The sequence below is a fragment of the Micromonospora citrea genome (genome assembly GCF_900090315.1).
Taxonomy (GTDB): Bacteria; Actinomycetota; Actinomycetes; order Mycobacteriales; family Micromonosporaceae; genus Micromonospora; species Micromonospora citrea.
Map to the genome: position 1 here is coordinate 5,973,464 of NZ_FMHZ01000002.1, position 114,564 is coordinate 6,088,027.

The following is a 114,564-nucleotide window of genomic DNA, read 5'->3' on the forward strand; positions in this document are numbered from 1 at the left end:
TCGACGGCCGGGTCGCGGGCACCTGGGCGGTCACCGCCGACGACGGCGCCGCGACGTTGCGGATCACGCCGCTGCGCGCGCTGACGACGGGCGAACGCGACGCCGTCGTCGCCGAGGGCGAGGACATGCTGGGCATGTTCCAGCCGGAGCCGCGCCGCGGCGACCGCGTCCTGATCGCCGACGCCTGACGCAGGTGGGCGCCGTGGCAGATCCGGAAATGGCGTTCTCCCGCCCGCGTGCCGAGCCATGGACTCCGCCGATGCCTGAGGTGTCGGGGGACTTCGAGATCCACATCACGGCTCACGCCGCACAGGCCGACAAGCTGTCGGCGTTCGCCGCCGATCGTGGGATGAAGTTCGTCCACATCGTGCTCGACCGCGGCGCGTACGTCTCGCAACCGATGCTCACCCCGACCGGGCGAGGCACCCTGACCGAGCAGCACGCCGCGGTGCGGCGCTGGCAGGGCGAACTGCGCGAGGCCGACATCCACCCGTGCCGCTCGAAGATCGAGGCCGCGCCGTGGTGCGCCGGCGTGCCGCAGTCGGACGAGCAGGCCGCCACCGAGCCGGGCGACCGGTACTTCGAGCATCACGTCAAACTGCTGCTGTTCCGCCCGGCGGTGGCGGATCTGCTGGCCTCACCGACCTGGTCGCGGCGCACGGCGCGCGGCTGTCCCGCAACGCCCGCCGGGAGCTGGCCGACGGCGCGCAGGAACGGTTCGTCAACCAACGCTGCCACGGCGTCGGCCTGGCCACGGCGAGGAAGCGGCTGGACGAGCTCGTCGACACCCTCCGCGCCGCGGGCCACGAGCCCACGGCGGTGGAGCAGGAGTACGTCGTGTTCGACAGCGACCGCCACCACGACCATGGCTGGCTCGACTCGCCCACGCCGACGGCGAGCGGTTGGGCCCGGGACCGCGAGACCCGGATGAGGTCCGCGCCGGCCGGCACCCCGCACTACCCGCCGACCTACCGGCCGCTGCCCGCCGGCCCGACGGTCCGCCAGCGGGCGGCCTTCGACCCGGCCCTCAAGCAGTACCCGAACGCCTACCGGGCCGGCGAGCCCGACTTCCTCGTGGCGGCCACCGGCCGCTCTGGACCGACGCCCGGCGCGCCGCCATGCGCCACGTCCTGACGGCCGTCGCCGCGAGCGACTGGGGTCGGCACCTGGTCCTGCGGGGCAGCGTCACGATGGCGGCCTGGGTCGGCGACGCCGCCCGCGAGCCGGGCGACCTCGACTTCGTCGTCACCCCGCACACCATCACCAGCGACAGCGCCGACGCCCGGGCGCTGCTCGACGAGATCAGGACCGCCGTCCGCGCCACGCCCGGCGCCGGCCTGCGACCAGACGCGATCACCGAGTCCGCCATCTGGACGTACGAACGAGCGGACGGACGCCGCCCCGTCATCCCGTTCAGCGCGCCGCAGGCGCCGGACGGCCACGTGCAGGTCGACATCACCGTCGACCAGGCCCTCGTCCGGCAGCTCATGAGGCCGGAACTCGGCGCCGAAGCCGACACGTTCACCGCCGAGACCGTGCTGTCCCGGCAGGTCGACTGGACCAACTGCACCGACGAGTATCCCGGCGTCACGGGCACCGCCGAGCAGTGGAGCAGGCGGCTGGCGCTCGCCCTCGACCGCGCCTGGGCCTGACCCTGCCGGGGCGGATCATTCGCAGCGGTCCTCGGCGCCCCGGCCGTACGGCTCGCAGCAGTCGGGGCGGTGGCGGTAGATTCGCAGGTCACGGCCGCGCCGGTGGCCGTACTCGGTGGTGATCTCGTACAGGCAGGTCTGCCAGACGACGGTCTCCCCGCCGCCGGGCACGACCTGGCCGTCGCCCGGCCCGCCGCGCAGCAGCACGTCCACGTTCCGACGGTACGCACACCACGGGCGGGCGGGGCCGGGTATCGGATTCTGCCGTTCGCGCGAGGCCGCGGCCGGCCCTGTCGACCGGAAGGCCGTGGCCGCGGACCGCCGTCGTCAGCCACGGCCGACGGCTCGTCACCGCCGCCCGCTCGTCGCGGGGTCCGTCGGCCGGGCCCGCCCGGGCGCGCTCACCTGGCGGCGGGGTGCAGGCCGCCGACGAACGCGGCGAACGTGGCCCGCTCCTCCTCGGTCATCGGCGCCTTCGGAATCATGATCGCCTGAAGCTTGCCGAACATGACGTACCAGACCTCGGACGTCTCGACGACGCGGCCGAGACCGCTCCACCGGAACCGCGACTCGGCAAGCGGGTAGGTCAGGGTGAGCCACTCGTCGTCCAACGTGATGTGCAGCCCGTCCCTGATGACGTCGGACTGCATACGCACCGACTGCGCCACCGTGATCGGCGGGATCGCCACCACGAACAGCAGCCCGAGGACCAGGACACCGTAGGCGAGCGGCGCCGACGGCTTCAGGGCCACCAGGGCGACGCCGAGGACGATCAGCACCCAGCCCATGACGCGGAGGGGTCTCAGCTGCGGCCGGAGGACGAAGTGGAGCGTCCGCCGCAGCTGTTTCTCGTCGTAGGGGACCAGCATGGAGATCCGCATCGCCGCATCCTTCCAGCCCTCGGCGGTCCCGCGCCGGCCGGCCGTCGAGCAGGGCCCTGCCGTCGCCGGTACCCGACACGCCGCGTCATCGGTGTCGCTTCCCGGCCGGATCCGGTGCCGGGTCCACCCGTTTGAGTTCGGTCCAGCCGCTCCAGCCCCGCGCCCGCAACAGCTCGATCAACCGACGGGCCGGCGGTACCGCCTCGAACGCCAGCCTGTCCATCAGCCCGGCCAGCGGCGGCTCGATGTCGGTGTCGTCGACGTAGTCCTCACCCCGCTCGTCGGCCATTCGCGTGACGTAGGCCGCCAGTCGGTCGGCGAGTTCCACCAGCCGGGGGTCGTCGTCGGTGCGGTCCAGCGCCTCGCTAAGAGTGTGGAAGAAGTCGATGAGCTGCGGGTCGGTGATCTGCTCGCGCTTGCGTTCCATCCACTCCGAAACCCGCTCGGGCGAGTGCGCGGCCAGCAGGATCCAGCCGTCGCGCTCGACGCGGACGATCCGCTCGTCGACGCCGAGCGCGCGCAGCCGGTCGAGATACCCGACCACCTCCGGGGGCAGCGCCAGGCTGTCCCCGGAGGCGAGCCGGGCGATCCGCTCCCGGTGCCGCTGCCGCTGCCGGATCTGCTCCCGCAGCCGCCTGTCGATGTCCGCGACCGCCGCCGCGAACTGCTCCTCGTCGGCCCGCAGCAGCTCCCCGACGCGGGCCAGCGGAACCCCGGCCTCGGCGAGGGTGCGGATCTTGATCAGCTGCACCACGGCTCCGGCGTCGTACCTGCGGTAGCCGGAGTGGTCCCGCTCCGGCTCCGGCAGCAGCCCCTTGGCGTGGTAGTGCCGCACCGCGCGCACCGTCACTCCGGCGTACGACGCCAGCTCACCGATGGTCAGCATCCTGCCGGTCTCCTCGTCGGGGTGGATTCGCGCAGGCCGCCTGCCCGGCTGCGCCCTGCGCCCCGCGGATGATCTGGGCGATCTCCGGGGCGTGGGTGAAGACCAGCCCGTGGTCGGCGGCGAGCCAGAACGTGGCGGTCTGCGGCCGCTCGCGGACCAGCCGTTCGACGCCGGCCCGCCAGTTCCGGTTGAGCCGCGGGGCGTGCTCGCCGCCGCTGTCGCCGGCCATCGACATCGACATGACCATGCTGACGGGCCCGACGACCTTGCGGTGCAGGTCGAGGATTCCGGACCGAACCGCGTCGATCTCGATGTTGAGGTCGAGGGTCTCCTGCGCGGTGAGCAGCACCTGGCGTTCCGTGCCTCGCAGGGTCTCGTGCTGTATCGCCAGGCCCTCCCACAGCGCGAGGAACTCCGCCCTGTCGGCGTCGGTGACGAACGGTTCGGGCACCGGGTTCGCGCCGTCGATGAGGACGAGCCCGGCGACGCTCCCAGGGTGCTCGCAGGCGTGGTGCAGGGCCAGGTCCGCACCCAGCGAGTAACCCACGAGCACCGGCGCCGAGGGCAGATCGAGGCGTTCCAGCTCCGCCATCACGGCGGCGAGGTCGCTGCGGAACGCCTCGAACGAGTACCGGTCGGCGGCCGAGGCGAAGCCGTGACCCCGCAGGTCGAAGGTGATGACGTCGTGGTCGCTCCGCAGCAGCCCGATCAGCTCGTGCAGGTCCGCCTGTGTCGAGTTCAGCCCGGGGCACAGGACCAGCGGTCGTCCCCGGCCACCGCGGGACACCGGGATCGTGACGCCGTCGTGGTGGATCGTGAAGTGCCGCACGGCCGTCTCGCTCCTCTCGGGCTGCCTCCCGCCGTCGCCTTGGTTCGCGTACGCCTCGGGCACTCCGGCGACCTCGGTCGCACCGGTCTTCGTGGTCATGTCACCATGCTCGCCGGTTGACCCTGCGTCAGGGTCAACCGCCGGGCGTCCCCGCCCCGGTGCGCAGCGCGGTCGTCACCGGGCACGAGGCCGTCCCGGAATTGCCGGAACGACGACCGGCCGGGCCGCTCGACGAGATTCTTCCCCGGGAAGGTCGCGCCCGCGTGGGCGTGCCGACCTGGGCCGCTCACCGCATTGAGGGTCTCGCCGCCGCGCTCCGGCGAAATCGCGGAAAAGTTTCAACCGGCCGTTCAGCGATACCGTTTCATGGCATGGTGGCTGACCAGAATTCCACGATCGAACTCGGCATGGCAGAGCTTCGCGCCGTCGCCGGATACGCGGCGCAGTGTGCGCGGCCCGCACTGGCGATCTTCGAACGCTCCCGTCCCGACGATGGGCGCCCGCGAGCGGCGATCGACGCCGCGCAGGCGTTCGCGGACGGAGCCAGACGGAGCAAGGCGATCCGTGACAGCGCGTGGGCGGCGAACCGGGCGTACCAGGAGACGCGCGACGCGGGCCAGACTGCGGCGAGCGACGCCGCCCGCGCGGCCGTCGCCGCCGCCAGCGCCGCATTCCTTCACCCGCTGGCGAAGGCCACCCAGGTCAAGCACATCCTCGGAGCGGCCGCTCACGCGGCCCGAGCCCTCGAACTCGACGCCGGCGACGACCCGGACGTCGGCATCGACCACATCGAGCGGGCCGCAGGGCTGGCCGCCCCCGTCGTGGTGAGCGTGCTGGCGCGTTACCCGAACGCCCCGGGCGGCGGCGGCCGTGCGGGAGAGTTGCTGCGGCGACTCGACGCGTCGCTGCGCCGACCGCCGACCGGCCGCTGACCGGGACGCCCCGCACCGCGCCCTGTGCCCCGGCACGTCCGAGACGCCCCGGGCGTACGCCGGTTCACGGCGCACGCCCGGGGCGGGAAGCAGGACGTACCGGAAGGCCCTGCCGGCCCTCGCGGTGGTCGTCGGTCAGCGCGACCTCTTCGTCGTCCGCTTGCGGGGTGGCGTCAACAGGTCGGCGATCGCGTTGATCGTCGACGGCACCAGGCGGTAGTAGGCCCAGACGCCGCGCTTCTCGCGTTCCAGCAGGCCGGCCTCGGTGAGGATCCGCAGGTGATGACTCACGGTCGGCTGGGACAGGCCCAGCGGCGCGGTGAGGTCACTGACGGACGCCTCGCCCTCCGGAGCGGACTGGATCAGGCTGAGCAACCGGAGTCGGGCCGGATCGGCGAACGCCTTCAGCACTCCCGCCAGTCGCTCGGCGTCGGCACGTTTGATCGGCTCGCCGGCAAGCGGCGAGACGGCAGGCATGGCAGTCCTCGCAGTTCCCACGCCCTGCATCGTTCCACCAATACCTGCGAAAGACTGGCAGATTCGCATCAGTACCCGATGGCGGTCGCCAGGACAGCGGGATCCGGGCGACGGCCGGCGGAGCAACCCGCTGATGTAACGCCCCGCGACCCGTGGGCGCATACCCAACCAGACGCCAGTCGATGGCGTCGGGTGACAGGGACGGTGCACCCGACCATCCCCCGCCATCCGGAAGGGGCCCGTCCCTGTCACCCTGCGAGATCCTCGTCGCCGGCCCGCCGGCCACGGACAACCGCTCCCGGCCGCTGGTGGATCAGGCCAGGATCTCGACGTACCCGCCGGCGCCGTGCACGCGAATCCGCTGCCCGTCCCGGATCAGCCTGGTCGCGTGCTCCACGCCGACGAGGGCGGGCAGCCCGTACTCCCTGGCGATCACCGCCCCGTGGGTCATGAGGCCGCCGATCTCCGTCACCAACCCCGCGATCGCGACGAACAGGGGCGACCAGCTCGGGTCGGTGTAGGCGGTGACCAGGATGTCGCCCGGTTCGAGACTCGCCTCCGCCATGTCCAGGACGACCCGGGCCCGACCCTCGACGATCCCGCCGGAGACCGGGAGGCCGACCAGCGCGCCGGCCGGTACGTCGTCGCGCCGGTACGCCCCGGCGACGCCCTCACCGTCCGACGTGAGCACCCGGGGCGGCGTCAGCGACTGGTACGACCTGAACTCGTCCTTCCGCCGGCGGATGAGCCGGTCGTCCGCCCGGTTCGTGCGCGCGACGTCGTGGAATTCCTGGAACGTGAGATAGAAGACGTCCTCCCTCTCGCGGAGCACGTCGGCCCGAACGAGGCGCTCGGCCTCCGCCAGCAGGGCCTGCTTGTAGACGAAGTAGCGGCTGATGATGGCGTACTTCGGGTACTCCCGGTATCCGATGAAGGTTCGGACCCGGTCGATCATCCGCTTCGTCTCCTCCGCCTTCCGCTCCCCGTCGGGCAGGGCCCGCAAGCGCTCCAGCACCTCCCGTTCCTTCTGCTCCGCCTGCCGGCGCCCCTGCGCGAAGCGCCGCTCCCGAGCGCCCGGCTCGAGGTTCCGGACGTTGTCGAGGATGGCCGGCACGAGCGTGGTGGGGCGCTCGCTCCAGCGCGGCCTCGTGATGTCGATCTCGCCGACGCAGCGCATGCCGTACGCGTCGAGGTAGGCCGCGATGGCGTCGCGCGCCTCGGCCCCGCCCGGGAGCTTCGGCAGCTCGTCGAGGAAGCCCTCGTCGTCGACGCCCTGCAGGAACGCCACCACCTCCGGGTGCGGGCGGATCACGTCCGCGACGTCGAGCAGCGCCAGCCCCATCTCCGAGGTGACGTTGCCGGGGGCGGAGAGGGTGAGGGCGTCGGCCGCGTTCTCCTCACCCAGCCACTCCCGCAGCCGGTCGTTGAGCCACCAGGTGGCCTCCATCCCCGCCATGATCGCCTGCATGCTCAGCGGGTCGCCGAGCACCCGCTTGTGCTCCTGGAAGGCCTCCAGCAGGAAGTCGAACAGCGCCGGTCCGGTCTTCGTCCGGATGTCGCGGCGCAGGGCGGCGACGGAGGCCCGGCTGCGCTCGATCAGCTCGGTGACGATGGCCGGGTCGGTCTCGATCGGGGCGGGCGGGCCGCCGACCGGCGGGCCGCCGGGGCCAGCCTCCGAGGGCGTCAGCACGAAGTCGTCGCGGTCGAGGACGGTCTCCAGCGCGTCCCTGATCAGCGGGTCACCCTTTCCCATCACCTCGAGGAGGCCGGGGCGGCTCGCGGGTGAGGCCAGGCGCGCGGTGACGTCGACGAACAGCCGCCCGCCGGCCTCGTGCATCGGCGCCATGGCCGTCAGCTGCCACATGGACACGCCCAGCGGCCTCATGGCGTCGGTCATCATCTGCTGGTGACCGACGGAGAGGTAGACGCGGTTCTCCCGGTCGCGGGCCGCCGGGACGGGGAACAGCGTGGTGATCGGCCGGCTCTGCACCACCTGGAAGTCGTCGTCGACCAGGCACCATTCGATGTCCTGCGGGCGGCCGAAGTGCGCCTCGATCCGCCGCCCGAGCCGCGCGAGCCGTACGACCTGCTCGTCCGTCAGCGCCGGCTGCTCCCGCCGCCGCGGGTCGATCGCCATCTCCCGCGTCCCGCCGGCCGGCAGGGCGTGGACGGCACGCTCTTTGGCGGCGACCGCCCTGGCGACGATCTCGCCGTCGCGCACCCTGTGGACGTCCGGGTTGACCAGGCCGGAGACCAGGGCCTCACCGAGGCCGAAGCTGGCCTCGATGGTGACGACCTTCCGGTTGCCCGTGACGGGGTCGGCCGTGAACAGGATGCCGGCCGCGTCCGGGAGCACCATCTGCTGCACCACCACGGCCATGTGGGCCGCGCGGTGGTCGATGCCGTTGCGCTGGCGGTAGGTGACGGCCCGCTCGGTGAACAGCGACGCCCAGCACCGGCTGACGTGCCCCAGGATCGCCGCCGGCCCCACCACGTTCAGGTAGGTGTCCTGCTGGCCGGCGAACGAGGCCGTCGGCAGGTCCTCCGCCGTCGCGCTGGAGCGCACGGCGTAGGCGGCCTGCTCGCCGAGGCGGGCGAGCGCGCCGGTGATCGCCGCCGCCACGTCGTCCGGGACGGCGACACCTTCGATGGTCCGGCGGATCTCCGCGCTGAGCGTGCCGACCGCCTCCCGGTCGCCCGGGTCCAGGCGGGCCAGCCGGTCGAGCCGATCGTCGATCTGCGGCGCCTCGGCCATGATCCGCCGGAACGCGTCCGTCGTCACGCAGAAGCCGGCCGGCACCCGGACGCCGTCGATCCGCGACAACGCGCCCAGGTGCGCGCCCTTGCCGCCGACGGTCGCGACGTGCGTCTCGTCGACCTCCTGGAGGCCCGCCACGTACTGCCCGACCGTCGTGACACCCCCGGGGCCGCCGTCCTCCGCCGCGCCCCGCCGACCGCCCGGATGACAGGCGTTTTCAGCTTGGTCGAACCCTTCCGGCGTCCTCATTCTCCGCTCGCCGCCCCTCTGCCGTCGACCGGTCGCTCCACCCGGCCGGGCGATTTCGACCCGACCTGGCGGCCAGTTTCCTCGCCCCGTTTCCGGGTCCGGCCGACGATTCTGCGGCAGGGCCCGGGTCTTGTGGCAAGCCCCGGGGTGGGATATACGTTTAAGTGGGGCGAAAGCCCGTCGTCCACCACCGCGAAATCGAATTCAGATTCGCGATTATGACGCGGCTCGTATCGCGCCCCCGTCGTCAGTCAGCAGGGTGAGTGACGCGGCCGGCAGCGTCGGCCGTGTTCCCGGGCTGTGCGCTCCGCTGCTGACGGTGCTCGACGTGGCAGGGGCCGGGCGCAGGCCGAGGTCCCGATCGGCCTGCGCCCGGTTCGTGCTCCCGTTCCCGATGCCGAGACCTCGATCAGCTGGGCCGGGGCTCCCAGCGGAAGTACCGGCGTGCCACGAGAAGCGACACCGTCAGCCAGCCCAACAGCACGCCGAGGGAAGGCAGCACGGCGACGAAGGTCTCGGCGAGAGTCAACGCCTGGCCCTCGTCGGTGTCGGCGAGCCAGCCGACCCGCATCATCTCGGTGAACGGCCCGCTGGGCAGGAACCAGAGCACCCGCTCCAGCGACTCCGGCAGCGCGCCGAGGGGCAGCATCGCACCTGGCGTGGCCAGGAAGATCACCACGGTCGGCAGGGTGGTCAGCATGGCCGCTTCGGACGTGCGGGTGACCGCGGAGAGCGCGGCCGAGAACGCCGCCATGATCGCGGATCCCAGCAGCAGCGCCACCGCGATGACCAGCGGGTTCGCCGGCGGAGGCAGACCGAGCACCACTACGGCGTAGCAGGCCAGCACGACGAACTGGGCGAGGAAGATCAGGATGGTGCTGCTGGCCGTGCCGAACAGGATGACGCGGTCCGAGGCGAGCCCGGCACGCAGGCGCTTGAGCACCAGCTCCTGGCGGCGCGAGGCGTACACGGTCGTCAGGTGATGGTGCACCAGGAAGACCATGACCAGGGTGGTGACGCTGACGACCCTGCGGACGCCGGGCACTGTCTGACCCGCGTGGCCGCCGACGAGCAGGATGGCGATGACCAGGGGCGAACCCACGGACATGGCGGTGGCCGTCCAGTTGCGGCGCAGGGCCAACAGTTCCATCCTCAGCAGCGCGGTCGTCTGCCAGAACGGCCGGGTGGCCCGGTCGCCGGGTGCGGTGGCCGGGGTCCGCGTCGTCGTCGTCTCACTCATCGGGCGGTCTCCGGATCCGCGTACCGGTTGGTCGGGTCGTGGTCGGCGGCGATGTCCAGGAAGACATCCTCCAGGGTGGCCGGTCGCGCCGACAGCGCGGAGAGCTGGACGCCGCGCGTGTTGGCCCAGTCGAGCAGCCGGGTCAGGTCGGCCTGGAGCTGACGCGACTCGTACGTGACCCGGTCGCCCTCGACCGAGCGCGTGGCGTGCGGCAGGCGGGGGAGCGCGTCCGCCTCCGACAGCCGGAAGGTGATCCGGGCGGGCAGGGTGCGGACGACGTCGTGGGGGGTTCCCGTGGCCACGATGTGCCCACGGCGCATGATCGCCACCCGGTCGGCGAGCACCTCCGCCTCCTCCAGGTAGTGCGTGGTGAGCAGCACCGTCGTGCCGTCCCGCCGGAGTTCCCGCACGACGTCCCAGGTGCGCCGCCGGGAGGCCGGGTCCATGCCGGTGGTCGGCTCGTCGAGGAAGAGCACCTGCGGCCGGCCGAGTACGGCCAGGGCCAGCTCCAGCCGTCGCCCCTCGCCTCCGGAGAGCTGCTCGACCGCCACGTCCCTCCGATGGGTCAGCTCCACCAGTTCCAGCACCTGCTGCGAGGTGTGCGGCCGGACGGTGAGCGAGCGCCAGGTCTCCACCGTTTCCCGGACCGTCAGCGAGCCGGTGAATCCGCCGTGCTGGAGCATCACCCCCGTCTGTGGGCGCAGCGCGGCCCGGTCCCGCACCGGGTCCAGCCCGAGCACCCGGACCCGGCCGGAGGTGGCGGGCCGCAGCCCCTCCAACACCTCGACAGTGGTGGTCTTTCCCGCTCCGTTGGTGCCGAGCAGGGCGAACAGCTCACCACGGTGGACCTGCAGCGACACCCCCCGGACCGCCTCGAACCGCCCGTAGTGGCGGCGCAGGCCGTCCACTTCGATCACGATGTCATCCATGCCTCCGAGGCTGCCGGTGCCCGGCGACAGGGCCAACCCACGCCGCGTCATGTCCCGGGCGTGCGGTACGCACGCGTCGTCCGTGCGTTCCGCACGCCGAGCCCGCGATGTCGCCGCGGGTGGGCGAGAATGACGGGATGCCGAGCCGCCTTGCCGTCATCGCGATCGACGCCGTCCGACCACGACTGGTCGCCGACTTCTGGTGCGCGGTCCTCGGCTGGCGGGTCGTCGACGAGGATGGTGAGGTGATCACCATCGCGGCCTCCGACCGATCCTGGCCGATGATCGACGTGGCGGCCGTGCCCGAGGGCAAGACCGGCAAGAACCGGTTGCATTTCGACCTGCGCGCCGACGGCGTGTCCACCGCGGAGGAGCTTGACCGGTTGCTCGCCCTCGGTGCGCGACGCGTCGACGTGGGGCAGACCCCCGACGCGAGCTGGGTCGTGCTCGCCGACCCCGAAGGCAACGAGTTCTGTCTGCTGTCACGTCCTGTGCAGGAGCTCTAGGCGGCCCGACGCTGGACGCGCCACAGGCCGACCGCGGCGAGCAGCGCGCTGAGGCCGAGATAGATCGCCAGTTCGGTCCACTGGAACGGCCAGAACCGCTCGTCGGGCTGGTAGGCGATGTCGACGTGGAGACCCAGTTCGCCGAGGCAGACCGCGGTGTCACCGAACCTGCCGGTGGCGCCGGTCTTCGGTGCGTCGTCGAGGCACCGGTCGAAGGCGGCGTCGGAAAGCTGCCGGCCGTCGGACGTCAGGAGCCGGCTGGTGTCCGTGACCCAGGAGTCCGGTACCTCCATCCCGCCGACCACCGGTCCGCCGCTGATGCTGCCCAGCGAGCGGGCCTGGTTGACGGCGTCGGCGGTCATCGGCACGGTGATCCGCTCGGCGGGCAGGTAGTGCGGTCGCAGCAGGTTCGGTACGGCGAACTGCACCGCGATCACCGCCAGGAACACCAACGCCATCGCCGGCAGGGTGCGGCGTGCCAGCAGGCCGGTGACAGCGCCGAACACGAGACCGAAGACGGCACACCCGATGGGCGCGACACCTCGCGCGCCGAACAGGAGCCCGCTGAACCGGTCGCCGGTCGCCTGGTCGACCGGGCCCGCCGCCCAGGTCAGCAGCGCGCTGAGTGCACCCGCGACGGCCACGGCGGCAAGGCCGACGACCACCAGCTTGACCGCGAACCACCGGCGACGGGGCACGCTCTGGTTCCACACCAGTCGGTGGGTGCCGGACTCCAGCTCACGGGCGACGAGCGGCGCGCCCCAGAACGCGCCGACGAGCGCGGGCACCAGACCGAAGCCGGCGGCGAGGAACAGCATCGTCTGCCCGTAACGGTCCGGCAGTTGGGAGGCGTCGGCCACCGCCCGGACGTCCCAGCCCAGGCGCAGCAGACAGCCGGCGGCCAGCAGCACCAGGACCGCTCCGACGATCCCTTGGGCACGGAACTGCCGCAGGCTCATCCGGATCATCGCGCCACCGCCGCGTCCGCACCGGGCCGGGCACCGGTTCCCGCAGCCCGCGACATGTAGGCGAGGACCAGCTCCGCCAGCGTGACCGGCTCGACGTGCCCGGTCGTCGCGTCGCCACGAACCACGGCGCGGCCGTGCTCCGCCCAGATGACCTCGGCCCCGGCCGGCGCGACCGGATGGCCGGCGATCCGGTGATGCGCCGCGAGCAGATCGGGCACCGGACCGGCGACCTGGACGCGCGAGTCGCAGAGTACGACGAGGTAGTCACAGACCTGCTCGACGTCGTCCAGCAGGTGCGAGGAGAGCACGGCGCTGGCACCCAACTCACGGACGAACTCCACGAGGTTGCGCATGAAGCCCCGACGCGCGAGAGGATCCAGCGCGGCGGCGGGCTCGTCGAAGATGAGCAACTCCGGTCGCTTCGCCGCGGCGATGGTCATCGCGAGCTGCGCCCGCTGGCCGCCGGACAGCCGGCCCGCCTTCTGCGCCGGGTCGAGGCCGACCTCTCCGATCCGGCGCTCGGCCAGCGTCGGGTCCCAGGCCGGGTTCAGCCAGGAGCCCATCCTCAGGTGGTCGGCGACGCTGAACGAGGCGTACACGGGGGTGTCCTGGGCGACGAAGCCCACCCGGGCCAGGTGCGAGGCGTCGGCTGCCGGCGTCGCACCGAGGACCGACAGCGTCCCCGAGGTCGGTCGGACGAGGCCGCACGCCAGCTGGAGGAGCGTGGACTTGCCGGCGCCGTTCGGGCCGACCAGCCCGACGATGTGCCCTCGCGGGATCCTCAGGTCGCAGTCGGTCAGCGCGGCACGGCGGCCGTACCGTTTGGTCAGCCGCTCGGCGTGCAGGAGCAACGGTGTCTGCATGCGCTCATCGTGCGAGCGGCCGGCAGGGCCGGGCATCGGTCCAAGGCAGGGGCCGGCACGCCCACGACCCTACTTTCGGCCGGTTCGCGTCGGGCGGCGAGTTCCTAGCGTCCTCGGCATGGACACGACACACCGAATCGCGACGGACGCCGTGTTGGGCCTGGTCCTCCTCGTCGGGCTCGCTCTCACGGCGGGTCTGCTCGCGGTCAGTTGGGGCGGGCTCTACTGGGTGTTCGACTGCCTGGCCGGGGTGGCGGCCGCGTCGCTGGCACTGCTGCGCGGGCCGCGACGGGTCTGGCCGGTGGCCGGCGGCCTCGCGGTCGCGGCGGTGGCCGTCGTCGTGGCCCGGGTCGCCGACCTGCCGCAGGAGCCGGGACCGGTCACCGCGTTGGCGCTGGCCGTACTCGTGGGCTCGGGAATCCGGACGCTGCCGGGGACGACGGCAGTGGCGGTCGCGGCGGGTGGGCTCACCGTGGTGGGCGGCACCTGGCTGACCGCGCTGCCCGACGCGGCGGGCCTCACCGCGGTGACCGTCGTGAACGCGGTCACCTGGCTGGCCGCCGTGGCGGTCGGGATGGTGCTGCGTGCGGTCGACCGCGGGCACGTAACGTGATCCGGATGAGCGTCCGGGACCGGCTCGCGGAGGTCGCGGCCACGGCAGGACTCGCCGTGGCCTTCCTCGTCGCGATCGTCCTCCAGGCCGTGGCGATCGCCCAGACGTGGGGCGCCCGGTACTGGCTCGCGGGTGGGGCGGCCGCCGTCGCCGTGTGCGGGCTGGCGCTGCTCCGGCACCGCCAGCGTACGTGGACGGCGGTCGCCGGTTTCACGATCGCCGGACTGGCCGTCGTCGTGGCCCGGGTGTTCCACCTCCCGACCGAGCCGGGACCGGCCATGGCGCTGGCGCTCGCCGTCCTCGTCGGGTCGGCGGTGCGCGTGCTGCCTCCCGCTTCTGCTGTGGTGCTCGCCGCGGCCGGGCTCGCGGTGGTCGGCGCCGCCTGTCTCGCCGTCCGGGCGCAGCCCTCCGGCCCCTCGGCGGTCCTGGGAATGAACCTCATGGCCTGGCTCGGCGCGGTCACCGTCGGGCTCGCGTTGCGGTGGCAGGACGACCGGGCGGCCGCAGCGGCCGAGAAGGTCCGCCGTGACGAGCGGCTGGAACTGGCCCGTGAACTGCACGACGTCGTCGCCCACCACATCACCGGCATGCTCGTCCAGGCGCAGGCCGCCCGGCTTGTCGCCCGGAGGAACCCGGGACAGGCCGTCGAGTCCCTGGCCGGCATCGAGGCCGCCGGAACCGAGGCGCTGCGCGCGATGCGCCGCGTGGTCGGGCTGCTGCGCGACACCGAGGACGCGCCACCCGCCTCGGCCGGGCCGGAACAGCTCAGCGTCCTCGTCGAGCGCTTCAACCGGCAGGGCCCGTCGGTGCGCCTGCTGGCACCCGACGAGAGCGTGACATGGCCGCCGGAGGTGACCAGCACCGTGTACCGGATCGTCCGGGAGGCACTGACGAACGTGGCCCGCCACGCGCGGGACGCACACGGCGTCATCGTCTCCGTCGACCAGACACCCTCCGCCGTCACCGTCGAGGTGACCGACGACGCGCCCTCGGCGACCCCCCGCCCCGCGCACCGCGGCGGCTACGGTCTCGTCGGCATGCGCGAACGCGTCGAAACGCTCGGCGGCACGCTCCTCGCCGGTCCCCGCCCGGGTCGCGGCTGGTCGGTCCTGGCCACCCTGCCGATCCACGACGGACAGCCGCGATGACGATCCGCGTCCTGCTCGCCGACGACCAGGCGATGGTCCGCGGTGGCCTGAGGCTCATCCTCGAGGACCAGCCCGACATCCACGTCGTCGCCGAGGCGGCGGACGGTGTCGACGCGATCGCCAAGGCCCGTCAGCTGCGTCCCGACGTCTGCCTGGTGGACATCCGCATGCCCCGGCTCGACGGCATCGAGGTGACCCGGGCGCTGGCCGGGCCCGGCGTACCCCACCCGATGCGGGTCGTCGTGGTCACCACGTTCGACCTCGACGAGTACGTCTACGGCGCGCTGCGCGGCGGCGCGGCCGGCTTCATCCTCAAGGACGCCGGCCCGGCCCTGCTCGTCGAGGCGGTCCGCGCCGCCCACGACGGCGACGCGCTGGTGTCCCCGTCGATCACCGTGCGGTTGCTTCGTCACCTCACCGGCCCCGCGCGAGGCGCCGGCAGGCCCCTGCCGTCCCTGTCGGCTCGCGAGGTCGAGGTGGTCCGGGAGATCGCGCGCGGTCGTACCAACCTGGAGATCGGCGCCGAGCTGTTCATCTCCCTCAGCACGGTGAAGAGCCACGTGTCGACCATCCAGACGAAGCTCGGCCTGCGTAACCGCGTCGAGATCGCCGCCTGGGCCTGGGAGAACCGGATCGTCGACACCACCTGAACGGCCGCGTGCCGTTGCCGTTCAGCTCCGGTCGCGCAGCGGCGCCACCCGGTCGACCCGGTTCGTCCAGACCACCCCGGTGTACCCGGCCGGGAGCCGTTCCCAGTCCTCGGCGCTGTCGAACCCCCGGGAGAAACCGCCGTCACCGGCGACGATGACGACGCGGCTGTTGTGCTTGGCCATCCGGTCGACGAACTTGTCGGGCCAGCCCCACAGCCAGGGGGCGTACGTCTCGGGGATGTGCAGCTGTCGGTTCCGGCACGCCGCCGGCACATGTCCGGTCCAGCCGACCGCGAGGTACCGGTAGAGGCAGTCCTCCAGCATGGCCTTCGACAGCACCCGCACCCGCGGCAGCCGGCCCGCCAGCGCGGCGACGGGCTCGTCACCGCCGTAGACGGTGATCGTCCTGAGCCGCTCGGCGGGGAGGGCGGCCAGGTGGTCGGCGAGCCGCTCGCCCTCGACCGGGTCGCCGCTCTTGACGTCGATCAGCAGTTCCCGGTCGGGGAAGGCCTGGATGACCTCTTCGATGGTGGGCATCAGGTTGACGCCCTTGCCGCGGAACGGGAAGGTGGCGCCGCCGTCGTGGGTGTAGTTGTAGCCGATGTCCAGCCGGCGCAGTTCGGCGAGGGTGTGGTCGCGCACCTTGCCGGTGCCGTCGGTCCGGCACTCCAACCTGTGGTCGTGGAAGACCACCAGCCGATCGTCCCTGGTGAGTTGCACGTCGAACTCGACGATGTCGGCGCCCGCGTCGAACGCGGCCCGCATCGAGGCGATGGTGTTCTCCAGGTGCGGGTGCTCGGGCGGGTGGATGCGCTCCGCCGTGCACGTGTCGTTGGTCATCCCCTCGAACCCGAAGGTCTGGGCGAGCCCGCGGTGCGCCAGCAACGACGGCCGGGCGCCGGCGGCGTCGGAGAACACGGTGGTGTTGTTGACGTAGCAGTAGGCGGTCAACACCAGTACGCCGACGAGCAGGCCGCGCAGGACGCGCCGCCGCCGGGACACGGGGCGACGATGGGTCGGGTCGGACGGGGACACGGTTCTCCTCACGGCTCGGCGACGGGCCCGGTCAGCATTCCGTCCCCCGACGGTCCCCGGAACCGGCGAAGGTCGCAGTCGGTCTACGTCTTTCGGGCCGGAGCCCGCACGGACGGCAGGGGCCCGACGGCCCGGGCGGTCGGCCGGCGGGCGGTGCCCCCGGCCGGTGGCTCAGTCGGGCACGTCCCGGAGCAGCAGGGCGGCCTGGGTGCGGCTGCTCACTCCCAGCTTCGCCAGCACGCTGCTGACGTGCGTCTTGACCGTGCGCTCGGCCAGGTGCAGGGCGCGGGCGATCTCCTGGTTGGCCAGCCCCTGACCGAGCAGGTCGAGGATCTCGCGTTCCCGGGCGGTGAGCGTGGCGAGCCGGGCGGCGGGCGATTCGAGGCGGCGTCCCGCCGTACCGTCCGTGGCGGCCGCCGCGTCGGGGCGCCGCTGCGGCCAGAGCGCCTGGGTGACCGACGAACTGAGCGCGGTGACGCCCGCGTGCACGCCCCGGATGGCGGCGGCCAACTCCTCGCCGGTGGCGTCCTTCAGCACGAAGCCGTCCGCCCCGGCGGCCAGGGCGCGTTGGATGTCGGTGGCCCGGCCGATGGTGGTCAGCATCAGCACCCGCGCGGCCGGCGCGGCGGGGCGTGAGCGGAGCTGGCGCAACACCTGGACGCCGTCCAGGCCCGGCAGATAGAGATCCAGCAGGATCACGTCGGCGGGCTCGGCGGACGACCGCGTCAGGTCCAGCAGGGCCGGACCGTCCGGCAGCATGGCCACCACCTCGATGTCCGGCTGGGCGCCGAGGATCAGGGCCAGCCCTTCCCGCACCAGGGCCTGATCGTCGACGATGGCAAGCCGGATCACCGGCAGATGGTACCGATCGGGCGGAAGGAGACGTGATGCCGACAGGTGCGCGGATGGTCGACCGGCTCCGGGGCGGGGCGGCCCGGTGGGCGCGACGCCACTGGCAGCTTCTGGTGGACCTCGCGCTACCCGCGCTGACCGCCGGCCTGTTCCTGGCCAGCGGGGTGGTACCCGGTAAGCCGCTTCCGGTGGTGCTGGCGGCGGGGCAGATCCTTCCGCTGGTGGTGCGGCGGGCGGCCCCGGGGCCGGTGCTGGCCGTGGTGGGGGTGGCCACCTCGGCGCACATGCTGGTCGGAGTGCCCCGCACGATCGGCTACCTGCCCGCGATGCTGGCGCTCTACACGGCCGCGGCCAACGGCCGGTCGGCGGCGGTGCGGTGGGGCCTGTGCGGGGCGGTGACGGTGGGCGTGGCGGTCGCGAGCCTCCCGCACCGGGGCCCGGTCGAGGGCGCGCTGCTGGTGATCGTGGCCTTCACCGTCGCCTGGCTGGCCGGCGTCGAGCGGGGCAGGCAGCTGCGGCAGCGTACGGCGTTGGTGGCGGAGCAGACCCGGCTGCGGCTGGAGCGGCGGATCGCGACCGAGGAGCGCAGGGCGGCGCAGGAGCGGGAGCACCTGGCCCGCCGGCTGCACGACACGCTCGCCCACACCCTGACGGTGATGCTTGTGCAGTCCGAGGCGCTGCGGGTCGGCGGCGGACTGGCCGCGCCGCAGCGGGAACGGGTGGAGCGGGTGCTCGGCGCGGGGCGGGCGGCCCTTGGCGAGATCCGACAGACCGTCGCCGCCCTCGACCGTAGAGCCGCGGTGGCGACCAGCGACGACCTCGCCGAGCGGCTGGACCAGTTGCGTGCGGCCGGCCTGGACGTGCCCGACGGGCTGCCGCGGACGCTGGCAGCGCTTGCCGAACCGGTGCTGGTGGTGGCCCATCGGCTGATCGGCGAGGCGGCCACCAACGCGCTGCGCCACGCCGGCCCCGGCACCCGGCTGGAGATCCGCGTGGACCGGGACGCCGAACACATCCGTCTGTCCGTGTTGAGCGTCCGCCCTCCGGACGACGGCCCGACCCGCCCGGAGCCACCCGGCGGCACGCCGGGTTACGGGTTACGCAGCCTGGCGGCGGACGTCGAGGCGTACGGCGGCACACTCGGCTACGGCCCGGCGGGCGCCGGCCAGTGGCAGGTGACCGCCGCGTTTCCGCACGTCGCCGGCGTGGACCGGGCTGCCTGACCGACGACGTTCCGTACCACCTCGCTCGGACGCCGCCGCGGCCGCTCGCCGAGGCGGGTGGCTGCGGGAATCAGGACGGCCGCGGGCGGCATGGCGCAAGGACCAGCGGGTACGGACCGCCCATGACCCACCCGAACCGAACCAGCCGGCGGGCGTGACCGCCCGGGCGGGACGATGACCGACGAGGCACCCCGCGGGGAGGCCGCGCGCCCGGCGCCGCAGCGGAAGGACGACGCCCTGCTCGACGGCCTCGCCCGCCGGCTGGACAAGCCCATGGGCGTGCTCGGGCTCCTGTTCCTGCTGCTGGTGCTCGGCCAGGCCGTCACCGACGACCAGCCGCTCGCCACGGTGCTCACCGTCGCCAGTTGGGTGCTGTGGGCCGTCTTCGTCGCCGAGTTCGCGTTACGTGCCTGGCTGGCGCGCCACTGCGCCCGCGAGTTCTGGAGGCGCAACTGGTGGCAGGTGATCTTCCTCGCCGTACCCTTCCTGCGGTTCGCCCGCGCCGCCACCGCGCTGCGGGCCGCCCGCGGCACGGGCGTGGTCGCCGCCGCCGTCCGCGGCACCCGGTCGGCGGGCCGGCTGCTGACCGACCGGCTGGCCTGGCTCGCGGTGGTCACCGTGACGATCATCCTCGCCGCCGGGCAGCTCCTGGTCGTCACCGGCTCCTACCGGACGCACGGGCAGGCCCTGCACGACGTCGCGCTGACCACCATCACCGGCGAGCCGCTCGCCGCCAACGACACGTTCGCGCAGATCCTCGAACTGGCCCTCGCCGCGTACTCGGTGGTGGTCTTCGGCACCCTCGCCGGAGCGCTCGGCGCGTTCTTCCTCAGCCGCCAACGCGACGAGGAGCAGGGCCGTGCCACGGCCACCGAGGCGGAGCGGTGAGCCTCGCCGTCGGCGCGCGTGCGCGGAGGAACGCGTCGGGCGGGACGGGTGTCATCGGCGGACAGACGGGTAGCAGGCGAGGGTGACGCCGACCAGCAGGATCCTCCTCGTCGCCGGCCCGACCGGCTCCGCCTCGAAGGTCACCGATCCCCGCTCGTGGCCAGCGGCGGACCGGGTCGCCGGCTGCCCCTTCCCCCGTCCGGCGAGCGGAACGATGACCGCCCACACCCTGGCGGCGTGGTGGTGAGCGCCCTGGCGGGCGATGAGCCCGTCGGGAAGTTGGAGGTGGTGCACACCTTCACCGGGCCGATGCCGACGGGCGTGAGCGTCTCGCGGACCGGACGTGTCTTCGTCAACTTCCCGAAGTGGGGTGACGAGGTGACCGCCACCGTGGTCGAGCTGCGGGACGGCATCGAGGTGCCGTTTCCCGATCAGGAGTGGAACAACCCGTCGGCCGACGACGACGCCCGGGCGTTCGTGTCCGTGCAGAGCGTCGCCGACCCGGCCGACCGGCTGTGGGTGCTCGACACCGGCAGCCCCATGTTCCAGCCGACCAGGTCGCCCTCGGTGATGCCGAGCCGGGCCGCGTCGTCCGCGTTGAACTCCACCCACACGTCGGGCGCGGCGCGGTCGAGCTGCGGGCCCGGCCGGTCTTGGTGCGGGTGTGGAACTGGTAGACGGTGCGACCGGTGGTCAGCAGCATCGGGTGCTCGTCGTCAGGCACCTCGGGGGAGGGCTGGTAGTCGACGGCGTGCAGGAATGCCCGCCCGCCCGGCTCCTTGGCCCGGTATTCCGACTCGGTGAACTCCGCGCCGGTGGCGAGGTCGTGGCCGTACGTCTCGCAGAAGTCGGGGTCGGTGTTGAAGCGCCCGTCGGCGTAGAGGCGCTCGGTGCCCTCGGGGTGCTCCTCGGCGCAGGGCCACTGGACGCCGGAGCCGCCCCGCAGCCGGGCGTAGCTGATGCCGGTGTAGTCGCACGGCCGCCCCCGCGAGCACTCCTGCCACGCCTCGAACACCTCCTCCGGCCCGGTCCACCGGATCAGACGTCCGCCTCGGTCAGGTCGCCGTCGAGGAACCGGTCGACCCGCACCGGCCACTGCTGCCCCGGCCCGTACGGGGTCCGCTCACCCCACGGGTCGGCGATCCGGTCGACCACGACGCGCTCCCTCCGACGACACTCCGGGGGCGGCCCCTCGCGGCGTCCGCCCGCCCCTCCCAGCATGTGGCCGTACCCCGGATGAGCACGCCGAACCGGACGGACTGCACCGGTTCGGGTTCCTCGTCCGCCGGCCGCCGAAGTCGGTCCGCCCGCCGCCGAAGTCGGTCCGCCCGCCGCCGGGGTCGGTCCGTTGGCGTCCGCGGCTGTCGTCCCTCGTCACCGGAGGCGGAGGTTCCGTCGGGCGCCGCCCGGTGAAACAATCCACTAATGGAGATGTATAGATTATTTCGGCGTCCGGTCGCGCGCTTGGCGCTGGTCCTCGTGCTCGCCGCCGGCGTGCTCGGGGCGCCCGCGGCGAGCGCCGGGCCGGCCAGGGCCGCCGAGCCGGACCCGACGATGAACGACGCGGTCTTCAGCCGGCCGACCGGGACCGCCGCCCAGCAGAACGCGATCTTCATCCAGCTCGCCCGGATCATCGACCGCGTGCCGGCGGGCGGAGAGATCCAGATGTCCTGGTTCGGGTTCAGCGTCACCGACGTCACCGACTCGGAGACCACCCCGGACCTGCCCAAGCGGCTGCTCGACGCGCACCGGCGGGGGGTGCGCGTCAAGATCATCCTGGATCACGAGCAGGTCGGTCAGCGGCCGTACCAGCGGCTGCTGCCGGTGCTCGGCGGCAACGACACCGCCGGGTCGTACATCGTGCACTGCGCCGACAAGTTCCCCGCCGCCGACCGTGGCTGCATCGGCACCCGTCGGATCGACTACACCAACTCGTCGGTGACGGCCTACAACCACAACAAGTTCCTGATCGCGTCCAGCATCGTGCGCAACGACGGCTCGACCGTGCCCAACGTGGTCTTCCAGGGCTCCGCGAACCTGGGCTGGTGGGACGCGAACGAGGCGTACAACAACGCCCTGACGTTCAGCGACGCCACCACCTACCAGGCGTACCGGCAGTACTTCGGGGACCTGCGGTCGTACCGCTACAGCTCGACCGGGAACAACGACTACTACTGGGGCACCCCGACCGGCACGACGTACCGGGCGTACTTCTTCCCCCGGCGGGAGCGCTCCGGGCAGCCGGTCGGTGACCCGGCCACCGACACCATCGTCAGCGTGCTCAACTCCGTCGCCTCCTGCTCGTACGACGACAACGGCACCCGCCGGCAGACCGACGTCCGGGTCAACATGTTCTCGTTCAACCGACCCGAGGTGGCCAAGCGGCTCACCGCGCTGCGCAACGCCGGCTGCTGGGTCGACGTCGTCTACAGCGAGGCGAACGCGAACGTGCTGAGCGAGCTGGGCGGCAACATCCAGCTCACCAGGTGCGACTACAACGTCGGGCCCGGCCGGGACATCCGCACGCACAACAAGTACATGCTGATCGACGGCGCGTACGACGACGACATCGTGCCCCGGGTCTTCACCGGCAGCCACAACTACAACGTCTCCGCGCTGCGCCAGGCCGACGAGGCGATGCTGCGCGTCATGGGCCGGGGCGTCCACGACGACTACCTCGCCGACTTCTGGCACGTCCGGGACGCCTGCCGGGCCAACGGGGGTGCCGTCCGCTGAGCCGTGCGGGTGGCGGGTGGGCGGCGTCAGAGCCAACCGCGCTCGCGGGCCTGCCACCCCAGCTGCATCCGCGACCGCGAGTTGGTCAGCTCCATGAGGTGCTGCACCCGCCGGACCACCGTGCGGCGGCTCACCCCCAGCCGCGCGCCGACCGCCTCGTCGGTCAGGCCGGCGACCAGCAGGGACAGCAGGCGCCGGTCGGTGGCCGAGACCGCCGTGGCGGCGGCGAGGTCCGCGGAGTCCGCCACGGACAGGGGAGTGGCCTGGCTCCAGACGGTCTCGAAGAGCGCGATCAACGCGTCGAGCAGGCCGCACGGGTGCACCAGCAGCGCCGCGTCGTGTGCCGACTGCGTCCACGCCAGCGGCAGCAGGGCCAGCTCCCGATCGGCGACGGCGAGCTTGGTCGGCAGGCCGTGCGCCAGTCGCGCGTGCTCGCCCTCCTCGACATGGACGACGACGCTCGCCACGAAGCCGGGATCGGTCAGGGCGTCGACGTCGTACACCGCCCGGTAGACGATCCCGGCGGCCTGCCGTTCGAGCTGCTGGCGGTTGACGTCCTTCGGCACCGCGTACGGCGGCGCGACCAGCACCCGCATCTGGTGCCGGGCCGTACGCTGCAGCCGGTCGAAGGCCTGCGCCACCGCCGCCCGACCGGACACGATCTCGATGAGGTCCTCGGTGCGCCGGTTGCTGGCCCGGCTGCGCGCCTCGTGCGCGAGGCGGCGGGCGGCGGCCCGTACGCCCTCCAGCTCCTCCTGGCGGCGGCGGACCTGCTGTTCCACCGCCAGCTCGGGGGGAACCGGGACGACCCGCTCCTCGGGGGCCGGGGTGTGGTGCACGAAGCCCTTGCGCTGCAGGGAGAGCACCGCGCGACGCACCCGGGTCGGGGTGAGCCCGGTGCGGGCGGCGAGTTGCGTCAGCGTCGCACCGCCCTGGCGGACCAGCGCGAGGTAGACCGCCTCCTCCGCCGCGCTCAGCCCCGCCGGTCCAAGCATGATCGCCTCCTCCTGGCGCATCTGAGCCTTGTCGCAGCTGCGCTGACTCTAGATCCTTTACGGTGCTGGTGACGAGGTGTGACGCTGCCTGCTGAACGGCCGGCACGTCATAGGGGGTCTCGTGTTCAGCTCGTTACGCAGGGTGCTCGCCGCGGCGGTGGCGGTCGCCGCCGTCGTCGCGGTCGCGCCGCCGCCCGCGACCGCCTTCACCGCTGACGCAGTTGCGTCAACCGCGGCACCCGGGTCGCTGTACCGGATCACGCTGATCAACGGTGACGTCGTCCGGCTCACCCGCTTCGCCGACGGCCGGCAGGAGGCGACGATCGACGACCGGGGCAGACCCGACCGGCGCGGCTTCCAACTGTCCCACCGCGACGGCGACGTCTACGTGGTGCCGGACGAGGCGCTGCCGTACGTCTCCGCCGGCGTGCTGGACGAGGCGCTGTTCAACGTCACCGACCTGGTCGCCGACGGCTTCCACGACGCGGCCAGCCCGACCCTTCCGCTGCTCGTGGCCGGGGCGCCCGCCACCGCCGGCGCCCGTGCGGCGGTCCCGGACACGCCGCCGGGTGTGACCCGGACCCGGGTGCTGCCCAGCATCGGCGCGGTCGCGGTCACCGAACGCAAGTCCGAGCTGCGCGCGCTGTGGCAGGCGCTGACCTCGGGGCCCCGTACCCTCGCCGCCGGCGAACGCCGGGTCTGGCTGGACCGGCGGCTGCGCGCCGACCTGGTCGACAGCGTGCCCCGCATCGGCGCGCCGGCCGCGTGGAAGGCCGGATACGACGGGCGGGGCGTCACCGTGGCCGTGCTCGACAGCGGCTACGACCCGACCCACCCCGACCTCGCGGGCCGGGTGGCCGCCGCCGCCGACTTCACCGACACCGACGGTGCGGCGGTCGACCGGTTCGGGCACGGCACGCACGTCGCCGCCACCATCGCCGGCAGCGGCAAGGCCGGACGAGCCGGCGGCAGGGGCGTGGCCCCGGGCGCCCGGCTGCTCGTCGGCAAGGTCCTCGACGACACCGGCTACGGCGACGTCTCCGCGGTCATCGCCGGCATGGAGTGGGCGGTACGCCAGGGCGCACGGGTGGTCAACGTCAGCCTCGGCGGGCCGTCGTACGGGGGCACGGACCCGGTCAGCGAGGCGGTCGACGCGCTGAGCGCCAGCTCGGACGCGCTCTTCGTGGTGAGCGCCGGCAACTCCGGCCCGGGACCGCAGACCGTCGGCACGCCGGGCATCGCCACCGCGGCGCTGACCGTGGGCGCGGTGTCCGACCAGGGCGAGCTGGCGGACTTCTCCAGCCGCGGGCCGCGCCTCGACGACGGCGCCGTCAAGCCCGAGGTCACCGCACCGGGCGTCGAGATCGTGGCGGCCCGCGCGGCGGGCACCTCGCTCGGGCAGGTGGTCGACCGGTCCTACACCGCGATGTCCGGCACCTCCATGGCCGCGCCGCACGTCGCGGGCGCGGCGGCGCTGCTCGCCCAGGCCCGTCCCGACTGGCGGCCCGAACAGCTCAAGGCCGCGCTGGTCACGAGCGCGACCCCGACCGGCGGCGCGCCGGTCGCGCAGCAGGGCGCCGGGCGGGTGGACGTGCCGGCCGCGCTGGGGCAGACCGTCCACGCCGACACCGCCAGTGTCGTACTCGGGCGGGTGCCCGCCGGGTCCGGGCCGCGCACGGCGGACGTGGTGTACACCAACACCAGCCGTAAGCCGGTCACCCTGGACCTGACCGTGGCCGCCACCGACGCCGGCGCGACCGGCCGCGCCGCGGCGCTGAGCGTCACGCCGGCCCGGCTGACCATCGCCGCCGGCGGACGGGCGACCGCGACCGTACGGCTGGACACCGCGGCGACCCGGCCGAACCAGTACGCCGGGTTGCTCACGGCGGCCGGCGCCGGACTGCGACTGCGGACCCCCGTCGGCCTCAGCGTGACCCCGCCGGTGCACACCCTCACCATCGAGGCGACCGACCGCGACGGCCGGCCGGCGACCGGATTCGCCAACCGGGCCGAGCTGTGGAACCTCGACACGGGCGAGCAGCACTACGGGTTCTTCGCCGACGGCCGGGCGACGCTGGAACTGCCCGCCGGCCGGTACTCGCTGATGGCGCTCCTGCACAGCCTGGACGGCGCCGGCGTCGAGAAGGACCTCACCCTGGCGGGCGACCCGGAGCTGGTCGTCGACGCCGACCGCACCCTGCGGCTCGACGCCCGCGCCGGCAACGAGATCCGCGTCGACGTGGCGGACCCGACCGTGGTCGGCCGCAGCGCCGTGTCGTGGCAGCGCACCGCCGGCAGCCGGTCGAACCTGTCCGGCTGGGCCTTCAACCCGTCGCACGTCCGGCGGGTCTACGCGGTACCGACCCGGCCGGTCTCCACCGGGACGTTCCAGTTCTTCAGCCGGTGGGACCTCAGCGCCCCCGAGCTGACCGCCGAGGTGACCGGCGCCGGCGGCTTCCGCCTGGACCGTCCGCTGCCGGTGGACTTCGCGCCGCTGTTCGACGGGACCCGCACGCTGCCGCTGGTCGACGGCGGCGACGGCGCTCCGGCCGGGCTGGGCGGCGCCCGCGGCGCGGCGCTGCTGCTGCGGTACGCCGGTGAGGAGGCCGTCGCCGAGCAGTTGCGCGCCGCCGCCGAGGCCGGCGCCGTGGTGGTGCTCCTCGCCCCCGCCGAGCCCGGCAGGATCTACCCGAGCGGCTACGGCTCGTCGGTGCCGGCCTACCAGATCGAGTACGCCGACGGCCTGCGGCTGCGCGAGCGGTTGGCCGCCGGGACGGTGGACCTCGCCCTGACCGGCGTGGCCCGCAGCCCGTACCACTACGACCTGCTGCTGGCCGAGCCGGGCGGTATTCCGGCCGACCTGCACTACACGGCGGGGGAGTTGGCGCTGGCCACGGTGGAGAGCGAGTTCCACCAGCACGGGACGCAGATGCGGGCGCTGGACTCGCGGGCGGGCTACCCGGACGGGGTGAGCGTCGCGTTCGAGTTCAACCGGCCGGTGACCGCCGCGCAGCGGCGCACCGACCACGTCAACACCGGCGGTGTGCTCTGGCGCGCCCGGGCCACCGCCGAGGGCGAGAACCTGGGCAGGACCCAGGGCACCATGTACGGCCCCCTGCGGGCGTACCGGCCCGGCGAGCGGGCCCGCCAGGTGTGGTTCCCGGCCCTGACCCGGCCCGCCGTCCCGAGGGGCACGCCCAACTACGCGTACGGCACCCCCGTCAACCGGTGGCACGACAGCATCCGGGTGGCCGTGCCGCAGTACGCCGACGGCGACGCCGGGTCGTACGGCTGGATCGACGGCGGCTCCGACCGGGCGCGGTTGACGCTGCGCCGCGGCGGGCAGGTCGTGGGCACCACCACCGGATCGTCCCGGCAGTTCACGGTCGGCCCGGGCAACGGGACGTACCGCCTGACGCTGGACGTCGCCCGGGACACGTTCCGGGACCGGGTCTGGTGGACCACCTCGACCGCGACGTCGACGACCTGGACGTTCCGGTCGAGCCGGCCCAGGGGCGACGAGCCGCAGGTGCTGGCGCTGCCGCAGGTCCGGTACGACCTGCGGACGGACCTGTCCAACTCGGTCCGCGCCGATCGGCCGTACCCGCTGACGCTCAGCCCCGGCTACCAGCCGGGCGCGGCCGGGCCCGGCCGGTTCGAGACCACCGTGTGGGTGTCCTACGACGACGGCGCCCACTGGCGGAGGGTGCCGACCCGGGGCCTTGGGACGGTGACGGCGACGATGCCGGCGGCGCCGGCCGACGCGCGGTTCGCCACCGTCCGGGTCACCGCCACCGACCGCGCCGGCAACCGGATCGACCAGACCGTCACCCGCGCCTGGAAGGTGACGCCCTGACCTGACAGGTCGGACGGGCCGGAACGCGCCGCCGCGACGGCCCGACGACACCGTGGAGAGCGGTCCGCAAGTGGCTCTCCACGGCCGGCGGTGCCGGGCGACCCCACCCTCGTCGCCCGGCACCGCCCACGCGGGATCCTCCTCGACCCTGTTCGGCGAGGCGGACCGATGAGTCCGGCGTCGGCGGGCAGTCTTCGTTACGGCAGACGTCTGCGACTTCCCGCACAGGAGGATCCATGAGTACCACCGAGCGGCGCGGCCCGGTGAAGGCCGCCATCACCGTGTCACTGGACGGCTACGTCACCGGTCCCGACGATCGGGCGGGCCAGGGCCTCGGCGTCGGCGGCGAGCGGCTGCACCACTGGGTGATGGGCGGCCCGTGGACCTACGACACGGACCACGAACCCGGCGCCGGCATGACCGACCCGGACCGCGCCTACTACGACACGCTGCTCGAGGGGACGGGCGCCGCCCTCTGCGGCCGGGGCATGTACGACAGCGCCGGCGCCTGGGGCGGCCGGAACCCGTTCGAGGGCACCCTGGTCGTGCTCACCCACCGCACCGAGGACCAGCCCGACCCGAGCACCGGTTTCCTGATGGTCGACGGGTTCGACGAGGCGCTGGCGGCGGCACGACGGGCGGCCGGCGACGGCGGCGTCGCCATCGGCGGGGGTGCTGACGTCATCCGGCAGGCGCTCCGGGCGGGGGTGGTCGACGAACTCGGCATCTCCACCGCTCCGGTCGTGCTCGGCGGCGGGAAGCGGCTCTTCGAGGGCTTCGACCGGGACATCGACCTCAAGATCCTTGCGGTCCACCAGTCGCCGTACGCCGTCCACACCCGGTACGCCGTCGTGCGCTGAACGCCCCGGTCCGGCAGGACGGACCGACGTGCCGGGCCCGCCGGCGTTCGACGGCCGGGCCCGGCACCGGCTCCGCCACCGACGCCGACCGGGGGGCGCGGACGCGCCCTACGACGTCGTGGCGTCCGCGCGGTCACCGCAGTTCGGAGCGGGCGACACGGTAGTGCGACGGCGAGACGCCGTAGGCGCCGAGGAACGCCTGGCGCAGGGCCTCGACGGTGCCGAAGCCGCAGCGCCCCGCCACCGCCTCCACCGTCAGGTCGGTGCGGGTGAGCAGATGCGCGGCCGCCTCCACCCTGGCCCGCCGCACGAAGCTGCCCGGTGCCACCCCGGTCTCCCGGCGGAACAGCCGGGCGAGGTGCCGCTCGCTGACCCCGGCGAGCCGGGCCAGCGCCGCCACCGAGAGATCCGCGTCGAGGTGCGACGAGATGTGCGAGACGGTGTCGTGCACCAGCGAGTGCCCCGCCGCGGGCGGCGCCGTGAACATGCTCATCTGCGCCTGGTCGCCGGGCCGCTGGAGGTAGGTCACCAGGTGGCGCGACACGTCTCTGGCCAGCGCCGGCCCCTCGTCGGCCTCGATGAACGCCAACGTGAGGTCCAGCGCCGCCGTCACGCCGGCCGAGGTGCACACGTCGTCCTCGGCGATGAAGATCGGATCGCTGTCGAACACCACCCGCGGAAACCGCGCCTGAAGGTACGCCGCGTGATGCCAGTGCGTCGCGGCCCGCCGCCCGTCGAGCAGGCCCGCCGCGGCGAGCACGCCCGCGCCGGTGCACACGGACGCGACACGGCGCGCCTCCCGGCCGAGCCGACGGACGTGCGCGACGAGGCGCTCGTCCCGCATCGCGTCCACGTAGCCGATCCCACCGGAGACGACGAGCGTGTCCAACGGCCCGCGAGCCCGCTCCAGCGCCATCTCGGCGTGCACCACCAGCCCGGTCGCGGTGCGGATCGGGGCGCCGCCGGGCGAGGCCAGCCGGAGCCCGTAGATCGCGCGGCCCCGCAGGTGGTTGGCCATCTGCAGCGACGCCATGACGCAGGCGATGTCGAGCAGTTCGGCCGCGGGATAGCCGACGACCAGGACGCGACGTGTGGACCCCACGGTGCCCACGCTACGAGCCGCGCCGCCGGCTGACGACACGTCCGTAGGACAGCCGACCCAAGTTTCCGGACCGATGCCCGCCCGCGCGTCGCCGCGACGACGACCCGCCACGGATGGTGGGTCCATGGCAGCCACCGAACCCGTCCGGAGACGAATCGCACACATCGCCGTCATCACGGTGGCGGCGCTCGCCGTGCCCACCGCCGTCGGGACGCTGGGCGTCCGGCGAGCGGCCGAGGAGGTCTATCCCCAGCGCGTCTCGGACGTCGCCCCGCCCGAGCGCCCGGCGCCCGTCCTGGATCCGGGCCGGCCCACGGTGGCCGTCGTGCTCGGCGCGGCGGGCGCCAACGTCGCCGACGCGCTCGCGCCGTACGAGGTGTTCGCGGCGACGGGCCGGTTCAACGTCGTGACCGTGGCGCCGACGTCCGACCCGGTGACGTTGACGGGCGGCCTCGACCTCGTTCCCGACCTGAGCTTCGCGGAGCTGGCGGCCCGGGCGTCCGAGCCGCCCGATGTCGTCGTCGTGCCGCAGCTGCACGGTCCGACCTCGGACGTGGTCGACTGGCTGCGCGCGCAGCGGCGGCAGGGCGCACCGCTGTTGCTGAGCGTGTGCGTCGGCGCCGAGGTGCTCGCCGACGCCGGGCTCCTCGACGGCCGGCCGGCGACCTCGCACTGGCTCAAGCTGATCGGGCTGCGCCGCAGCGATCCGGACGTGAACTGGACCGAGGGCGTCCGGTTCGTCGACGACGGCGACATCGTCACCACCGCGGGCGTGCTGTCCGGCATCGACGGCGCGCTGCGGGTCGTGGAGCGCCTCGTCGGTCCCGCCGAGGCCGAGCGGGTGTCCCGCGAGCTGGGCTGGTCCGGCTACCGACCAGGCGGTCCGGTCGCCATCGCCGACGAGGACCCGCAGCCGCGCGACCTGGTCGCGCTGCTGAGCGCCGCGTACCGGTGGAACCGGCCGACGACCGGCGTGCTGCTGACCGACGGCGTGGGCGAGATCGAGCTGGCCGCCGCCTTCCGTCCCTACACCGAACTGTCCTATCTGGCCCGCCTCCGGGCGTTCAGTCTCGACGGCCGGGCCGTCCGGTCCCGGCACGGCCTGACGTTCCTGCCCCGCGCCGCCTGGCGCCCGGCGGACCCGGGATTCGACCGGGTGCTGGTGCCCCACGGTGCTCCTCCCGTCGCCCTCGGCGACACGTCGATCCCCGTCAGGGCGCTGCACGACGCGGGCGAGTTCCCGTTCGACGGGGCGCTGCGCGACATCGCCGACACCTACGACGTCGCCACCGCCCGCTGGGTCGCCAGGTCCCTGCAGTACCCGGTGCCCGACCGAGGGCTGCCCGGACCCCGTTGGCCGTGGCTGCTCACCGTGTCGCCGCTGCTGCTGGCCGGCGTCGGCGCGGGCACGGTGATCCTGGCCGGCCGCGTCCTGGCGCTGCGGCGGCGGGACCGGCCTGGCGGGGGAGCCACCGTGCCGGCCGGACCGACGCCGGACAGCTCCGCCCCGCCGGGCCGCGCGTCGCGGCGCCGCCTACGCGCGTAGCGTCACGCCCCGGTCGCGCAGGTCGTCGAGGGTACGGCGGTGTCCCTCCGGTGTGTTCGCGGCGATCGCCGGCAGGAGTACGGACACCTCGTAGCCCAGCCGTAGCGCGTCGACGGCGGTGCTGGCGATGCCGCCCTCGGTCACCAGCCCGGCCAGCACGACGTCGTCGACCGCGTGGGCGCGCAGCGTGTCGTGCAGCGCGGTGCCGGCGAAGGCGCTGCGGTCGTACTTGTCGACGACCGGCTCGCCGTCCTCGACGGTCACCTCGTCGACGAAGCGGGTCGTCGCCGAGCCCGGGCCGCCGTCCGAGCCGTCGAGGGCCAGGTGCCGCACGTGGACGACCAGGTCGCCGGACCTGCGGAACGACCGCCGTGCCCGCTCGGCGGCCCGAGCCGCCGCCGTGCCGCCGTCGGGTGCGTACCGCTCGACGACCCACTCCTGCAGGTCGATGAGGATCAGTGCCGTTGTCATCGTCGTCCCCTTTGGCAGTAGGCTGTCGGATGACAGAGTACTGCGACTGGGGGAGTGTGAGGACATGCGGACACGCGAGGTGGGCACCACCGGACGCCACGTCGGCGAGATCGGCCTGGGCTGCATGGGCATGAGCTGGGCGTACGCCGAAAGCACGCGCGACGACGCGGCATCGCGGGACGTGGTGCGCGCCGCCGTCGACGCCGGTGTCACCTTCATCGACACCGCCGACGTCTACGGCGACGGCCACAACGAGACACTGGTCGGTGCGGCGTTGTCCGGCCTGCGCGACACCGTGTTCCTGGCCACCAAGGCCGGGCTCGTGGTCGACGACATGCGGGCCAGGAGCCTCCGCCGCGACGGGTCGCCCGAGCACCTGCGCGCCGCCGTCGACGCGTCCCTGAAGCGCCTCGGCACCGACCACATCGACCTGTGGTATCTGCACCGCGTCGACGACACCGTGCCGTTGGTCGAGTCCTGGGCCGCCATGGCGGAGATGGTCCGCGCGGGCAAGGTCCGCCACCTCGGCCTGTCGGAGGTCACCGTCGAGCAGGCCGCCGCCGCGGCCGCGGTGCACCCGGTGACCGCCGTGCAGTCCGAGCTGTCGCTGTGGACCCGCGACGCGCTCGGGCAGCCCGCCCCGGGCGCACCCGTGGCCGCCGTCGCCGGCGGCGGGGCGTCCGACGCCGGCGACGTGGTCGGCTGGTGCGCCGCCAACGGCGCCGCGTTCGTGCCGTTCGCGCCCCTCGGCCGGGGCTTCCTGACCGGCGCGATCGACGCCACCACCCGCTTCGAGGAGAACGACCTGCGGGCCGGCAACCCGCGCTTCACCAGCGAGGCCCGCGCGTCCAACGCCCGCATCGTCGACACCGTGCGCGCCGTCGCCGACCGCCACGGCGCGACCCCCGCGCAGGTCGCGATCGCCTGGGTCCTCGCGCAGGGACCGCACGTCGTCCCCATCCCGGGCACCCGCCGGCTCGGGCACCTCGCGGACAACGTCGGCGCCGCCGACGTCACGCTCACCGCCGCCGACCTCGCCGCGCTCGACGCCGCCCCGACCGCCGTCGGCACCCGCTACTGACATGGAACGGCTCGGCCTCGTCATCAAACGCGCCGAACAGGCGCTGATCGCCGAGAAGACGCGCGTGCTGCAGGAGTTCCACCTGACCGTCCCGCAGTACGCGGTGCTGCTCGTCCTCCTGCGGGCCGCGGAGGCGTCCGCCGCGCAGCTCGCCCGCGCCTGCCTGGTGACCCCGCAGACCATGGCGACCGTGCTCGCCAACCTCGAGGAGAAGGGGCTTGTCGAACGGGCGGCGTCGCCGCTGCACCAGCGGGTCAGGATCGTCCGGCTGACGGCCGAGGGCGCCGACCTGGCGCGCCGGGCGGACCCGGCCGTCCTCGCCGTCGAGCAGCGGCTGGCCGACGCGTTCGGCGTCGACGAACGGCGGGTGTTCACCGAGCACCTGGAGCGGGCCATCGCCGCCCTCGCCCCCCGGGACGACACACCGACGCGACAGCCCGGCCGCGACCGGCCGTAGCGCCGCGCACGGCGAGACCCGGGGGCCCGGCCCCACCGGACACGTCCTACGTTCTGCTCTGCGGTTCGCTGTTCGTCATGGGCCTGGGCATGGGCGGCGGCGGTCCGGCGCCACGAGCCGCCCCGTGTCTCGCCGGCGCGTACGCCGCTCCCGCACTCGCCCGGCGGCCGAGGACGTGACGGCCGCCGCTCGCCCCTGACGAAACTGCTGTCCGCCCGTCACCCCAGCTCACCGAACCGGCGGGAAATTCGGGTGCGCAGGGCCGGCCGGGTGGTATGCGATCGGGGGATGACGATCACGATGGGCAGGCCGGGGGTCGACGGGCTCGGCGACGTGGTGCGGGTGCTGGGGGAGTGGCAGCACGACACCGGGCCCGTACAGCTGCATCCGGGCGACGTGGGATGGTTCTGGCGGTTCGGCGCCGAGCGGACGGCGCAGGCCACGCGGACGTGGAGCCGGGCCGGGGAGGTGCTGGCGATCGGGCTGCTGGACGGCGCGGACCTGCTGCGGGTGGCGTTCGCGCCGGAGGCGTTGCGGGACGAGGAGCTGGCGCGGCAGGTGGTCGAGGACGCGTCGGCGCCCGAGCGCGGGGTGCTGCCCGAGGGGCGGACGTACGTCGAAGCGCCGACGGGAGCCCTGGTCCGGGAGCTGTTGCCCGGCCACGGCTGGGCGGTCGGCGAGCCGTGGACGCCACTGCGGCGTGACCTCGGCGCGCCCGTGCCGGAAGCCGGCGTTCGCGTCGAGGCGATCGGGCCGGAACAGGCGCCCGAGTGGGCCGCGGTCATGCGGGCGTCGTTCGACGGGTCGACGTTCACCGAGGAGCGCTGGCAGGCCATGGCGGCGGGTACGCCGTATGCCGACGCCCGGTGCCTGCTCGCCCGCAACGAGCAGGGCGAGGCGGTGGCGGTCGTGACGGTGTGGTCGGCGGGCGAGGGAAGGCCGGGGCTGATCGAGCCGATGGGGGTGCACCGGGCCCACCGCGGTAACGGCTACGGCCGTGCGGTCACGGCCGCCGGGGCGCGCACCCTGCGGGACTCGGGTGCGTCCAGCGTGCTCGTGTGCTGCCAGAGCGCCAACGTCGGTGCCGTCGCCACCTACCGGTCGGCCGGCCTCGAGCGGTTGCCCGAGAGACGCGACCTGTACCGCGACGCCTCCTGAAGCGGACGCGCTCCGGTCGTACGCCGAGGCCGTCAGTGGGGATACGCGCGGGGGATGCGCGCGCCGACGAGTTCGTCGCGGAACGCCTGGATCCGCGTGATGACCTGGCGCCTGCCGATGGTGTTCTCGATGCGGTCGAGATACAGGCACCGGGCCGCGAGCTTGTCGAGGTCGACGGTGAAGTAGATCGCCATCAGCGGGTTGACGAACAGGTCGCCGCCGCCGGTGCGCCGGGTGAACCGGACGTCCCCGAACGCGCCGCCGGTGGCGGCGGCGATCTGTCCCTGGACGATGCTCGGCCGGTCCGGGGTGGCGGCCCGGGCGTCGGCGACGGCATCGCGGTACAGCGCGGCCTCCCGACTGGAACCGGGGATGGACAGGGCGCCGAGGTAGCCGCCGTCGCGCTCCAGCGCGGCGAGGTTCTCCAGCACCTGGACGTGGTTGACGCCGTCGTAGGCGTCGATGCCGAAGCCGAGACTGGTCACCAGTTTGACCGGCACGTCCAGCGCGGCCACGGCGGCCAGGCTGGTGATGTCCTCCACCGGCGTGCCGAGATCGCTCTCGTCGCCGCGCAGCAGGACGTCGGTGCCGCCGTCGACCAGCACCACCGCGTCGATGTCGAGCTGTTCGACCAGGTGCCGGTACGCCGCCCGCAACGGCTGGACCCCGAGCGGCGGGAAGGCGTACACGGTCGACGGCAGACCCTGCGCCGCCAGCCACCGGGCGAGCGTCCCCTCGGGGAAGTACCAGTCCGGGCTGGCGGTGTCCGGCCGCACCGCCGCGACGTGCTCCGCCACCCACGCGTCCCGGTCGATCAGCTCGAGCTCGGAGAAGGACAGGCTGGCCAGGTGCACCCGTGCGCCACCCTGCCAGAGGGCGAACGCCAGCGGCAGGCCGGCGTACACGTCGAAGCCGCCGCCCGCCCCGGCGACGAGGATGTTCCGCGCGGGAGCCAGCGCGGCGAACAGCGGCGGGACGGCCAACGAGAACGCACCGGGGGCGGCCGGCGGCGCAACAGGATCGATCACCGCTCAATGATCAGCCACGACGGTGCCCGCGGGCGACACCTCGTAGCGGGTGACGATCGCGGCGGCGCGGTCGCGCAGGGCGCCGCGCAGCCACTGCGGGGCCAGGGCCTCCGCGTTCGTGCCGAGCTGCCACAGCGCCCATTCGGCGTGCCTGCGATCCTGGAAGGTCACCTCCAGCCGCAGCCAGCCGTCCGCGTCGGCCTCCTCGGCGAGCACGGCCAGCGCGGTGCCCACCAGGTCCTCCCGCCGCCGCGGGTCGAGCCGCACCAGCACGAGCACCTGGTCGCCGCCGGTGCGGAACCGCGTGCTGCGGTCCTGCCAGGCCCGGTCCAGATCGACCCGGTCCGGCCGCTGCGCGGCTTCGGCGAGTTCCTCGGCGGCCAGGACCCGGGACAGCCGGTAGGTGCGGTCCGCGCCGGACCTCGTGGCCAGCAGGTAACCCTGCTCGCGTACGGTGACCAGGCCGATCGGGTCCACCGTGCGCCACTGCGGCGCCCGGCCCACCGCCGCGTAGCGGATGCGCAGCCGGTGCCCGGCCAGCACGGCGCGCCGGATCTCGGCCACGATGCGCTCGGGGACCTCGTCGGCGACCAGCCGGCGCGACAGCAGGTCGGTCTCCGGGTCGATGAGCAGTCGCTCGATCGCGCCCGCCGCGATGTCCCGACTGCTCTCGGGCAGCGCGTCGACCACCTTGAGCATGGCCGAGGCGAGCGCCGAGCCGAGGCCGAACGCCTGCGCGCCGCGCCGCGAGCCGGCGACCAGCAGGGCGAGCGCCTCGTCGTGGTTCAGCCCGGTGAGCTCGGTCTGGAAGCCGGGCAGCAGCGCGAAGCCACCGTGCCGCCCGCGTTCGGCGTAGACCGGGACACCGGCCGCCGACAGCGCCTCGATGTCGCGCAGCACGGTGCGGGTGGAGACCTCCAGCTCGCGGGCCAGCGTGGCCGCCGACAGCCGCCCGCGCTGGCGCAGCAGCAGCACCAGCGACACCAACCGGTCGGCGCGCACCCGGAAACTATGCCAGAAATACACGACACAGGATGTCGTGATTGCCCTGCGAAGCTCACTGACACGTGGGGCCGGAAACCGGCGGCACCCGCACTTTCGACAGATGGAGCAGCAATGGCAGTGGAGCGTACGGCGGTCAACCCGTGGACCTGGTCGACCGAGCTGGGATACCACCAGGGTGAGGTCGTCTCCGGGCACACCCGGACCCTGTACTGCGCCGGACAGACCGCGATGAGCGGCGACGGCAAGCCCCAGCACGACGGTGACATGGCGGCGCAGCTGGCACTGAGCCTCGACAACCTGGAGGCCGTCCTCGGCGAGGCCGGCATGTCCCTGGCGAACCTCGTCCGGCTCAACGTCTACACCACCGACGTCGACCGGCTCTTCGAGCACTACGGCGTGCTGGCGTCGAGGCTCGGTGCCGCCGGGGTGGCGCCGACCACCACGATGCTCGGGGTGACCCGGCTGGCGATTCCCACCCTGATGGTCGAGCTGGAGGGCACGGCCGTCGCGTGACGCGACCCCGCTAGGACCGCCGACCGACCGGCCCGGGTGGCCGGTCGGTCGGCCACCGGTGGTCACGGCTTCCGGGCCACCACCAGCGTGTCCCGCTCGCCGAGCGGGCGCACCGCCAGGAGCTCGAAGCCGGCCCCGCCGAGCAACTGGCGGCACTCCCGCTCGGTGTACTCCGAGCTGCCCTCCCCGAACAGCAGCATGTCCAGCGCCGCCACCGGGTCGCCGCTGACGTCCGGCTGCTCCTCGCGCGTGGCCGGGTGGCGGGGCAGGCGCTCCTCGCCCGCGTCCGCACCGAGCAGTCCCTCGTAGACCACCAGGAGCCCGCCGTCGGCGAGCGCGTCGTACGCGCGCCGGACGAGCACCGCACGCCGCCGCGGAGACCAGTCGTGCAGCACGTGACCGAAGATCAGGGCGTCGGCGGCGGGCAGCGGATCGGCGAAGAAGTCGCCGGGCTGGAACGTCATCCGGTCGCCGAGCCCGCGCGCGGCGACGTACTCGGCGAAGGGGCCGGCGTTGTGCGGCAGGTCGAAGACCACACCCGACAGGTGCGGATGGGCCGTCAGCACGTACGACAGCAGGTGACCGCGCCCGCCGCCGACGTCGGCGACCCGCCGCACGGCCGCCCAGTCGACGGCCTCGGCGAGCAGCGGACCGATCGCCGTGGTCAGGGCGTCCATCAGGTTGAGGAACCGGCGCAGCCGCTGCGGGTCACGCGGCATGACCGAGTAGTCCGCCTCGGGCCGCCGGCCGCCCGTCCGCAGCGCGTCGGCGAGCCCGCCCCAGGCGGCGTAGTGCATGCGGTTCGCACGGTCGAGCAGTTCCCGGACCGGCGACCCGTTGCCCCGCACGAGGTGCCGTGCCGCCCCGGGCCCGTTCGCGTACCGGCCCGCCGCCCGGGTCAGCAGCCCGAGCCGGACGAGCAGGTCCAGGAAGGTCCCCGCCGCCCGCGGATGCAGGCCGAGCCGGGCGACGAGCTCGTCCACGTCCGACGACCCGGTCTCGTGCAGCGCGTCGAACACGCCGAGTTCCACCGCGCTGAGCAGCGCCTTCGACTCGCAGAACGCCAGGCCGAGCCGGAGCAGACCCGCCGGGTCCGTCTCGTCGACGGCCGGGGCGGCCACCGTCTGTGCGGGCGGAGGGCCGGTCCGGGGGCCGGCGACAGCGTCACGGGTGGGTGCCATGGCAGGCAGCATCGGGCCGGGCCGAGCCCCTTAGCATCGGGAAGACCCCTATCCCTCGACCGGGCCACCGTCCGTGGCTCGGGCCGCCGCGGCGTGCGCCGCGCGTGCGTCCTGCTCGGTTGCGTCGTCCGGTGGACGGCCGAGCCAGGTGGCGGGGCCGCCGCCGGCGTGTCGGGTGCCCGACGTACGTCCTGGTCGGCGCGGGCCCTCCGGCGACGGCCGCGCCTCTTCGCCGGCAGGCCGCTGCCGCGTCCGGCGCCGCCGCTCCCGCACGAAGGCGGGATCCCGCCCGTGCCCGACGCGACGCGACCACTCGGCTTCGCGGTGTTTCCCCGATGCTAGGCGCGCCCGGCGACGGCACGCTTCCGGCATGCAGATCGATCAGGACGGACCGGCCGGCGGCGTCGACGTCGTGGTGTTCGGCCACGGGCCGGCCGTCGACCGGCTGGCGGAGGCGTGCCGGTCGACCGGCAGGCCGGTGCGGACCGTCACGCTCCCGGCGGAAGCGGTCGAACCGGTCGGCGGGATCGTCGACTTCCTGGCGCACCCGGACAGCCCGCACCGGGCGGTGCTCGTCGGCGCCGGCCCTCTCGGCGTCGCCGGCCTCACCGTCGCCGACCGGCATCCGGAACGGGTCGCCGCCGTCGTGGCGCTCGACCTGCCGGCCGCCCCGCCGGAGGCGGAGTGGGTGTCGTGCCCCACCCTCCTGCTCCCGCCGGCGCCGGCCGAGGTGGACCTGCCGGCCCTCGGGCCGTTCCTGGACCGGGTCGCCGCGGACCTCGACGACGCGTCGTCGTGCCAGGTCAGGCCGCCCGCGCTCACTCCCGCCCTGCTCAACGACCCGGAGACCCTGGGCCAGCTGCGCGCGGCGGGCCCGGTGCACCGCGTCTCGCTGGTCGCCACCACACCGACCTGGGTGCTCACCGGGCACGAGGTCACCACGACGACGCTGGCCGACCCGCGGCTGGCGGGTGAGCGGGAGATGACGGCCGGGTTCCGGTTGTCGCCGCCCGGCGAGAACACCGACCACCGGGGCGAACAGGATCTGGTGACCGTCGACGCCGAACTGCACGCCCGCCTGCGACGGCTGGTCGCCGCGCACCTCACACCGCGCCGGGTGGACGCGCTGCGGCCCCGGATCCAGCGCGAGACCGACCGGCTCCTGGACGCGATCGACCCCGGCTCGGTGACGAACCTGGTGGAGTCGTTCGCCCGCCCGCTGCCGATCGTCGTGCTCTGCGAACTGCTCGGCGTCCCCGAGGCGGACCGCGGGTACGTCGAGGACTGGCTGGTCCGCCGCATGCGGGAGTGGCCCCCCGACCCGCACGCCGACGTCGACGACTACCTCGTCGAGCTGATCGCCGCCCGCCGCGCCCGCCCCGGCGACGACCTGATCAGCGCGGTCGTACGGGCGGAGGGCGCGGCGCTGGACGAGGCGGACCTGGTCTCCGCCGCCCGGTGGCTCATGGTCGGCGGCCACCGCGCCCCGATGGCGCTGCTGGCCAACGGCGTGGCGGCGCTGCTGGGCGAGCCGACCCAGTGGCGCCGCCTGGTGGACGCCCCCGACCTGGTCGAGACCGCCGTCGAGGAGCTGATGCGGTACGTGACGCCGTTCCCGGTGGGACTGGCCCGGATCGCCTCGGCGCCGATCGACGTGGCCGGCCGGACTATCGCCGCCGACAGCCTGGTCGCGGCGTCGCTGATCGCCGCCAACCACGACCCGGCCCGGTTCACCGACCCGGACGCCCTCGACGTCGCCCGCAGCGCCAACCCGCACCTGTCCTTCGGGCACGGCCACCACTACTGCGTCGGGGCGGCGCTGGCCAGGGCCGAGGCGCAGATCGCCTTCGGCACGCTCGCCCGCCGCTTTCCCGGCATGCGGCTCGCGGTCGACACCCGCGAGCTGCACTACCGGCAGAACCGCATGCGTTACCTGCTCGAACTCCCGATCGTCCTCCGGCCGTCCGGGCCACCCGCGGCGACCGCCGCGTGACGCCCGGCCCGCCACCCCCTCTCCCGCAGGAGTCGCACCGATGGACGCCGCGTTTCCCCAACTGTTCGCCTACTGTCAGGCCGATCCGCTGTTCTTCGACTCGCCCCTGCGGATGGACGACCGGAGCAGCCGGTTCGCGGTGAGCCGCCGCCCGCTGCCCGACGGGTGGCGCGCCCGGGACAGCGACCTGTGGGTCGTGCTGGAGCCGCCGGGAACGCGCCTGCCGGAGCAGGGCTGGAAGATCCACGTCTCGTCGGCCCTGGACACCACGGAACAGGTCTGCGACCTGGTGGTGAGCTTCTGCCTGGACCGCGGCATCCCCCTGAAGTACCTGCGCAGCCGCGCCGCGTTCGAGCTGCTCAACAGCAAGTACGCCGACCGGGGCGGCAGCGGCAAGCTCATCACCGTGTACCCGCCGGACGAGGACCGGTTCGGCGAGGTGCTGCCGGAGCTGGCGGCGCTGCTGCGCGACTTCACCGGCCCGTACGTGCTCAGCGACCTGCGGTACGGGGACTCGCCGGTGTACGTCCGGTACGGCGCCTTCCGCCGGATGACGTACACCTCCCCGGACGGGGAACTCGTGCACGCCGTCCGCGCCCCCGACGGGCGCCTGGTGCCCGACGACCGCAGCCCGTTCTTCACCGTGCCGGAGTGGGTGACCGTGCCGGAGGTGCTGCACCCGTCGCTGGCGCGGATGGAGGCGGGCGGCGAGGGCGAGTTCCCCTTCGAGATCGAGCGGCCGTTGCACTTCTCCAACGGCGGCGGGGTGTACCTCGCCCGCACCCGCGACGGCGGCGGGTACGTCGTGCTGCGCGAGGCCCGCCCTCACGCCGGGCTCGACGGGACCGGCACGGACGCCGTCACCCGACTCGGCCGGGAACGCGAGATCCTGCGGCGCCTGCAGGGCCTCGACTGCGTCCCCCGGCTCCTCGACCACCTCGTGGTGTGGGAGCACCACTACCTGGTGCAGGAGTACATCGAGGGCAAGACCCTGATGGAGGAGGTCTTCGCACGGTATCCGCTCGTCGGCCCCGACCCGACCGCCGAGGCGCTCGCCGCGTACACCTCCTGGGCGACGGACGTCCTGGCCAGGGTCGACCACGCGCTGATGTCCGTGCACGCGCGCGGCGTACGCTTCGGCGACCTGCACCCGGGCAACGTCATCGTGCGCCCGGACGGCTCGGTCGTCCTCGTCGACTTCGAGATCGCGTCGGACCTGGCCCGCACGACACCCGTCGGCCTCGCCACCCCCGGCTTCACCGCGCCCCCGGGACTCTCCGGCCGGGAGGCCGACGACTACGTCCTGAACTGCCTACGGCAGTGGGTGTTCCTGCCGATCAGCCCGCTGACGGAGCGCTCCCCGGTCAAGCTCGCGACGCTGACCGAGGCCGTCGCCGCGCACTTCCCGGTCCCCGCCGGGTTCGCGCCGAGGATGCTGCGCCGGTTCACCGCCGGCCGCAGCCCGCTCGGCGAGGACGCCCCGGCCCGGATGTTCACCGCCGCGCGGCTCGACTGGCCGGCGATCCGCGACTCCATCGTGGCCGGTATCGCCGCCAGCGCGACACCCGACCGGCCGGACCGGCTCTTCCCCGGCGACCCGGAGCTGTTCGTCTCCGGCGGGTACACCGTCGGGCAGGGAGCGGCCGGTGTGCTGTGGGCGATGCGCCAGGCGGGGTGCGAGGTTCCGCCGGAGTACGTGGACTGGCTGACCGCCGCCGCGCGGCGCTGCGCCGACCCGCGCCCGGGGCTGTTGGACGGCCTGCACGGGGTGGCCGCGGTGCTGGAGTCGCTCGGCCGCCGCGACGAAGCCCTGGAACTGCTCGACCGCGCCCGCAAGCTGCACGGGGAGCTGGTCACCCCCGGCATCCAGGGCGGCCTCGCGGGAGCCGGCCTCAGCCTGCTGCACTTCGCCGGGATCACCGGCGACGAGGGCCTGCGGACGGAGGCGGTGGACCTCGGCCGGCGACTGGCGGAGCAACTCGACGCCGGCGACGCCGGGATGTTCCACCCCGACAGCCGCGTGGGCCTCCAGCACGGGCTCACCGGCGTCGCCCTGTACCTGCTGGAGCTGTACGAGGCGACGGGGGAGACCCGCCACCTCGACCTGGCCGGGCGGGCGCTGCGCCGCGAGGTCGACCGCGGCCACGTGCTGGCCGACGGCACGTTCCAGCTCCTGGAGGGCAACCGTTACCACGCGTATCTCAGCAGCGGCAGCATCGGGCTGGCGCTGGTTCTCGCCCGATATCTCGGGCGGCGGCCGGAACCCGGCTTCGACGACGTCGTCGACGGCGCCCGACGGGCCTGCCGGGCACCGTTCGTCCGCCATCCCTTCCTGTTCCTGGGCCGGGCGGGCACGATCGCGGCCCTGCGCCTGCTGGGCCGGCCCGAGGACCAGCCCGTCGTCGACGAGCACGTCCGCCGGCTCGGCTGGCACGCCCTGTCGTACCGGGGACACCTGGCCTTCCCCGGCAACCAGCTCCTACGGCTGTCCATGGACCTCACCACCGGCTCGGCGGGCATCCTCGCCGCCCTCGGGGTCGCCTTCGGCGACAGCACGTCGGTCGTCCCCCTGCTCGACCTGCGGGCACCCGCGCCCACACCGACAGGAGACGGCGGGGGCCAGGCGCACCGCCGCGCCCCGGCCGCGTCGCTCTCCTGAGCCCTGACCACCGGCGCGGACGGCCCGTCCCGCCGGGCGTCGCGTTCACCGGAACGCGTCGACCACCCCGCCCCGGCTTCCCGGGCGGCGAACCAGAAGGGAGGTGACCAGACATGGCCTACGTGCTCAAGCTCCAGGCGCTCAGCGCGCCGCAGGCGACCCGCCACCCGTGCTACAGCCACGTGACGTCGTACGCCGGCACGTGCGCCGCCGAGAACTGACACCTCGGCGCCTGACCCCGCCGCCACGTCGGGGCAGGGTGCGTGCGGTGTCGGGGGCCGGGCTCCGGTCTCCGACACCGCCGCACAGCAGTTCTTTCCCGTCCCCCACCCCGGTGAGGAATGCCGTGTCCACGTACCGAGCCCGACGCGACGAGGCGCCCGCCCGATCCGGCCCCGCCCCGGCAGCCGGCCCGAGCGGCGACGACGCGCCCCGCGCCGCCCCCGCCTGGCGGGTCATGCTGCGCTACCTGCGCCCGTCCTGGCGCTGGCTCCTGCTCGGCGGGGCGTTGAGCCTGGTCACCGGGGCGGTGGGGCTCGCCCTGCCGCTGGCCGTACGGCACCTCGTCGCCCGGCTCGCCGCCGGGGAGCCGACCACACCCGTCCTCCTCGTCATGGTCGCGCTCGTGCTGGTCACGCTGGTCAGCGGGCCCCTCGGCGTGTACGTGCTGCGCCGGACCGGCGAGTCGATCGTGCTCGCCGCCCGGCGGCGCCTGGTCTCGCACCTGCTGCGGCTGCGGATCTGCGCGGTGGACCACGCCGAGCCCGGCGACCTCATGTCGCGGGTCACCTCCGACACCACCCTGCTGCGCCAGGTCGCGACCGAGTCGTTGGTCGGGGCGGTCACCGGCGCCGTCATGGTGCTCGCCACGTGCACGGTGATGGGCCTGCTCGACCCGGTGCTGCTGGCGGTGACCCTCGCGGTGCTGGTCCTCGCCTTCGCCGTCGTCCGCCTCGCGATGCCCCGGGTCAACCGGGCCAGCCGGGAGGCCCAGAAGTCGGTGGGAGCCATGGGCGCCGCGCTGGAGCGGGCGCTCGGCGCCCTGCGTACCGTCAAGGCGTCCGGCGCCGAGCACCGCGAGGAGGTCCTCGTCCACCGCGCCGCCGGGGACGCCTGGCGGGCCAGCGTGCGCGCGGCCCGGTGGCTGGCGATCGGTGGTGGCGCCGCCGAGACGGCGATGCAGGTGGCCTTCTTCACCGTCCTCGCCGTCGGCGGGGCGCGGGTGGCCTCGGGGGCGATCGACGTCGCGACCCTGATCGCGTTCCTGATGTACGTCTACTACCTGGTCCTGCCCGTCCAGTCGCTCATCGGCGCGCTGAGCCAGTACCAGGTCGGCGCCGCCGCGGTCGCCCGCATCCAGGAGGCGGAACGGCTCCCCGCCGAGCCGCCCGTCGCGCCTCCCCCGCCGCGGGCCACGGTCGCGGCGCCGGCCGCCCTGGAGTTCCGCGACGTCCACTTCCGTTACGCGCCGCACCTGCCCGACGTGCACCGTGGGGTGACGTTCACCGTCCCGCCGCGCGGCATGACCGCCTTCGTCGGCCCGTCCGGGGCCGGCAAGACCACCCTCTTCTCGCTGATCGAGCGGTTCTACGAGCCGGCCGCCGGCAGCATCCTCCTCGACGGACGTGACGTGGCCGACTGGGGCCTGCCGGAGCTGCGGGCGGCGATCGGCTACGTCGAGCAGGACGCGCCGGTGCTCTCCGGATCCCTCCGCGACAACCTGCTCCTCGGCGCGCCCCACGCCGCCGAGGAGGACCTGCGGCGGGTGCTGGAGACCGCCCGCCTCGACGGGCTGGTGGCCCAGCTCCCCGACGGGCTGGACACGCTGGTCGGGCACCGCGGCACGAAGCTGTCCGGCGGCGAACGCCAGCGCGTGGCCATCGCCCGCGCGCTGCTGCGCCGCCCCCGGCTGCTGCTGCTCGACGAGGCCACCTCGCAACTCGACGCGGTCAACGAGGCGGCGCTGCGGGAGACGGTCGCGGAGGCGGCCCTCACCACCACCGTCCTGGTGGTCGCGCACCGGCTGTCCACGGTGACCCTCGCCGACCAGATCGTCGTCATCGACGCCGGAGTGGTGCAGGCCGTCGGCACCCACACCGAGCTGGTGGCGGCGGACCCCCTCTACGCGGAGCTGGCCGCCACCCAGTTCCTCGCCGCGACCGGCTGACGCCGGACTCCCCGTCCCCACCGCAGGAAGGCTTGTGTCGATGACCGCGATCGAAGCGAACCCGGTCGACGCCGGGGCCGGCAGTCCCGACCTGGCGGCGACCGTGGGCGCCGAACGGTGCCCGACGGGGCTGCCCGTCATCACCGCGCGGATGCTGGCCGCCGCCGACACGGTCCGTCGCATCCGCGAGGCCGGGCCGGTCCACCACGTCAACATGGGCGGCCGGGAGACCGGGCTGCTGCTCGCCGGGTACGACGCCGCGGCGAAGGCGCTGGCGGACCCGCGGCTGATGGGCGAGCCTCCGCAGGCGCTGGCGGCGCGCGCCGATCGGCGGACCGACGAGGACCTCCTCGACGAGGAGGACCTGTTCTTCCTCCCCGAGGAACAGCACCGAAGGCTGCGTCGGATGATCACCCGTCAGCTCACCCACCGACGGGTCACGGCGCTGGCCGCCCGGATCCAGGGCGAGATCGACGCGCTGCTGGACGCCGTGCCGACCGGTACGCCGGTCGACGCCATCGACGCCCTGGCCCGCCCGCTGCCGGTGGCCGTCCTATGCGAGCTGCTCGGCATCCCGTCCGACGGTCGCCGCTACATCCGCGACTACGTCTACGGGTGGATAGCCGAACTGGGCGCGGCGACGCCGGTCACCAGGAGCGCCGGGCTCGCGCTGGCCGACTACCTCAGGGCGCTGATCGTCGAGCGGCGCCGCGACCCCGGCGACGACCTCATCAGCGCGATGGCCCGGTCGGAGGGGCCGTCGACGTCGGAGGCGGACGTGCTCTCCGCCGTCCGCCTGCTGCTCGTGGCCGGAAACCGTCCCGTGACGACCCTGCTGGCCAGCGGCATCGCCACCCTGCTGCGACCGCGCGACCGGTGGCAGCGGCTGGTCGAGCAGCCGGACCAGCTGGACGCCACGGTCGAGGAGCTGCTGCGGTTCGTCACGCCGGCCGCCCTGTCGTCCCGGTACGCGAGGACGGACACCGAGGTCGCCGGCGTGCCGGTGGCCGCGGGGACCGGCGTGCACTGCGCGATGCGGGCGGTCAACCGCGACCCCGCCCGCTTCGCCGACCCGGACGTGTTCGACCCGCGAAGGCCGGACAACCCGCACCTCGCCTTCGGCCTCGGCCGCAAGCACTGTCTCGGAGCGGCCCTGGCCCGGGCCGAGGCCCGGCTGGCCGTCGGGACCCTCGTCCGACGGTTTCCCGACCTGACGCTCGTCGAGGACGTCCACCCCAGCGTGTCGCCGACGGGCCACCGGCAACTGCTGGTCCTGCTCGACCCGCGCTCCGCGCCCTGACCTCCCGCCGCCGCGCCCGGGCCGCCCGCCCCGGCCGCCCGCCCCCGTCCGGCCGCCCCGGAGGGCCGCGACACGCCCGCCCGATCCGCCCACCGCACGCCAGGAGCGCCGCATGGAGATACCCGACCGTCCTCTCGAAATCATCTGGGACATCACCTACGCGTGCCCGCTGCGGTGCTTCCACTGCTACTCCGAGTCGGGGCGACGGCCGAGCCGGCAGCTGAGCCGGCAGGACATGTTGCGCGTCGCGGAGCGCATCGTCGCGATGCGCCCGTACGGCATCTCCCTGGCCGGCGGGGAGCCGCTCCTGGCGGACGGGGTGTTCGAGGTCGCCGCTCGGATGGCCGACGCCGGCATCAAGGTCGCCCTCTTCACCGGCGGCTGGTCGGTACGCCCGGAGATGATCGACGACATCGTGCGCCACTTCTTCCGGGTGAGCGTCAGCCTCGACGGCGCGACGGCCGAGGTCCACGACCGGATCCGGGGCCGGCGGGGCTCGTTCGACCGGGCGATGGCCACCCTCCAGTTCCTCGACCAGAGAGTCGGCAGGCTCCGCCGCGACGGCGGGGACGCCCCGAGCTTCGGGATCGACTGCGTCCTGGTGCGCAGCAACTTCCACCAGGCGGAGGACTTCTGCACCCGGATCGCGCCACGCTTCCCCGCGCTGGGCTTCGTCTCCCTCGGCGCGGTGGTGCCCGAGGGGCTGGCCAGCCGGCCAGGGGTCGCCGAGCACGAACTGCTGACCGACGAGCAGGTCGGGCTGCTCGGCAGCGCCGCGTTCGCCGCGCGGCTGCGCTCCGTGGCGCCGCCGTCGGTCCAGGTGACCGCCACGGACAACCTGGCGTTGCAGATGCACCCGGACCGCATCCGCCGGGGTCAGTTCTTCCCGGCCCTGCAGGTCGAGCCCGACGGCGCGGCGCGCGCCATGCCGGCGTACGAGGGCACCGTCGGCAACCTGCTGACGGACCCGCCGGCGGAGCTGTGGCGGCGGGCGGTCGAGCGGTGGCACGACCCGTTCGTGGTGGAGACGCTGACGCCGGTGCGCACCATGCGCGAATGGGCCGACGCCACCCGGCGGATCGACCGTCACTTCGCCTCCCGGGCGGACCGGGCGCGCATCGAGCGCCGCCCCGACTTCCTGCCCGTCCGGCCCTGACCGGCCGACGGTGGACCGACCGAACCGGCCGCGGGAAGCTCGGGACGCGTTGATCTTGATCGACGGTTGTCGTCGGATAAACGTCGCTTTCCATGCCCCGCGCCGGCCTTAGCATTCCCGCATGGGCAACGGATCCCCTCGTTTCGGACCGGAACTGTCAGAGATACGGGAGCCAGCGAAGTCCGCCACGATGGACAGACTTGTCGGGCGATCGTCCGAAACGCGTCTCCTGCGGGAGGCGTGCAATCGGAACAACGTGCCCATGTGCGCCACATTCGTGCTGTACGGCGACCCCGGCATCGGTAAGACCGAATTGCTGAGGGAATTCGGCGAATTCGCGGCCGACGTGGGCATCCGCGTTTTCCGGGGGCGCGGCACCGGCGACGGCCGACCGTTCGGGACGGCACGCGACCTGGTCGAGGACTGCTTCCGTACCGTCGGCTCGGCGGCGTCCGCCGGCCTGCGGCCGGCGGACGTCCGGGTCCTGCGCCGACTGTCCCGAACAGCCGCCCTCCTGCTGCCCGGGCCGGATCCGACGGCCGAGGAGCCGGCCGTCGAGCCCCGGCGGGTGCACGAGGCGGTCTGTTCCCTGCTGGAGGCCGTCAGCGCCGAACCGGCGGCGGTGGTCCTCCTCGACGACCTGCACCGAGCCGACGAGAACTCCGTCGAACTGTTCGAACAACTGCTGCGCCGCCCGCGCAGGGGACGGCTCGTCGTCGGCGCGGCGGTGCGGCCCAGACAGGCGCCCGCGCGGCTGTTGCGCGCGGTCGCCGACGCCGAGCGGCGCGACGACGCCACGATCGTCGACCTGGCCCCGCTGCGTCCGGGCGACGCCGGGCAACTGGTGGACTCGTGGGGGGTGCCGCCGCGCTGCCGGGAGGCGGTGCTCGCCGCCGGCGACGGCAACCCGCTCTATCTCACCGCGCTGGCCCTGGCCCACCGCGACGCCTCGTCGTCCGCCCTTCCGCCACCGGTGCCGACCTGTCGTGACGCGCTGCTCCACCTGGAGTTGCCGCGCCCGGCGCACGCCGCGCTGTCGGCGGACTTCGACGGCCTGTCCGCGCGGCAGAGCATGGTGGCGTCCGCCGCGGCGCTGGCCGGGGAGAGCTTCGACCCGGGCCTGGTCGCCGCCGTCTGTCGGCTGACGCCCGGCGAGGTGTACGCCGTCCTCGACGCGCTGGTCGACCGCGATCTCATCCGACCGGTGCCGGGCGGCTTCCGGTACCGCCACCCACTCCTGCGGATCGTGGCGTACGGCGCGGCGAGCCCGGTCTGGCGGCTCGACGCGCACCGTGCGGTCGAGGCCGCGCTGCGCGACCGCGGCGCGGCACCCTCGGTACGGGCGGGCCACGTCGAGCGCTATGCCGTCGCGGGCGAGCGGGCGGCGGTCGACACCCTCGTCGCGGCGGCGGTCGCGGCCGCCGAGACCGCGCCGGCCACCAGCGCCCACTGGCTGACGGTGGCGCTGCGCCTGCTGCCCGGCGACGAGGACAGCTCCGCCATCGAACAGCGGCTGCGGATCCTGCGGGCCCGGTCCCTCGCGGTCGCCGGCCGGCTACAGCTCAGCCGCGAGCAGCTGCACGACGTGCGCCGGTGTCTGTCGGCCGGGAGCGTCGAGCAGCGGATCGAGGTCGCCGCGCTCTCCGCCCTGGTTGACCGGCTGCTCGGCCGGCACGTCGAGGCCCGGGCACGACTGCTGCGGGAGATCGAGGCCCTGCCCGACCGGCGTACCGGTCCCGCGGTGCGGCTCCGCCTGGAGCTCGCCGCGACCTGGCTCTGCGATCGGGTGCCGGCGGAGGCGCCGGCCTGGGCCGACGAGACCCGGGAACTCGCCGCCGCGTCGGGCGACCCCGCCCTGCTGGCGGCGGCACTGGCCGTCAACGTCGCCACCCGGGTGGCCGCCGGGACGTTCACCGACCAGACGTCCGCCCTCGCCGACGACGCCGCGGCGCACGTCGACGCGCTCCCCGACGGCGACCTGCGGTCGAATCTGGAGATCGTCTGGTTCATGAGCTGGGCGGAGATCGGCCTCGAACGGTTCGGGGCCGCCCAGCGGCACCTGGCCCGGGGCCTGCAACTGGCCCGGGTCGGCGGTCAGCACCACCTGACCACCCACCTGCTGCACGGGCAGGCCACGGTGCACGCGCTGCTGGGGCGCCTCGACGCGGCAGCCGCATGCGCGCGGGAGGCGTTGTCGGCGGCGGCGGGCACCGACAGCGAGGTCCTGCGGACGCTCGCCCTGACCCAGACCGCGTGGACCGCCATCTGGCAGGGGCGGCTGCCGGAGGCGGTCGCCGACGCCACGGAGGCCGTCCGGTGCGCCCGACCGGAGACGGGCTGGTACGGCAGGTCCGCGCAGGCCACCCTCGCCTGTGCCCGGCTGCACGCGGGCGAGCCGGCGGACTGTGCGGACCTGCTCGGGGCGGGGCCGGCCCACGACACGGGCGGGCTGGTCGTCGCCCGCAGCTTCTGGTACTACCTGCTGGCGGTCGCGAACGCCGAGCGCGGCGAGACCGCCACCGCCCGCGGCTGGGCGGAGCGCGCGGAGCACGCGGCACCGCCGTCGCTGGCGCTGCCGAGGGCGTTCGCCCACCTCGCCCACGCCAGCGCCCTCGCCGGGGACCCGGCCGCCGCGGCGGTCGCCGCGCAGCGGGCGGCGGCCCTCTTCGAGCCCGCGGGAACCAGGCTGTACGCCGGGCGGGCGCACCTGTCCGCCGCCGTCGCCTTCGGCTCGGCGGGCCGGCTCGGACCGGCCCGTGCGGCCTTCGCCAGGGCGCGGGCCCACTTCGAACAGTGCGGCGCCGAGCGGTACCTGGCCGAGGCCGTGCGCGAGGAGCGACGCATGAACTCGCGCCGCCCTCGGCAACGCGCCCGCGTCGCGGCCGAGGACGGCGTCGGGCGCCCGGAGCGGCCCGCGTTGACCGACCGCGAACTCGAGGTCGCGCGGATGGTGACCACCGGGCTGACCAACGACCAGATAGCCCGCCGCCTGTTCCTCAGCCCCCGGACCATCGAGGCGCACCTGCACCGCATCTTCGCCAAGCTGGGCGTCAACAGCCGTACGGCGGTGGCGGCGATCCTGGCCGCCGGAATTCCGCCCGCCCCGCTCCAGGGCATCGGCATCGGGCAGGGCAAGCGCAACGCCATGGGGCAACTGGCCTAGTCGGTCGTCATCCCGTGCGGCGTGATCCAGGACCGGCGGTCGTGCCGGGACGCCTTCACCGCACCCGCACGGGGCCGGAGCGCCGGACGGGTGGCCCGGGCTCGCCGGACGCGTCCGTTCGGACCGCAGGCTCCCAGCCGGGCGGTGAGCGCCACGCAGGGCATCAGCACCGCGCAACACCAGAAGGGCCGGGTGACGCCCTCCGCCAGCGCCGCCCTCACTCGCCGGTTCGGGGCGGAAACGTGGTGACGCCGCGACCGCGCACCTCCCAGGTGCCGCCGTCCACGCCGGCGCCGCGCAGACCGTCCAGCGCGCCGGGACCGGCGAGCGCCGGCAGGCGCGAGTCGCACAGGGATCCGAACGCGTACGTCCGGGCCGGCTCCCACGCGGTGCTCACCAGCATCCGTCGGGCGAGTTGAACGAAGCCGGTCATGGCCGCGGCGACGACCCAGGCGTCAGGGGTCTCCGCGGTCATCCGGTCGGCGGCCCGCAGCCACGAGGCCGCCGTCTCGGGCCAGTCGACGACCGCCAGGACGACGCCGCCGCGCGCCTCCCACAACGCGGTGAACGCCGCCACGGACGCTGTGGCGGCGGCGTCCCTGCTGTGACCGACCGTCACGGTCGTGACGCCGGCCCCGGGCGCCGTCAGCAGGCCGGTGAGTGCCGCCAGCTCGGCCGCCGTGTGCGGGGCGGGCCGCGGAAGCCGCTCGTACGCGGTCGCGGCGGCCGGGTCGAGCAGCGGAGACGGGCGTGCCCCGTCGCCGCCGGGGTTGCGGCGCCGGTCATCAGGGCCATCAGGCCCGCCCCTCGTGGCCCGCGCCGGTCTCCCGGGTCCCGCCGGAAACTCAACCCCATCGGCTACGTCCTCGGCGCCCGACAGCCGCCCGGATGGGCGTCGGGTGTCGCTACGCATCGTGGAAGACCAGGCCGAGGGCGTGGCGGCGGCCGGAGTGGACGACGCTGACCCCGTGCCGAACGGAGCCGGCGGACCAGCCGCGCCTGGTGCGGACGGGGCGGTCCCGGGTGGTGAAGACGAGGCCGTGTCCCCGGGGCAGGGCGACGGTCGTGCCGCGCGACTGGGCGCGGGGCCGCTGCTCGACGAGCAGGAACTCGCCCCCGGTGTAGTCGGCGCCGTACGCGTCGAGGCCGATCACCACCTGGAGTGGGAAGACGAGATCACCGAAGACGTCGCGGTGCAGGGCGTTCCAGTCGCCCTGCCCGTAACGCAGCAGGATCTGCGCGGAGCGGTCCTGCCCCGCCGCGTGACACGTCGCCAGCCACTCGTGCAGGTCGTCCGGCCAGGGTGCGGGCCGACCGAGCCGCTCGGCCCAGTCGCGGGCCACCGCCACCAGGCGCGGGTAGAGAGCCTCGCGCAGTTCGGCGACCACGGGGGGCAACTCGTGGGTGAAGTAGCGGTACGTTCCGGAGCCGAAGCGGTGCCGGGCCATGTCGACGGTGCTGCGGAACAGCTCAGCCCGCTCGAACAGCCCGGCGACGGCCTGACACTGCCCGGGGTCGAGCAGCTCGGAGGTCAGGGCGCAGCCGGTCGCGTCCAGCGCCTCGGCGAGCGCGACCCAGTCCGTCTCGTCGACGCGCCGGCGGGCGTCTCGACGGGTGCTGTCGGCGTACATGAATCTCCCGGGTGTCAGACGGTGGTATGGGACCTTCGAGCGCGAGCGGCGTCTGCTCGCGACGCACCGGTCCGCCCGGCGGTCACGCCGCAGGTGCGACCGGGTGGTGTCCGGGTCAGTTCAGGCCCGGCGGTGGCGGTAGGCGTGCGCGCCGGGCCTCCTCACGACGCCGCCGATGGCTCCTGGAACACCAGGGTGCGCCTTCGAGGTCGCGGGTTCCGGCGGTTATCGGACTTGGCACCCCGGGGAGGGCACGTCCGGAGCCTCGACCCGGCACGGCATGGCTGAGGTGCCACCGCCGAGGCCCGGGAACTCAGCCGCGACCGGTCGCTGACCTGCCGAAGTCGGTGCGCAGCCAGGTGGCGAGGTCGTCGGCGGGGGGATCGCGCCGCGCCGTCGGCCCGTCGGCGGTCACGTCGCTCATCCGGTCGAGACGGAAGACCCGCCAGTCGGCGCGGTCGTGGTCGTAGGCCAGCACGTTCCACCGGCCGCGTACGAACAGGCAGCGCACGGAGTCGACCCGCCGCCGGGAGGTGGTTCCGTGCCGGTCGGTGTAGGTGAAGCGGACCCCGAGGTCGGCGGCGGCCGCGGCCGTCAGCGGTCCGAGGAGGGCGTCCTCCGGCGGCGCCTCGTCGAGTACGACCGTCTCGCTGTGGGCGGCGACGTCGGTGGCGAGGGCCGCCAGCCGCCGGGGCAGGACCCGGCGCAACTTGACCAGGGCCCGCGCGGCGGCCTCGGCCGCCGGCCCCTGCTCGGCCATCCGGAGCCCGACGACCAGGGCGACCACCTCGTCGTCGTCGAACACCATCGGCGGCACCCGGGCGCCCACCGCGAGCCGGTAATGGCCCCCGGGCCCCGGCCTGCCCACCACCTCGTAACCGAGTTCGGCAAGTCGCCGCAGGTCGCGGCGCAGCGTGCGTGGGCTGACGCCGGTGCGCTCGGCGAGTTCGGCAGCCGACCAGGTGGACCGGGTCTGCAGCAGGGTCAGCAGGAGCAGGGCGCGGGCGGCGACGTCGTGATCCATGACAGCACCAAGGATGCCCGGAGATGTGGCCATCAGCTGACCACATCCGGCGTTAGCGTCGTCCGCATGACCATCGCCACCACCGCACCGTCCGGCAACGTCGGCCGCCACGTCGTGCGCGACCTCGTCCGCGCCGGCATCAGGCCCCGGGTGCTCGGACACCGCCCGGAGAGTCTCTCCCCGGCCCTGCGTGACCACGTCGACCTGCGGGTCGTCGACCTCGCCGACGAGGCCGCCGTCGAGGAGTCGATCCGGGGAGTCGAGGCGCTCTTCGTCACCGTCCCGGCGGTCATGTCCGAGGATCCCCTGGCCGACTACGCACGCTTCGGCGCGTCGATCGCTGCCGCCGTGACCCGCTCGGGTGTCGCCCGGGTCGTGCTGCAGAGCAGCGTGGGCGCGGAGCTGCGGCACGGCGCCGGCGAGATCGACGGCCTGGCCCGGGTCGAGGAGCTGCTCGACGGCACCGGCGCGGCGGTGCTGCACCTGCGCTGCGGGTTCTTCTTCTCCAACCTGCTGCCGCAGATCGACCAGCTGCGCGCCGGCGAGGTGCCGGTCGTGCTCCCCACCGACCAGCCGATGGCGTGGGTGGCCCCCACCGACATCGCCCGGGTCGCCACCTCGTGGCTGCTGCGCGCCGACTGGTCCGGCCGCCACGTCCAGGGCGTGCACGGCCCGGAGGACCTCAGCTGGGACGAGGCTCTCGCCGTCGTCGGCCGGGCGACCGGGCACTCCGTGCGAGCCCGGCGGGTGACCGACGAGGAGATGCGGGCGATGCTCGCCGGCGCCGGGATGAGCGCGAAACAGGTCGAGGCTGTGCTCGGGATGTCGACCGGGCTGCGCGACGGCTTCGTGCCCGAGCAGATCCGCGATGTCACCACCACCACGCCGACGACCCTGGCCGCCTGGTCGTACGCCGTCCTCCGCCCGCTCCTCACGCCTTCGGAGGGCTGACGCCGCCGAGGGAGATCCGCGGGCAGGCACGCGGCCAGGCCTGGGACCTTCGTGGACCGGTGGCGCCGCCGCGCTGGCACCGTCCCGCCGGGGGCCGATCCGAACGGCGCGCTCGGTGGCCCCGACCGGTGGACGCGCCAAGCGGGGCCGGCTCGACCGGCCGCTCCGGCGCACGGGCCGCCCTCGCCCGCCTACCCGTTCATCGTCTCCCGTCTACGATGAGCCTCGTCCAGGCGATCATGACGCAGAGCGTCGAACGGGGGAGGATCCGCATGCGACTGATGCGACGACTGGCAACCATCGCGGCCGTTACGGCCGCCGTCCTCTTTGCGGCCAGCACGCCGGCGAGCGCCGAGCCGCCGGCGAACGTCCACTGGCTCTACACGTCGACCGGTAGCGGCGCGGTGTTCTTCGACGCCGACCTGGAGGGCTACCCGTCCTACGAGAAGATCACCGTCTGCGACAACAGGACCGACGGCCGGGGGATCTACGCCTACGTCGAGGGCGTGCGGGTGAACCCGAGCAGCCCCACCGACCACGTCGGATTCGAGTTCAGGGACCCCTCCAACGACGGCCAGTGCCGTTCCTGGGCCACCAACTACTTCGCGGACGGGTACGGCGTCTACGTCCAGGTCTGTGAGTACTGGGGCGACAGGATCGAGCACTGCACGTACACCAACAGGGGTGTGGCGTAGCACGGCGTGCCGGCCGCCTCGCCGGGAACGGCGGGGCGGCCGCGAGCAGCGCCGGGACGGCGGTGGAGCGGGAACCTTCGTGGCGAGATCAGCGTAGATGTGTCCCGGGCGTGTGCCCGAAGGCCCGCCGGAAGACGTCGATGAAGGCGCTCGCGGACGCCCACCCGCAGCGCCGGGCCACGGCGGTGACCGGGACGTCGTCGGCGAGCAGCAGCAGCGCGTGGTGCAGTCGCAGCTGGGTGCGCCACTGCGGAAAGCTCATGCCGAGATCGGAGGCGAACAGCCGGGTCAGCGTGCGGTCGCTCGCGCCGACCTCCCGCCCCAGTGCGGCGAGCGTGCGCCCGTCCGCCGGGTCGGCGCGCAGGATCGCGCAGAGCGCGACGAGCCGGGCGTCGGTGGGGTGCGGCAGGTGGAAGGGTCGTCGGGGCGACACGCTGAGCTGATCGAGCAGGACCGCGCGTAGCCGTTCACGCTCCGGGCTGGCGTCCTGTGGATCGCGGGTGTAGGCCAGGATCAGCTCGCGCAGCAGCGGCCCCACACCGAGCACGGCGGGCCGGTCGAGCGCCAGCGGGTTGTCCCGCGCGGGCAGACCGACCAGGTGCAGCTCGGACCGGCCGTGGGCCCGATGGGCGTGGACGGTCCCGGCGGGGATCCAGATCGCCCGGTTCGTGGGTGCCACCCACGATCCCGCGTCCGTGTCGATCGTGAGCACGCCCCGGCCGGCGTAGACGATCTGGTGGTCGTCGTGCCGGTGAGGGGTGATGCGAGCCCCCGCGGGCAACGGCTGGGCCCGGGTCGGGGCGATCGCGACGTGGCGGGTCTCAGACATCAGATGGCACTTTATCGGAAGCGCGACAGCGCGACGGCCGGCGAGGATGGCCGCGTGCGAAGACGCGAATCGATCGTCCCGCTGTCGGCCGGGCATGCGTGTGTGGACTTCTACCAGGGAGCGGTGACGGCGCTGGTGCCGTTCTTCGTCGCCGAGCGGTCGTACACGTACGCCGCCGCCTCGGGCATCGTGCTGGCCGCCTCGTTGCTCTCCTCGCTCGCGCAGCCACTGTTCGGCGCGCTGACCGACCGGCGGGCGCTGCCCTGGCTGCTGCCGGTCAGCACGCTGCTGGCCGGGGCCGGCACCGCGTTCGCCGGCGTCATCGCCTCCTACGCGACGACGCTGACACTCGTCGCGATCGCCGGCATCGGCGTGGCCGCGTACCATCCCGAGTCCGCCCGCCTCGCCCGCCGGGCCAGTCGGGGCAGCCACACCGCGATGGGCTGGTTCTCCCTCGGCGGGAACCTCGGCTTCGCGTGCGCGCCCCTGCTGGTCGCCCTGGTGATGGCAGGGGGTGGCCTGGGGCTGACACCCGTGCTCATCGTTCCGGCCCTGGTCGGCGCCGCGCTGTGCGCGCCCGCGCTGCGTGGCGCGGACACCGGGTCGGCCGCCCGCACCGGAGCCCGGACCGGCGGAGCCGACCTCAGGTCGTTCGCCGTCCTGACGCTGACCCTGATCTGCCGGTCCGTCGTCTTCATCGGCCTCGGCACCTTCATCTCGCTCTACGCCCAGGAACGCACCGGCGGCGGCGCGTCCGCCGGCGCCATCGCGCTGTTCCTGCTCTACCTGGGCGGCGCGGCCGGTACCGTGGTCGGCGGCCGGCTGGCCGACCGGTGGGACCGGGTGACCGTGGTCCGGTGGTCCTGCCTCCTGACGCTGCCCGCCGTCGCCGGGGTGGTTCTCGTGCCGGGGCCGGCCCTCTACCTCTTCGTGCTGCTCACCTCCGCCGGCCTCTACATCCCGTTCTCGCTGCAGGTCACGCTCGGCCAGGACTACCTGCCCAACCACGTCGGCACCGCCAGCGGGATCACGCTGGGTCTCACGATCAGCGTCGGCGGCCTGGCCAGTCCGCTCATCGGCGCGCTCGCGGACGCCACGTCGCTGCGCACGGCACTCGCGCCGCTGATCGTCCTGCCGGCGCTGGCCTGGTTGCTCGTCCGGCTCCTCGCCGAGCCACCGGCGCCACCCCTCGCCGAGCCGGCGCCGCGGCCGCCGCTCTCCGGCGTCGGTTCCACCGGCGGGTGACCGGTCGAGGGTACGCGCCGGTCGGGTCGGCCCCCGTCCAGGAGACCCGGAAACATCTCGGCCGGCGATGTCGAGAACCGGGGATCGACTCCGTCCCCGCAGCGAACGCGGCCAGAATGGGTCGCGCCGGCACCGAGGAGAACACCATGGCCAAGTACCTGCTGCTCAAGCACTACCGCGGAGCCCCGGCTCCGGTCAACGACGTGCCCATGGACCAGTGGACGCCGGAGGAGATCTCCGCGCACATGCGCTACATGCACGACTTCGCGGCCCGGCTCGAGGGCACCGGCGAGTTCGTGGACGGTCAGGCGCTCGCCCCCGAGGGGACGTTCGTCCGCTACGACGGAGAGGGGCGCCCGCCGGTCACCGACGGCCCGTTCGCCGAGACCAAGGACCTCATCGCCGGCTGGATGGTGATCGACGTGGACAGCTACGAGCGCGCCGTCGAGCTGGCCGGCGAGCTGTCCGCGGCGCCGGGGGCGGGTGGAAAGCCGATCCACGAGTGGCTCGAGCTGCGCCCCTTCCTGACCGCGCCGCCCACCATCACGGAGTGACCTGATGGACGAGGCCCTGCTGCGGAGCCTCACCCCGGTCGTGCTCGGCATCCTCGTCCGTCGCGGAGCCACCTTCGCGGCGGCCGAGGACGCCGTGCAGGACGCGCTGGTCGAGGCCGTCCGCGTCTGGCCCGCCGACCCGCCACGCGATCCGAAGGGCTGGCTGGTCACCGTGGCCTGGCGCAGGTTCCTCGACGCGGCCCGCGCCGACGCCGCCCGACGCCGGCGCGAGGACCTCGTCGACGTCGAGCCCGCGCCCGGCCCCGTGCCCGCGTTCGACGACACGCTCCAGCTCTACTTCCTGTGCGCCCACCCGGCGCTGACGCCGTCGTCCGCGGTCGCGCTCACGCTGCGCGCCGTCGGCGGACTGACCACCCGCCAGATCGCCCAGGCGTACCTGGTCCCCGAGGCGACCATGGCGCAGCGCATCAGCCGCGCCAAGCGCACCGTCTCCGGCGTCCGGTTCGACCGGTCGGGCGACGTCGCCACCGTGCTGCGCGTGCTCTACCTCGTCTTCAACGAGGGCTACTCCGGCGACGTCGACCTGGCGGCCGAGGCCATCCGGCTCACCCGGCAGCTCGCGACCGCGATCGACCATCCCGAGGTGGCGGGGCTGCTCGCCCTCATGCTGCTGCACCACGCCCGGCGCGCCGCCCGGATCGCGCCTGACGGCAGCCTGGTGCCGCTGGCCGAGCAGGACCGCCGCCGGTGGGACACCAGGTCGATCGCCGAGGGCGTCGAGATCCTGCGGGCGGCCCTCGCCCGCGACCGGCTGGGCGAGTTCCAGGCCCAGGCCGCCATCGCCGCGCTGCACGCCGACGCGCCCACCGCCGGAGAGACCGACTGGGTGCAGATCGTCGAGTGGTACGACGAGCTCGCGCGGCTGACCGACAGCCCGGTCGTCCGGCTCAACCGCGCGGTGGCCGTCGGCGAGGCCGACGGCCCGCGCGCCGGCCTGGCGGCGCTCGCGGCCCTGGACGACTCGCTGCCCCGCCACGCCGCGGTGGCGGCGTACCTCCACGAGCGCGACGGCGACCTCGCGACGGCGGCGAGACTGTACGCCGACGCGGCCCACAAGGCCCCCAACCTCGCCGAACGCGACCACCTGACGCGGCAGGCCGCCCGCCTCAACGCCCGCCTGCGCCCCTGAGGGGCAGGATCGGGCGGCGGCACCGGCGCCGGTGGAACCGCCCGCCCACGACGAGACGCCACGGTGCCCGCGAGGGCGGGACGCCTTGCCGCCGGTCGGCACATAAACGATGATCACTGACAGCTGTGACGGTACGAGCGGACGAGCGGTGGGGGACGGTGGTGGTCGGCGAAGACTCTCCCCGCCGCGGCGCGGCAGAGCCGGTCGACGGGGTCGCGGCCCCGCTGCTGATCGGCCGCGAGGAGGAGCTGGCCCGGCTGGAGCGGGTCCTCACCAACCCCTCGGCGCTGGTGCTGATCGAGGGCGAGGCCGGCGTCGGCAAGAGCCGGCTCCTGGAGGAGTTCCTGGCTTCCCCCGCCGGTGGTGCCCATCGCGCGCTGACGGCCGTCTGTCCGCCCCTGCGCGAGCCGTACACGTTGGGACCGATCGTCGATGCCCTGCTGGCCACCGACGTCGACGCGGTGGCGAACCTGGGCCTCAGCGGCCTGGCCGGGGCCCTGCGACCGCTGTTCCCCGAGTGGGCCGAGCACCTGCCGCCGGCTCCCGAGCCGGCGGGGGACGCGAGCGCCGCACGCCACCGGGTGCTCCGGGCCCTCGCCGAACTGCTCGACCGGCTGGGTGTGGACCTGCTCGTCGTCGACGACGCACAGTGGTCCGACGACGCCACCCGGGAGTTCCTGCTCTTCCTGGCCGAACGGCACGGCAGGGGTCCCAGCCTGGTGGTGGCCTACCGCCCGGAGGACCTGGTCGGGGACCCCTGGTTGTTGCGCCTGTCGGGACGCCTCAGGCCACACCGCGCACGCCTGCGGGTCGTTCTCGACCCGCTCGACGAGGCCGAGACCGCGGCGCTCGCCTCGTCGATGCTGGCCAACCAGCGGGTCTCCGGCGAATTCGCCCAGCACCTGCACGCGCGCACCGAAGGGGTGCCGCTCGCCGTGGAGGAGTGCGTGCGGCTGATGGCCCGACGCGGCGACCTCGTGCGCCGCGACCAGGGCTGGAAGCGGCTGCCGCTGGACGAGATCGTGGTGCCCCCGACGGTGCGGGACACCGTGCTGGAGCACGCCGGCCGCCTCGACGGCTCCACCCGGGCGGTGCTGCGAGCCGCCGCGGTCGTCGCCGATCCCGTCGCCGAACACCTGCTGTGGCGGATCAGCGAACTGCCGCCGGACGAGTTCGCCGCCGGCCTGGCCGAAGCCGTCGCGCGCCGCCTGCTGCACCGACGGGGCCACCTCCGGGTGTCCTTCCGCCACGTGCTGGCCGGCCGGGCCATCTACGACGCCATCGACGAACGGGACCGCCGTTCGCTGCACGAGCGCGCCGGGCGGGTGCTCGAAACCGTGACCCCGCGACCGCTGGCGCAGCTCGCGCGGCACTTCCGGCAGGCCGGCGACGGCGAGAGGTGGGGCAGGTACGCGGAACTCTCCGCGGACGTGGCGCTGCAGACCGGCGACGAGACGACCGCGGGCGCGCTGCTGCACGACGTGCTGACCAACGGCGACGTGCCCGCCGAGCAGATGTGCGCGCTGGTGGAGAAGGTGCCGTTCGGTTCCTTCACCGGCCCGGGTCGTCTGCGGGACCTCGCCGCCGCCGTGCGCCGGGTGCTCGACCGAGGCGTCCCGGATCCGGCGGTGGAGGCCAGTCTCCGCTTCCAGCTCGCCCGGATCCTCAACGACATGGAGGAGTTCGACGAGGCGCACGCCGAGTTGGAACGGGCGCTACCGCACCTCGACCGTCGGCGTGCCGCACCCGCCGTCGCCATGATGCTGCTCGGCTGGCCGCGCGGCCGCTCGCCGGCGGCCCGGCACCTGACCTGGTTGGACCGGGCGGCCGAGTTCGCGCGGTCGCTGGAGCCGTCGGACCGGCTACGGGTCGCGGCCGGCCGGGCGCCCGCCCTGCTGCAACTCGGTGACGAGCGTGGCTGGGCGGAGGCGGCGCAGATTCCGCAGGCGGCCCGGACCGTCAGGGACCGCCGGATCATCACGGTCGGCTACCTCAACATCGGCGACGGGGCCATGCGGTGGGGGCGGTACGCGGAGGCCGGCGGTTGGCTCGCCACCGCGCGCCGGCTCGCGATCGAGTACGAGCAGGTCAGGATCAGGGATCTCGTCGACTCCACCCAGTTGCACCTCGACTGGTTCACGGGCGCCTGGGACGGCCTCGCGGCGCGCGCGGCCACGCTGGCGAACACCGACGATCTCCACCCGGTCAGCCGGGTCGAGCCGATCATGGTCAGTGGCCTGCTGCGCATGGCGGCCGGTGACCTCGTCCAGGCGGCCCGGGAGATCGAACGCGCGGTGGCCGGCGCCCGCGACGCCGGGGCCTGGGACACCGTCGCCGAGGCGGTGGCGACGTTGGTGCAGATCCGGCTGCGCGAGGGCCGGCCCGGCGAGGCGTTGACCATCTCCCGCGACCCGTGCGAGGTCGTCGCGGAGAAGGGGGTCTGGCTGTGGGGCACCGACGTGGTGCCCGCACGCGTACAGGCCCTGCTCGCCGTCGGAGCCGCGGCGCAGGCGCAGGACCTGGTCGACGCGTTCGCCCGAGGGCTGCGCGACGGGCGGTTGCCGGCACCGCGGGCCGCCGTGCTGGACTGCCGTGGCCTGCTCGCCGAGGCCGCCGGCGATTACACCTCGGCGGCGGGCCTGTTCGGGCGGGCCGCCGCGGCCTGGGCGGCGCTTCCCCGACCGTACGGCGCGGCGCTCTCCCGCGAGCGGCAGGCAGGGTGCCTGATCCGGGCCGGCGCCGTCCCGGAGGGGCTCGACCTGCTCACCGACGTCCTGGGTGGACTGTCGTCCCTGCCGGCGAGGCTCGACGTGGACCGCGTCGCCCGTACCCTCCGCGCGCACGGACGCCCGGTGCCGCGCGTGTGGCGCGGCGGCCGGAAGGGCTACGGGTCGGACCTGTCGCCCCGCGAGCGGGAGGTCGTCGTCCTCGCGGCCGAGGGGCGGACGAACCGGGAGATCGCCGACGCCCTGCACCGCTCGCACCACACCGTGGCCAGCCAGATGAAGTCGGCGATGCGCAAGCTCGGGGTCTCCTCGCGGGCGGCGCTCACCGCACGGGCGATCGGCACGGGACTGGTCTGCGAGCCAGGCGCGGACTCGGGGGACTGACGCCCCGCAAGCGCTTCCGGGTTGTTTCACTCACCTGAGGGATCGCAGCGCCGTCCCGCCGTTGACCACGATGCTGGCATGCCGCAGCGAGATGACCCGGACGAGGACGAGACGACGTCGCCGGAGACCGCCCGCCCCGCCGACGCACGCGTGGAGCCCCGTCCGGGGGCCGGACCGGGCGACGACACCGACGTCGAGGACGACGACCGGTACCTGCCGCTGTGACCGGTCGAGGCCGCAGCCCCCACACCCCCTTCCAGGGAGGATCCCTCATGCGCCCAGCCCATCCCTCGAGACGAAGAATCACGACCGTGGTGGTGGCCGCCGTGGCCACGGTGCTCGCCCTGAACGGCGCCGCCACCGCGCTGCCCTCGACCGCGCCGGAGCCGCCGACGGCAGCCGCGGCGAAGGCCAAGATCCGCCCACAGCTCCAGACCCAGCTCAGCGACCGGGAGTCCCCCGTGGACTTCTGGGTCTACTTCGACGCGAAGGCGGACCTGAGCGCGGCCCGGGCGATCAGGGACTGGAACGCGCGCGGCACGGCCGTGGCCAGGGCACTGAGGCAGGCCGCCGACGAGAGCCAGCGGGCGGTACGCGGTGAACTCACCGCCTCGGGCGTCGCGTACCAGAGCTTCTGGGCGACGAACGCGATAAAGGTGACCGGCGACCAGGCCCTCGCCGAGCGGCTGGCCGCGAAGCACGAGGTCAGCTCGCTGCTGCCGTCGTTCAAGGTCGACCCGCCCCCGGTGACCAGGGGCGTCGGCCGGCAGGCCGTCGACGCGGTCGAATGGGGAGTCGCCAACATCAACGCCGACGACGTGTGGGAGCAGTTCGGCGTACGCGGCGAGGACATCACGGTGGCCTCGATCGACACCGGGGCCCAGTTCGACCACCCCGCCCTGGTGCGGCAGTACCGCGGCAACAACGGCGACGGGGTGTTCGACCACAACTACAACTGGTTCGACGCGGCCGGCACCTGCGGGGGAGCGCCCTGCGACGGCGACGGGCACGGCACGCACACGATGGGCACCATGGTCGGCGACGACGGCGCAGAGAACCGGGTCGGGGTGGCGCCGAAGGCCCGCTGGATCGCGGCCAACGGCTGCTGCCCGAGCGACGCCGCGCTGATCAGTTCGGGCCAGTGGCTGCTGGAGCCGACGGACCTCAACGGCCAGAACCCGGACGCCAGCAAGCGGCCGCACGTCATCAACAACTCGTGGGGTACCACCGCCCCGTCGGACGCCCCGTTCCTGGAGGACATCAGCCTGGCGTGGACCGCGTCGGGCATCTTCGGCGTGTGGGCCAACGGCAACAACGGGCCGGGCTGCCGGACGAGCGGCGCCCCGGGCAGCCGGAAGATCAACTACTCGGTCGGCGCGTACGGCTCCGACCACACCATCGCGCCGTTCTCGTCGCGCGGAGCCGGCCAGGACGGCGAGATCAAGCCGAACGTCGCCGCGCCGGGCGTGAACGTCCGGTCGAGCATGCCGGGAGACTCGTACGCCAGCCTCAACGGCACCTCGATGGCGGCCCCGCACGTGGCGGGCGCCGTCGCCCTGGTCTGGTCGGCGGCGGCGTCGATGGTGGGCGACACCGAGGCCACCAGGTCCCTGCTGGACGGCACGGCCGTCGACAACCCGGACGGTCAGTGCGGCGGCACCGACGACGACAACAACGCCTTCGGCGAGGGGCGGCTGGACGCGCTCGCCCTGATGAAGCAGGCGCCGCGCGGGCCCACCGGCAGGATCGGCGGCACCGTCAGCGACGCCGGGAACTCGAAGCCGCTGCCCGGCGCCACCGTCACGATCACCGGCCCGGTCAGTCGTGAGGTGACCACCGACGCGGAGGGCGCCTACCAGTCGGGTGCCCTCCCGCTGGGCAGCTACACGATCGGTGTGCGCAAGTACGGCTACGCGGCCGGCACGGCGCAGGCACAGGTCCGCGAGGGCGAAGCCGCGACCGCCGACGTCAGGCTGGCCCCTCAGCCAATGAGCACGGTCAGCGGCACCGTCACCGACGGATCGGGGCACGGCTGGCCGCTGTACGCCAAGGTCGTCATCGACGGCTATCCACTCGGACCGGTCTTCACCGATCCGGTGACCGGCCGGTACAGCGTGCGGCTGCCCGGATCCGCGTCGTACACCATGCGGGTCACCGCCCAGTACCCCGGATATCAGGGCGCCCAGCGGACGTTCGAGCTGGGCGGGGCGGACCTGACCCAGGACGCGGCGCTGACCGTCGACGAGTCGACCTGCACCGCCCCCGGCTACCGCTTCAGCGGCGTCGGCGAGGACTTCGACGACTGGACCGACACCGGCGCGCGCGACGGCTGGCGGGTCTCCGGCAGGCCGGGCTGGCGGTTCGACAATCCCGGCCACCGGCCGGTGCCCGAGGGCGGTGACGGCAGATTCGCCGTCGCCGACTCGACGGTCGGCGCCGGGAAGCGGTTCGACACCACCCTGACCTCCCCGGCGATCGACCTCTCCGGTGACGCCTCCCCGAAGCTCACCTTCCGCACGTCCTACTACCCGGACGACGCCAGCCAGCGGGCCGACGTCGACGTGTCCACCGACGGCGGCCGGAGCTGGAAGACGGTGTGGCGGCAGACCACCAACCACGCGTTCGGCCAGGTCATGCTGCCGCTGCCGCAGGCGGCCAACCGTGCGGACGTCCGGATCCGGTTCCACTACCAGGGCCGCGACGCGTGGTGGTGGGCTGTCGACGACGTGTTCGTGGGCGCCCGCGCCTGCCGACCGGTCGAGGGCGGGCTGGTCGTGGGGTTCGTCACCGACCGCGACACCGGCGCGCCGGTCTTCGCGACCGTGTCCCGGACGGAACAGCCCCGGGAGGCCGGCACGGGCGTCACCACGCCGGCGGACCCGGCCCTCGGCGACGGCCTGTACTGGGTGTTCAGCTCCGCGACCGGCGACACCGAGTTCACCGCGCGCGCGTCCGGCCACCAGACCGGCGCCGCGACGATCCCGGTCCGCAGGGACGCTGTCGTGACCCGGGACTGGTCACTGGCCCGGGCGGGTGGTTGACATGCCGGACGACGCCGTGCAGCGCGATCCCACCAGCTCGCCCGACAAGGAGCCATTCGTGATCACGTCACGCAGCAACCCCCACTCCCGCAGACACCGTCGGCTACGCCTGGTCGCCGCCGCCACGACCCTGCTGACCGTGCTGGCCGCGCCCGTCGCCGCGGCCGCGCGGCCCGACGAGCCGGCCGGGCGGGTCCCGGCGCCGGCCGGCGCCGCCGCGGCCGAGGACGGCCTGCGGGCGGTCTCGCTACCCGGGCTGACCAAGCCGACCTACAAGGTCACCCTGATCACCGGCGACGAGGTCACGCTGGCCCGCACCGGCGGCCGTTACACCGTCACCGCCGTCCCGTCGGCGCGGGCCGACGGCACCCGCCCGACGATCGACGTCGCGGTCAGGACGGGACCGGGCGGAGCGGACACCAGCCTCCACGCGGTGCCGAGCGACGCCCAGGCGCTGGTGACCAGCGGCGTCGTCGACCGCAAGGTCTTCGACCTGGGATGGCTCGCCGGCCAGTCGGAGCGCGGTGGCGGCAGCCCGCTCGCCGTCACCGTCAAGTACGGCGACCGGCCGGACAAGGCGGCGCTGGACAAGCGGGTGTCGGGCCTGCCCGGTGCCGAGAGCGCCGCGACGCACCCGGAGGACGGCTCGGTCGACCTGCGCGTCGAACCGCGCCGGGCCGCCGCCTTCTGGGCCGCCGTCACCGGCGAGCGGCGGGGCGGACTGGCCAGCTACCTCTTCGACCGGGCCACTCCGAAGCTCGCCGGCGGCGCGGTGGCGATCTGGCCCACCGGGCTCCGCTCGGCGAAGGCCGGGCCGCAGACCGACACCGGGCAGCCGAAGTACCGGGTCACCCAGATCGTCAAGCGACAGAAGGGCGAGCGGTTCTACTGCGACAGCCGCCTCATGACCCTCTGCCCGACCGGCGGATTCCTGCTCGCCCAGGTCGCCGGGTCCGCGGTCGGGACCGGGTACGAGTCGGTCAGCGCGCGGTGCCTGGACCAGGATCCCTGCACCACGTTCGAGGTGACGTACGAGGTGCCGCCCGGCATCTACGAGTCCGGCGGCCACGCGACCTTCCGGATCGACGGCCGGGAGCAGCACCTCAACCTGGAACTGCCGGAGTTCGAGGTCGCCGGGGACACCACCATCACCCGCGACGGCGACGCGGCCCGACAGATGACGGTCGGCACCCCGCGACCGACCGAGACGTTCGTCGGCTCCCGGGTCACCTTCCGCACCTTCAGCAACGGCGCCGGCGGTGGCGTCCTCAGCTTCACCGGTTACAGCAACTCCAGGTTCTGGGCCATCCCCAGCGCCCCGGTGACGGCGGGCACCTTCCACCTCGGGGTCAACTGGGTGCTCGGCAAACCGATGGTGACCATGGCGGCCACCACGCCCGAGCGGCTGGCGCTGACGCCGACCCTGCCGATCGACTGGTACAAGCGCCCCGGCTTCGAGGTGGTGCGGTTCGACGGCCGGCAGACGGTACAACTGGTCGACGGCGGGCTGGGGCGGGACGCCGACCTCCGGCGGATCGACGCCCGGGGCAGGCTCGTCCTGCTGCGGATCGACGCCGACAAGCCCGCCGGCGGGCAGTGCCGCGTGGGGCCCGCGCAGTTGACGCGGGCGCGGGCGGCGGGCGCCGTCGGCGTGCTCGTCGACCCGACCTCGTCCGGCGGGCCGTGGCCCACCACGACCTGCCTCCTCCCGGTCGAGCCGGACTGGTGGTACCACGAATCGCAGGAGGTGGCCGACATCCCGTACGCCTCCATCCCGCTGGCGCAGGCCGAGCGGCTGCGCGGCCTGCTGCGCCGCGGCCCGGTGCGGATCGACGTGTCGGGCTACGACTCGGTCAGTCCGTACGTCTACGCCCTGCACGTCTACCAGGAGGGGCGGATTCCGACCTCGCTGCACACCAAACTCACCGACCGGCAGCTCGCCAAGGTCGACACCGCGCTCCACGGCACGCGGGCGGAGCCGACCAGCATGATCTACTCGGCCTTCCGGCCGAACGAGACCGCCGTCGCCGGAGTCTTCCACGGCTACGTCACCGACAGCGTCCGGTTCACCACCTACCGCGGGCCGGTCTCGCCCGACCTCGTGCGGAACCAGTTCTACGAGCCCTCGGGGTCCCAGCCCGCGGTTCGCACCATCGACGTCACGGACCGGGCGGGACCGGCCACGGCGCGGTGGGCCGCGCGGCCCCTCGTGCCCGGCGCGCCGGAACTGTCGCCCAAGGTCTTCCGCACCCAACCCGGCAAGTGGGAGGGCGACTGGTCCACCGAGATCTGCGCCTACTGCCGGCAGGGCGACACGTTCTACCCGATCACCTACCTGGTCTCCGGGGCGGAGCCGGGACATCTCGTCGGTTCGTACGTGTTCGAGCCGGCGAACGTGCGCATGTACGCCGACGACGGTCGGGAACTGCCCCAGGGCAGCTCCACCGTGTGGGGCCCCACCTACGAGCTTCCGGCCGAGCCGGGGCGCTACCGGCTGACGGCCCGGACCGCCGACGGCAGGACCACGACGGCATGGCAGTTCACGTCCGCCGCACCGAAGCGGGACGAGCCGCCGAAGGGGTTCAGGTGCGCCGAGGGGTCGGGCAGGCCGTGCCACGCCGACCCGCTGCTGTTCCTGCGGTACGACGCGGGGGCCGACCTCGGCGACGCGGTCACCGCGCCGGGCCGGCACCAGATCAGGGTCGCCGCGTACCACCAGGCGTCCGCCGCGCCGGCGGTGAAGAGCCTCACGCTGTCCGTCAGCACCGACGGCGGGGTCACCTGGCGGCAGCTCCGGACGACCGCCAGGGGCGGCGGAAACTACACCGCGAGCTACCAGGCCCCGCGCCTGGCGGCCACCACGGGCACGGTCAGCATCAGGGCCAGGGCGGAGGACGCCGGCGGCAACACCGTCGAGCAGACCGTCCTCGACGCCTTCCGCCTCACCGCTGCGCGCTGAGCCACCTCGGGGGTCCGCCGGGCACGTCAGGGACGTGCCCGGCGGACCGGCGTCCGAGCCCGCCGCACAGGTGTCGACGCTCCGACGGCGGCATGCCCGATGGCGCAGTTTGATCAAACGTCCCAGGGTGCCCGACCAGCAGCGCCCGCAGGTCGGACAGGCCGAGACCACGACGGACCCGAGCCGCCCGGGTATGCGGTGTCGGCTCGGTGCCGGCGGCCCGGTGACGGTCTGCCCGACTCATCGAGCGGCCACCCTCAGTGGAAGGACACGTCGTACAGCCGCGCCTTGTAGAACTCCGCCCCGTACGACAGCGAGCGGGTGAACGACCTGGCCCCCGTGGCGTCGAAGAACTGCACGGTCGGGCTGACCCAGTTCCGGGTGTCACCGTGATATGTCAACCCGGTGGCCTGAACCCAGAACCGCTCGCCCGAGCTGTGCTGCGAGTACGACTTGACCGAGTTGTCCGGATAAGCCTGAGTCACCGCGTACGTGGTCTTGTCGATGGTCATCACTTTGCTGCCGTCGGTGGCCAGCATGAGATTGCTGTCGGAGTAGCTGGCGTCCAGCCCGTGCCCCAGGTGCGCTCCGATCGAGATCGAACGGAACAGCGACAGACGCGTGCTGCGGTAGGTCCCGGACACGTTGTAGACGCGGGCGTAGTCCCGGCCGATCGCCCACAGCTTCCCGGAGACGTCGTCCCACCAGACACCGTGCGCGCCCGGGAAGGAGATCGTCTGCACCAGCGCCAACGTGCTCGGATCGCTGACCGCGGTCGGGCCGTAGAGGTGGAGGTATCCGCCTGAGGACGCCACCACGATCGCCCCGATGTTCGGGATGCGCTCGATCGCGTGCGGGTTGTTTCCCGGCGTCGCGGACCAGAGCACGTCGTTGAGCTCCTGCGCCGCCTCGGTGGTCTTGTTGACGATGCCGACCTTGCCGCCGGAGGCGGTGACCAGGGCGACCACGCCGAACGCCGCGGTGTCACGGAACTTGACGTCCGACAGGTTCGACCAGCCGTTCGCGGTGCCCGGGCTGAAGCTCCACTTCAGCGTCGCCGTGCTCCAGGCCGAGTTTGACGGGTAGATCTGGATCTGATTGCGGTACTGCTCGCAGACGGCCACGTCATAGGTCGCGTACGCCTGCACGGGCGTCTCGCCGAGCAGCGCGGCGGCCGGCGCGGCGGCCGCGACGGCGGCGGCCTTGAGGATCGCTCTCCTGCGCAAACCGGGACCCCCGTTTTCCACAGTGGATGGGATCGGGATGTTAACTCATTTCGATCAATCAAGGCCAGCGCCGGCGAGGCGGCGAAGCCGGAGCGGCGGGCCCGGATCGCACGCTGTACCGGCGCTGTAGCTGGTTCTGGAGGTGGCGTCCCTACCCTCGCGTCATGATCAGCATCGCCCGGACCGCCCGGGCCGTCGCGGTCGTCTGGCGGGGTGGGCGGACCAACCTGGCGGTGTACGTGCTGCTCGCGCCGATCGCGGGCGCGCTTCCGGTGCTGGCGGCCTGGCTCACCAAGCTCGTCCTCGACCGGGTCGCGGACCCCGCCGGCGGCGCGATCCTCCAGGTGGCGACCGCGCTGGCGATCGTCTCCGTCGGCCTCGCCCTCGTGCCGCACCTGACGAACTACCTGCGGGCGGACCTCGGCCGTTCGGCCGCCGTCGTCGCCCTCGACCGGCTGTACGCCGCGACCGACCGCCTCACCGGCCTGCGTCGCCTGGAGGAGCCCGCGTTCCAGAACACGCTTCGGCTCGCCGAGCAGGCCGGCCGGGACGGGCCCAGCCGCTGCGTCGACGGCCTGCTCGGCATGGTGCAGGCCACGGTGCTGCTGACCGGCTTCCTCGGCACCCTCGTGGTGGTCAGCCCGGTGATGGCCGCGCTGGTGGCGGCCGGCGGCGTACCGGCGCTGGTGGCCGAACTCCGGCTCAGCCGCCGCCGGGCGGACATGCTGTGGGAGATCGGGCCGGGCGAGCGGCGCGAGATGTTCTACGCCAGCCTGCTGACCAGCCTGGCGGCGGCCAAGGAGATCCGGCTGCTGCGGCTGGGCGGGCTGTTCCGCCGCCGGATGCTCGTCGAGTTGGGCACGGCGAACGCCGCGCGCCGGAGCCACGAGCGCCGGGAGGTGCGCGTTCAGGCGCTCCTCGCGATGCTGGGCGCGGCACTGTCCGGGGGCGGCCTCGTGTGGGCGGTCACCACCGCCCGCTCCGGCGGACTCACGGTGGGCGACGTGGCCGTCTTCGTCGCCGCCGTCGCCGGGGTGCAGACCAGCCTCGCCACCCTGATCGACAACCTCGCCGGCATCCACCAGTCGATGCTGCTGCTCACCCACTACGAGCAGGTCGTCACCTGCCCGCCGGACCTGCCGGAGCCGGCCCGACCACGACCGGTGCCGCCGCTGCGACGCGGCATCGAGTTGCGCGACGTCTGGTTCCGCTACGGCCCGGAGCACCCGTGGGTGCTGCGGGGCGTGGACCTGTTCATCCCGGCCGGGCAGGCGGTGGCCCTGGTCGGCCACAACGGCGCCGGCAAGAGCACGCTGGTCAAGCTGCTGTGCCGGTTCTACGACCCGACCCGGGGCGCCATCCTCTGGGACGGCGTCGACCTCCGCGAGCTGCCCGTGCACGACCTGCGGGCCCGCATCGGCGCGGTGTTCCAGGACTACATGACCTACGACCTGACGGCCGAGGAGAACATCTGGCTCGGCGACGTCGACCCGAACGGCCCGGACCACGTCCGCGCCGAGGACGCCGCCCGGATCGCCGACGCCGCCCGCCGCGCCGGCATCCACGAGACCATCGAGGGCCTGCCCCGGGGGTACCGGACGATGCTGTCCCGGGTGTTCGAACTGGACGGTGATCCGGCCGACGCGGGCGTGCTGCTCTCCGGCGGGCAGTGGCAGCGGGTGGCGATCGCCCGGTCGGTGCTGCCCGAGGCGCGGGACCTGCTCATCCTCGACGAGCCGAGCGCCGGCCTGGACGCCGAGGCCGAGCGCGACATCCAGCTCCGGCTGCGCGACCACCGGGCCGGTCGGACCAGCGTCCTGATCTCGCACCGGCTGGGCACGCTGCGCGACGCCGACCTGATCGTGGCGCTGTCGGGCGGGCGGGTCGTCGAGGCGGGCCGCCACGACGACCTGCTGGCCGCCGACGGCACGTACGCCGCGCTGTTCCGGACGCAGGCGGCGGGCTACGCCCCGGCCGAGGTGGAGGCGACCACCGGCTGACCCGCACCGGCGAGGAACCTCTCCAGCACGCCGTCCCGCCGGACGGGCAGGTCCGCGAAGATCCGGTCGGCCCGCCGCGCGTACTCCTCCGCCGCCGCGCGCTCGCCCCGGCGGTGCCGTATCCGGCCGAGCTGCCGGAGCGCGGCGGCCTCGCCGTACCGGTCGCCGGCCGCCCGGGCCAGGGTCAGCGCCTCCTCGCCGTCCCGGTGCGCCGGCGCCAGGTCGCCGACGCGCAGGTGCACCTCCGAGCGGCTCAGCAGCGCCTCCCACTCGTCCTCCCGGTTGCCGGTCCGCCGGCACAGCCGCAGGCCGGCGGTGAGCGCCGTCAGCGCGTCGGCGTGCCGCCCGAGCTGGCTGTGCGTGCGGCCGAGAGCGACCAGCGTCATCGCCTCGCCGACGGCGTCGTCGTGCTCGCGCCGCATCGCCAGGCAACGGGTGAGGTGCTCGTCGGCGGCCGGGAAGTCGCCCAGCTCGAACTCGATCTCGGCCAGGTTGTGCAGCGCCATCGCCAGCCACACCGGCTTCGCGCCGGCGAGGAGCCCGACCGCCGCCCGGACGAGCTCCGCCGCCCGGCGCGGGGAGCCCGTGCGGTGGTGGAACCAGCCGAGGTTCTGCAGCGCCCGCCCCTCGCCCTCCCGGTCACCCAGCCGGCGCCGCAGCTCCAGCGCCTCCTCCAACGCGCCGCCCGCCGCCTCCAGCGAGCCGGTACGCCAGTGCAGCGTCGCCCGCAGCGGAAGCACCGTGGCCCGGGCGGCGTCGTCCTCGGTCACGGTCGCCGCCCGTTCGCAGACGGCGACCAGGGCGTCGGCCTCCGCCCAGCGGTTGTGCTTCTGCAGCCACACCGCCATCGACGGTATCGCCTCCACGCACAGCCGGCCCAGCTGCGGTGCGGCGTCGCCCGCCTGCCGGGCGGCCGCGATGATCCCGACCAGGTCGTCGTTGACCCAGCGCACGGCGTCGTCGAGGGTGCCCAGCTCGACCACGGTGGGCCCGGTGGCGAGCTCCGTGACCCGCTGTGGGCGCAACAGCTGGCCCGCGCGCAGCATCGTGGTCAGGTACGCCGTGAGCCCGCGACGCACCGCGTGCTGGCGGTCGGCGGGCGGGTCCGCCTCCTGCGCCAGTTCCGCGCCGAAGAGCCGGAGCAGGTCGTGGAAGCGGAACCGGGCCGGCCCGACGGCGTCCAGCAGGTGTGTCTCGGTGAGCCGGTCCAGCAGCCTCGCGGCGCGCCGCTGCGGGGCGCCGATCGTGACCGCGGCGAGCGGCAGCGGCAGCTCCGGCACCCGAAGCAGGGACAACGAGCGGAAGGCCGCCGCCGCCGCGCGGTCGTCCGGATCGGCGCTGTCCAGCAGTTGCCGGTAGGTGTGCCAGAAGCTGGACCGGATGGCGAGGTCGTCCGCGCGCAGCTCGTCGAGGCGCCCCCGCTCGTCGTCGAGCCGGTCCGCCAGCACCGCCACGGACCAGTCGGGGCGGGCGGCGAGCCGGGCTCCGGCGATGCGCAGCGCGAGCGGGTGCCCGTCGCAGAGCGACACCAGGTGGTCGGTCGCGGCGGGGTCCGCCGTCACCCGCCCGTCGCCGCAGAGGGCGTCGAGGAGCTCGTGCGCCTCGGCCGCGCCGAGCCGGCCCACCCGGATCCGGAGCGCGTCGAGGGTGCCCGCCGGCTGGCGACTGGTGACCAGGACCGCGCAGTCCCGGCCCGCCGGGAGCAGGGACCTGATCTGCTGCGCCCCGGCCGCGCCGTCCAGGACGATGAGCAGCCGCCGGGCGGCGGTCTCCGACCGGAACCGCGCGGCCGCCTCGCCGAGGTCGAGCGGCACGTCCCCGGCCGGCACACCGAGCGCGCGCAGCAGCTGACCGAGCGCCGTCAGCGGGTCGAGAGCGGGCATGCCCGGAGCACCGCCCTGCAGGGCGAGGTAGAGCTGTCCGTCGGGATAGTGGCCCGCGAGCCGGTGGGCGGCGCGTACCGCCAGGGTGGTCTTGCCCATCCCGCCGGGGCCGTGCAGCACGACCACCGCCGGGCCCGGCCGGGGCCCGTCGACGGCGGCGCAGGCCCGCTCGATGCCACGCAGCTCGTCCACCCGGCCGACGAACGCCGCCGGGTCCGGCGGCAACTGCCGCGGCGGCTCGGCCGAACCGGGTGTGCGGTCGGGCCTCTCGGCCGGTGGCGGGTCGACGGGCTCCGTCGCGGCGTCCGGTGTGCACAGCTGCGGGTCCCGGCGGAGGATGGCCAGGTGCAGCCGGGACAGTTCCGTTCCGGGTTCGAGGCCGAGCTGGTCGGCGAAGGCCGCGCGGGTCTCCGCGTACGCCGTGAGGGCCGCCGGCGCGTCGCCGCAGCGGTACAGCGCCAGCATGAGCTGGTGCCGCAGCCGCTCCCGGTAGGGGTGGGCGGTGATCAGCAGCCGCAGCTCGCCGGTCACCGAGGCGTGCTCGCCGAGCGCCAGGCGGGCCTCGATCAGGTCCTCGACCAGCGACAGGCGCTGCTCCTCGAGCAGGGTGATCCGGGCGGCGAGCTGCGGCCCCGGGCGTACGTCCTCACACGGCCGACCCCGCCAGAGGTCCAGCGCCTCCCGGAACCGGGCGGTGGCGGCGGCGTGGTCGTCGCGGGCGAGGGCCGCGCGGCCCAGCTCGGTCGCCGCCTGGAAGCGGTGCAGGTCCAGCTCCTCCGGGCCGACCCGCAGCTGGTAGCCGGCGGCGCTGGCGACCAGCCGGTCGTCGCCGGCGGGGCCGTCGTCCAGTGTGCACAGCAGCCGGCGCAGCCCGCTGGCGTAGGTGCGCAGGTTCGCCACCGCCGAGCGCGGCGGCTGGTCCCACAGCTCGCCGACGAGGCGGTCCAGCGAGACCCGCTCGTTGGCCGACAGCAACAGCACGGCCAGCATCGCCCGTTGCTTCTGCGGGCCGACCGGCACGGCCCGCCCGCCGGCGGTGATCCGGAGCGGGCCGAGGAGCCGGAATCGCAGGCTCAAGGCGTCTCGGTTCTGATGTGGTCCACCACGGCCAGCACCCTAGGAACGAGGTACGACGATCCGCAACGCCTCGACGGGTAACAGTTTGTATCGATCTTGTAGGTCGCCGTGTAGCAGGCCCGCATACCGTCCGCGATCAGTCCAGATTCTGATTGGAGGTACACGATGACCCGTCACGTCGGCGCCCTGGCGGACCGGTTCCTGGCGCTCATGCTGCCCAAGACCACCGCCTCGGCCGCTTGTGAGCCGTTGTGCGACAACCGCTCGATCTGCTGCCGCTACACCTACACCCGGTTCAAGTGGCGCACCTGCAACAGCTCGTGCCAGTGCTGGTGGGGCCCGGACTGCTGAGCAACCCCGTGAGCGCGTCGCGGCCGGGCCGAGCCCGGCCGCGACGCCCCGGTGCCCATTCCCGTCAGGAGCTGACCCATGCCCGTAGTCGTAGCCGTCCTCGTCGTACTCACCATCCTCACGCTGCTGAACCTGCTGCTGATCTTCGGCGTGATCCGCAAACTGCGCGAGCACACGGAGGAGCTGGCCCGCGCCCGCCCACCGGTGACCCTCGCGGTCGGCGCCCAGGTGCCCGACTTCACCGCGTCGACCGCCGACGGGGACGCGGTGTCCCTCGCCTCGCTGCGCGCGTCGGGCGGCCTGGTGGCCTTCCTCGCCCCCGACTGTTCGGGGTGCCAGGAGCAGCTACCCGACGTGCGGTCGGCGCTCGCCGAGGCGCTCGACACCCCGGCGGCGGTGCTCGTCGTGCTCACCCGGCTGCGCCCGGCCCCGGAGCGCGAGGAGAGCGAGCGCGCCGAACTGGTCGCCGCGCTGGGCGTGGCGGACAGCCGGGCGACCATCGTCCACGAGCCGCTCGACGGGACGCTCCAGTCGTCCTTCCAGGTCGCCGCCTTCCCCACATTCTATCTAATCGACGCCGACGGGCGGGTCAGCGCTGTCAGCAACAGCGCGGCCCAGCTACCCGGCCTGTCCCCGGGGCGCGACGTCGTGACCGCCGGGCGATGACGCCAGGCCGGGCTGCCGGCCCGGATGCCGCGAGGCGGCCCGCAGCCGGCGGATGACGACACCGCGGACCAGCTCCGCCGGGAGCGCGCCGAAGGCCCGCGAGTCGAGGCTGTGCCGGGGCGCGTCCCCGAGGACGTAGACCTCACCCGCCGGCAGCGCGGCCACCCGCTTGACCATCAACTGGGTGGCGGCGTCGGCGTCGCCGGCGGTGATCCTGATGCCGGGCGGCGGCAGGCAGACGACGACGGCGCCGACCCGCAGCCGGTGCCGGAACCCTCGCCGGAGCACGAGGAGCTGGTCGCCCTCCTGGTACGTCGGGGTCATGCTGTCGCCGTTGACCCCGACCACCTGGAGCAGGGCGCGGGCGACCAGCACGGCGGCCCCGAGTGTCACGACGGCGCCGACGGCGATCAGCAGAGTGGGTTCAGGCACCGCATCACGGTAGCGGAGCGGCGGGGCAGAGGGCCTCCCTCTCGCCCGGGGGAGCGACAACAGGAGGCGGAGAGCATGTCGTACGTGTCGGGGTTCAGCCAGTGCCTGCTCGCGCTGGTCTTCCTGGCGTCGGCCGCCGGCAAGCTGCGCGGGCGGCCCGCGTTCCGGGCGTTCGCCGACTCGCTGCGGACCATGGACCTGCTGCCGGCGCGGATGGTCGTCCCGGTGGCGGGTGCGGTGGTCGCCGCCGAGGCGGTCGTGCCCCTGCTGCTGGCGCCGCTGCCCGGAGCGGCGCTGACCACTGTCGGGTTCGCGCTGGCGGCGGCCCTGCTGGCGGCGTTCACCGTGGCGGTCGCGGTGGTGCTCCGTCGTGGCACGCAGGCGTCGTGCCGGTGCTTCGGGGAGGCGGCCGCCGCCCCGTTCGGCCGACACCATCTCGCCCGCAACGTCGTGCTGACCGTGGTCGCCGGGATCGGCGGGTACGCCGCATCGGGGGATCCCGGGACGACGGTCGGGACCGCGGCGCTGTCCGTGCCGCTGGGCGTGGTGGGCGCGCTCGTCGTCGTGCGCCTCGACGACCTGGTCGCCCTGTTCTCGCCCGCCGCCCCGGCGGCGGCCGTGTCCCCTCGCGGCCGGTGACGACGCGGGTGGGCACGTCGGGGCCGCCGGACGGCCGCGCGGGCGGCCGGTCGGGGACCCACCCGCGTCGCCGGCCTGACGGTGACGGCAGGTCACAGCGAAGCCCGGGGAGTCGCGGCGGGCCGGCCGGTCGAGCCGCCGGCCGGGGTGAGCCGCCCGTGAACCGACGCCGGCCGACCAGCCGGCCCGCAGAACAGCACCCATCCAGAAAGGACGAAACCATGAACATGCTGCGTCGGACCGCGTCCCTCACCGCGGCGACGGTGCTCGCCGTGGCCACCTCCGTCACGGTCGCCGCCGGGCCCGCCATGGCCGGTGAGAACGCCATGGCCTGGACGTACAGCGGCGGAACGGCGCGGGGGCAGGCCGTCTGGTACCACGACGGCGACAGCCTCAAGGTCTGCGACATGAGCGCCGACGGCCGGGGCATCCGGGGGGTCGTCTACTCGTACGACTCCGCGGGCGGATTCTGGGTCAACGAGTTCTCGGTCGCCGACTCGAACTCCTCCGACGGCTGCAAGTACGGCTCGGAGAACGTGCCGGACGGGCGGCGGGTCGAGGTGGTGGTCTACCAGTACTGGTCCGACACGACGTGCTGCGCCGGCAGCTCGTACGGCGTGGCCTGAGCTGACCGTGGGACGGCCGCCCGTTCGGGGGCCGGCGGGCCGTGACCGGTCCGTCGGTGGCGGCCACCCGCGAGCCGCGAGGCACACCGGCCGCGCCGAGGGGCCGCGGGTACGCCCGCGGCCCCTCGGGGGTCACGTGCGGCTGGCCGCGCCGAACAGGTAGCGCAGCTCGTCCAGCATGACGACCAGCACACCGACGGCCAGCGCGGCGACGCCGGCCAGGACCGCCTCGCCCGGGCGTACCGGCCCGGCCGGTGCGAGCGCGCCGGCGACGGCGCAGCCGACGAGGAACGCGTTGCGCCACACGTGGTGCCAGCCCAGGGGCGCGGCGGTGCGGCCGAAACAGCGGCAGGTGCCGCCGCCGCGCCGCAGGTTCACGACGATGGCGGTGGTGAAGGCGACCAGCAGGGCGCCCGAGACCAGGAACCCGCCCAGCGGGAACACCGCCAGCAGTGCGACGGCGGCGAACTCGGCGGCGACCACCGCCGCGGCGAGCGGACCGGCCGGTCGCAGGCCCATGTCGCGCACCGAGCGCGTGAACTCGCGGTAGGCGTCGCGCCCGGAGACCTTGCCGACGGCCGCCGCCAGCAGGACCGTGCCGAGCAGCACCCGGCACCCGATCTCGACGTACATGTGTCATCGCCTCCCTCTGGCCACCCCGAGGATCGCCTCGGGTGGCACCGCCCCGAAATGCCGCGAGTCCTGGCTGCGGGCGTTGTCCCCGCGCACCGTCACGGCGCCGTCCGGTTCGACCCGGTGCACCCGCTTGACCATCCAGGTCAGGTCCGCCTCCGGGACGACGTCGCGGGCCCGGAAGACGACGAGGTCGCCGACGACCGGCGCCCGCCCGACGCGGACGAGGAGCCGGTCGCCGTCGTGCAGCGTCGGCGCCATGCTCTGCCCGCGGACGACCACTAGGCGCCAGCGGCGGCGCAGCCAGCCGGTCACGTCGCCGCCAGATGGTAGCCGTCGGCCTGGAGCCAGCGGGGGCGCAGCCAGCCGGTCACGTCGCCGCCAGCTGGTAGCCGTCGGCCTGGAGGCGGAACAGCCGGGCGTACTCGCCGTCGGCCGCCATCAGCTCGTCGTGCGTACCGGACTCGACGACGCGTCCGGCGCCCAGCACGACGATGCGGCGCGCGTCGCGCAGGGTGCCGAGCCGGTGGGAGATCAGCAGCCCGGTGCGGCCGTGGCGGATCCGCGTCAGCGAGGCGTGCACGCGGGTCTCGGCGTCGGCGTCGAGCCCGGAGCTGGGCTCGTCCAGGATGAGCAGGTCGGCGTCGGCGCGCATCAGGGACCGGGCCAGCGCGACCCGCTGCCACTGCCCGCCGGAGAGCGTCACGCCGGGCTCGCCGTCCTGGTCGGCGAAGGTACGGCTGAGCAACGTGTCGTAGCCGTGGGGCAGCGCGCGGAGGCGGTCGTGGATCTCGGCGCGCGTGGCGGCCTCCTCGACCTGTGCGGCCGTGTGCGGCAGCCGGCCGATGCCGACGTTCTCGGCGGCGGTGAGGTCGTAGCACATGAAGTCCTGGAACACCGCCCCGATCCGCTGGCGCACCGTCTCGATCCGCAGCTCGCGCAGGTCCACCCCGTCCCAGGTGATCCGGCCCCGGTCGGGGTCGTAGAACCGGCAGAGCAGCTTGACGAGGGTGCTCTTGCCGGCCCCGTTGAGCCCGACGAGTCCGACGGCCTCACCGGCGGTGATCGTGAGGTCGACGCCCCGGAGGATCCAGGGGCCGTCCTCGTCGTAGCGGAACCACACGTCCTCGAACCTGATCGCGGTGCGCAGCGGCGGCGCCGGCAGGGTCCCGTCGGTCAGATCGGTGGGAGTGTCGAGAACGGCGACGTAGTGGCGGAACAGCCGCATGGCGGCGCCGGCCTCGCCGAGCTGGGCGGCGATGCCGGCCAGGCCGCTGTGCGCCGCGGTGAACGCGGCCAGCAGGAGGGTGAGGTCGCCGAGGCTGAGCCGGCCACGGACCGTGGCGTTCACCGCGAACACCGTCGCGGTGAGGGTCACCGCGGCGCCGGCCAACGCCCAGCACGCCTGCACCGTCGTGGTGTGCCGCGCGGCGGCCAGCTCGATGTGGGCGGCCGAGCGCACCGCGCCGGTGAGCCGGTCGTGGAAGAACCGGCCGAGGTGGTAGAGGCGCACCTCCCGGGCGGCGCGCAGGTCGGTCAGCACGGCCTGGAACAGGAACCGGGCCCGGAACAGGCCGGCGCTGTCCTCCACCGCCCGCGCGGTCCGCCGGGACAGCCGCAGTTGGATGAGGAACTCGGGCACCGCCACGGCGAGCAGGAGCAGACCGGCCGGCGGCCAGAGGGACGCCAGGATCACGGCGAAGCCGCCGATGGTGACGACGTTCTGGGCCACGTCGACCGCGAACATGACGACCACGTACGGCGCCTGGGTGGCGGCCTGCTGGGCCAGCGCCAGCCGGTCGCGCAGGGCCGGCTGCTCGAAGGGGCCCAGGCCGAGGAAGCTGTTCAGTTTCTGGTACAGCCGCACGTCGGCGGCGATCGTGATGGCGTTCTGCAGCGCGGTGGTGAAGTAGCCGGAGACGCGGCTGGCGATCGCCGCCAGGGCTCCCAGGACGGCGATCGCCACCGCATACCAGGTCGCGGTCGACGGGTTGGCCGAGCCGCCCCTGCTGACCTCGTCGAACAGCAGCTTCGTGAACCACGCGATGCCGAGCGGTGGCGCCGCGCCGACGACGACGAGGGCCACCATGGCGGCGAGCGCCTTCCGGTCGGCGCAGCCCAGCCGCAGCGCGGCTCGCAGCGTGGCCACGGCTCAGGCCAGGACCGGAAGCTGGTGGCTGGCGCCGACGACGACGCCGTCGACGATCGACAGCACGGCGGGGAACCCCTTGACCCGGAACTCCCTCTCGGCCTGCGCCTCGGAGATCGTCGCCGTGTCGAAGCCGGCGAGGCGGGGGGCCATCGCGGCCGTCTCCGCCGGCGTGCCGATCATGAACACGAGGGTGTCGTGGCGGTAGCGCGCGGCGTCGTCGGTGAGGGCGTCCAGGAGATCCTGGCAGGGCGGGCAGGTGGGGGTCAGCATGACCACCGTGCGCCGGCCGGTGGCCAGGTCGGCGTGCGGGGAGCCGCTGACGTCCAGGCCCGGGGCGGGCAGCACCTCGGGAACGGGTTCGCCGTCGTGGTCGTGGCCGTGGCCGGCCTGCACCTCGCGCAGCCGCCGGGCGAGGGCCAGAGTCAGGACGAGGTTGAGCGCGGCGACGGCGCCGACGACGGCGATGGCGGCGTAGGCGAAACCCGACATGGAAACTCCTCGGCGAGTCGGAGGGGTGGGGGCCGCGCCGGACGGCGCGGCCCCCGAGGGGAAGTCAGGTCAGCAGACGCCGACCTTCTTGGTGTAGCAGATCGACCGCGACGTCGAGGTCACGCAGGAGCCGTAGCAGTTGTAGTAGCCCTGCCGGTAGTAGCGGAAGTAGTAGCCGCCCGAGCAGTAGCCGTTGGACGCGACGCACCCGCACGCCTGGCCGTTCTCCGGCACGCAGGCACCGGCCTCCTCGCGGCCGAGCACCTTGGCGAGGACGGCGTCGCCGACGCGGGTCATCATCTTGGTCATGGCAGACCTCCTTAGTGGGTGGTTGCCATCACTGTGCTGACCGCCGCTGCGCGCGCCCTGCGCTTCTACTGCGCGTCGGCTGCGCTCCGCCAGCGCGGCAGCGATTCGCGCAGGTCGTCGGCGTACGGGGAGTCGAAGTGCGCGAAGATGCCCAGCGCCTCCTCGCCCAGCACGACCGCCCGGTCGTACCTGCCGAGGGTGGCCTGCGCCCGCGCCAGCAGGTGCAGCGAGTTCGCCAGCGGGAACGGCTGCCCGACGTCGCGCAGCATCGCCACCGAGCCCTCCAACTCCACCACCGCCCGGTCCGCGTCGCCCCCCTCCAGGTGCGCCTTGCCGAGCAGCCGCCGGGAGATCGCCTCGCCCCACTCGTGACGCATCTCGTGGAACGCCAGCACCGTACGCCGCAGCAGCCGTCGGGCCGACTCGCCGTTCCCGGCCGCGAGGTGCGTCGCGGCCAGCGCCTGCTCGGCCGTGGTCACGCTCATCCGGTCGCCGAGCCGGCGCGCGGCGGCCACCGCCTGCCGGAGCTGCTCCACGGCCGGCGGCCACCGCTCGGCGTGCCGGTGCAGCAGCCCGATGGTCTCCCGCGCGAGCGCCTCGCCCCACAGGTCGCCCTCGTCGACGAAGACCCGCAGGGCGGCGGCGCAGGCGGCCTCGGCGAACGGGGAGGTGAGGTGGTACTGCCCGTACCGCATGCCGAGGGCCAACAGCACGTGCCCGCCGACGGGGCCGACCGGCCAGTGCGCGGCGCACAGCCGCACCATCACCAGCAGCGCGGCGTCCGCCTCCCGCAACCGACCGAGGTGGCGGCAGCACAGCGAGTAGTTCTGCAGCGCGGCGAGGCGGTGCGCCACCCACGGCCCGCGGCTGTCCCGCTGTGCCGCGCGCAGCAGCGGAACCGCCTCGGCGTGCCGGTTCAACCACCCGTACGCCGTGCCCAGGTGCAGCCGCAGCGACATCCGGGTCGGCGCCGACAGTTCGGCGTGGCGGTCGAGCACGCCGCGCAGGCAGTCGACGAACTCGGGCAGGTGCTGACTGCGCATCGTCGCGAAGTTGCCCATCGTGCAGGCCAGGCGTCCGGCCAGGTCGACCGCGCCGAGCCGCAGCAGGTCCCGCACCGCCGCGACCAGGTTCTCCCGCTCCGCCTCGAACCATTCGACCGCCTCCCAGGCGTCGATCGTGGGCCCCGCGTCAGCCACCGGCAGGGCCCCGCAGGGCAGCGACGCCCCGGCCCGCCCGGCGTACGCGTGCAGCCGTTCGTACCAGGCGATCACCTCCTCGACGGGAACCTCGGTGCGTTCCCGGGCGACGAGCCTGACCAGGTCGTGCATGCGTACCCGGCCGCTGGGATCGTCGGTCAGCAGGTGGGCCCGGCACAGCTGTTCCAGCAGCGGCTCGGAGGTCTCGTCCCACATGCCGAAGCTGCGCAGCGACGTACGGCTGAGCACCGCGAGCAACCGCGCGGCGGGCGGTGGCAACCGCTCGAACCCGACGGTGAAGCTGCTGCGCACGTCGAGCCCGTCGAGTGACAGCTCGTCGAGGCGGCGTCGCTCGTCGCGCAGCCGCTCGCGCAGCCGCGCCACGGTCATCGCCTCCCGCTCGGCCAGCCGCACGCCGGCGATGCGCAACGCGAGCGGCAGGCGACCGCACAGCTCCACGACGTCGACGGCGGCCCCGGCCTCCCGGTTGATCCGCTCGGCGCCGGCGAGCCCGGCCAGCAGGTCCACGCCGTCGTCGACCGGCAGCAAGTCGAGCGGAACGACCTCGGTGCCCGGCAGGCCGGGCAGCGCCCCCGTGCTGGTGACCAGGGCGGTGCTGCCGCCGGGCGGCAGCAGCGGGCGCACCTGCGCCGCGTCCGCCGCGCTGTCCAGCATCACCAACATGGTCTGGTCGGCGAGCACGGAGCGGTACAGCGCCGCGCGTTCCTCGGCCGCGACCGGAATGGCCTCGCCGGCTATCCCGAGGGCGCGGAGGAACGCGCCGAGCACCGCGCCGGGCCGGGCCGGGTCCGGGGTGTTGCCGCGCAGGTCGGCGTAGAGGCACCCCGCGGGGAAGCGGTGGCGGCTCTCGTGCGCCGCCCGTAACGCCAGCGTGGTCTTGCCCGTTCCCGCCAGCCCGGTCACGACGATCACCTGGGCCACGCCGGCGGCCGGTGGGGTACGCCCCAGCAACGACAGCAGCAGCCCCAGCTCCTTGTCGCGCCCGACGAAGTCACCGGTGACCCCGGGCAGCTGATGGGGACGCACCCACGCGCGCGGGGACGTCTCCCGCTCGCTGCCCAGGATCTCCCGGTGCAGTTGCCGCAGCTCGGGGCCCGGATCGATGCCGTGCTCCTCGGCGAGCAGCCGGGCCCCGGCCCGGTACACGGCGAGCGCCTCCGCCTGCCGGCCGCTGCGGTGCAGGGCCACCATGAGGTGGCCGCGCAGTCGCTCCCGCAGCGGCCGGTCCCGCACCAGTGTGGTCAGCTCGGGCACGACCTCCTGATGCAGGCCGAGCGAGAGCAGTGCCTCGAAGCGCAGCTCGACCGCGTTCTCGCGCAGCTCGTGGAGCCGGTCCCGTTCGAAGTCGACGAGCCTCGCCCCGACGTCGACGAACGCCTCGTCGCGCCATCGGGCGAGCGCCCGGTCGAGCAGCTCGACCGTGCAGCGGGGGTCGGTGGCGGCTGCGGCGGCCTGCACGTCGGCGGCGAACTCCGCCGCGTCCACGACCACGACGGGGTTCAACTGGTAGCCGGGCGAGCGGGTGAGGATCAGCTCCGGCGTCGCACCGCGCCGGACGGAGGCGACGACCGCCTGGACCCGGTTGCGCGCCCCCGCGGGCGGATCGTTCGGCCAGAGCCCGTCGATCAGGCGGTCGACGGAGACGATGCGTCCATGGTGGGCCGCCAGGCTCGCGACGAGTGCCCGCTCCAACGGGGCGAGCGACACCACCACCCCGTCGACGCTCAACTCGGTCCGCCCGAGGATGCCGATCCGATAGCCACGCACGGCGCAAAGCTAGCGCGGTCTGCGCCCTTTGTGCCCGGACGTCCACGACGGCCGCGGCGCAGGAGCGCTGGTCACGGCGTCCCGGCCCGACGATCGTGACCAGAGCCACTGCCGGTCACGGCGTCCCGGCCCGACGATCGTGACCGGAGCCACTGCCGGCCGGGTCCGGGCGGCCGGTCGGGCGCGAACGCCCCGACGGGATCCGACAGCCCGCGACGGCCGGTGTGATGCCCGGCCGGCATCCCGCGTGGCGAACCGGCGGAGTCGGCGATCTTGGGCGCGTCCACTGTGGGATCATGGCCGCCCGTGCGCGCGGTCTCCGCGCGCCAGAATCATGTGGAGGTACGGGTGCGCGGATCAGCGCGACGACTGGCCGTCTCGATTCTCGCCGCGACCGTCGCGGCGATGGGGCTCGCCTCGCCCGCCCAGGCGGCGACGAATCCGTTCACCGCGGCGCAGGCGTGCAACAACGACTTCGGCGGCTCGTGGGCCTACGCCAGCGACGGTCACCGGTCGATCTACCACTCCGACGGCACCAAGGTCGGCGACGTCTACCTGATGTACAACGGTGCGACCGGCTACAACTGCGTCGCCACCCTCAAGCGGGTGGCCGTCGGCTCGACGACCGGGGTGTCGGCGGGGATCCGGGTGGAGGGCGGCTCCTGGGTCGAGGACCCCGGAAACTACAAGTACTACGCCGCCATCCAGCGCTCCGCCGTCGACAAGTGCGTCATGTACCGCGGCGAGGTCATGTACTTCACGAGTTGGGTGAGCGCGGGTCGGTCCAGTTGGGGCAACTGCGGCTGAGTTCCCGCGCGTCGGGGGCGGCCCCGGGCGCGTCGCATCGGCGACGGCCCGGGGCCGCCCCCTTTGTCGTTCCGGGGTCGCAGACGGCGTCCCGACGGCGGCGAGCCGCGCCTCGTCCGGCGCCGATCCTGGCGGAGTCGAGGGCCCGGGGGGCACCGATGATCGAAAATGCAATAAACACGCGGGATATTTACATGATATTGCGATGTCTGGCAGGCTCTAGCTATATCGACAATCGTCACCGCGCTCGCGATCCGGCCTCGTCCCCCGGGCCCGGCCGCCGCCGGCGTGCCGACGACGCCTGCCTGCGAAGGAGAGACCATGCGACGGCGTCAACTCCTCACTGTGAGTGTGCTCAGCCCGTTCGCGGCGATGCTGGCGTCGGGCGGCCCCGCCCGCGCCGCCGCCGCGGCACAGACCTTCGGCTTCTCCGCCGACGGCAGCAACTTCCTGCTCGACGGCCGGCCCTTCCAGATCCGCAGCGGGGAGATGCACCCCGCCCGGATCCCCGTGCAGTACTGGCGGCACCGGATCCAGATGGCCAGGGCGATGGGCCTGAACACGATCGCCATCTACGTCATGTGGAACCACGTCGAGGAACGCCCCGGCGTCTTCGACTTCACCACCGACCGGCGCGACATCGCCGGCTTCGTCCGGCTGTGCCAGGCCGAGGGCATGTACGTGCTGCTGCGCCCCGGTCCGTACGTCTGCGCCGAGTGGGACCTCGGCGGTCTGCCGCCGTACCTGCTGCGCAACCCGAACATCAGGCTGCGGGTGCGCACCGCGGCCGACCCGCACTACATGGCGGCCGTCGCCCGCTACGTCAACGCGCTCGCCGCGCAGGTCAGGCCCCTCATGGTCGCCGACGGCGGGCCGATCCTGATGGTCCAGGTCGAGAACGAGTACGGGTCGTACGGCACCGACGTCACCTACCTGGAGGAGCTGCGGCGGCTCTGGCTCGACGCCGGAATCGCCGGTCCCTTCTACACGGAGGACGGCCTCGGCTACGTGCAGGCCAACCGCACCGTCGTCGCCGGCGGGGCGATCGCGCTCAGCGGGGGCGACGCCGCGGCGATCGCGGCGGCGCGCCGCTCCTTCCCGGCCGTGCCGGCCATGTCGGGCGAGCTCTACTCGGGCTGGCTGACCCACTGGGGCGACGGCGGCTTCGCCGGATCGAACACCGACATCTCCAGCCAGTTGCAGGGCCTGATGGCCGGCAACCTGTCGTTCAACATCTACATGGTCCACGGCGGCACGAACTTCGGGTACTCGGCGGGCGCGAACGCCGCCGACAACGGGTCCGGCTACCAGCCGGACATCACCAGCTACGACTACGGCGCGCCGATCACCGAACAGGGCCGACCGGCCCGCCTGTACCCCACCTACCGCGAGATCATCGGTACGGCGCTCGGCGCGCCGCTGCCGGCCGTGCCGGCACCGATCCCCACCATCGTGCGCACCGGCGGCCAGGCGGTGCTGCCGGCGCCGTACGCCTCGCTCTGGGACAACCTGCCCGCCGCGCTGCCGCCCGCGCAGACGGTGAACCCGCAGCCGATGGAGATGTACGGCCAGAACTCCGGCTTCATACTCTACCGCCGGGTGCTGCCGGGCTACACGGGCGGCAGGCTGGAGGTCAGGTCGGTGCGCGACTACGCGACCGTCTTCCTCGACGGCGTCTACCAGGGGGGCATGTCCCGCAGCAACCTCGCGCCGTCCTACACCGGCCCGCTGGGGGTGACCGTGCAGGACGCGCCGCTGCCGCTGAAGACCTCGGCGAGCGGCAGCCCCACCCTCGACATCCTGGTCGAGGGCATGGGCCGGACGAACTACGGCCAGGCCCTGGTCGACCGCAAGGGCATCCTGGAACGGGTGTCGTTGCTCGACGCGGGCGCCCTGACCGGCACCCTGACCGGGTGGCAGACCCACCTGCTCCCCGTCGACGAGGCGTTCGTGGCCGGGCTCAGGCCGGTCGTCGGCGACAGCTCGCGGCCGGGCATCTTCTTCAAGGCCACGGTCAACCTCACCCAGACCGGCGACACGTACCTCGACATGTCCCGCTGGACCAAGGGCGTGGTCTGGGTCAACGGGCGCAACCTGGGCCGCTACTGGAAGGTGGGGCCGCAGCAGCGGCTCTACTGCCCGGCGCCCTGGCTGCGGGTCGGGGCCAACGAGATCGTCGTCTTCGACCTGCACCAGGTGCAGGCGCAGCCGATCCCATTCGAGGCCACCCTGAGCGGGCAGGCGGGCGCCACCCGCCACAGCGTGGTCAACCGGGCCAGCGGCAAGGCCCTGGACGTGCCGGGCTGGTCCCGGGACACCGGCGTCCAGCTGATCCAGTGGAGCCCCAACGGCGGGGCCAACCAGGTGTGGCTGATGGCGGGCGCCGCGGGCGGCGTCACCACGATGACCAGCGTCCACTCGCAGCTGCTCGCCGACGTGGAGGGCGCCTCCACCGCCGACGGCGCCCGGGTCATCCAGTGGACCGCGCACGGCGGCGGCAACCAGCAGTGGCGGGTCGTCGCCGTCTCCACCGACTTCGTCAAGCTCGTCAACGTGCGCAGCGGCAGGGTCCTCGGCGTGGCGGACCGGGCGACCACCGACGGGGCGGCCGTCGTGCAGCAGAGCGACACCGGCGACCCGAGCCAGCACTGGCGGCTCACTCCGGCCTGACGCACCGGGGGCGACGTGGCGTCGCCCCCGGTGCGGTGGGGGAGCGGGCGGGCGACCACCCTGCGGCGCGCGGCCGCCGGGGGTCGCCCGCCGGCGCCCCCGTGGCGTACGGACGGCCGCTTCAGGGATGCGAGGATGGCCGCATGGGCAGGCCAGACGACCGGGGTGAGACGTGAACCAGCACGAGCGGTGGCACCGGCTCCTGGAGATGGTGGCGGCCGAGGGGCAGCTCGACATCGAGTCCACCGCCCGCGAGCTGGGCGTGAGCACGGCGACCATCCGGCGTGACTTCGACGAGCTCGCCACGCAGCAGTTGGTGTCGCGCACCCGCGGCGGCGTGGTGGCCACCAGCGTCTCCTACGACCTGCCGCTGCGCTACAAGGCGGTGCGCCAGGCCTCGGAGAAGCAGCGGATCGCCGCGGCCGCGGTCGCGGCGATCCCGCCGGGGGCCACGGTGGGGCTCAACGGAGGCACCACGACGACCGAGGTGGCGCGGGCGCTGGCGCTGCGCGCCGACCCGGACGGGCATCTGCCGCCGGTCACGGTGGTGACCAACGCGCTGAACATCGCCAACGAACTCATCGTGCGTCCGCACATCCGGGTGGTGCTCACCGGAGGGACCGCCCGTCCGCAGTCCTACGAGCTGGTGGGCCGCATCGCCGAGACGATGCTGGCGTCCGTGGCGCTGGACGTGGTCGTGCTCGGGGTGGACGCGATCGACCACCAGCACGGCGCCAGCGCGCACAACGACGGCGAGGCGGCCATCAACCACGTCATGGTGACCAGCGCCGCGCGGACGATCGTGGTGGCGGACGCCTCGAAGCTGGGCCGCCGCAGGTTCAACCGGATCTGCCCGCTGGGCAACATCGACACCCTGATCACCGACAAGGCGGCGGACCCGGAGCAGGTCGGCCTCATCGAGCAGGCCGGGGTGAAGGTGGTGCAGGTCTGACGGGCGCGTCGCCGCCCCGGGGCGCCGGTCGTGGGCCGGCCCGGCCCGATCGGCGATCGGACCGGGCCGGCCGGGGCCGGCTAGGACAGGGCCCACTGCTGGGTGGCCGCGCCGTTGCCGGTGCGCTGGACGACGTCCGTTCCGTCGTCGGCGACCGGCCCGGTGAGGTCGAGGGGCTTGCCGCTGTTCCGGTTGGTGACGGTGACGTACGTGCCGACCCGCGTGACGCGCCACTGCTGGTTGGCCGCACCGGTGGGGGTCCACTGGATCACGTCGGCGCCGTCGGCGGTGGAGCTGCCGGTCACGTCGAGCGGGACCAGCTCCGGGCAGCTGTCCTTGGCGGCGTCGTTCTGGTACTCGTCGCCGCCGATGTGGAAGTAGGGGCCATCGAAGAGGGGCACGAACTCCGACAGCAGGTTCATCGCGAACGTGCGGGCGTGTTCCCTGGTCAGGTTGAGGGTCCAGCCGCCGTTCGACCCGCCCGGCCAGGGGGCGTAGTCCATCGACGGGCACTCGAACCGCATCGTCGGGTCGTACGTCGTCATCGCGGTGGCGTGCCCGGGCAGGTCGATCTCGGGCACGACGGTGACGTGGTACCTCCGGGCGACGTCCTGCAGCCGGCGCAGGTCGGCCTCGCTGTAGGACTGGGCGGAGGCCAGGCCGGGGTACCGGTCGCTGCGCAGCCGGAAGCCGTTCCACTCGGTGAAGTGCAGGTGCAGCGTGTTCAGCCGCGGCCACGCCATGCGGCGGAGCAGGTTCTCCAGGTAGTCCATCTCGTAGAAGTGCCGGCCGACGTCGAGCATGAGCCCCCGCTGCCGGTACCGCGGGTGGTCCCGGACGGAGCCCGCCAGCGCGGTGGTCCGCGTCGCGCTCTGCGTGACGACCTGTAGCAGGGTCTGGGTTCCGTAGTACACGCCGGCGGCCGCGTTCCCGCGGACCGCGACGTGTGCGCCGACGGTCAGCAGGTACCCCTCGTCGCCGATGCCGGCGTCGGCGCCGGCCAGGGTGGGCAGGATGTCGCCGGTCCTCGCCGTTGCCGACGGAACGACCGGCAGGTCGACGCCGCTGATCGCGCCGAGGTCGACGCGGAGCGACGTCGCCACCGACGACAGCTCCGTGGTGTGGGCGGGGTCCACCAGGATCCGGGAGGCCGGGGTCAGCGTGTGGGTGCCCGTCCCCCCGGTCCACTCCCGCACGCTCGGTGCGACCAGGGGCGCCGGGTTGGCCGCCCGCGCCGGCGACGGGACCTGGACCCCGGCGCCGGCCAGCAGGGCGGCCAGCACCAGGGAAAGACGTCGTTCGCGGAAGAAGAGCATTGCCGCGTGCCTCCGGTGGGTTTCACGGGACTGCGCCTTGGCTCAGCGACAGGGATGTCGTACGTCAGATGTCTGACAACGGTACGAGGCGGATCGATGGCCGTCAAGAGGTGCTCGCCTGTGGACGGACCTTGACGGCGCCCGAGCCAGATCCTAGGGTCTGCAACATCCTGCTAGATATTGGCGCTCCGATGTCACAAAAGGTCATGCATTCGCGCCATCGGCATCTCCCGGAAGAGGCGGACATGAAACGACGTCTGGGCGCGGCGCTCGCCCTCGCCACCGCCGCAGCGCTCGCGATCACCGGCTGCGGCTCCTCCGACGACTCGTCGGACGGATCGATCACCCTGAAGTTCGTCGGCGCGGACTACGGCACCGGCCCCGCGGACACGACCCAGAAGTACTGGCAGAAGATCGCCGACGAGTTCCACACCCGGAACCCCTCGATCACGGTCGAGGTCACGACCATCAACTGGACGGACTACGACACCAAGGTCAAGACCCAGCTGCAGAACAAGGACTACCCCGACATCCTGCAGGGCGTGTTCTATCCGCAGTACGCGACGAACGGGCTGGTCGCGCCGCTCGGCGACGTCCTGTCCAACCCGGCCGCCGGCACTGCGGTGTTCAAGGAGGCCTTCAGCGTCGACGGCGTCCAGTACGCCGCCCCGTTCGTCACCTCCGCCCGGGCGATGTTCTACAACAAGAAGGCGTTCGCCGAGGCCGGGATCGACAAGCCGCCGGCCACGTGGGCCGAGCTGGAGAACGCCGCGCGGGCCCTGAAGGCCAAGGGGTACATCGGCTACGCCCTGCCGCTGGGCCCGGAGGAGGCGCAGGCCGAGTCGACCCTCTGGATGCTGGGCAACGGCGGTGGCTGGCAGTCCGACGGCAAGTACACCATCGACAGCCGGCAGAACGTCGAGACGTTCACGTTCCTCAAGAACCTCGTCGCGGCGGGCCTCACCCAGCCCAACCCGGCCACCTACGACCGCACGGCCAACGCGGCGGCCGACTTCGCCGCCGGCAAGGTCGGCATGGAGTTCAACGGGCCGTTCCTCACCGCCACCATCGCCTCGGCCGGCAAGCTCTCCGCCACCGACTACGCCACCGCTCCGGTGCCCGGGCGCACCGGCCCCGTCCAGCAGACGCTCGGCGTGGCGGACGCGATCCAGGCGTTCAAGACCAGGGACGCGGCCAGGGCGGCGGCCATCAAGCAGTTCCTGGACTTCGCGCTCACCGACGAGCGCCAGCTCGCCTTCGCCAGGCAGTACGCGCTGCTGCCCGGCACCCAGTCCGCGCTGGACAGCCTGAAGAGCGACCCGGTGCTCGGCACCTTCGCCAGCCTGCTGCCGCAGACCGTGCAGTTCCCCAGCGACGAGAAGTGGACCGCCACGGTGCTCCCCGCCGTCAAGAAGAACATCGGCCTGGCCGTCACCGGCGACCCGGCGCGCGTCCTCGGCGACCTGCAGGCCAAGGCGACCGCGGGGCGGTAGCCCGCCTCCGTACCTCTCCGGTGGCGCGCGGGTCCCCACCCGCGCGCCACCGCCCACCGGCGCCCGATAGGACTCAGATGGCAAGAACCGTGACGCTGACGCCGCTCCCCGAGGCGGCTCGTGCCGCGCGCTCCAGCGAGCCCGCCCGCCGCCGGCGCTCCGCGTGGGCGGCGCTCGAACCGCTGGTCTGGATCGGGCCGGCGATCCTGCTGATCATCGGCGTGGTGCTGGTGCCCGTCGTGCTGATGTTCCGCACCGCCTTCCACCGGATCGACGCGATCGGCTTCGACCACGGCTGGGCGGGCTGGGAGAACTTCGAGGCGCTGCTGCGCGAGCCCGCACTGGGCGCCGTCGTGGTGCGTACCCTCGTGTGGGTCGTGGCCGTGGTGGCCGTCACGATGGCGTGCTCGCTGGTCCTCGCGCAGCTGTTCAACCAGGAGTTCCCCGGGCGGCGGGTGGCCCGGTGGGCCCTCGTCGCGCCCTGGGCGGCATCGGTCTTCATGACCGCCGTGGTGTTCCGCTGGATGCTCGACTCGCGGTCGGGCCTGATCAACCTCTTCCTGCACGACATCGGGGTGCTGCCGGAACTCGGCACCGCACAGGCCGACTGGCTCGGCCGGCCCTCCGTCGCGCTGTGGTGGATGATCGGCGTGGCGGTCTTCGTCTCCATTCCGTTCACCACCTACGCGATCCTCGCCGGCCTGCAGGGCATCCCCGCCGACGTCTACGAGGCCGCGCTGCTCGACGGGGCGTCGCCGTGGCGCACCTACCGGTCGGTCACCCTGCCGCTGCTGCGCCCGGCGCTGCTCGTGGCCGTCCTGATCAACATCATGAACGTCTTCAACAGCTTTCCGATCATCTGGGCCATGACCGCCGGTGGGCCGGGCGACCAGACGGCCACCACGACGATCTTCATGTACCAGCTGAAGTCGTCCTCGATCGCCGAGTCCGCCGCCATGTCCGTCGTCAACTTCGGCATCGTCATCGTGCTCGTCGCCCTCTTCGTCCGGGCCAGCAGAGGAAAGTCGCAGGTGCAGTCGTGACCGCAGCCGTCGCGTCGGGGCGGGCGCGCCGCCCCTCCGGGCGCAAGATCATTCTTGCCTGCGTCGCGTACGCGGTCGCCGCGCTCTTCCTGCTCCCGTACCTGGAGATGGTGGTCGCGGCGGCGCGTCCGAGCGACGAGCTGAAGGACCCCACCTACCTGCCGTCGCGGTTCGAGTGGTCCAACTTCGTCACCCTCTGGTCCAGCGGGCTCGGCACCAACCTCGGGGTGAGCCTCCGCGTGGCGGCCGGCGCGACCCTGCTGGTCCTGCTCGTGGCGCTGCCCGCCGCGTACTACACCGCGCGGCACCGGTTCCGGGGCCGCACCGTGTTCCTCCTGCTCGTGCTCGTCACGCAGATGTTCCAGCCCACGGCGATGCTGGTCGGCATCTACCGGGAGTTCGTGGCCCTCGGCCTGAACAACTCGATCTGGGGCCTGACGCTTGTCAACGCCGGCTTCAACCTCGCGTTCGCGACCTGGATCCTCAACGCCTACATCAGCTCCATCCCGGTCGAGCTGGAGGAGGCGGCGACCGTGGACGGGACGGGCCGGCTCGGCGCGCTGCTGCGGATCACCCTGCCGCTGGCCTGGCCCGGCGTCGTCACGGCACTGATCTTCACCTTCATCGCCGCCTGGAACGAGTTCGTCGTCGCGTTGATCCTGACCTCCGACCCCGAGAAGCAGCCGCTCACCGTGGTGCTCGACAGCTACCTCGGCGGCTACCAGATCGACTGGGGGCACCTGTTCGCGGCGTCCGCCGTGGCCACCGTGCCGGTGATCATCCTGTTCGCCCTCATCGAGCGCAAGGTCGTGGGCGGCCTGACCGCCGGATCGGTCAAGTGAGCGCCACCGGCCCGGACCGGAACGGGCTGATCATCTCGGTCGCGCTCAACCCCGCACTGGACGTCACCTACTCCGTGCCGGAACTGGTGCCCGGCACGTCCCACCGGGTCACGGACGTGGTCTGCCGGGCCGGGGGCAAGGGGGTGAACGTCGCCCGGGTGCTGCGTCAGCTGGGCGCCGAGACCCTGGTCCTGGGCCTGCTCGGCGGCGCCGCCGGCGACCGGATCGAGGCCGAGCTGGCAGCCGTCGGCGTGCCGGCGCACTTCACCCGCCTCGACGCGGAGACCCGCCGGACGGTGACCGTCCTCGCGGAGGGCGGGGCGACGGTCCTCAACGAACCGGGCCCGCCCGTCACCGCCGCGCGCTGGTCGGCGTTCCGGGAGGCGTACGCGGAGCGGGTCGGGGCGGCGCGGGTGGTGGTGCTGTCCGGCAGCCGGCCACCGGGCGTACCCGAGACCGCCTACGCCGACCTCGTCGCCATCGCCCGGGCCAACGGCGTCGACGCCGTCGTGGACGCCGAAGGTCCCGCGCTGCGGCACGCGCTGGCCGCCGCGCCGGCGTTGGCGAAACCGAACGCCCACGAGGCGGCGGATCTGCTCGGCCGTCCGGTACGCACCCGCGACGACGCCGTGGTGGTGGCGCGGCGACTCGTCCGGCTCGGCGCCGGCGCCGGCGTCGTCTCCCGGGGCGAGGACGGATTCGTGGCGGTCGCCGACGGAGCCACCTACGACGTCCGAGCGCCCGAACGGGTGCCCGGCAACCCGACCGGCGCCGGCGACGCCCTCGCGGCCGTGCTCGCGTACGGGCTCGTCACCCGGACGCCGTGGCGGGACGTCCTCGCCCGGGGCGCGGCCGTCTCCGCCGCCGCCGTCGCCTGCCCGTGGGCGGGCGGATACGACGCCGACGTGGCCTCCCGGCTGCTGCCCGGAACCACCGTGGAAACCCTGGAAACACCACGCACCGACAGAAAGCAGGAACCGTGTCGTACGTCGCTTCCGAGATAGCCTCCCAACCCGAGACCTGGCGGCACGCCGCGGCGCTGGTCGCGCAGCCGGAGGTGGCGCGGGCCCTGCCCCGGCCCGGCGAACGCGTCGCCGTCGTGGGCTGTGGCACGTCGTACTTCATGGCGCAGAGCTTCGCGGCGCTGCGGGAGTCGGCGGGGCAGGGGGAGACCGACGCGTTCGCCGCCTCGGAGTTCCCCACCGGGCGGCGGTACGACCGCGTCGTCGCCATCACTCGCTCCGGCACCACCACCGAGGTGGTCCGGCTCCTGGAAGGGCTGCCGGCCGGCACCCGCTCGACGGTCGTCACCACCGACGCCGCCCTGCCGGCGGCCCGGCTCGCGACCGACCGCGTCGTCCTCGGCCTCGCCGACGAGCGGTCGGTGGTGCAGACCCGCTTCGCCACGACCGCGCTGGCCGCCTGGCGCGTCGGCCTCGGGCGGGACCTGACGGACGCGATCGCCCAGGCGCGGGCCCGGCTGGCCGAACCGCTCGACCCGGCCGTGGTCGGCCGGGAGCAGTTCACCTTCCTCGGCACCGGCTGGACGGTGGGACTGGCGCACGAGGCGGCCCTGAAGCTGCGCGAGGCGGCGCAGGTCTGGGCGGAGTCGTACCCGGCGATGGAGTTCCGGCACGGCCCGATCAGCGTGATCGACCACCGGTCCGTGGTCTGGATCTTCGGTCCGCCGGTGCCCGGGCTGCGCGACGACCTGGCCGGCACCGGCGCGATCGTGGTGCACGAGCACGGTGACCCCATGGCGTCCCTCACCACCGCGCAGCGGCTCGCGGTCGAGCTCGCGACCCGGCGCGGCCTGGACCCGGACCGCCCCCGGCTGCTCACCCGGTCCGTCGTCCTGCCCGTGCCCGCCGCCTGAGGAGCGCCGATGACCCTCGTCCCCACCGCCGACCTGGTGGCCGCCGCCCGCGCCGCCGGCACCGGCGTGCTGGCGTTCAACGTGATCACCATCGAGCACGCCCAGGCGATCGCCGCCGCGGCGCGGCGGGCGCACCGGCCCGCGATCCTGCAGATCAGCCAGAACGCGGCGCGCTACCACGGCGGCGTCTCGGCCATCGCCGCGGCGACCGCCGAGATCGCCCGCGCTGCCGGCGCGGAGCTGTCGCTGCACCTGGACCACGTCGACGACGTCGGCCTGCTGGAGCAGGCCCCCGCCGCCGGCTTCAGCTCCGTGATGGTCGACGCGTCCGCGCTGTCGTACGCGGCGAACGTGGCCGCCACCCGTAAGGCGACCGACTGGGCGCACGAGCGCGGGCTGTGGGTCGAGGCGGAGCTCGGCCACGTCGGCGGCAAGCCGGACGCCCCGGCGAGCGCCCACGCGGCCGGCGTCCGCACCGACCCGGCCGAGGCCGCCCGCTACGTGGCCGAGACCGGCGTCGACGCGCTGGCCGTCGCGGTGGGCAGCACCCACGCGATGGCCGACCGCACGGCGTCGCTGGATCTCGACCTCGTGGCCGCGATCCGCGACGCGGTGCCCGTGCCCCTGGTGCTGCACGGTTCCTCGGGGGTGCCGCTGGAGCAGATCCGCGCGGCGGTCGGGCGCGGCATGGTGAAGATCAACGTCGGGACGGCCCTCAACGTGGCCTTCACCGACGCGGTCCGGGCCGCCCTGCCCGAGTCCCGCGACCCGCGCCGCTACCTCGCGGCGGGGCGGGACGCGATGGCCGGGGTGGTGGAGCGGCTGCTCACCCTGCTGCCCGAGGTGCCGTAGCCCGACGCCGGCAGTCGGCCGGACACCGGGGCCGGTGCGGGCGTGGTCACCGCCCGCACCGGCCTATGCCGGGGGACGGGCGGGCAGGGGCTCGGGCACGTTGAGCCGCAGGGCGGCCGCGACGGCGCCCAGGGCGCCGCCCTCGTCGCCGAACCGGGCCGTCACGACGTCCAGGTGGCGCGGGTGACGGGGGATCGCCAACCGGCCGATCGTCGCCCGCACCGGCTCCAGCACCACCTCGCCGGCCTGGGCCAGGGTGCCGCCGATGGCCACCTTGCCCGGATCCAACTGCACCACCATGCCCGAGAGGACCCGGCCGAGCAGCGTCGCGGCGTGCCGCACCACCTCCTCGACGGTCGGCTCGCCGGCACGTGCCAGCGCCGCCAGGTCGGCCGGGTCCGCGACGGTCACGCCGCGGTCGGCGCACCGCTCGATGAGGGCCGACGGGCGGATCAGCAGCTCCAGGCAGCCACGGCCGCCGCACGGACAGGCCTCGCCGTCGGGGTCGACGCTGACGTGGCCGATCTCGCCGGCGGCGCCGTGCGCGCCGCGGGCGAGCCGGCCGTCGACGATGAGCCCGCCGCCCACGCCGTCACTCCACCGGACGTAGGTTGACGTAGCGCTGCTGCGGGCACCTATGTCACGAGCCTCGCCCCGCAGTTGCTGCTCGACACCCTCAGCTTCGTCGTGGACTTCCACCGCGACGACACGGTGCTGGACTTCCTCGAGGTTCGGCGCATCCTCGAGCCGGCCGCCACGGCACTGGCCGCGCGACGGATGAGCGCCGAGGACGTCGCCGGCCTCCAGGCGGTGCTCGACAGCCTGGGTGACACCTCGGACGTCGAGGCACTGGTCGCCAACGACCTGGAGTTCCATCGTCTGATCGCCGTCGGCTCCGGAAACACGGTGCTGTGCTCGCTGCTCGAAGGTCTCTCCGGGCCCACCACCCGGGCCCGCATCTGGCGCGGCGTCACGCAGGAGGGCGCCGTCACCCGCACCCGGGAGCAGCACCAGGCCATCGTCGACGCGATCACGGCCGGGCAGGCCGATCTCGCGCGTTCCTGGGCCACCGTGCACGTCGCCGGCGTCGAGGAGTGGCTCCGTCGGGCGCTGTGACCGGATCGCCCGGTCGCGAGCGCGCCGGTGGCGAGCGCCGGGCCGGCCCGGCGGCACCCACGCTCCGGCGGCGTGCCCACGCCCCGGCGGACTCGTGGATTGCGCCAATGCCCCGATCTTTTCGCTTGATGAACGCCTTTCGTCGCGAGCTTGCGTCCGGCCAATCGAGCGATCGATTCTTGCGGTGCCCAACCGTCGATAGGGATGCGGTCGGGCGTACCATTCCACGAATCGACCATGCACGACGAATGCGCGGGAGTTGCCGTCATGGCCCGGAAAGTGATCACCATCCTGACTGACGACCTCGACGGCGGATCCGCGGATCGGACCATCGACTTCAGCCTCGACGGCGTCGCCTATGCCATCGACCTGTCCGACCAGAATGCCGGCGCCCTGCGCAAGGCCCTCGACGTGTACATCGACGCCGCCCGGCGGATCGGCCGAAGTGGCATTGACCCGGATCGGTCGACGACTCCGGTGGCGCCCGCGGGTCGCAGCCGCGCGCAGACCCGCGCGATCCGCGAATGGGCCGTCGAGAACGGCTACCAGATTTCCGAGCGCGGCCGCATCCCGAACTCGGTGGTGAAGGCGTACGACAACCGCTGACTCCTCGGCGGCGCGGCGACGTCCGGGTGAGGGGGTTGGTCAGAGAACCCCCTCACCCCGGCCACCGCCGGATCTCAGCGACGTCCGGCCGCCACGGCCGTACGGGTGGGCTGCCGTTCCCGCCGTCGGCTCCGCCGGACGGCGACGCCGATCGCCAGCGCGGCGGCCAGACCCAGCGCCACCCACAGCAGCGGGTTCGTCCGCACCTCGTCCGGCACCTGTTGGACGAGCACGAACACGCCCATCGCCACGACGAACCAGCCGAACGCCTTGCGCAGCACCTCCTCGGGGATCCGGCCGGCGAGACGACCGCCGAGCAGGCTCCCGACCACGGCGGCAGCCGTCACCGCGGCAGCCAGGCCCCAGTCGATGCCGACGCTGGAGAGATAGCCGGCCAGCCCGGCGAACGACTTCATCGCGATGACCACCAGCGAGGTCCCGACGGCGACCGGCATCGGCAGACCGCCGAGCAGCGCCAGCGCCGGCACCACCAGGAAGCCGCCGCCGGCACCGACCAGGCCCGTCACCAGACCGACCACGACGCCGTCGAGGACGACGCGCAGGACCGGGAGCTCGTGCGGTGCCGGCCGTCCCGCCGCGGCCCGCCGACCCCGGATCATCGCCACGGCGGTGGCCAGCATCATCAGGGCGAACCCGGTGAGCAGCACGCCGGCCGGAACGAACTCGGCCAGGCGGCCTCCTGCGTACGCGCCGGCCATGCCGGCCACGCCGAAGACCAGGCCGGTGCGCCACCGGATGCGGCCGGCCCGCGCGTGCGGCAGCACGCCCACGGCGCTGGTGACGCCGACGACCAGCAGCGAGGTGGCGATGGCCTCCTTGGCCGGCAGGTCGGCGACGTACACCAGCAGCGGCACGGCGAGGATCGATCCGCCGCCGCCGAGCAGGCCGAGGCTGATCCCGATCAGCACGGCCAGCCCGACGGTAAGCGCCAGGCCGCCGCTCATGACCGCCGCCCGGCGGCCGGCCCTCCGCGCAGCTGGCCGACGATCGTGTCCAGGTCGCAGCTGGCGCCCCGGTTGTAGGGGAGCTTGCCGAGCAGCATGCCCATCGCGCAGGTGTTGGTGAGGGCGGCGAAGGTCAGCCCGGCGCCGATGAACGCGGCGACCCACTTCAGCCCGGGGACGAACACCGAGGCGAGGATGCTGACCAGGACGATGGAGCCGGCGACCAGGCGGACCTGGCGCTCCAGGTCCCACCGGGGCCTGCCCTGGGAGATCGGGGCGTGGGCGGCCTGCCAGGCCATGATTCCGCCCTTGAGGACCTTGAGGTTGGGCAGGCCGGCACCGGCGAGGGTCTGCTCGGCCTGGGTGGCGCGGGCGCCGGAGCGGCAGATCAGCACGACGTCCTCGTCGAGGTGACGGAGCAGTTCCTCGCGGTGCTCCTTGAGCAGGTCCAGCGGCACGTTGTAGGAGCCGGGGATGTGGGACGTCTCGAACTCCCCGGGCGTGCGCACGTCGAGCAGTCGGGGCGCCCGCCCGGTGTCGATCAGCTCGCGCAGGGTCGCGGCGTCGAGGGTGGCGGGGCTGGTCGGGGTGGTCATGCTCTCTCCTTGAGTCGCTTCGGATGTGCGGGGCGCGGGCCGCTGGTGTGGCCCGCGTGGTCGTGCGGCCGCCACGCCGGGCCGGCAGTCGCTCCGGCCCGGCGCGGGCGACGTTCAGGCGGCGGCGGCCATCCGGACGCCGACCTGCTCGGCGCGGCCGAACGAGTCGTCGATCAGGACGACCTCGCGGCCGGCGTTGGCCAGCAGGGACGCCGCTGCGGTGGCGCGGTAGCCGGAGCCGCAGTGCACCCAGACCACGCCCTCGGGCACGTCGGCGAGCCGCTTCGGCAGGTCGGGCAGCGGCACGTGCACCGCGCCGTCGATGTGGCCGGCCCTCCACTCGTTGGTCATCCGGACGTCGAGGACGACCTGTGGCGCGGGCAGGCCCTCGGGGGCGTCGCCGGCCTGTGCGGCCGCGAGGGCCGGGAAGTCCGCGACGGTCAGCTCGCGCAGGTCGGCCGGGTCGGTCGCCCACCGCTCGGGGTCTCCCGTGGCCTGAGCGGCGGGCCGGTCGATGCCGATGCGGGCCAGTTCGCGTTGGGCGTCGGCGACCTGCTCGGGCGTCTGTGCGAGCAGGGTGATCGGCACGCCCCAGTCGATGAGCCAGCCGAGCCAGGTCGACATCGGCCCGTCGAGGCCGAGGCCGACGGTGCCGGCGAGGTGCGAGGTGGCGTACGCCTTGCGGTGTCGCAGGTCGACGACCCACTCGCCGGCGGCGATCCGCTCGCGCAGCTGGGCGGCGTCGGCGCGGGTGGCCGGGGTGAGGTCGACCGGGGCGGGGCCGGCGGTGTTGGCCACGCCCATGTGGGCGTAGTAGGCGGGGTAGGCGTCGAGGCCGGCGAGGGTCTCGGTGACGAACCGGTCGGCGGCCAGCCGCAGCACGGGGTTGGCCTGCTTCTCCCGGCCGATGGTGGACTCGGGGGCGTCGGACTGGCTGGCGGAGCAGAAGCTGCCGAAGCCGTGGGTGGGCCAGACCTGGGCGCCGTCGGGGAGCAGGTCGGCCAGCTTCCGCGCCGAGTCGTGCTGGTGGTGGGCGAGGGTGTGGGCGTGCTGCTGGCCGAGCAGGTCGGTGCGGCCGGTGGTGCCGAACAGCAGCGAGCCGCCGGTGAACACCCCGGCCGGCTGCCAGCCGCCGTCGGTGGCCTCGTCGAGGACGTACGACAGGTGGTGGAAGGTGTGGCCCGGTGTGGCGACGACCCGCAGCCGCAGCCGGTCGGAGACGGTCACCTCGTCGCCCTCGGTGACGGGCGTCCGGTCGAAGCCCACCTCGTCGCGGCCGGAGACGAGGTACTGCGAGCCGGTGAGCCGGGCCAGCTCCAGGCCGCCGGAGACGTAGTCGTTGTGGATGTGGGTCTCCACCACGTGGGTGATCCGCACGCCCTTCTCGCCCGCGAGATACATGATCCGGTCGACGTCCCGCTGCGGATCCACCACCACGGCCACCCGGCCGTCCGTCGCGAGGTAGCTGCGGTCTCCCAGGGACGAGGTCGCGATGACCGACACCTGCACCGACATTTCGTCTTCTCCCTTCACCCCTCCCTACATACCCGGGGGGGTATGCAGGGAATAGTCTGCACCCTTTGTCGAATTTGACAACGCGTCACCCGCCCCGGCGGACACGCCGCCGGGGCTCCGGCGGGACACGCCGCCGGGGCTCCGGCGTTCAGGCCCGGCGGATCACGCCAGGGCCAGGAACAGCTTCTCCAGTTCCTCTTCGGTCATCTCCGGCTGCTCGCCGCGATCGCGGGCCGCGGAGCAGTGCCGCATGCCGGAGGCGATGATCTTGTAGCCCGCGCGGTCGATCGCCTTCGACACCGCGGCCAGCTGGGTCAGTGCCTCGCGGCAGTCCTGGCCGTTCTCCATCATCTCGATGACCGCGTTGAGCTGCCCTCGGGCGCGCTTCAGGCGGGTCAGTGCCTCGCCGGTCATCTCGGGGCGCAACTTCATCTCGTCTACCTCCGTTCACACCGTAACACCTACCCCCGGGGGTATCTCCGGGCGCGGGTGTTTCCGATGGACGGGGCCGCGCCGGCAGCGCCGCCCGCCTGTCACGATTGCCGTACCCGACAGTCACAACATACCCCCCAGGGTATTAATTCCGTCCGGCGGGGCCACCCTCGCCCGGGAGCGAACCCGCGCCGCCGGCCGCGCGCCTTCGCGCCCGCCGCCGCTCAGGCGGGGGCGGAGTCGCGCATGGTCTGCCAGGCGCCGTAGCCGCCGAGCAGGTCGGAGACGTCCGAGCGGCCGTCGGCGCGCAGCAGGCTGGCCGCGACCGAGGAGCGGTATCCGCCGGCGCAGTGCACGACCACGGGCCGGTCGGCCGGGACCTCGTGCAGGCGTTCAGTCAGCTCGGCGAGGGGGATGTGCCGCGATCCCTCGACGGCGCCCTGCTCGCGCTCGCCGGCGTTGCGGACGTCGAGGACCACCGGCGGCCCGGGCCGCTCCAGCGCCGCGCGCAGTTCGGGGGCGGTGACCCGGCTGGCCCGGGTCAGGTCGGCGGCCATCCCGGGCAACGCCTCGTCGGGCTCGCGCAGGTAGCCGACGACGTGGTCGAAGCCGATCCGGGCGAGGCGTACGACGATCTCCTCCTCCCGGCCCTGCGGGGCCACGACGAGGACGTCGCGGTCCGGCGCGACCACGCTGCCGGCGGTCTCGGCGAAGCGGCCGTCGGCGGGGATGTTGAGCGCGTCGCGCAGGTGGCCGGCGGCGTACTCGTGCGGGTCGCGGGCGTCGACCACGACGGCCCCGTCGGCCCGCGCGGCGCGGAAGGCGGCGGCGTCGAGCGCCCGGGCGGAGCGGGTGTGGTCGAACAGTTCGCGGGCCTTGCGGTTGAGCGCGGCGTCGAAGGCGAAGTAGCCGGGCGCCGCCGGCTGCCCGCCGGTGACCAGGGCGAGGAACTGCTGCTCGCTCATCGGGGCGCAGGCGTAGTTGGTGCGGCGCTGCTCGCCGATCGTGGACTGCCGCTCGGTGGACAGGTTCTTGCCGCAGGCCGAGCCGGCGCCGTGGGCGGGGAAGACCCGCACCTCGTCGGGCAGGCCCATCAGTTTGCGCTGCACGCTGTCGTAGAGCATCCGGCCCAGCTCGTCGGCGGTGACGCCGAGCGAGGCGAGCAGGTCGGGCCGGCCGACGTCGCCGATGAACAGCGCGTCGCCGGTCATGACCCCGTACGGCACCGTGTCGGCGGCGTGCTCGTGGACCAGGATGCTGATCGACTCGGGGGTGTGCCCGGGGGTCTCCATGATCTCCAGGGTCACGTCGCCGAGGCTGATGCGCTCCCCGTCGGCGAGCTTGCGGATCGGGTACTCGGTCTCGGCCCGTCGGCCGTAGCCGATCCACGCGCCGGTGGCCGCGGCGACCTCCAGGTGGCCGGCGAGGAAGTCCGCGTGGAAGTGGGTGTTGATCACCCCTTCGATGGTCAGGCCGCGCCGGCGCGCGTCGGCCAGGTATTCGTCGATGTCGCGGCGCGGGTCGACGAGCACCGCCCGCCCGCTCGTCTCGTCCGCGACGAGGTACGACGCCTGGGACAGGCAGTCCAGGTAGTACTGGGTGAACAACATGGTGCTGAACTCCTTCGCGCTGGCGGTCGACGACGCACCTACGGTAGCGCATACCCCGGGGGGTATATTCCGGGTCGAAGGTCCCTGATCCTCGGGACCTTCGACACCCGGCGGATCGGTCAGGCGAGGCCGCGCAACATGCCGTGCCAGTACATCGCCGGCAGCCCGTGCCGCTTGAGCAGCCACATGTCGTAACGCGGCCTCATCGTGTCGATCAACGGGAAGCTCGGCCTGGGCCTGAGCTCGTAGTCGAACTCGGCGAGCAGCATCCGGTTGTGCGCGGTGACCAGCGGGCAGGAGGTGTAGCCGTCGTAGCGGGCCGGCAGCGGTTCGCCCCGGCGGGCCGCGAGCAGGTTGGCCACGACGACCGGCGCCTGCTTGCGGATGGCGGCCCCGGTCTTCGAGGTGGGCAGGTTCGCCACGTCCCCGAGTGCGAAGACCTCCGGCCAGCGGGTGCTCCGCAGCGTGTGCCGGTCGACCGCGAGGTAGCCGAAGGGGCTGGCGGGATCCGCGAGAGGGCTGCCCTTGAGCCAGTCCGGGGCGCTCTGCGGCGGCACGGCGTGCAGCAGGTCGTAGTCGACGGTCTCCGTGGCGCCGGACCTGTTGTCGACGATGGTCGCCCGGCGGCCGGCGCCGTCGACCTCGACGAGCTGCGACTCGTAGCGGACCTCGATGCCGTACCGGGCGACCACGGACTCGAGCACCCTGGCCCAGTCGGGCTGGCTGAAGATGCTCGGCGTCGGCAGCACGAGGATGATCCGCGTGGCGTCACGCAGCCCCTGCCGCTGCCACCAGTCGGCGGCCAGGTAGGCGATCTTCTGCGGAGCGCCGCCGCACTTGACCGGCCCGGCCGGCATGGTGAAGATCGCGGTGCCGCCGCGTACGGCGCGGATGAACTCCCAGGTCCGGGGGGCGAGGTCGTACCGGTAGTTGCTGGACACCCCGTCGCGGCCGACCGACTCGGCCAGGCCGGGGACGGCGCCGAAGTCGAGTTGCAGCCCCGGCGCCATGACCAGTTGGTCGTAGGCGACGACATCGCCGCCGTCGAGCGTGACGGTGCGACCGTCCGGATCGACCCCGACCGCCCGGTCCCGGATCCAGCTCACGCCCCGGGGGACGAGCTTCCGCTGTGGCCTGACGGTTTCGCCCGCCGTGGCGAGGCCGCCTCCCACCAGGGTCCAGAGCGGTTGGTAGTAGTGGTGCGCGGAGGGTTCGACCAGGGCGACGTCGGAGACGCCCCGACGGCGCAGCCGCGCGGCCACGCTGATGCCGGCGGTGCCGCCGCCGACGATGACGACCTGATGATGCCGGACCGACGTCATGGAACCTCCCGGGTAGGAGAAGGGCGGTCGCCGGGCGCACCCGCGCCGGGGCCGGGAATGCGTCAGCGGCCTTCGATGCCCCAGCATACCTGGGGGGGTATGGTGTGGCGAGGTGGTCGCCGCGTCGGGCGCGCCGGCGGCCCCGCCTCGGCGTCGAGACGTGGGCCGCCGCCGGCCTGGCCCTGCTCGCGCACGGCGCCGATGCCGGCACCGCCCGCCGGCCCGAAGGTCCCTCAGCCGTTCCGGTCGGCGTCGCGGTAGTGCTCGACCTCCGACCAGACCGAGGACATCCCGGCGAGGCAGCGGTCGAACACCCGGGAGTGCTCGACGTAGGCGGCCCGGTCGGGACCCGGATGCACGCACAGGTCGTCCTCGTCGTTGACGGTCCACGGCGGCACGTCGTGGGCGAGCGCGCCGGGGAGCAGGGAGGCGACCCCACGGGCGCCGAGTTCGCTGGTGAGCTGGCGCCGGACGGGCCGCCCCAGCACGTCGGCGAAGATCTGCGCCCAGACCGTGGACCGGGCACCCCCGCCGGCCAACCGCCAGGGCCGGTCCCCGACGTCCGCACCACTGGCCAGCACCCGGTCGACCTGGACCCGGTGGTACTGCGCCACCCCCTCGATGACCGCCCGCGTGAGGTGTCCACGGCGGTGGTTGCTGGAGATGCCGAGGAAGGTGCCGGAAGCCGACGGGTGCTCGGGCGACCCGTTGACGAACGGCAGGAACAACAGCCCGTCGGCCCCGGGCGGCACGGCGGCCGCCTCCCTGAGCAGTTCCGCGGCGGCGACACCGCCGACCTGGTCGTGCGCGACCCCGGCGCAGGCCAGCCACTCCAGGTTCGCCGCCGAGGTCGGAGCGACCTCCATCGCCAGCATCGTGGCCGGGTCGGGCATGAACGCGCTGAGGGTGACCTCGGGTGCGGGGGCGCGCGCGGGGACCACGACACCGTTGATCGCCCAGGTGCCGACGATGATCGTTCCGTCGCCGGCCTCCCGACCCCCGGCGCCCAGGGTGGCCGCCACGCAGTCCATGCAGCCCGCGATGACCGGCAGGCCCTCGGGGAGTCCGGTACGGGCCGCCGCGGCGGCGCTCAGCCCGGCGACCACCTCGTCGGAGCGCCGCAGCGGCGGGAACCGGTCGAGGTCGGTGGCCGGCAGCCCGACCAGTTCGAGCGCCGTGGCGGTGTAGGCGCGGGTGTCGAGTCCGACCATCCCGAAGGCGCTGGCGTCGCTGTAGTCGGCGCCGGCGACGCCGGTGAGCTGCGAGGTGACCCAGTCCTTGCAGGACAGGGCCCACCGGGTGGCCGCGTAGGCGTCCGGTTCGGCGTCGCGCAGCCAGCGGAGCAGGACGGCCGGCTGGGCGGCCCAGGGAATGGAGCCGGTCTCCCGGGCCAGCCGGCGGGCACCCTCCGGCGGGATCGCCTGGACGATCCGCTGGGCGCGGCTGTCCGACGAGGCGATGGCCGGCCCGACCGGGCGCAGCGCCTCGTCGACCGGGTAGAGGCCGTTGCCGTGGGCGGCCACCCCGATGCCGGCCGGGGCGTACCCGTCGGCGTCGAGCTTGCCGGTGATCTCGGCGAGCAGTGACATCACCGTGTCGGCCAGCGCGCGCATGTCCACGTCGTGGCGGTGCGCGTTCACGCTGGTGCGGGGCGTGCGGGCGTGCACGACGGCCAACTCGCCTCCCTCGACGTCGAACGCGGCCGCCTTGGTCGCGGTGAGGCCGACGTCGACCCCGAGGTAGCAGGTCTGCGGTGCCGTCACGACGTCCTCCTGTCGCTGTTCGGGGTCGCCGGTGAGAGCTGCAGCGCGCGCGGGCGGAAGCGCCGCAGTTCGGCGTGGTAGGCGGCCACCTCGGTCCGGGCCCGTGCGGCATCCCAGCCGAGGTGCCGGACGGCGACGTCCGCGCAGGTCACGGCCGTCGACACCGCCATGTCCGGGCCGAGGCCGATCAGGGTACGGCGCAACAGGGCGTCTGCCAACGTCACGGCCCGTTCCTCGCGGAACGCCATGACGATCTCGGCGGCCACCGCTCCGCTCTGCTCGTCGACGACCTCGGCGAGTGATTGGTCGGTCGTGGCGAGTTCGAGCACCCGGCGTGCCCGCACCCCGTACAGGTCGAGCAACCGGGTCCGCTGGTCGGCGGTGAACGGCGCCGCCGAGTGCTGGAACTCCGCGCGGAAGGCACGCCAGTCGGCGGTGTCGGCCCCCGGCAGCGGCCGGGTGCGGGTGTTGCACCGCCGCCGGGGCCGGCCGAGCACCTTCAACGCCGCGTCGGTGGCGTCCTCGGCGAGCGCCCGGTGGGTGGTCAGCTTGCCGCCGATGATCGACAGCAGTCCCGCGTACGCCGGCGCGTGGTCGAGCACGGTGTGCCCGCGACTGATCTTGGCATTGTCCGACACGCCCGTGGTGTACGGCAGCGGGCGGATCCCGGCGACGCTGTAGAGAACGTCGGCCGGAGTGAGCCTGGCCTGCGGGATGATCCGGTTGGTCTCGTTGAGCAGGTACTCGATCTCGGCGTCGCTGGCGACGACCTCGTCGATGTCGCCGTCGTAGGTGAGGTCGGTGCTGCCCAGGATGTAACGGCCCTGCCACGGGAAGATGAAGATCGGACGCCGGTCGGCCGCGGCCTCGAAGAAGATGCAGGTGTCCGGGGCGCCGGGGAACGGGTCGAGCATGACGTGGCTGCCCTTGGTGCCGCCGTTGAGCCGCCGGCACTCGATCTGCCCCCGCAGGACGTGGTCGATCCACGGCCCGGCGGCGTTCACCGTGAGCCGGGCCCGGATCCGCCCCTGCCGCCCGGACTGGTTGTCCGTGGTTCGCACGCCGAGCACCCGGCCGTTCTCGACGATCAGCCCGGTCACCGTGGTGTGGGTCAGCACCCGCGCGCCCAGCCGCTCGGCGTCGAGCAGCAGCTCGACGCAGAGCCGCTCGGCCCACGGCACCTGCGCGTCGTGGAAGAGCACTCCGCCGCGCAACCCGTCGCGCGACAGCTGCGGCCAGCGCTGCCCGATCCGCCGGGCGGACAGGCCCCGGCTGACCCCGCGTCCCCGGCGGGCGGCGAGCACGTCGAAGGCCGCCAGGCCGAGCCGGACCAGGGGGCCCGGTCGGCTGTCGCTGGCGTAGGACGGGATGAGCATCGGGTAGTCGTGCACCAGGTGGGGGGCGGTGCGGAACAGCAGGTGGCGTTCGCGGATGGACTCGTTGACCAGGGTGAAGTCGTAGCGCTCGAGGTACTTCAGGCCGCCGTGGATGAGCCGGCTCGACGTGCTCGTCGTACCGGCGCCGATGTCGCCCCGGTCGACGACGACGACACTCAGGCCGCGGTCGGCGGCGTCTCTGGCGATGGCGAGGCCGTTGATGCCGGCGCCGACGATGACGAGGTCTATGACGTCACCGGGTCCGGTGTGTGGATACGACATGGAGGGCTCCCGGGGGTGTGGGGTGCGGGCCCGCGCCGGGTCCCGCACCCCTGGGGTTGGTCAGGAGGCGGCGGAACCGGCCGACAGCTCGCGGAAGAGCTCGTGGGCGTCCTCGGGCCGCGCGTCGTCGTGCACCACGGCGCGGACCGCGGCGAGCATCGCCGCGGGGTGCTCGCTCTGGAAGATGTTGCGGCCCATGTCCACGCCCGCGGCACCCTCCTGCATCGACCGGTACGCCATCGTCAGCGCGTCGATCTCGGGGAGCTTCTTGCCGCCGGCGACGATGATCGGCACCGGGCAGCTGGCGGTCACGGTCTCGAAGCCCTCGTTGACGTAGTACGTCTTGACGATGTGCGCGCCCATCTCGGCGCTGATCCGGGTGGCCAGCCGGAAGTAGCGGGCGTCGCGGACCATGTCCTTGCCGACCGCGGTCACGCCCAGGACGGCGATGCCGTGCCGCTGGCCGGCGTCGACCAGCTTGGCCAGGTTCGCCACCGACCGCGACTCGTGCTCGCCGCCGATGAACACCTGGATCGCCAGGGCCGCCGCGTTGAGCCGTACCGCGTCCTCGATGTCGAGCGCGATGTGCTCGTCGGAGAGGTCCCGCAGCACGCTCGGGCCGCCGCTGGCGCGCAGCACCACGCCGGCCGTGCTCCGCGACGGGATGCTGGTGCGCAGCGCGCCCCGGGTCATCATGATCGCGTCGGCCTGCGGCACGAGCGGGGCGATGTTGGTGTCGATCCGCTCCAGGCCGGCCATCGGGCCGAGGAAGTAGCCGTGGTCGAAGGCCAGCATCACGGTGCGGCCGTTGTCGGGTCGGAAGATGCGGGCGAGCCGGTTCTGCAGCCCCCAGTCCTGCGCATGGGCGCCCTTGACGTGGAAGTGGGTGGCCGCGCGCTCGCCGCCGGTGAAGGTGCGGGCGTCGAGCAGACCGTCGGTGTCAGCCATGGGTGTTCTCTCCTGTGGTTGTTGCGGCGGTGACGGCGGTCGCGGGACGCGGCCGCCGCCGGGGTCGGGGGCTGGTGGCGTCGCGGAGCGTTCCGCCACCGGCGAGGAAGAGGACGAACAGCACCAGCGCGCCCTTGAGGAGGTTCTGCGCGGCGGTGCTCCAGCCCACGAGGTTCACCAGGCCGTCGAGCAGGATGAAGAAGAGCGCGCTGCCCCAGATGCCCACCGGTACGGCGCGACCGCCCGAGATGAGCGTCCCGCCGATGACGACGACGGCCACCGAGTCGAGCAGGTACCGGGTGCCCAGGTCGGGCGAGGGGGCGATGTACGCCGCCAGCAGGGCGCCGGCCAGGCCGGCGAGGGCGCCGCTGGCCAGGTAGGTGGCGGCGAGGATCCGGGCGACCGGAATGCCGGCCCGTTCCGCGGCCGGCCGGCTCTGGCCGAGGGCGAGCAGCGACCGCCCGTACGTGGTGCGGCTGAGCAGGGCGACGACCACGGCGGTGAGCACGGCCACGGCGACCGCGAGCACCGGTACACCGGCGGGGCGCAGGTTGAGCAGTCGGCGCAGCCCGTCGTCGGGCACGGCGGTGAAGCCGTCGGCCAGCGAGAGGGTCAGCGACGAGGCGATCAGCCCGGCCGCCAGGGTGGCGATGATCGGGGGGACGGAGAGGCCGAGGATGGCCAGCACGCTGATCACGGCGACGGCCAGACCGGCACCGATTCCCGCCAGGACGCCCACCGCCACCGACCCGGTCGACGCGGTCGTCCCGACGGCGACGAATCCGGCGAGCGAGACGATCGGGGCCACCGAGACGTCGATGTTGCCCGGCCCGGCGGTGATCACGAGCATCTGGCCCAGGCCGACGATGACCAGGTACGGCGCCAGCGACAGCGCCAGGGAGACCGTCTGCCCGCCGCCCTGGCTGGACATCGCCAGGATGGTGGCCCAGACGAGCGCGGCGGCCACGAAGCCCCAGATCCAGGGGCGGGCGAGGGTACGGAGGATCATCGGAGCACCTTTCCGACCACGACCCGGCCGGCGAGCACGGCCAGCACGATCGCGCCCTGGACGGCCGACTGGAGGTTGGACGGCACGTCGAGCAGGCTGAGGACGACACTGACCAGACCGAGCGTCACGCCACCGATGGCGACGCCCCACGGCACGGCGTTGCCGCCCCGGAAGGAGCCCCCGCCGAGGATTACCGCGGCGACAGTGATCAGCGTGTAGCTGGAGGCGGACGAGACGTCGCCCCCGCCGGTCTGCGAGGCCAGCAGGAGACCGGAGAGCACACCGAGCGTGCCGGCCGCCGCGTACGCGACGACCCGGGCGGCCAACGGGCTCAGGCCGGCCCGTCGCAGCGCGACGGGGTTGCTGCCGAAGGCGCGGACCCGTACCCCGACGGAGCCGCGGGAGGCGAGCAGCCAGACCAGCACCGACACAACCAGGATCGGCAGCAGCGGCGCCGGAAAGCCGGCCGGCGCCCAGGACCCGAAGGTGGCCAGCCACCGCGGCGTGCTCCCGCCCGGGGTGGGCAGGGCGAACAGCCCGAGCCCCAGCCACACGAAGGAGGCGCCGAGGGTGGCGATCAGCGACGGCACCCGGCGCAGGTGGATCAGCGCTCCCAGCAGCGCGTACGCGGCCACGAGACCGATCAGGAGCAGCACGCCGGTGCCGGGCTCGGTTACCAGCCTGGTCGCGGTGACCACGGTGACCAGACCGACGAAGTTGCCGATGCCGAGGTCGATGTCGCCGACCGACATCAGCATCATCTGGGCCTGGGCGGCGATGACCAGCGGGACGGTGGCCGAGAGGATCAGGGTGAGGCCGGTCACGGTCAGCACGTCCGACTGCAGCGACGCGCAGACGACGACCATCGCGAACATGGCGACGGTGCTGACCATGGCCGGCGCGAGACGGCGCAGTTGGGCCCGTGGCGGCACGGCCGCCACGACGAGGTTGGTCATCGTCGTTCTCCCGTGGACTCGGCGAAGGAGACGGCGATGATCCGTTCCTCCGAGATCTCTTCGCCGGCCAACTCGGCGACGACCCGGCCGGCGCGGAGCACGTAGACCCGGTCGCAGTGGGCCATCTCGGCGTTCTCGCTGGAGTACCAGACGACGCTGCGGCCGTTGGCGGCCTCCTCGCGGATGAGCGCGTAGAGGTCGGTCTTGGTGTGCACGTCGACCCCGCGGAACGGGTCGTCGAGCAGGACGAGGTCGGCCGCGGAGGCGAACGCCCGGGCGACGATGACCTTCTGCTGGTTGCCGCCGCTGAGCTCGGTCATTCCCGCGTCGGCGCCCCCGCGGATGACCAGCCGCTCCACCCAGCTCCGCACCGCCGCGCTCTCCTCGGCCCGGCGGCGGAGGCCGTACCGGGCGAGGTCGCGCATCGCGGTGACGACGAGGTTCTCCGCCACCGACCACAGCGGGAGCACGCCGGAGCGCTGCCGGTCGCCCGGCACGTACGCGCGGCTGCCACGCACCGTGGTGTCCCTGCGGACCGGGCGCCACAGCCGTTCGAGCACCTCCTGCTGGCCCTGCCCGGCGAGTCCGGCGAGGCCGACGACCTCGCCCGCGCCGACCCGGACCGACACGTCGTTCAGGCCCTGGCCGTTGGCGCTGCGCAGCTCGGCGACCATCGGACGGTCGCCGGTCGGTGACGCCGTGGTGGGCGCGGGGTCCGCCGGGGCGGCCACCTCGGCCCCCATCAGGGCGAGCACGTCGTTCTCGCTGAGCCCGACCGCGGGCCGGTCCGCCACGACCGCTCCGTCGCGCATCACAGCGACCCGGTCGGCCACCGACAGCACCTCGCGGATGCGGTGCGAGATGAGCAGCACGGCCGAGCCCCGCGCGGTGAGGGTGCGGACGTGGTCGTAGAGGGAGCGGGCGGCGTCCGGGCCGAGAGACTCGGTCGGCTCGTCCAGGATCAGCAGGTCGAGTCGATCGACCAGGCTCGCCCGGGCGATCTCCACCATCTGGCGGCGGGCCAGGGTGAGGTCCGCCACCCGGTCGCGTGGCGCCACCCCGTGGCCGGGGAACATCTCGTCGAGCCGACGCCGCACCGCGGTGCTGGCCGCCCGCCGCCACCGCAGCCGGGGCAGGCTGTGCCGGGACGAGATCCAGATGTTCTCCGCGACGGTGAGGTCGGGGCAGAGCGACGTCTCCTGGTAGGCCATCCGTACCGCGCGGAACTCAGCGGCACCCGGTCTGACGTCGCGCGGTGCCTCCTGTCCGCCAACGGTGACCACGCCCTCGTCGCACGCTTCGAGGCCGGCGAGGACGCGCATCAGCGTGCTCTTGCCGGCGCCGTTGTGGCCGACGAGGCCGAGCACCTCGCCGGCGCGAACCTCCAGGTCCACGCCCGTGAGTGCCCGGGTACGTCCGTACGTCCTGGTCACCTGCCGTGCGGTGACGACCGGTGGCGCCTTCGACGGCTCCCGGCCGCCCGCCGGTGGAGTCGCGAGCGACCCCACCGGCAGGTTGTCGACGTGCATGATCCGCTCCTTCGGGGGTGTCCCGGTCAGCCGGCGGCCGACGGGATCGGCGGCTGGACCGGGGCGCTGCCGGTCTTGACGGCCTCTACCTGCTTGCGGAAGAGCTCCTGCGTCCACGGCCAGGCGGCGTACTCGTCGGGCTTGAGCGCGCTGGCCCAGGCGGCGACGTCCTTCTGCTCCACGAGCACGATCGGGAAGGTCAGCTCCTTGGGGATGTCCTTGCCGTCGAGCAGGTCGATCGCCTCCCAGAGGGCGGCCACCGACTGGCCCGGGTCGGACATGACGGCGACCGAGCCGTTGTCGAGCTTGCTGTCCTTCCAGTAGCTCAGTGCGCGGCCGTTGGTCTCGAAGGTGAGCGCCGGAATCGGCTTGCCGGCGGTGGTGAACGCCTGGGCGATGCCGTAGCCGTCGCCGCAGCCGATGACCCCGTCCACCTTCGGAACGCTGGACAGCACGCCGAGCACGGCCTTCTGCGCCTTGGCGCCGTCGCACATTCCGTTGACGGTCGCGGCGACCTTGACGTCCGGGTTGCGGGCCAGGATCTCCTGCGTCGTCTTGTACATCTCCTCCTCCGGCTGGGAGCCGACGACGCCCCGGCTGACGATGACGGTGCCCTTGCCGCCGATGCCCTTGACCAGTGGTTCGGCCGCGGCGGTAGCCCAGTCCTTGAAGCTGTTGAGCAGCACGTGGGCGCAGGGCGCGTCGATTGCCGAGTCGAAGACCACGACCTTGATGCCGGCGTCGCAGGCCTGCTGGACGACCGGCTTGAGCGCGGTGGGCGAGGCCGGGTCGATCAGCAGGGCGTCGGGCTTCTGCAGCAGCAGGCTCTTGATCTGGGCCACCTGCTCGGTGGCCGAGTTCTCGCCGGGCGCGTTGACGACCTTGAACTTCCCGATCAGCCCGTCCTTCTGGGCCTGGCTGGCGGCGGCCTCGAACTTGGCGATCATCGTCTGCCGCCAGCCGTTGCCGATGAAGCCGTTGCTGAGCGCGATGAACGGCTTGTCGCCGCCGGCGCTTCCGCCGCCGTCGTTCGAGCCGGAGCCGCAGCCGGTGGCCGTGACCGCGATTGCGGCCACGAGCGAGGCTGCGGCTGCGGCGTGCCAGCGCCGGGGTGTGTGGTGGGTGCGCATGGTGGGGGCCTCCAGGAAGAGCGGGCCCGCCGGAGCGGGACGCGGTGTGCGCAGGTCGCCTGCCGCCACGGGGGTGGAGCAAGGTGCAGTTATTACAGACCTGTAGTGACAGCCGCGCTAGGCCTGGATTAAAAGCGTGTTACACGTCACAGTGTTGTTGGTAACAGAGGCATCACGGCCTGGTGTTTTGCCGGTGGTCGCCTGACGCGCTCTGCTTGCGCCCGTCGAATGGACGACTCTCCTGTAATGACAAGACCGTCGGCATGGCATGCTGTAGCCGATCGATGAGAAGGGGATCCATGACGATGACCTACCGGCGGTTGACCCGTGACGGGGGAGAACCGCTGTGGATGCAGCTGATGCGAGCGCTGCGCAGCCAGATCGAGTCGGGCGAGGTCGGGCCGGACCAGCCGCTGCCCTCCGAGGCGGAGTTGAGCGACATCTTCGGCGTCTCTCGGACCGTCGTCCGGGAAGCGCTGCGTGAGCTCGTCCAGCAGCGGATGATCTACAAGGTCAAGGGACGGGGCGCCTTCGTCGCTCCCCGCAAGACCGAGCTGCACTTCGTCGGCTCGGTATCCGGATCCGCCCACGATCTTCGGGAGGCCGGCCGTCGGGTGGCCACCCACACCATCAGCCAGAGCCTCGGCGAGGCGGACCAGCGCGAAGCCGAACTGCTGCAGATCCCCTACGGCGAGCAGGTCGTACGGATGCGCAGACTGCGGCGGGTCGACGGGCAGCCGTGGCTGCTCGTCGACACCGCCCTGCCAGCTCGCCTGGTGCCCGGGTTGGAGCGTGCCGTGCTGGAGAACCAGTCGCTCTACGACGTCCTGCGCCGTCGGTACGGGTTGGAGGCCGCTGCGGCCGACCGCTGGATCGAAGCGGTCTTTCCCAGCCCGGAGGACGCCGTGTTGCTCGAGGTCACCAGCTCAACGCCCCTGCTCGGCATCGAGTCGGTGGCCTGGCTGCCCGACGGCACCCGCTTCGAGGCCTACTACGCGCTGCACCGCAGTGACCAGACCCGGTTCTTCGTGGGCATCCGCTGACCTCGGCGCGCTCCTGACCGTTCCCGAGCGTCGGAGCCTGCGCCGGCGAGCGTCGGCGCAGGCGTGGTGAGGGCGCCCCGTGGCGTCGCCCCCGTCAGGAACTGGTGAGGACGACGAGCTGCTGGGTCGCCCGCGTCATCGCGACGTAGCGGTCGACAGCTCCCTCGATGCCCTCGCCGAAGTCCTGCGGGTCGACGAGGACGACCAGGTCGAACTCGAGTCCCTTCGCCAGCTCCGGGGTCAGCGACCGCACGCGGGGCATCGCCTGGAAGGCGGGAGCGCCGATGACGCAGGCGGTCCCCTCGGCACGGGCCGCGAGCCACGCGTCGAGGACCGACCCGAGTTCGGCGGCGGCTCCGTGCGCGACGGGGATGTCGCTGCTGCGTACGGAGGTCGGCACGTTGGCGTCCGGGAGCACGGCCCGGATGACCGGCTCGGCCTCCGCCATGACCTCCTTCGGCGTCCGGTAGTTGATGCTCAGGGACGCCACTTCGATCCGGTCGAGCCCGATCCGTTCGAGCCGCTGCCGCCACGACTCCGTGAACCCGTGCCGGGCCTGGGCGCGGTCCCCGACGATGGTGAAGCTCCGGGACGGACAACGCAGCAGCAGCATCTGCCACTCGGCGTCGGTCAGTTCCTGGGCCTCGTCCACGACGATGTGCGCGAAGGGGCCGGCGAGCAGGTCCGGCTCGGTGTCGGGCAGGACGCTCCCGTCGACCAGGGCGTCCTGGAGGTCCAGTTGGCGCAGGCTCGACAGCACACCCTCGCCGTCGTCGTAGGCGTGGGCCTCGATCAACTCGTCGACGACCGTGGCCATGCGCTCCCGTTCGACGGCGACGATGGCCTCGTGCCGCCGGTTGCGCCCGGACGCCTCCGGGTCGCCCAGCCGCTGCCGTGCCGCGTCCAGCAGCGGCAGGTCCGACACCGTCCAGGCCCGGGCGTCCGCGCGCTGCAGCTTGCGGATCTCGTCCCGGCTGAGCCAGGGGGCGCACCTGCGCAGGTAGGCGGGCACCGACCACAGGTCCGACACGATGTCGGCCGCGTCGAGCACCGGCCAGGCGCGGTTGAATGCCGCGCGCAGCTCCCGGTTGCGCAGCAGCGACCTGCGGACCAGGTCGTCCGGCTCGTCGCCGTCGTACCTCTCCGTCAGGATCGTGAGCAGTTCCTCCCAGATCTCGTCACGCGCCTCGTTGTGCGGGGTGCCCGGATCCGGTGCCTCGAACGCCTCCGCCCAGTCGTCGGCGCGCAGCCGGATGTCGGAGTCGTCGGTCGTCACCGTCATCCCCGTGGTGGGCGGCTCCTCGTAGAACCTGACGGCCGCCTCGACCGCCTTCACCAGGTCGGCGGACGACTTCAGCAGGGCCACGTCCGGATCGGTTTCCGTGGTGGCGTTGGCATCCTCGGGGACCAGGTCGCGCAGGGTGCAGATCTGCACGTCCTCCTCGCCGAGGCTGGGGAGCACGTCGGCGACGTAGGCCAGGTAGGGCCGGTGCGGGCCGACGAACAGCACACCGCCCCGGCGCTGCCGCAGGCGTGGGTCGGAGTAGAGGAGGTAGGCGGTGCGGTGCAGGGCGACGACCGTCTTCCCCGTGCCGGGACCGCCGTCGACGACGAGCGCGCCGCTCGATCCCGCGCGGATGATGGCGTCCTGATCGGCCTGGATCGTGCCGAGCACGTCGCGCATCCGGTCGGAGCGGCTGCCGCCCAGGCTGGCGATGAAGGCGGACTGGTCGTCGAGCACGGCGGCGTGGCCCTCGAACCCGTCCGGCGTGAACACCTCGTCCCAGTAGTCGGTGATCCGGCCGCGGGTCCAGCGGTACCTGCGGCGGCTCGCCAGACCCATCGGGTTG

General features: G+C 73.8%; 99 protein-coding genes (2 of these 99 only partly in view). 51 read left to right on the top strand and 48 right to left on the bottom strand.

Translation table 11 applies throughout. The features are described 5' to 3' along the window. From GA0070606_RS27355 to GA0070606_RS33570, 3 genes are all read left to right on the top strand, one after another. Positions 1-188 carry the final stretch of a winged helix DNA-binding domain-containing protein gene (locus GA0070606_RS27355; protein WP_091105971.1) on the top strand. It extends 907 nt beyond the left edge of the window, so 188 of the gene's 1,095 nt are visible here — the last part of the coding sequence; its start codon lies beyond the left edge, outside the window; it ends in the stop codon at positions 186-188. Positions 189-492: 304 nt separating this feature from the next. Further along, entirely contained in the window at positions 493-1,134 is a 642-nt protein-coding gene (locus GA0070606_RS33565; protein ID WP_245724828.1) for a hypothetical protein, read from the top strand. Further along, a complete protein-coding gene (locus GA0070606_RS33570) occupies positions 1,119-1,652 on the top strand; it encodes a nucleotidyl transferase AbiEii/AbiGii toxin family protein (protein ID WP_245724829.1) in 534 nt (177 codons plus the stop codon). Before GA0070606_RS33565 ends, GA0070606_RS33570 begins: the two co-directional genes overlap by 16 nt. A gap of 15 nt (positions 1,653-1,667) precedes the next feature. On the opposite strand, the gene GA0070606_RS27365 is transcribed toward GA0070606_RS33570, so the two are convergent. The 4 genes from GA0070606_RS27365 to GA0070606_RS27380 form a co-directional block, all read right to left on the bottom strand. Beyond that, entirely contained in the window at positions 1,668-1,865 is a 198-nt protein-coding gene (locus GA0070606_RS27365) for a hypothetical protein (RefSeq protein ID WP_091105972.1), read from the bottom strand. Between the two features lie 188 nt (positions 1,866-2,053). Further along, positions 2,054-2,533 carry a YcxB family protein gene (locus GA0070606_RS27370; protein WP_091105975.1) on the bottom strand — a complete coding sequence of 160 codons (480 nt, stop codon included), beginning with the start codon at positions 2,531-2,533 and terminating at the stop codon, positions 2,054-2,056. Between the two features lie 85 nt (positions 2,534-2,618). Then, the gene (locus GA0070606_RS27375; protein ID WP_091105979.1) at positions 2,619-3,419 is read right to left on the bottom strand and encodes a MerR family transcriptional regulator; all 801 of its coding nucleotides are present in this window, start codon (positions 3,417-3,419) and stop codon (positions 2,619-2,621) included. Beyond that, a complete protein-coding gene (locus tag GA0070606_RS27380; protein ID WP_091105982.1) occupies positions 3,403-4,347 on the bottom strand; it encodes an alpha/beta fold hydrolase in 945 nt (314 codons plus the stop codon). The genes GA0070606_RS27375 and GA0070606_RS27380 overlap by 17 nt, the downstream gene beginning before the upstream one ends. Positions 4,348-4,364: 17 nt before the next feature. Here GA0070606_RS27380 and GA0070606_RS27385 point away from each other — a divergent pair, with 17 nt between their 5' ends. Then, positions 4,365-5,180, top strand: coding sequence for a putative immunity protein (locus GA0070606_RS27385; RefSeq protein WP_245724830.1), 816 nt, complete (start codon positions 4,365-4,367; stop codon positions 5,178-5,180). A gap of 135 nt (positions 5,181-5,315) precedes the next feature. Here the strand turns inward: GA0070606_RS27385 and GA0070606_RS27390 are convergent, their stop codons facing one another. The 4 genes from GA0070606_RS27390 to GA0070606_RS27405 all read right to left on the bottom strand — a co-directional run bounded on the left by GA0070606_RS27390 (position 5,316) and on the right by GA0070606_RS27405 (position 10,833). After that, positions 5,316-5,687, bottom strand: a complete 372-nt coding sequence (locus GA0070606_RS27390; protein ID WP_091105988.1) for an ArsR/SmtB family transcription factor — start codon at positions 5,685-5,687, stop codon at positions 5,316-5,318. 283 nt (positions 5,688-5,970) lie between these two features. After that, positions 5,971-8,664: a rifamycin-inactivating phosphotransferase gene (gene rph / locus GA0070606_RS27395; RefSeq protein WP_091105991.1), complete on the bottom strand. Its 2,694-nt coding sequence runs from the start codon at positions 8,662-8,664 to the stop codon at positions 5,971-5,973. Between the two features lie 409 nt (positions 8,665-9,073). Beyond that, complete coding sequence (locus tag GA0070606_RS27400; protein WP_091105995.1) at positions 9,074-9,904, bottom strand: ABC transporter permease; 831 nt, start codon at positions 9,902-9,904, stop codon at positions 9,074-9,076. Further along, positions 9,901-10,833: an ABC transporter ATP-binding protein gene (locus GA0070606_RS27405; RefSeq protein ID WP_091108243.1), complete on the bottom strand. Its 933-nt coding sequence runs from the start codon at positions 10,831-10,833 to the stop codon at positions 9,901-9,903. Before GA0070606_RS27405 ends, GA0070606_RS27400 begins: the two co-directional genes overlap by 4 nt. A gap of 107 nt (positions 10,834-10,940) precedes the next feature. Here GA0070606_RS27405 and GA0070606_RS27410 point away from each other — a divergent pair, with 107 nt between their 5' ends. Then, positions 10,941-11,339: a VOC family protein gene (locus tag GA0070606_RS27410; protein WP_245724832.1), complete on the top strand. Its 399-nt coding sequence runs from the start codon at positions 10,941-10,943 to the stop codon at positions 11,337-11,339. Here the strand turns inward: GA0070606_RS27410 and GA0070606_RS27415 are convergent. Next, positions 11,336-12,307 (bottom strand): transmembrane transport protein, encoded by a 972-nt coding sequence (locus GA0070606_RS27415; protein WP_091106001.1) that lies wholly within the window; start codon positions 12,305-12,307, stop codon positions 11,336-11,338. The two genes, GA0070606_RS27410 and GA0070606_RS27415, sit on opposite strands and share 4 nt — an antisense overlap. Next, positions 12,304-13,170 carry an ABC transporter ATP-binding protein gene (locus GA0070606_RS27420; RefSeq protein WP_091106004.1) on the bottom strand — a complete coding sequence of 289 codons (867 nt, stop codon included), beginning with the start codon at positions 13,168-13,170 and terminating at the stop codon, positions 12,304-12,306. Before GA0070606_RS27420 ends, GA0070606_RS27415 begins: the two co-directional genes overlap by 4 nt. A gap of 118 nt (positions 13,171-13,288) precedes the next feature. On the opposite strand from GA0070606_RS27420, the gene GA0070606_RS27425 reads away from it, so the two are divergent. From GA0070606_RS27425 to GA0070606_RS27435, 3 genes are read left to right on the top strand one after another with little or no spacing between them, the layout of a single operon-like run. After that, positions 13,289-13,783: a hypothetical protein gene (locus tag GA0070606_RS27425; RefSeq protein WP_091106006.1), complete on the top strand. Its 495-nt coding sequence runs from the start codon at positions 13,289-13,291 to the stop codon at positions 13,781-13,783. Positions 13,784-13,788: 5 nt separating this feature from the next. After that, a complete protein-coding gene (locus tag GA0070606_RS27430) occupies positions 13,789-14,931 on the top strand; it encodes a sensor histidine kinase (protein ID WP_091108244.1) in 1,143 nt (380 codons plus the stop codon). Continuing rightward, complete coding sequence (locus tag GA0070606_RS27435) at positions 14,928-15,581, top strand: response regulator (protein ID WP_091106010.1); 654 nt, start codon at positions 14,928-14,930, stop codon at positions 15,579-15,581. Before GA0070606_RS27430 ends, GA0070606_RS27435 begins: the two co-directional genes overlap by 4 nt. A 21-nt stretch (positions 15,582-15,602) precedes the next feature. Here GA0070606_RS27435 and GA0070606_RS27440 read toward each other — a convergent pair whose 3' ends face one another. Together GA0070606_RS27440 and GA0070606_RS27445 are read right to left on the bottom strand one after the other, a co-directional pair. Then, positions 15,603-16,583: a glycerophosphodiester phosphodiesterase family protein gene (locus GA0070606_RS27440; protein ID WP_091106012.1), complete on the bottom strand. Its 981-nt coding sequence runs from the start codon at positions 16,581-16,583 to the stop codon at positions 15,603-15,605. 204 nt (positions 16,584-16,787) lie between these two features. Beyond that, entirely contained in the window at positions 16,788-17,468 is a 681-nt protein-coding gene (locus GA0070606_RS27445) for a response regulator (RefSeq protein ID WP_091106015.1), read from the bottom strand. 35 nt (positions 17,469-17,503) lie between these two features. Here GA0070606_RS27445 and GA0070606_RS27450 point away from each other — a divergent pair, with 35 nt between their 5' ends. The 3 genes from GA0070606_RS27450 (at position 17,504) to GA0070606_RS32740 (ending at position 19,826) form a co-directional block, all read left to right on the top strand. Beyond that, a complete protein-coding gene (locus tag GA0070606_RS27450; RefSeq protein WP_091106017.1) occupies positions 17,504-18,691 on the top strand; it encodes a sensor histidine kinase in 1,188 nt (395 codons plus the stop codon). A 174-nt stretch (positions 18,692-18,865) separates the two neighbouring features. Continuing rightward, a complete protein-coding gene (locus GA0070606_RS27455; protein ID WP_218106066.1) occupies positions 18,866-19,579 on the top strand; it encodes a hypothetical protein in 714 nt (237 codons plus the stop codon). Positions 19,580-19,661: 82 nt separating this feature from the next. After that, positions 19,662-19,826: a hypothetical protein gene (locus GA0070606_RS32740; RefSeq protein ID WP_176737437.1), complete on the top strand. Its 165-nt coding sequence runs from the start codon at positions 19,662-19,664 to the stop codon at positions 19,824-19,826. 184 nt (positions 19,827-20,010) lie between these two features. Here GA0070606_RS32740 and GA0070606_RS33575 read toward each other — a convergent pair whose 3' ends face one another. Then, a complete protein-coding gene (locus GA0070606_RS33575) occupies positions 20,011-20,187 on the bottom strand; it encodes a hypothetical protein (RefSeq protein WP_245724833.1) in 177 nt (58 codons plus the stop codon). Positions 20,188-21,043: 856 nt separating this feature from the next. Between GA0070606_RS33575 and GA0070606_RS27470 the strand changes: the two genes are divergently transcribed. Further along, positions 21,044-22,315, top strand: a complete 1,272-nt coding sequence (locus GA0070606_RS27470; RefSeq protein WP_245724834.1) for a phospholipase D-like domain-containing protein — start codon at positions 21,044-21,046, stop codon at positions 22,313-22,315. A 26-nt stretch (positions 22,316-22,341) separates the two neighbouring features. Here GA0070606_RS27470 and GA0070606_RS27475 read toward each other — a convergent pair whose 3' ends face one another. Then, positions 22,342-23,310 (bottom strand): TrmB family transcriptional regulator, encoded by a 969-nt coding sequence (locus GA0070606_RS27475; RefSeq protein WP_091108251.1) that lies wholly within the window; start codon positions 23,308-23,310, stop codon positions 22,342-22,344. A gap of 121 nt (positions 23,311-23,431) precedes the next feature. On the opposite strand from GA0070606_RS27475, the gene GA0070606_RS27480 reads away from it, so the two are divergent. Both GA0070606_RS27480 and GA0070606_RS27485 read left to right on the top strand, forming a co-directional pair. Then, entirely contained in the window at positions 23,432-27,166 is a 3,735-nt protein-coding gene (locus GA0070606_RS27480; protein ID WP_091106020.1) for a S8 family serine peptidase, read from the top strand. Positions 27,167-27,402: 236 nt separating this feature from the next. Then, entirely contained in the window at positions 27,403-28,026 is a 624-nt protein-coding gene (locus GA0070606_RS27485; RefSeq protein WP_091106022.1) for a dihydrofolate reductase family protein, read from the top strand. Positions 28,027-28,159: 133 nt separating this feature from the next. Here the strand turns inward: GA0070606_RS27485 and GA0070606_RS27490 are convergent, their stop codons facing one another. Beyond that, positions 28,160-29,128, bottom strand: a complete 969-nt coding sequence (locus GA0070606_RS27490) for a GlxA family transcriptional regulator (RefSeq protein ID WP_245724835.1) — start codon at positions 29,126-29,128, stop codon at positions 28,160-28,162. Between the two features lie 124 nt (positions 29,129-29,252). Between GA0070606_RS27490 and GA0070606_RS27495 the strand changes: the two genes are divergently transcribed. Next, positions 29,253-30,674, top strand: a complete 1,422-nt coding sequence (locus GA0070606_RS27495) for a DJ-1/PfpI family protein (protein ID WP_176737439.1) — start codon at positions 29,253-29,255, stop codon at positions 30,672-30,674. On the opposite strand, the gene GA0070606_RS27500 is transcribed toward GA0070606_RS27495, so the two are convergent. Continuing rightward, positions 30,663-31,145, bottom strand: a complete 483-nt coding sequence (locus GA0070606_RS27500) for a cysteine hydrolase family protein (RefSeq protein WP_176737440.1) — start codon at positions 31,143-31,145, stop codon at positions 30,663-30,665. The genes GA0070606_RS27495 and GA0070606_RS27500 overlap by 12 nt on opposite strands. Positions 31,146-31,209: 64 nt before the next feature. Here GA0070606_RS27500 and GA0070606_RS27505 point away from each other — a divergent pair, with 64 nt between their 5' ends. From GA0070606_RS27505 to GA0070606_RS27515, 3 genes are all read left to right on the top strand, one after another. Then, positions 31,210-32,226 (top strand): aldo/keto reductase, encoded by a 1,017-nt coding sequence (locus GA0070606_RS27505; RefSeq protein WP_091106041.1) that lies wholly within the window; start codon positions 31,210-31,212, stop codon positions 32,224-32,226. A 1-nt stretch (position 32,227) separates the two neighbouring features. Then, the gene (locus GA0070606_RS27510; protein ID WP_091106044.1) at positions 32,228-32,683 is read left to right on the top strand and encodes a MarR family winged helix-turn-helix transcriptional regulator; all 456 of its coding nucleotides are present in this window, start codon (positions 32,228-32,230) and stop codon (positions 32,681-32,683) included. A gap of 288 nt (positions 32,684-32,971) precedes the next feature. Then, positions 32,972-33,841 (top strand): GNAT family N-acetyltransferase, encoded by an 870-nt coding sequence (locus GA0070606_RS27515; RefSeq protein ID WP_091106045.1) that lies wholly within the window; start codon positions 32,972-32,974, stop codon positions 33,839-33,841. A gap of 32 nt (positions 33,842-33,873) precedes the next feature. Here GA0070606_RS27515 and GA0070606_RS27520 read toward each other — a convergent pair whose 3' ends face one another. Together GA0070606_RS27520 and GA0070606_RS27525 are read right to left on the bottom strand one after the other, a co-directional pair. Then, positions 33,874-34,869: a DUF1152 domain-containing protein gene (locus GA0070606_RS27520; RefSeq protein WP_245724836.1), complete on the bottom strand. Its 996-nt coding sequence runs from the start codon at positions 34,867-34,869 to the stop codon at positions 33,874-33,876. 3 nt (positions 34,870-34,872) lie between these two features. Further along, positions 34,873-35,871 carry a helix-turn-helix transcriptional regulator gene (locus GA0070606_RS27525; protein ID WP_091106048.1) on the bottom strand — a complete coding sequence of 333 codons (999 nt, stop codon included), beginning with the start codon at positions 35,869-35,871 and terminating at the stop codon, positions 34,873-34,875. Positions 35,872-35,985: 114 nt separating this feature from the next. Here GA0070606_RS27525 and GA0070606_RS27530 point away from each other — a divergent pair, with 114 nt between their 5' ends. Beyond that, on the top strand, positions 35,986-36,387 hold the full coding sequence (locus GA0070606_RS27530; RefSeq protein WP_218106068.1) for a RidA family protein: 402 nt from the start codon (positions 35,986-35,988) through the stop codon (positions 36,385-36,387). A 62-nt stretch (positions 36,388-36,449) separates the two neighbouring features. On the opposite strand, the gene GA0070606_RS27535 is transcribed toward GA0070606_RS27530, so the two are convergent. After that, positions 36,450-37,568: a methyltransferase gene (locus GA0070606_RS27535; RefSeq protein ID WP_091106053.1), complete on the bottom strand. Its 1,119-nt coding sequence runs from the start codon at positions 37,566-37,568 to the stop codon at positions 36,450-36,452. 370 nt (positions 37,569-37,938) lie between these two features. On the opposite strand from GA0070606_RS27535, the gene GA0070606_RS27540 reads away from it, so the two are divergent. The 6 genes from GA0070606_RS27540 (at position 37,939) to GA0070606_RS27565 (ending at position 50,006) form a co-directional block, all read left to right on the top strand. Continuing rightward, positions 37,939-39,561: a cytochrome P450 family protein gene (locus GA0070606_RS27540; protein ID WP_091106056.1), complete on the top strand. Its 1,623-nt coding sequence runs from the start codon at positions 37,939-37,941 to the stop codon at positions 39,559-39,561. Between the two features lie 40 nt (positions 39,562-39,601). Further along, positions 39,602-42,220 (top strand): class III lanthionine synthetase LanKC, encoded by a 2,619-nt coding sequence (gene lanKC / locus GA0070606_RS27545; protein ID WP_091106067.1) that lies wholly within the window; start codon positions 39,602-39,604, stop codon positions 42,218-42,220. A gap of 346 nt (positions 42,221-42,566) precedes the next feature. Then, a complete protein-coding gene (locus GA0070606_RS27550) occupies positions 42,567-44,387 on the top strand; it encodes an ABC transporter ATP-binding protein (protein ID WP_218106069.1) in 1,821 nt (606 codons plus the stop codon). Between the two features lie 40 nt (positions 44,388-44,427). Beyond that, positions 44,428-45,687, top strand: a complete 1,260-nt coding sequence (locus tag GA0070606_RS27555) for a cytochrome P450 (protein ID WP_141721858.1) — start codon at positions 44,428-44,430, stop codon at positions 45,685-45,687. A gap of 112 nt (positions 45,688-45,799) precedes the next feature. After that, the gene (locus GA0070606_RS27560; RefSeq protein ID WP_091106073.1) at positions 45,800-46,843 is read left to right on the top strand and encodes a radical SAM protein; all 1,044 of its coding nucleotides are present in this window, start codon (positions 45,800-45,802) and stop codon (positions 46,841-46,843) included. A 190-nt stretch (positions 46,844-47,033) separates the two neighbouring features. Continuing rightward, a complete protein-coding gene (locus GA0070606_RS27565; RefSeq protein ID WP_176737441.1) occupies positions 47,034-50,006 on the top strand; it encodes a helix-turn-helix transcriptional regulator in 2,973 nt (990 codons plus the stop codon). A gap of 217 nt (positions 50,007-50,223) precedes the next feature. On the opposite strand, the gene GA0070606_RS27575 is transcribed toward GA0070606_RS27565, so the two are convergent. From GA0070606_RS27575 to GA0070606_RS27585, 3 genes are all read right to left on the bottom strand, one after another. Further along, positions 50,224-50,625: a type 1 periplasmic-binding domain-containing protein gene (locus tag GA0070606_RS27575; protein ID WP_176737442.1), complete on the bottom strand. Its 402-nt coding sequence runs from the start codon at positions 50,623-50,625 to the stop codon at positions 50,224-50,226. 286 nt (positions 50,626-50,911) lie between these two features. Next, a complete protein-coding gene (locus GA0070606_RS27580; protein ID WP_091106081.1) occupies positions 50,912-51,637 on the bottom strand; it encodes a 2OG-Fe(II) oxygenase in 726 nt (241 codons plus the stop codon). 313 nt (positions 51,638-51,950) lie between these two features. Beyond that, on the bottom strand, positions 51,951-52,661 hold the full coding sequence (locus tag GA0070606_RS27585; RefSeq protein WP_176737443.1) for a helix-turn-helix transcriptional regulator: 711 nt from the start codon (positions 52,659-52,661) through the stop codon (positions 51,951-51,953). Positions 52,662-52,727: 66 nt separating this feature from the next. Between GA0070606_RS27585 and GA0070606_RS27590 the strand changes: the two genes are divergently transcribed. After that, a complete protein-coding gene (locus GA0070606_RS27590) occupies positions 52,728-53,612 on the top strand; it encodes an NmrA family NAD(P)-binding protein (RefSeq protein WP_091106087.1) in 885 nt (294 codons plus the stop codon). 281 nt (positions 53,613-53,893) lie between these two features. Beyond that, a complete protein-coding gene (locus GA0070606_RS27595; RefSeq protein WP_141721860.1) occupies positions 53,894-54,307 on the top strand; it encodes a hypothetical protein in 414 nt (137 codons plus the stop codon). Between the two features lie 88 nt (positions 54,308-54,395). On the opposite strand, the gene GA0070606_RS27600 is transcribed toward GA0070606_RS27595, so the two are convergent. Beyond that, entirely contained in the window at positions 54,396-55,136 is a 741-nt protein-coding gene (locus tag GA0070606_RS27600) for an AraC family transcriptional regulator (protein WP_091106092.1), read from the bottom strand. A gap of 54 nt (positions 55,137-55,190) precedes the next feature. Between GA0070606_RS27600 and GA0070606_RS27605 the strand changes: the two genes are divergently transcribed. The 7 genes from GA0070606_RS27605 to GA0070606_RS27630 all read left to right on the top strand — a co-directional run bounded on the left by GA0070606_RS27605 (position 55,191) and on the right by GA0070606_RS27630 (position 67,195). Then, entirely contained in the window at positions 55,191-56,381 is a 1,191-nt protein-coding gene (locus GA0070606_RS27605) for an MFS transporter (RefSeq protein ID WP_091106095.1), read from the top strand. Between the two features lie 146 nt (positions 56,382-56,527). Then, a complete protein-coding gene (locus GA0070606_RS27610) occupies positions 56,528-56,935 on the top strand; it encodes a YciI family protein (RefSeq protein ID WP_091108259.1) in 408 nt (135 codons plus the stop codon). Positions 56,936-56,939: 4 nt separating this feature from the next. Further along, the gene (locus GA0070606_RS27615; RefSeq protein ID WP_091106098.1) at positions 56,940-58,085 is read left to right on the top strand and encodes an RNA polymerase sigma factor; all 1,146 of its coding nucleotides are present in this window, start codon (positions 56,940-56,942) and stop codon (positions 58,083-58,085) included. Between the two features lie 125 nt (positions 58,086-58,210). Then, complete coding sequence (locus GA0070606_RS27620; protein ID WP_091106100.1) at positions 58,211-61,195, top strand: helix-turn-helix transcriptional regulator; 2,985 nt, start codon at positions 58,211-58,213, stop codon at positions 61,193-61,195. 78 nt (positions 61,196-61,273) lie between these two features. Next, the gene (locus tag GA0070606_RS32745; RefSeq protein ID WP_176737444.1) at positions 61,274-61,420 is read left to right on the top strand and encodes a hypothetical protein; all 147 of its coding nucleotides are present in this window, start codon (positions 61,274-61,276) and stop codon (positions 61,418-61,420) included. A gap of 86 nt (positions 61,421-61,506) precedes the next feature. Then, the gene (locus tag GA0070606_RS27625) at positions 61,507-64,236 is read left to right on the top strand and encodes a S8 family serine peptidase (RefSeq protein ID WP_176737445.1); all 2,730 of its coding nucleotides are present in this window, start codon (positions 61,507-61,509) and stop codon (positions 64,234-64,236) included. 58 nt (positions 64,237-64,294) lie between these two features. Further along, positions 64,295-67,195, top strand: a complete 2,901-nt coding sequence (locus GA0070606_RS27630) for a hypothetical protein (RefSeq protein ID WP_141721862.1) — start codon at positions 64,295-64,297, stop codon at positions 67,193-67,195. Between the two features lie 257 nt (positions 67,196-67,452). Here the strand turns inward: GA0070606_RS27630 and GA0070606_RS27635 are convergent, their stop codons facing one another. After that, a complete protein-coding gene (locus tag GA0070606_RS27635) occupies positions 67,453-68,421 on the bottom strand; it encodes a hypothetical protein (protein WP_091106108.1) in 969 nt (322 codons plus the stop codon). A gap of 164 nt (positions 68,422-68,585) precedes the next feature. On the opposite strand from GA0070606_RS27635, the gene GA0070606_RS27640 reads away from it, so the two are divergent. Further along, a complete protein-coding gene (locus GA0070606_RS27640) occupies positions 68,586-70,421 on the top strand; it encodes an ABC transporter ATP-binding protein (protein ID WP_091106110.1) in 1,836 nt (611 codons plus the stop codon). On the opposite strand, the gene GA0070606_RS27645 is transcribed toward GA0070606_RS27640, so the two are convergent. After that, entirely contained in the window at positions 70,385-73,381 is a 2,997-nt protein-coding gene (locus GA0070606_RS27645) for an AfsR/SARP family transcriptional regulator (protein ID WP_091106113.1), read from the bottom strand. The genes GA0070606_RS27640 and GA0070606_RS27645 overlap by 37 nt on opposite strands. A 165-nt stretch (positions 73,382-73,546) precedes the next feature. Between GA0070606_RS27645 and GA0070606_RS27650 the strand changes: the two genes are divergently transcribed. Both GA0070606_RS27650 and GA0070606_RS27655 read left to right on the top strand, forming a co-directional pair. Then, positions 73,547-73,732 (top strand): hypothetical protein, encoded by a 186-nt coding sequence (locus GA0070606_RS27650; protein ID WP_091106116.1) that lies wholly within the window; start codon positions 73,547-73,549, stop codon positions 73,730-73,732. 78 nt (positions 73,733-73,810) lie between these two features. Next, positions 73,811-74,398, top strand: coding sequence for a peroxiredoxin family protein (locus GA0070606_RS27655; protein ID WP_091106119.1), 588 nt, complete (start codon positions 73,811-73,813; stop codon positions 74,396-74,398). On the opposite strand, the gene GA0070606_RS27660 is transcribed toward GA0070606_RS27655, so the two are convergent. After that, a complete protein-coding gene (locus tag GA0070606_RS27660; protein WP_245724837.1) occupies positions 74,351-74,830 on the bottom strand; it encodes a S26 family signal peptidase in 480 nt (159 codons plus the stop codon). The genes GA0070606_RS27655 and GA0070606_RS27660 overlap by 48 nt on opposite strands. A gap of 75 nt (positions 74,831-74,905) precedes the next feature. Between GA0070606_RS27660 and GA0070606_RS27665 the strand changes: the two genes are divergently transcribed. Together GA0070606_RS27665 and GA0070606_RS32750 are read left to right on the top strand one after the other, a co-directional pair. After that, positions 74,906-75,469: a MauE/DoxX family redox-associated membrane protein gene (locus tag GA0070606_RS27665; protein WP_091106121.1), complete on the top strand. Its 564-nt coding sequence runs from the start codon at positions 74,906-74,908 to the stop codon at positions 75,467-75,469. A gap of 221 nt (positions 75,470-75,690) precedes the next feature. Beyond that, on the top strand, positions 75,691-76,095 hold the full coding sequence (locus GA0070606_RS32750) for a hypothetical protein (protein ID WP_091106124.1): 405 nt from the start codon (positions 75,691-75,693) through the stop codon (positions 76,093-76,095). A gap of 132 nt (positions 76,096-76,227) precedes the next feature. Here GA0070606_RS32750 and GA0070606_RS27675 read toward each other — a convergent pair whose 3' ends face one another. The 6 genes from GA0070606_RS27675 to GA0070606_RS27700 all read right to left on the bottom strand — a co-directional run bounded on the left by GA0070606_RS27675 (position 76,228) and on the right by GA0070606_RS27700 (position 82,665). Next, complete coding sequence (locus GA0070606_RS27675) at positions 76,228-76,728, bottom strand: MauE/DoxX family redox-associated membrane protein (protein ID WP_091106127.1); 501 nt, start codon at positions 76,726-76,728, stop codon at positions 76,228-76,230. 3 nt (positions 76,729-76,731) lie between these two features. Continuing rightward, positions 76,732-77,043 (bottom strand): S24/S26 family peptidase, encoded by a 312-nt coding sequence (locus GA0070606_RS27680; protein ID WP_091106130.1) that lies wholly within the window; start codon positions 77,041-77,043, stop codon positions 76,732-76,734. Positions 77,044-77,098: 55 nt separating this feature from the next. Then, positions 77,099-78,877, bottom strand: coding sequence for an ABC transporter ATP-binding protein (locus tag GA0070606_RS27685; protein WP_091106132.1), 1,779 nt, complete (start codon positions 78,875-78,877; stop codon positions 77,099-77,101). Positions 78,878-78,880: 3 nt separating this feature from the next. Continuing rightward, the gene (locus tag GA0070606_RS27690; RefSeq protein WP_091106135.1) at positions 78,881-79,369 is read right to left on the bottom strand and encodes a thioredoxin domain-containing protein; all 489 of its coding nucleotides are present in this window, start codon (positions 79,367-79,369) and stop codon (positions 78,881-78,883) included. Between the two features lie 69 nt (positions 79,370-79,438). Continuing rightward, a complete protein-coding gene (locus tag GA0070606_RS27695; RefSeq protein WP_091106138.1) occupies positions 79,439-79,678 on the bottom strand; it encodes a hypothetical protein in 240 nt (79 codons plus the stop codon). 65 nt (positions 79,679-79,743) lie between these two features. Then, complete coding sequence (locus GA0070606_RS27700) at positions 79,744-82,665, bottom strand: AfsR/SARP family transcriptional regulator (RefSeq protein WP_091106141.1); 2,922 nt, start codon at positions 82,663-82,665, stop codon at positions 79,744-79,746. Positions 82,666-83,013: 348 nt separating this feature from the next. On the opposite strand from GA0070606_RS27700, the gene GA0070606_RS27705 reads away from it, so the two are divergent. From GA0070606_RS27705 to GA0070606_RS27715, 3 genes are all read left to right on the top strand, one after another. Continuing rightward, positions 83,014-83,472: a hypothetical protein gene (locus tag GA0070606_RS27705; protein WP_141721864.1), complete on the top strand. Its 459-nt coding sequence runs from the start codon at positions 83,014-83,016 to the stop codon at positions 83,470-83,472. 321 nt (positions 83,473-83,793) lie between these two features. Further along, positions 83,794-86,142 carry a beta-galactosidase gene (locus GA0070606_RS27710; protein WP_176737446.1) on the top strand — a complete coding sequence of 783 codons (2,349 nt, stop codon included), beginning with the start codon at positions 83,794-83,796 and terminating at the stop codon, positions 86,140-86,142. 172 nt (positions 86,143-86,314) lie between these two features. Beyond that, entirely contained in the window at positions 86,315-87,094 is a 780-nt protein-coding gene (locus GA0070606_RS27715; RefSeq protein WP_091106149.1) for a DeoR/GlpR family DNA-binding transcription regulator, read from the top strand. Positions 87,095-87,174: 80 nt separating this feature from the next. Here GA0070606_RS27715 and GA0070606_RS27720 read toward each other — a convergent pair whose 3' ends face one another. Beyond that, complete coding sequence (locus GA0070606_RS27720; RefSeq protein WP_091106152.1) at positions 87,175-88,410, bottom strand: family 20 glycosylhydrolase; 1,236 nt, start codon at positions 88,408-88,410, stop codon at positions 87,175-87,177. Between the two features lie 245 nt (positions 88,411-88,655). Here GA0070606_RS27720 and GA0070606_RS27725 point away from each other — a divergent pair, with 245 nt between their 5' ends. The 6 genes from GA0070606_RS27725 (at position 88,656) to GA0070606_RS27750 (ending at position 94,516) form a co-directional block, all read left to right on the top strand. Next, entirely contained in the window at positions 88,656-89,903 is a 1,248-nt protein-coding gene (locus GA0070606_RS27725; protein WP_091106154.1) for an extracellular solute-binding protein, read from the top strand. 77 nt (positions 89,904-89,980) lie between these two features. Then, positions 89,981-90,946: a carbohydrate ABC transporter permease gene (locus GA0070606_RS27730; protein WP_091106156.1), complete on the top strand. Its 966-nt coding sequence runs from the start codon at positions 89,981-89,983 to the stop codon at positions 90,944-90,946. Further along, positions 90,943-91,788, top strand: coding sequence for a carbohydrate ABC transporter permease (locus tag GA0070606_RS27735; RefSeq protein WP_218106070.1), 846 nt, complete (start codon positions 90,943-90,945; stop codon positions 91,786-91,788). Before GA0070606_RS27730 ends, GA0070606_RS27735 begins: the two co-directional genes overlap by 4 nt. After that, on the top strand, positions 91,785-92,792 hold the full coding sequence (locus GA0070606_RS27740; RefSeq protein WP_245724838.1) for a 1-phosphofructokinase family hexose kinase: 1,008 nt from the start codon (positions 91,785-91,787) through the stop codon (positions 92,790-92,792). The genes GA0070606_RS27735 and GA0070606_RS27740 overlap by 4 nt, the downstream gene beginning before the upstream one ends. Beyond that, a complete protein-coding gene (locus tag GA0070606_RS27745; RefSeq protein ID WP_091106159.1) occupies positions 92,768-93,664 on the top strand; it encodes an SIS domain-containing protein in 897 nt (298 codons plus the stop codon). Before GA0070606_RS27740 ends, GA0070606_RS27745 begins: the two co-directional genes overlap by 25 nt. A 9-nt stretch (positions 93,665-93,673) precedes the next feature. Continuing rightward, complete coding sequence (locus tag GA0070606_RS27750; protein ID WP_091106160.1) at positions 93,674-94,516, top strand: class II fructose-bisphosphate aldolase; 843 nt, start codon at positions 93,674-93,676, stop codon at positions 94,514-94,516. A gap of 63 nt (positions 94,517-94,579) precedes the next feature. Here the strand turns inward: GA0070606_RS27750 and GA0070606_RS27755 are convergent, their stop codons facing one another. Next, positions 94,580-95,215, bottom strand: a complete 636-nt coding sequence (locus GA0070606_RS27755; RefSeq protein WP_091106163.1) for an ROK family protein — start codon at positions 95,213-95,215, stop codon at positions 94,580-94,582. Between GA0070606_RS27755 and GA0070606_RS27760 the strand changes: the two genes are divergently transcribed. Both GA0070606_RS27760 and GA0070606_RS27765 read left to right on the top strand, forming a co-directional pair. Then, entirely contained in the window at positions 95,177-95,632 is a 456-nt protein-coding gene (locus GA0070606_RS27760) for a FadR/GntR family transcriptional regulator (RefSeq protein WP_091106165.1), read from the top strand. The two genes, GA0070606_RS27755 and GA0070606_RS27760, sit on opposite strands and share 39 nt — an antisense overlap. A 267-nt stretch (positions 95,633-95,899) precedes the next feature. Beyond that, positions 95,900-96,238 (top strand): histone-like nucleoid-structuring protein Lsr2, encoded by a 339-nt coding sequence (locus GA0070606_RS27765; protein WP_091106168.1) that lies wholly within the window; start codon positions 95,900-95,902, stop codon positions 96,236-96,238. 74 nt (positions 96,239-96,312) lie between these two features. Here the strand turns inward: GA0070606_RS27765 and GA0070606_RS27770 are convergent, their stop codons facing one another. The 13 genes from GA0070606_RS27770 to GA0070606_RS27830 all read right to left on the bottom strand — a co-directional run bounded on the left by GA0070606_RS27770 (position 96,313) and on the right by GA0070606_RS27830 (position 111,740). Further along, complete coding sequence (locus GA0070606_RS27770) at positions 96,313-97,203, bottom strand: sulfite exporter TauE/SafE family protein (protein WP_091106171.1); 891 nt, start codon at positions 97,201-97,203, stop codon at positions 96,313-96,315. Continuing rightward, a complete protein-coding gene (locus GA0070606_RS27775) occupies positions 97,200-97,799 on the bottom strand; it encodes a rhodanese-like domain-containing protein (RefSeq protein ID WP_091106174.1) in 600 nt (199 codons plus the stop codon). The genes GA0070606_RS27770 and GA0070606_RS27775 overlap by 4 nt, the downstream gene beginning before the upstream one ends. Before the next feature lie 114 nt (positions 97,800-97,913). After that, positions 97,914-99,314, bottom strand: coding sequence for an MBL fold metallo-hydrolase (locus GA0070606_RS27780; protein WP_091106176.1), 1,401 nt, complete (start codon positions 99,312-99,314; stop codon positions 97,914-97,916). Positions 99,315-99,476: 162 nt separating this feature from the next. Next, complete coding sequence (locus GA0070606_RS27785) at positions 99,477-99,746, bottom strand: metal-sensitive transcriptional regulator (RefSeq protein ID WP_091106179.1); 270 nt, start codon at positions 99,744-99,746, stop codon at positions 99,477-99,479. A gap of 224 nt (positions 99,747-99,970) precedes the next feature. Next, positions 99,971-101,356 (bottom strand): MBL fold metallo-hydrolase, encoded by a 1,386-nt coding sequence (locus tag GA0070606_RS27790; protein ID WP_091106182.1) that lies wholly within the window; start codon positions 101,354-101,356, stop codon positions 99,971-99,973. 119 nt (positions 101,357-101,475) lie between these two features. Further along, positions 101,476-102,678, bottom strand: coding sequence for an NAD(P)/FAD-dependent oxidoreductase (locus GA0070606_RS27795; RefSeq protein ID WP_091106184.1), 1,203 nt, complete (start codon positions 102,676-102,678; stop codon positions 101,476-101,478). 233 nt (positions 102,679-102,911) lie between these two features. Next, positions 102,912-104,441 carry an FGGY-family carbohydrate kinase gene (locus GA0070606_RS27800; RefSeq protein ID WP_091106187.1) on the bottom strand — a complete coding sequence of 510 codons (1,530 nt, stop codon included), beginning with the start codon at positions 104,439-104,441 and terminating at the stop codon, positions 102,912-102,914. Further along, positions 104,438-106,099 carry a glycerol-3-phosphate dehydrogenase/oxidase gene (locus tag GA0070606_RS27805; RefSeq protein ID WP_091106190.1) on the bottom strand — a complete coding sequence of 554 codons (1,662 nt, stop codon included), beginning with the start codon at positions 106,097-106,099 and terminating at the stop codon, positions 104,438-104,440. The genes GA0070606_RS27800 and GA0070606_RS27805 overlap by 4 nt, the downstream gene beginning before the upstream one ends. A gap of 60 nt (positions 106,100-106,159) precedes the next feature. Continuing rightward, on the bottom strand, positions 106,160-107,047 hold the full coding sequence (gene lsrF, locus GA0070606_RS27810; RefSeq protein WP_091106193.1) for a 3-hydroxy-5-phosphonooxypentane-2,4-dione thiolase: 888 nt from the start codon (positions 107,045-107,047) through the stop codon (positions 106,160-106,162). Then, positions 107,040-108,056: an ABC transporter permease gene (locus GA0070606_RS27815; RefSeq protein ID WP_091106195.1), complete on the bottom strand. Its 1,017-nt coding sequence runs from the start codon at positions 108,054-108,056 to the stop codon at positions 107,040-107,042. Before GA0070606_RS27815 ends, lsrF begins: the two co-directional genes overlap by 8 nt. Further along, on the bottom strand, positions 108,053-109,012 hold the full coding sequence (locus tag GA0070606_RS27820; protein ID WP_091106198.1) for an ABC transporter permease: 960 nt from the start codon (positions 109,010-109,012) through the stop codon (positions 108,053-108,055). The genes GA0070606_RS27815 and GA0070606_RS27820 overlap by 4 nt, the downstream gene beginning before the upstream one ends. Beyond that, complete coding sequence (locus tag GA0070606_RS27825) at positions 109,009-110,541, bottom strand: sugar ABC transporter ATP-binding protein (protein WP_091106200.1); 1,533 nt, start codon at positions 110,539-110,541, stop codon at positions 109,009-109,011. Before GA0070606_RS27825 ends, GA0070606_RS27820 begins: the two co-directional genes overlap by 4 nt. 26 nt (positions 110,542-110,567) lie before the next feature. Beyond that, positions 110,568-111,740 carry an ABC transporter substrate-binding protein gene (locus tag GA0070606_RS27830; RefSeq protein WP_218106071.1) on the bottom strand — a complete coding sequence of 391 codons (1,173 nt, stop codon included), beginning with the start codon at positions 111,738-111,740 and terminating at the stop codon, positions 110,568-110,570. Between the two features lie 230 nt (positions 111,741-111,970). On the opposite strand from GA0070606_RS27830, the gene GA0070606_RS27835 reads away from it, so the two are divergent. Beyond that, positions 111,971-112,714, top strand: a complete 744-nt coding sequence (locus GA0070606_RS27835; RefSeq protein ID WP_091106202.1) for a GntR family transcriptional regulator — start codon at positions 111,971-111,973, stop codon at positions 112,712-112,714. Positions 112,715-112,808: 94 nt separating this feature from the next. Here the strand turns inward: GA0070606_RS27835 and helR are convergent, their stop codons facing one another. Continuing rightward, on the bottom strand, positions 112,809-114,564 hold the 3' portion of the coding sequence (gene helR, locus GA0070606_RS27840; protein WP_091106203.1) for an RNA polymerase recycling motor ATPase HelR. 401 nt of this gene lie beyond the right edge of the window; the window shows 1,756 of its 2,157 coding nt (coding positions 402-2,157); its start codon lies beyond the right edge, outside the window; its stop codon occupies positions 112,809-112,811.

Excerpts from the sequence above, each read along its gene's own strand:
- GA0070606_RS33570 (WP_245724829.1), top strand. The coding sequence starts at position 1,119 with ATGCGCCACGTCCTGACGGCCGTCGCCGCGAGCGACTGGGGTCGGCAC.
- GA0070606_RS27370 (WP_091105975.1), bottom strand. The coding sequence starts at position 2,533 with ATGCGGATCTCCATGCTGGTCCCCTACGACGAGAAACAGCTGCGGCGG.
- GA0070606_RS27375 (WP_091105979.1), bottom strand. The coding sequence starts at position 3,419 with ATGCTGACCATCGGTGAGCTGGCGTCGTACGCCGGAGTGACGGTGCGC.
- GA0070606_RS27380 (WP_091105982.1), bottom strand. The coding sequence starts at position 4,347 with ATGACCACGAAGACCGGTGCGACCGAGGTCGCCGGAGTGCCCGAGGCG.
- GA0070606_RS27390 (WP_091105988.1), bottom strand. The coding sequence starts at position 5,687 with ATGCAGGGCGTGGGAACTGCGAGGACTGCCATGCCTGCCGTCTCGCCG.
- rph (WP_091105991.1), bottom strand. The coding sequence starts at position 8,664 with ATGAGGACGCCGGAAGGGTTCGACCAAGCTGAAAACGCCTGTCATCCG.
- GA0070606_RS27400 (WP_091105995.1), bottom strand. The coding sequence starts at position 9,904 with ATGAGTGAGACGACGACGACGCGGACCCCGGCCACCGCACCCGGCGAC.
- GA0070606_RS27405 (WP_091108243.1), bottom strand. The coding sequence starts at position 10,833 with ATGGATGACATCGTGATCGAAGTGGACGGCCTGCGCCGCCACTACGGG.
- GA0070606_RS27410 (WP_245724832.1), top strand. The coding sequence starts at position 10,941 with ATGTCGCCGCGGGTGGGCGAGAATGACGGGATGCCGAGCCGCCTTGCC.
- GA0070606_RS27415 (WP_091106001.1), bottom strand. The coding sequence starts at position 12,307 with ATGATCCGGATGAGCCTGCGGCAGTTCCGTGCCCAAGGGATCGTCGGA.
- GA0070606_RS27420 (WP_091106004.1), bottom strand. The coding sequence starts at position 13,170 with ATGCAGACACCGTTGCTCCTGCACGCCGAGCGGCTGACCAAACGGTAC.
- GA0070606_RS27425 (WP_091106006.1), top strand. The coding sequence starts at position 13,289 with ATGGACACGACACACCGAATCGCGACGGACGCCGTGTTGGGCCTGGTC.
- GA0070606_RS27430 (WP_091108244.1), top strand. The coding sequence starts at position 13,789 with ATGAGCGTCCGGGACCGGCTCGCGGAGGTCGCGGCCACGGCAGGACTC.
- GA0070606_RS27435 (WP_091106010.1), top strand. The coding sequence starts at position 14,928 with ATGACGATCCGCGTCCTGCTCGCCGACGACCAGGCGATGGTCCGCGGT.
- GA0070606_RS27450 (WP_091106017.1), top strand. The coding sequence starts at position 17,504 with ATGCCGACAGGTGCGCGGATGGTCGACCGGCTCCGGGGCGGGGCGGCC.
- GA0070606_RS27455 (WP_218106066.1), top strand. The coding sequence starts at position 18,866 with ATGACCGACGAGGCACCCCGCGGGGAGGCCGCGCGCCCGGCGCCGCAG.
- GA0070606_RS27475 (WP_091108251.1), bottom strand. The coding sequence starts at position 23,310 with ATGCTTGGACCGGCGGGGCTGAGCGCGGCGGAGGAGGCGGTCTACCTC.
- GA0070606_RS27485 (WP_091106022.1), top strand. The coding sequence starts at position 27,403 with ATGAGTACCACCGAGCGGCGCGGCCCGGTGAAGGCCGCCATCACCGTG.
- GA0070606_RS27495 (WP_176737439.1), top strand. The coding sequence starts at position 29,253 with ATGGCAGCCACCGAACCCGTCCGGAGACGAATCGCACACATCGCCGTC.
- GA0070606_RS27500 (WP_176737440.1), bottom strand. The coding sequence starts at position 31,145 with ATGACAACGGCACTGATCCTCATCGACCTGCAGGAGTGGGTCGTCGAG.
- GA0070606_RS27505 (WP_091106041.1), top strand. The coding sequence starts at position 31,210 with ATGCGGACACGCGAGGTGGGCACCACCGGACGCCACGTCGGCGAGATC.
- GA0070606_RS27510 (WP_091106044.1), top strand. The coding sequence starts at position 32,228 with ATGGAACGGCTCGGCCTCGTCATCAAACGCGCCGAACAGGCGCTGATC.
- GA0070606_RS27515 (WP_091106045.1), top strand. The coding sequence starts at position 32,972 with ATGACGATCACGATGGGCAGGCCGGGGGTCGACGGGCTCGGCGACGTG.
- GA0070606_RS27530 (WP_218106068.1), top strand. The coding sequence starts at position 35,986 with ATGGCAGTGGAGCGTACGGCGGTCAACCCGTGGACCTGGTCGACCGAG.
- GA0070606_RS27535 (WP_091106053.1), bottom strand. The coding sequence starts at position 37,568 with ATGGCACCCACCCGTGACGCTGTCGCCGGCCCCCGGACCGGCCCTCCG.
- GA0070606_RS27540 (WP_091106056.1), top strand. The coding sequence starts at position 37,939 with ATGCAGATCGATCAGGACGGACCGGCCGGCGGCGTCGACGTCGTGGTG.
- lanKC (WP_091106067.1), top strand. The coding sequence starts at position 39,602 with ATGGACGCCGCGTTTCCCCAACTGTTCGCCTACTGTCAGGCCGATCCG.
- GA0070606_RS27555 (WP_141721858.1), top strand. The coding sequence starts at position 44,428 with ATGACCGCGATCGAAGCGAACCCGGTCGACGCCGGGGCCGGCAGTCCC.
- GA0070606_RS27560 (WP_091106073.1), top strand. The coding sequence starts at position 45,800 with ATGGAGATACCCGACCGTCCTCTCGAAATCATCTGGGACATCACCTAC.
- GA0070606_RS27565 (WP_176737441.1), top strand. The coding sequence starts at position 47,034 with ATGGACAGACTTGTCGGGCGATCGTCCGAAACGCGTCTCCTGCGGGAG.
- GA0070606_RS27580 (WP_091106081.1), bottom strand. The coding sequence starts at position 51,637 with ATGTACGCCGACAGCACCCGTCGAGACGCCCGCCGGCGCGTCGACGAG.
- GA0070606_RS27585 (WP_176737443.1), bottom strand. The coding sequence starts at position 52,661 with ATGGATCACGACGTCGCCGCCCGCGCCCTGCTCCTGCTGACCCTGCTG.
- GA0070606_RS27590 (WP_091106087.1), top strand. The coding sequence starts at position 52,728 with ATGACCATCGCCACCACCGCACCGTCCGGCAACGTCGGCCGCCACGTC.
- GA0070606_RS27595 (WP_141721860.1), top strand. The coding sequence starts at position 53,894 with ATGCGACGACTGGCAACCATCGCGGCCGTTACGGCCGCCGTCCTCTTT.
- GA0070606_RS27600 (WP_091106092.1), bottom strand. The coding sequence starts at position 55,136 with ATGTCTGAGACCCGCCACGTCGCGATCGCCCCGACCCGGGCCCAGCCG.
- GA0070606_RS27610 (WP_091108259.1), top strand. The coding sequence starts at position 56,528 with ATGGCCAAGTACCTGCTGCTCAAGCACTACCGCGGAGCCCCGGCTCCG.
- GA0070606_RS27615 (WP_091106098.1), top strand. The coding sequence starts at position 56,940 with ATGGACGAGGCCCTGCTGCGGAGCCTCACCCCGGTCGTGCTCGGCATC.
- GA0070606_RS32745 (WP_176737444.1), top strand. The coding sequence starts at position 61,274 with ATGCCGCAGCGAGATGACCCGGACGAGGACGAGACGACGTCGCCGGAG.
- GA0070606_RS27640 (WP_091106110.1), top strand. The coding sequence starts at position 68,586 with ATGATCAGCATCGCCCGGACCGCCCGGGCCGTCGCGGTCGTCTGGCGG.
- GA0070606_RS27650 (WP_091106116.1), top strand. The coding sequence starts at position 73,547 with ATGACCCGTCACGTCGGCGCCCTGGCGGACCGGTTCCTGGCGCTCATG.
- GA0070606_RS27655 (WP_091106119.1), top strand. The coding sequence starts at position 73,811 with ATGCCCGTAGTCGTAGCCGTCCTCGTCGTACTCACCATCCTCACGCTG.
- GA0070606_RS27665 (WP_091106121.1), top strand. The coding sequence starts at position 74,906 with ATGTCGTACGTGTCGGGGTTCAGCCAGTGCCTGCTCGCGCTGGTCTTC.
- GA0070606_RS32750 (WP_091106124.1), top strand. The coding sequence starts at position 75,691 with ATGAACATGCTGCGTCGGACCGCGTCCCTCACCGCGGCGACGGTGCTC.
- GA0070606_RS27675 (WP_091106127.1), bottom strand. The coding sequence starts at position 76,728 with ATGTACGTCGAGATCGGGTGCCGGGTGCTGCTCGGCACGGTCCTGCTG.
- GA0070606_RS27690 (WP_091106135.1), bottom strand. The coding sequence starts at position 79,369 with ATGTCGGGTTTCGCCTACGCCGCCATCGCCGTCGTCGGCGCCGTCGCC.
- GA0070606_RS27695 (WP_091106138.1), bottom strand. The coding sequence starts at position 79,678 with ATGACCAAGATGATGACCCGCGTCGGCGACGCCGTCCTCGCCAAGGTG.
- GA0070606_RS27710 (WP_176737446.1), top strand. The coding sequence starts at position 83,794 with ATGCGACGGCGTCAACTCCTCACTGTGAGTGTGCTCAGCCCGTTCGCG.
- GA0070606_RS27720 (WP_091106152.1), bottom strand. The coding sequence starts at position 88,410 with ATGCTCTTCTTCCGCGAACGACGTCTTTCCCTGGTGCTGGCCGCCCTG.
- GA0070606_RS27725 (WP_091106154.1), top strand. The coding sequence starts at position 88,656 with ATGAAACGACGTCTGGGCGCGGCGCTCGCCCTCGCCACCGCCGCAGCG.
- GA0070606_RS27730 (WP_091106156.1), top strand. The coding sequence starts at position 89,981 with ATGGCAAGAACCGTGACGCTGACGCCGCTCCCCGAGGCGGCTCGTGCC.
- GA0070606_RS27750 (WP_091106160.1), top strand. The coding sequence starts at position 93,674 with ATGACCCTCGTCCCCACCGCCGACCTGGTGGCCGCCGCCCGCGCCGCC.
- GA0070606_RS27765 (WP_091106168.1), top strand. The coding sequence starts at position 95,900 with ATGGCCCGGAAAGTGATCACCATCCTGACTGACGACCTCGACGGCGGA.
- GA0070606_RS27770 (WP_091106171.1), bottom strand. The coding sequence starts at position 97,203 with ATGAGCGGCGGCCTGGCGCTTACCGTCGGGCTGGCCGTGCTGATCGGG.
- GA0070606_RS27775 (WP_091106174.1), bottom strand. The coding sequence starts at position 97,799 with ATGACCACCCCGACCAGCCCCGCCACCCTCGACGCCGCGACCCTGCGC.
- GA0070606_RS27780 (WP_091106176.1), bottom strand. The coding sequence starts at position 99,314 with ATGTCGGTGCAGGTGTCGGTCATCGCGACCTCGTCCCTGGGAGACCGC.
- GA0070606_RS27785 (WP_091106179.1), bottom strand. The coding sequence starts at position 99,746 with ATGAAGTTGCGCCCCGAGATGACCGGCGAGGCACTGACCCGCCTGAAG.
- GA0070606_RS27790 (WP_091106182.1), bottom strand. The coding sequence starts at position 101,356 with ATGTTGTTCACCCAGTACTACCTGGACTGCCTGTCCCAGGCGTCGTAC.
- GA0070606_RS27795 (WP_091106184.1), bottom strand. The coding sequence starts at position 102,678 with ATGACGTCGGTCCGGCATCATCAGGTCGTCATCGTCGGCGGCGGCACC.
- GA0070606_RS27805 (WP_091106190.1), bottom strand. The coding sequence starts at position 106,099 with ATGTCGTATCCACACACCGGACCCGGTGACGTCATAGACCTCGTCATC.
- lsrF (WP_091106193.1), bottom strand. The coding sequence starts at position 107,047 with ATGGCTGACACCGACGGTCTGCTCGACGCCCGCACCTTCACCGGCGGC.
- GA0070606_RS27815 (WP_091106195.1), bottom strand. The coding sequence starts at position 108,056 with ATGATCCTCCGTACCCTCGCCCGCCCCTGGATCTGGGGCTTCGTGGCC.
- GA0070606_RS27820 (WP_091106198.1), bottom strand. The coding sequence starts at position 109,012 with ATGACCAACCTCGTCGTGGCGGCCGTGCCGCCACGGGCCCAACTGCGC.
- GA0070606_RS27825 (WP_091106200.1), bottom strand. The coding sequence starts at position 110,541 with ATGCACGTCGACAACCTGCCGGTGGGGTCGCTCGCGACTCCACCGGCG.
- GA0070606_RS27835 (WP_091106202.1), top strand. The coding sequence starts at position 111,971 with ATGACGATGACCTACCGGCGGTTGACCCGTGACGGGGGAGAACCGCTG.